The sequence below is a fragment of the Paracoccus sp. SJTW-4 genome, assembly GCF_047716885.1.
GTDB lineage: Bacteria > Pseudomonadota > Alphaproteobacteria > Rhodobacterales > Rhodobacteraceae > Paracoccus > Paracoccus solventivorans.
In genome coordinates this window covers 1-112,039 of record NZ_CP136681.1, presented here as the reverse complement: position 1 = coordinate 112,039, position 112,039 = coordinate 1, and the positions used below count along the sequence as shown (strand labels likewise).

The 112,039-nt window shown below is 69.6% G+C and carries 106 protein-coding genes, 1 pseudogene and 1 riboswitch (1 of these 108 cut by a window edge); of the genes and pseudogenes, 46 read left to right on the top strand and 61 right to left on the bottom strand.

The features are described from left to right. The 10 genes from ggt to yajC form a co-directional block, all read right to left on the bottom strand. On the bottom strand, window positions 1-1,368 hold the 5' portion of the coding sequence (gene ggt / locus RSP45_RS00535) for a gamma-glutamyltransferase (RefSeq protein ID WP_415392816.1). The gene continues 444 nt to the left of window position 1, outside the view; only the first 1,368 of its 1,812 coding nucleotides appear in the window; it begins with the start codon at window positions 1,366-1,368; the stop codon falls past the left edge of the window. Between the two features lie 266 nt (window positions 1,369-1,634). Beyond that, on the bottom strand, window positions 1,635-2,183 hold the full coding sequence (locus RSP45_RS00530) for a DsbE family thiol:disulfide interchange protein (RefSeq protein ID WP_415392815.1): 549 nt from the start codon (window positions 2,181-2,183) through the stop codon (window positions 1,635-1,637). Next, a complete protein-coding gene (gene ccmD / locus RSP45_RS00525; protein WP_200796444.1) occupies window positions 2,176-2,322 on the bottom strand; it encodes a heme exporter protein CcmD in 147 nt (48 codons plus the stop codon). The genes RSP45_RS00530 and ccmD overlap by 8 nt, the downstream gene beginning before the upstream one ends. After that, window positions 2,319-3,044 (bottom strand): heme ABC transporter permease, encoded by a 726-nt coding sequence (locus RSP45_RS00520; RefSeq protein ID WP_415392814.1) that lies wholly within the window; start codon window positions 3,042-3,044, stop codon window positions 2,319-2,321. The genes ccmD and RSP45_RS00520 overlap by 4 nt, the downstream gene beginning before the upstream one ends. Before the next feature lie 42 nt (window positions 3,045-3,086). Then, window positions 3,087-3,743 carry a heme exporter protein CcmB gene (gene ccmB / locus RSP45_RS00515; RefSeq protein WP_073066634.1) on the bottom strand — a complete coding sequence of 219 codons (657 nt, stop codon included), beginning with the start codon at window positions 3,741-3,743 and terminating at the stop codon, window positions 3,087-3,089. A gap of 175 nt (window positions 3,744-3,918) precedes the next feature. Further along, entirely contained in the window at window positions 3,919-4,557 is a 639-nt protein-coding gene (gene ccmA / locus RSP45_RS00510; RefSeq protein ID WP_415392813.1) for a heme ABC exporter ATP-binding protein CcmA, read from the bottom strand. 9 nt (window positions 4,558-4,566) lie between these two features. Next, complete coding sequence (locus tag RSP45_RS00505; RefSeq protein WP_415392812.1) at window positions 4,567-4,935, bottom strand: Mth938-like domain-containing protein; 369 nt, start codon at window positions 4,933-4,935, stop codon at window positions 4,567-4,569. Then, window positions 4,935-5,930, bottom strand: a complete 996-nt coding sequence (secF, locus tag RSP45_RS00500; protein WP_415392811.1) for a protein translocase subunit SecF — start codon at window positions 5,928-5,930, stop codon at window positions 4,935-4,937. The genes RSP45_RS00505 and secF overlap by 1 nt, the downstream gene beginning before the upstream one ends. Before the next feature lie 13 nt (window positions 5,931-5,943). Then, on the bottom strand, window positions 5,944-7,608 hold the full coding sequence (gene secD / locus RSP45_RS00495) for a protein translocase subunit SecD (RefSeq protein ID WP_415392810.1): 1,665 nt from the start codon (window positions 7,606-7,608) through the stop codon (window positions 5,944-5,946). A gap of 15 nt (window positions 7,609-7,623) precedes the next feature. Then, a complete protein-coding gene (gene yajC / locus RSP45_RS00490; protein ID WP_415392809.1) occupies window positions 7,624-7,962 on the bottom strand; it encodes a preprotein translocase subunit YajC in 339 nt (112 codons plus the stop codon). Window positions 7,963-8,217: 255 nt separating this feature from the next. Here yajC and mazG point away from each other — a divergent pair, with 255 nt between their 5' ends. After that, window positions 8,218-9,024, top strand: a complete 807-nt coding sequence (mazG, locus tag RSP45_RS00485) for a nucleoside triphosphate pyrophosphohydrolase (protein WP_415392808.1) — start codon at window positions 8,218-8,220, stop codon at window positions 9,022-9,024. On the opposite strand, the gene RSP45_RS00480 is transcribed toward mazG, so the two are convergent. Next, window positions 9,021-9,833, bottom strand: a complete 813-nt coding sequence (locus RSP45_RS00480) for a sulfite exporter TauE/SafE family protein (protein WP_415392807.1) — start codon at window positions 9,831-9,833, stop codon at window positions 9,021-9,023. The genes mazG and RSP45_RS00480 overlap by 4 nt on opposite strands. A 407-nt stretch (window positions 9,834-10,240) precedes the next feature. After that, the gene (gene dusA / locus RSP45_RS00475) at window positions 10,241-11,221 is read right to left on the bottom strand and encodes a tRNA dihydrouridine(20/20a) synthase DusA (protein ID WP_415392806.1); all 981 of its coding nucleotides are present in this window, start codon (window positions 11,219-11,221) and stop codon (window positions 10,241-10,243) included. Between the two features lie 198 nt (window positions 11,222-11,419). Between dusA and RSP45_RS00470 the strand changes: the two genes are divergently transcribed. The 5 genes from RSP45_RS00470 (at window position 11,420) to RSP45_RS00450 (ending at window position 17,416) form a co-directional block, all read left to right on the top strand. Beyond that, entirely contained in the window at window positions 11,420-11,743 is a 324-nt protein-coding gene (locus tag RSP45_RS00470; protein ID WP_415392805.1) for a TonB-dependent receptor plug domain-containing protein, read from the top strand. A gap of 92 nt (window positions 11,744-11,835) precedes the next feature. Then, window positions 11,836-12,879: an imelysin family protein gene (locus RSP45_RS00465; RefSeq protein ID WP_415392804.1), complete on the top strand. Its 1,044-nt coding sequence runs from the start codon at window positions 11,836-11,838 to the stop codon at window positions 12,877-12,879. A 312-nt stretch (window positions 12,880-13,191) separates the two neighbouring features. Further along, the gene (locus tag RSP45_RS00460; protein WP_415392803.1) at window positions 13,192-13,680 is read left to right on the top strand and encodes a DUF4405 domain-containing protein; all 489 of its coding nucleotides are present in this window, start codon (window positions 13,192-13,194) and stop codon (window positions 13,678-13,680) included. Continuing rightward, window positions 13,677-15,227 carry a multiheme c-type cytochrome gene (locus tag RSP45_RS00455; RefSeq protein ID WP_415392802.1) on the top strand — a complete coding sequence of 517 codons (1,551 nt, stop codon included), beginning with the start codon at window positions 13,677-13,679 and terminating at the stop codon, window positions 15,225-15,227. Before RSP45_RS00460 ends, RSP45_RS00455 begins: the two co-directional genes overlap by 4 nt. Further along, a complete protein-coding gene (locus RSP45_RS00450) occupies window positions 15,224-17,416 on the top strand; it encodes an FTR1 family protein (protein ID WP_415392801.1) in 2,193 nt (730 codons plus the stop codon). The genes RSP45_RS00455 and RSP45_RS00450 overlap by 4 nt, the downstream gene beginning before the upstream one ends. 7 nt (window positions 17,417-17,423) lie before the next feature. On the opposite strand, the gene RSP45_RS00445 is transcribed toward RSP45_RS00450, so the two are convergent. Continuing rightward, window positions 17,424-18,179 carry an alpha/beta fold hydrolase gene (locus RSP45_RS00445; RefSeq protein ID WP_415392800.1) on the bottom strand — a complete coding sequence of 252 codons (756 nt, stop codon included), beginning with the start codon at window positions 18,177-18,179 and terminating at the stop codon, window positions 17,424-17,426. Window positions 18,180-18,327: 148 nt separating this feature from the next. Between RSP45_RS00445 and thrS the strand changes: the two genes are divergently transcribed. From thrS to RSP45_RS00430, 3 genes are all read left to right on the top strand, one after another. Next, the gene (gene thrS / locus RSP45_RS00440) at window positions 18,328-20,280 is read left to right on the top strand and encodes a threonine--tRNA ligase (RefSeq protein WP_415392799.1); all 1,953 of its coding nucleotides are present in this window, start codon (window positions 18,328-18,330) and stop codon (window positions 20,278-20,280) included. 424 nt (window positions 20,281-20,704) lie between these two features. Further along, complete coding sequence (locus tag RSP45_RS00435) at window positions 20,705-20,911, top strand: cold-shock protein (protein ID WP_073066676.1); 207 nt, start codon at window positions 20,705-20,707, stop codon at window positions 20,909-20,911. Window positions 20,912-21,176: 265 nt separating this feature from the next. Further along, entirely contained in the window at window positions 21,177-22,646 is a 1,470-nt protein-coding gene (locus RSP45_RS00430; protein WP_415392798.1) for a class I adenylate-forming enzyme family protein, read from the top strand. Between the two features lie 11 nt (window positions 22,647-22,657). Here the strand turns inward: RSP45_RS00430 and RSP45_RS00425 are convergent, their stop codons facing one another. Beyond that, the gene (locus RSP45_RS00425; RefSeq protein WP_415392797.1) at window positions 22,658-23,044 is read right to left on the bottom strand and encodes a hypothetical protein; all 387 of its coding nucleotides are present in this window, start codon (window positions 23,042-23,044) and stop codon (window positions 22,658-22,660) included. A gap of 172 nt (window positions 23,045-23,216) precedes the next feature. On the opposite strand from RSP45_RS00425, the gene RSP45_RS00420 reads away from it, so the two are divergent. Continuing rightward, the gene (locus RSP45_RS00420; protein ID WP_415392796.1) at window positions 23,217-25,454 is read left to right on the top strand and encodes an adenosylcobalamin-dependent ribonucleoside-diphosphate reductase; all 2,238 of its coding nucleotides are present in this window, start codon (window positions 23,217-23,219) and stop codon (window positions 25,452-25,454) included. Between the two features lie 208 nt (window positions 25,455-25,662). On the opposite strand, the gene RSP45_RS00415 is transcribed toward RSP45_RS00420, so the two are convergent. The 7 genes and pseudogenes from RSP45_RS00415 to RSP45_RS00385 form a co-directional block, all read right to left on the bottom strand. Continuing rightward, a complete protein-coding gene (locus RSP45_RS00415) occupies window positions 25,663-27,240 on the bottom strand; it encodes a GMC family oxidoreductase (protein ID WP_415392795.1) in 1,578 nt (525 codons plus the stop codon). A gap of 12 nt (window positions 27,241-27,252) precedes the next feature. Then, window positions 27,253-27,795, bottom strand: coding sequence for a Twin-arginine translocation pathway signal (locus tag RSP45_RS00410; protein WP_415392794.1), 543 nt, complete (start codon window positions 27,793-27,795; stop codon window positions 27,253-27,255). A gap of 74 nt (window positions 27,796-27,869) precedes the next feature. Further along, a complete protein-coding gene (locus tag RSP45_RS00405; protein ID WP_415392793.1) occupies window positions 27,870-28,265 on the bottom strand; it encodes a VOC family protein in 396 nt (131 codons plus the stop codon). Window positions 28,266-28,463: 198 nt separating this feature from the next. Further along, window positions 28,464-28,736, bottom strand: a pseudogene (locus RSP45_RS00400) (ribbon-helix-helix domain-containing protein); the annotation flags it as partial. A gap of 80 nt (window positions 28,737-28,816) precedes the next feature. Further along, complete coding sequence (locus RSP45_RS00395) at window positions 28,817-29,359, bottom strand: DUF488 family protein (protein ID WP_415392792.1); 543 nt, start codon at window positions 29,357-29,359, stop codon at window positions 28,817-28,819. Next, window positions 29,359-29,568 (bottom strand): DUF2945 domain-containing protein, encoded by a 210-nt coding sequence (locus RSP45_RS00390; RefSeq protein WP_415392791.1) that lies wholly within the window; start codon window positions 29,566-29,568, stop codon window positions 29,359-29,361. Before RSP45_RS00390 ends, RSP45_RS00395 begins: the two co-directional genes overlap by 1 nt. A gap of 89 nt (window positions 29,569-29,657) precedes the next feature. Then, complete coding sequence (locus tag RSP45_RS00385; protein ID WP_415392790.1) at window positions 29,658-31,538, bottom strand: acyl-CoA synthetase; 1,881 nt, start codon at window positions 31,536-31,538, stop codon at window positions 29,658-29,660. Between the two features lie 195 nt (window positions 31,539-31,733). Here RSP45_RS00385 and RSP45_RS00380 point away from each other — a divergent pair, with 195 nt between their 5' ends. The 5 genes from RSP45_RS00380 (at window position 31,734) to RSP45_RS00360 (ending at window position 37,490) form a co-directional block, all read left to right on the top strand. Beyond that, the gene (locus RSP45_RS00380; protein ID WP_415392789.1) at window positions 31,734-32,294 is read left to right on the top strand and encodes a CAP domain-containing protein; all 561 of its coding nucleotides are present in this window, start codon (window positions 31,734-31,736) and stop codon (window positions 32,292-32,294) included. A 378-nt stretch (window positions 32,295-32,672) separates the two neighbouring features. Further along, window positions 32,673-32,871: riboswitch (cobalamin riboswitch) on the top strand. Then, a complete protein-coding gene (locus RSP45_RS00375; RefSeq protein WP_415392788.1) occupies window positions 32,853-34,907 on the top strand; it encodes a TonB-dependent receptor plug domain-containing protein in 2,055 nt (684 codons plus the stop codon). It overlaps the preceding riboswitch by 19 nt. Next, on the top strand, window positions 34,901-35,734 hold the full coding sequence (locus RSP45_RS00370) for an ABC transporter substrate-binding protein (RefSeq protein WP_415392787.1): 834 nt from the start codon (window positions 34,901-34,903) through the stop codon (window positions 35,732-35,734). The genes RSP45_RS00375 and RSP45_RS00370 overlap by 7 nt, the downstream gene beginning before the upstream one ends. Next, window positions 35,731-36,711, top strand: a complete 981-nt coding sequence (locus tag RSP45_RS00365) for a FecCD family ABC transporter permease (RefSeq protein ID WP_415392786.1) — start codon at window positions 35,731-35,733, stop codon at window positions 36,709-36,711. The genes RSP45_RS00370 and RSP45_RS00365 overlap by 4 nt, the downstream gene beginning before the upstream one ends. Continuing rightward, window positions 36,708-37,490 (top strand): ABC transporter ATP-binding protein, encoded by a 783-nt coding sequence (locus RSP45_RS00360; protein ID WP_415392785.1) that lies wholly within the window; start codon window positions 36,708-36,710, stop codon window positions 37,488-37,490. Before RSP45_RS00365 ends, RSP45_RS00360 begins: the two co-directional genes overlap by 4 nt. Here RSP45_RS00360 and RSP45_RS00355 read toward each other — a convergent pair. Then, a complete protein-coding gene (locus RSP45_RS00355) occupies window positions 37,429-38,061 on the bottom strand; it encodes a DsbA family protein (RefSeq protein WP_415392784.1) in 633 nt (210 codons plus the stop codon). The two genes, RSP45_RS00360 and RSP45_RS00355, sit on opposite strands and share 62 nt — an antisense overlap. A 122-nt stretch (window positions 38,062-38,183) precedes the next feature. On the opposite strand from RSP45_RS00355, the gene RSP45_RS00350 reads away from it, so the two are divergent. The 7 genes from RSP45_RS00350 (at window position 38,184) to RSP45_RS00320 (ending at window position 45,947) form a co-directional block, all read left to right on the top strand. After that, a complete protein-coding gene (locus tag RSP45_RS00350; protein WP_415392783.1) occupies window positions 38,184-38,855 on the top strand; it encodes a rhodanese-like domain-containing protein in 672 nt (223 codons plus the stop codon). 99 nt (window positions 38,856-38,954) lie between these two features. After that, window positions 38,955-40,337, top strand: coding sequence for a 30S ribosomal protein S12 methylthiotransferase RimO (gene rimO, locus RSP45_RS00345; RefSeq protein WP_415392782.1), 1,383 nt, complete (start codon window positions 38,955-38,957; stop codon window positions 40,335-40,337). Next, a complete protein-coding gene (locus tag RSP45_RS00340) occupies window positions 40,334-41,203 on the top strand; it encodes a sulfotransferase family protein (protein WP_415392781.1) in 870 nt (289 codons plus the stop codon). The genes rimO and RSP45_RS00340 overlap by 4 nt, the downstream gene beginning before the upstream one ends. 82 nt (window positions 41,204-41,285) lie before the next feature. Then, complete coding sequence (gene ettA / locus RSP45_RS00335; protein ID WP_303729871.1) at window positions 41,286-42,941, top strand: energy-dependent translational throttle protein EttA; 1,656 nt, start codon at window positions 41,286-41,288, stop codon at window positions 42,939-42,941. Window positions 42,942-43,065: 124 nt separating this feature from the next. Beyond that, window positions 43,066-44,019 carry an ABC transporter ATP-binding protein gene (locus RSP45_RS00330; RefSeq protein WP_415392780.1) on the top strand — a complete coding sequence of 318 codons (954 nt, stop codon included), beginning with the start codon at window positions 43,066-43,068 and terminating at the stop codon, window positions 44,017-44,019. Continuing rightward, on the top strand, window positions 44,016-44,777 hold the full coding sequence (locus tag RSP45_RS00325) for an ABC transporter permease (RefSeq protein ID WP_073066724.1): 762 nt from the start codon (window positions 44,016-44,018) through the stop codon (window positions 44,775-44,777). Before RSP45_RS00330 ends, RSP45_RS00325 begins: the two co-directional genes overlap by 4 nt. A gap of 72 nt (window positions 44,778-44,849) precedes the next feature. Further along, window positions 44,850-45,947 (top strand): Hint domain-containing protein, encoded by a 1,098-nt coding sequence (locus RSP45_RS00320; RefSeq protein ID WP_415392779.1) that lies wholly within the window; start codon window positions 44,850-44,852, stop codon window positions 45,945-45,947. On the opposite strand, the gene RSP45_RS00315 is transcribed toward RSP45_RS00320, so the two are convergent. The 4 genes from RSP45_RS00315 to RSP45_RS00300 all read right to left on the bottom strand — a co-directional run bounded on the left by RSP45_RS00315 (window position 45,948) and on the right by RSP45_RS00300 (window position 49,189). Further along, window positions 45,948-46,538, bottom strand: coding sequence for a hypothetical protein (locus RSP45_RS00315; protein ID WP_415392778.1), 591 nt, complete (start codon window positions 46,536-46,538; stop codon window positions 45,948-45,950). It abuts the gene before it with no gap. Between the two features lie 127 nt (window positions 46,539-46,665). Continuing rightward, window positions 46,666-47,544 carry a lysophospholipid acyltransferase family protein gene (locus tag RSP45_RS00310; protein WP_415392777.1) on the bottom strand — a complete coding sequence of 293 codons (879 nt, stop codon included), beginning with the start codon at window positions 47,542-47,544 and terminating at the stop codon, window positions 46,666-46,668. Further along, window positions 47,544-48,440 carry a cell division protein FtsX gene (locus RSP45_RS00305; RefSeq protein ID WP_415394100.1) on the bottom strand — a complete coding sequence of 299 codons (897 nt, stop codon included), beginning with the start codon at window positions 48,438-48,440 and terminating at the stop codon, window positions 47,544-47,546. Before RSP45_RS00305 ends, RSP45_RS00310 begins: the two co-directional genes overlap by 1 nt. 74 nt (window positions 48,441-48,514) lie before the next feature. Further along, a complete protein-coding gene (locus RSP45_RS00300; protein ID WP_303729876.1) occupies window positions 48,515-49,189 on the bottom strand; it encodes a cell division ATP-binding protein FtsE in 675 nt (224 codons plus the stop codon). A 118-nt stretch (window positions 49,190-49,307) separates the two neighbouring features. Between RSP45_RS00300 and RSP45_RS00295 the strand changes: the two genes are divergently transcribed. Then, window positions 49,308-50,222: a zinc-ribbon domain-containing protein gene (locus tag RSP45_RS00295; RefSeq protein WP_415392776.1), complete on the top strand. Its 915-nt coding sequence runs from the start codon at window positions 49,308-49,310 to the stop codon at window positions 50,220-50,222. Between the two features lie 585 nt (window positions 50,223-50,807). Here the strand turns inward: RSP45_RS00295 and RSP45_RS00290 are convergent. The 5 genes from RSP45_RS00290 to argH all read right to left on the bottom strand — a co-directional run bounded on the left by RSP45_RS00290 (window position 50,808) and on the right by argH (window position 56,706). Then, a complete protein-coding gene (locus RSP45_RS00290) occupies window positions 50,808-53,291 on the bottom strand; it encodes a DUF4175 domain-containing protein (RefSeq protein WP_415392775.1) in 2,484 nt (827 codons plus the stop codon). Between the two features lie 77 nt (window positions 53,292-53,368). Further along, window positions 53,369-54,634 carry a diaminopimelate decarboxylase gene (gene lysA / locus RSP45_RS00285; protein ID WP_415392774.1) on the bottom strand — a complete coding sequence of 422 codons (1,266 nt, stop codon included), beginning with the start codon at window positions 54,632-54,634 and terminating at the stop codon, window positions 53,369-53,371. Window positions 54,635-54,804: 170 nt separating this feature from the next. Then, window positions 54,805-54,996 carry a hypothetical protein gene (locus RSP45_RS00280; protein ID WP_303731493.1) on the bottom strand — a complete coding sequence of 64 codons (192 nt, stop codon included), beginning with the start codon at window positions 54,994-54,996 and terminating at the stop codon, window positions 54,805-54,807. A 139-nt stretch (window positions 54,997-55,135) separates the two neighbouring features. Then, window positions 55,136-55,297, bottom strand: coding sequence for an argininosuccinate lyase (locus RSP45_RS00275; RefSeq protein ID WP_324330314.1), 162 nt, complete (start codon window positions 55,295-55,297; stop codon window positions 55,136-55,138). After that, window positions 55,294-56,706 carry an argininosuccinate lyase gene (argH, locus tag RSP45_RS00270; RefSeq protein ID WP_415392773.1) on the bottom strand — a complete coding sequence of 471 codons (1,413 nt, stop codon included), beginning with the start codon at window positions 56,704-56,706 and terminating at the stop codon, window positions 55,294-55,296. The genes RSP45_RS00275 and argH overlap by 4 nt, the downstream gene beginning before the upstream one ends. Before the next feature lie 24 nt (window positions 56,707-56,730). Here argH and RSP45_RS00265 point away from each other — a divergent pair, with 24 nt between their 5' ends. From RSP45_RS00265 to RSP45_RS00240, 6 genes are all read left to right on the top strand, one after another. Then, window positions 56,731-57,276 (top strand): TlpA disulfide reductase family protein, encoded by a 546-nt coding sequence (locus RSP45_RS00265; RefSeq protein ID WP_415392772.1) that lies wholly within the window; start codon window positions 56,731-56,733, stop codon window positions 57,274-57,276. A gap of 293 nt (window positions 57,277-57,569) precedes the next feature. Beyond that, window positions 57,570-58,400 carry an EAL domain-containing protein gene (locus RSP45_RS00260; RefSeq protein ID WP_415392771.1) on the top strand — a complete coding sequence of 277 codons (831 nt, stop codon included), beginning with the start codon at window positions 57,570-57,572 and terminating at the stop codon, window positions 58,398-58,400. Between the two features lie 134 nt (window positions 58,401-58,534). Next, a complete protein-coding gene (gene phbB / locus RSP45_RS00255; protein WP_324330321.1) occupies window positions 58,535-59,260 on the top strand; it encodes an acetoacetyl-CoA reductase in 726 nt (241 codons plus the stop codon). 1,045 nt (window positions 59,261-60,305) lie between these two features. Beyond that, complete coding sequence (locus tag RSP45_RS00250; protein ID WP_415392770.1) at window positions 60,306-61,076, top strand: pyrimidine 5'-nucleotidase; 771 nt, start codon at window positions 60,306-60,308, stop codon at window positions 61,074-61,076. Between the two features lie 16 nt (window positions 61,077-61,092). Further along, window positions 61,093-61,332, top strand: coding sequence for a hypothetical protein (locus RSP45_RS00245; protein WP_415392769.1), 240 nt, complete (start codon window positions 61,093-61,095; stop codon window positions 61,330-61,332). Window positions 61,333-61,340: 8 nt separating this feature from the next. Continuing rightward, window positions 61,341-62,537, top strand: coding sequence for a UbiH/UbiF family hydroxylase (locus RSP45_RS00240; protein ID WP_415392768.1), 1,197 nt, complete (start codon window positions 61,341-61,343; stop codon window positions 62,535-62,537). Window positions 62,538-62,905: 368 nt separating this feature from the next. On the opposite strand, the gene RSP45_RS00235 is transcribed toward RSP45_RS00240, so the two are convergent. Both RSP45_RS00235 and RSP45_RS00230 read right to left on the bottom strand, forming a co-directional pair. Then, a complete protein-coding gene (locus RSP45_RS00235; protein ID WP_415392767.1) occupies window positions 62,906-63,364 on the bottom strand; it encodes an Lrp/AsnC family transcriptional regulator in 459 nt (152 codons plus the stop codon). Continuing rightward, window positions 63,361-63,816: an Lrp/AsnC family transcriptional regulator gene (locus RSP45_RS00230; RefSeq protein ID WP_303730634.1), complete on the bottom strand. Its 456-nt coding sequence runs from the start codon at window positions 63,814-63,816 to the stop codon at window positions 63,361-63,363. Before RSP45_RS00230 ends, RSP45_RS00235 begins: the two co-directional genes overlap by 4 nt. A 124-nt stretch (window positions 63,817-63,940) precedes the next feature. Here RSP45_RS00230 and ilvC point away from each other — a divergent pair, with 124 nt between their 5' ends. After that, window positions 63,941-64,963, top strand: coding sequence for a ketol-acid reductoisomerase (gene ilvC, locus RSP45_RS00225; protein ID WP_415392766.1), 1,023 nt, complete (start codon window positions 63,941-63,943; stop codon window positions 64,961-64,963). 94 nt (window positions 64,964-65,057) lie between these two features. Here the strand turns inward: ilvC and RSP45_RS00220 are convergent, their stop codons facing one another. Both RSP45_RS00220 and dnaE read right to left on the bottom strand, forming a co-directional pair. After that, window positions 65,058-65,315, bottom strand: coding sequence for a DUF333 domain-containing protein (locus RSP45_RS00220; protein WP_073064647.1), 258 nt, complete (start codon window positions 65,313-65,315; stop codon window positions 65,058-65,060). Window positions 65,316-65,382: 67 nt separating this feature from the next. Continuing rightward, entirely contained in the window at window positions 65,383-68,856 is a 3,474-nt protein-coding gene (gene dnaE / locus RSP45_RS00215; protein WP_415392765.1) for a DNA polymerase III subunit alpha, read from the bottom strand. A gap of 192 nt (window positions 68,857-69,048) precedes the next feature. Between dnaE and RSP45_RS00210 the strand changes: the two genes are divergently transcribed. The 4 genes from RSP45_RS00210 to RSP45_RS00195 are packed head-to-tail and all read left to right on the top strand — an operon-like array spanning window position 69,049 to window position 73,636. Continuing rightward, complete coding sequence (locus tag RSP45_RS00210) at window positions 69,049-70,569, top strand: ABC transporter ATP-binding protein (RefSeq protein WP_415392764.1); 1,521 nt, start codon at window positions 69,049-69,051, stop codon at window positions 70,567-70,569. Beyond that, on the top strand, window positions 70,556-71,632 hold the full coding sequence (locus tag RSP45_RS00205) for an ABC transporter permease (protein ID WP_415392763.1): 1,077 nt from the start codon (window positions 70,556-70,558) through the stop codon (window positions 71,630-71,632). The genes RSP45_RS00210 and RSP45_RS00205 overlap by 14 nt, the downstream gene beginning before the upstream one ends. Beyond that, window positions 71,629-72,510 (top strand): ABC transporter permease, encoded by an 882-nt coding sequence (locus RSP45_RS00200; protein WP_415392762.1) that lies wholly within the window; start codon window positions 71,629-71,631, stop codon window positions 72,508-72,510. Before RSP45_RS00205 ends, RSP45_RS00200 begins: the two co-directional genes overlap by 4 nt. Before the next feature lie 25 nt (window positions 72,511-72,535). After that, on the top strand, window positions 72,536-73,636 hold the full coding sequence (locus RSP45_RS00195; RefSeq protein WP_415392761.1) for a BMP family ABC transporter substrate-binding protein: 1,101 nt from the start codon (window positions 72,536-72,538) through the stop codon (window positions 73,634-73,636). Window positions 73,637-73,868: 232 nt separating this feature from the next. Here RSP45_RS00195 and dps read toward each other — a convergent pair whose 3' ends face one another. From dps to RSP45_RS00165, 6 genes are all read right to left on the bottom strand, one after another. Continuing rightward, window positions 73,869-74,342, bottom strand: coding sequence for a DNA starvation/stationary phase protection protein Dps (dps, locus tag RSP45_RS00190; protein WP_073064627.1), 474 nt, complete (start codon window positions 74,340-74,342; stop codon window positions 73,869-73,871). Between the two features lie 143 nt (window positions 74,343-74,485). After that, window positions 74,486-74,722, bottom strand: a complete 237-nt coding sequence (locus tag RSP45_RS00185; protein WP_073064624.1) for an acyl carrier protein — start codon at window positions 74,720-74,722, stop codon at window positions 74,486-74,488. Window positions 74,723-74,860: 138 nt separating this feature from the next. After that, entirely contained in the window at window positions 74,861-75,598 is a 738-nt protein-coding gene (gene fabG / locus RSP45_RS00180; RefSeq protein ID WP_415392760.1) for a 3-oxoacyl-ACP reductase FabG, read from the bottom strand. A gap of 121 nt (window positions 75,599-75,719) precedes the next feature. Continuing rightward, window positions 75,720-76,646 carry an ACP S-malonyltransferase gene (gene fabD, locus RSP45_RS00175; protein WP_415392759.1) on the bottom strand — a complete coding sequence of 309 codons (927 nt, stop codon included), beginning with the start codon at window positions 76,644-76,646 and terminating at the stop codon, window positions 75,720-75,722. 191 nt (window positions 76,647-76,837) lie between these two features. Next, window positions 76,838-77,260, bottom strand: a complete 423-nt coding sequence (ndk, locus tag RSP45_RS00170; RefSeq protein ID WP_303730750.1) for a nucleoside-diphosphate kinase — start codon at window positions 77,258-77,260, stop codon at window positions 76,838-76,840. 181 nt (window positions 77,261-77,441) lie between these two features. After that, window positions 77,442-77,648 (bottom strand): cold-shock protein, encoded by a 207-nt coding sequence (locus RSP45_RS00165; RefSeq protein WP_415394099.1) that lies wholly within the window; start codon window positions 77,646-77,648, stop codon window positions 77,442-77,444. A gap of 192 nt (window positions 77,649-77,840) precedes the next feature. Between RSP45_RS00165 and RSP45_RS00160 the strand changes: the two genes are divergently transcribed. Then, a complete protein-coding gene (locus RSP45_RS00160; protein WP_415392758.1) occupies window positions 77,841-79,688 on the top strand; it encodes an ABC-F family ATP-binding cassette domain-containing protein in 1,848 nt (615 codons plus the stop codon). Window positions 79,689-79,903: 215 nt separating this feature from the next. Next, on the top strand, window positions 79,904-80,284 hold the full coding sequence (locus tag RSP45_RS00155) for an SUF system Fe-S cluster assembly protein (protein WP_415392757.1): 381 nt from the start codon (window positions 79,904-79,906) through the stop codon (window positions 80,282-80,284). Between the two features lie 403 nt (window positions 80,285-80,687). On the opposite strand, the gene RSP45_RS00150 is transcribed toward RSP45_RS00155, so the two are convergent. Beyond that, window positions 80,688-81,308 carry a DUF1523 family protein gene (locus tag RSP45_RS00150; RefSeq protein WP_415392756.1) on the bottom strand — a complete coding sequence of 207 codons (621 nt, stop codon included), beginning with the start codon at window positions 81,306-81,308 and terminating at the stop codon, window positions 80,688-80,690. Window positions 81,309-81,479: 171 nt separating this feature from the next. Between RSP45_RS00150 and RSP45_RS00145 the strand changes: the two genes are divergently transcribed. The 5 genes from RSP45_RS00145 to RSP45_RS00125 all read left to right on the top strand — a co-directional run bounded on the left by RSP45_RS00145 (window position 81,480) and on the right by RSP45_RS00125 (window position 86,261). After that, window positions 81,480-81,773 (top strand): FtsB family cell division protein, encoded by a 294-nt coding sequence (locus RSP45_RS00145; RefSeq protein WP_303730754.1) that lies wholly within the window; start codon window positions 81,480-81,482, stop codon window positions 81,771-81,773. Between the two features lie 162 nt (window positions 81,774-81,935). Next, complete coding sequence (gene pdhA, locus RSP45_RS00140) at window positions 81,936-82,979, top strand: pyruvate dehydrogenase (acetyl-transferring) E1 component subunit alpha (protein ID WP_415392755.1); 1,044 nt, start codon at window positions 81,936-81,938, stop codon at window positions 82,977-82,979. Between the two features lie 15 nt (window positions 82,980-82,994). Further along, window positions 82,995-84,395: a pyruvate dehydrogenase complex E1 component subunit beta gene (locus RSP45_RS00135; protein ID WP_415392754.1), complete on the top strand. Its 1,401-nt coding sequence runs from the start codon at window positions 82,995-82,997 to the stop codon at window positions 84,393-84,395. Between the two features lie 13 nt (window positions 84,396-84,408). Continuing rightward, window positions 84,409-85,743: a pyruvate dehydrogenase complex dihydrolipoamide acetyltransferase gene (locus RSP45_RS00130; RefSeq protein WP_415392753.1), complete on the top strand. Its 1,335-nt coding sequence runs from the start codon at window positions 84,409-84,411 to the stop codon at window positions 85,741-85,743. Then, the gene (locus RSP45_RS00125) at window positions 85,740-86,261 is read left to right on the top strand and encodes a hypothetical protein (protein WP_415392752.1); all 522 of its coding nucleotides are present in this window, start codon (window positions 85,740-85,742) and stop codon (window positions 86,259-86,261) included. The genes RSP45_RS00130 and RSP45_RS00125 overlap by 4 nt, the downstream gene beginning before the upstream one ends. A gap of 62 nt (window positions 86,262-86,323) precedes the next feature. Here RSP45_RS00125 and RSP45_RS00120 read toward each other — a convergent pair whose 3' ends face one another. The 10 genes from RSP45_RS00120 to ffh form a co-directional block, all read right to left on the bottom strand. Continuing rightward, a complete protein-coding gene (locus tag RSP45_RS00120) occupies window positions 86,324-89,380 on the bottom strand; it encodes an efflux RND transporter permease subunit (RefSeq protein ID WP_415392751.1) in 3,057 nt (1,018 codons plus the stop codon). Beyond that, window positions 89,377-90,672, bottom strand: coding sequence for an efflux RND transporter periplasmic adaptor subunit (locus RSP45_RS00115; RefSeq protein WP_415392750.1), 1,296 nt, complete (start codon window positions 90,670-90,672; stop codon window positions 89,377-89,379). Before RSP45_RS00115 ends, RSP45_RS00120 begins: the two co-directional genes overlap by 4 nt. A 128-nt stretch (window positions 90,673-90,800) precedes the next feature. Further along, complete coding sequence (locus RSP45_RS00110; protein ID WP_415392749.1) at window positions 90,801-91,580, bottom strand: division plane positioning ATPase MipZ; 780 nt, start codon at window positions 91,578-91,580, stop codon at window positions 90,801-90,803. 157 nt (window positions 91,581-91,737) lie between these two features. Further along, window positions 91,738-91,959, bottom strand: coding sequence for a 50S ribosomal protein L31 (gene rpmE, locus RSP45_RS00105; protein ID WP_073064586.1), 222 nt, complete (start codon window positions 91,957-91,959; stop codon window positions 91,738-91,740). An 11-nt stretch (window positions 91,960-91,970) separates the two neighbouring features. Next, window positions 91,971-92,363 carry a 50S ribosomal protein L19 gene (gene rplS / locus RSP45_RS00100; RefSeq protein ID WP_073064583.1) on the bottom strand — a complete coding sequence of 131 codons (393 nt, stop codon included), beginning with the start codon at window positions 92,361-92,363 and terminating at the stop codon, window positions 91,971-91,973. Further along, window positions 92,360-93,163, bottom strand: a complete 804-nt coding sequence (gene trmD, locus RSP45_RS00095) for a tRNA (guanosine(37)-N1)-methyltransferase TrmD (RefSeq protein ID WP_415392748.1) — start codon at window positions 93,161-93,163, stop codon at window positions 92,360-92,362. The genes rplS and trmD overlap by 4 nt, the downstream gene beginning before the upstream one ends. After that, entirely contained in the window at window positions 93,156-93,668 is a 513-nt protein-coding gene (gene rimM, locus RSP45_RS00090) for a ribosome maturation factor RimM (protein ID WP_415392747.1), read from the bottom strand. The genes trmD and rimM overlap by 8 nt, the downstream gene beginning before the upstream one ends. Window positions 93,669-93,728: 60 nt before the next feature. Then, the gene (gene rpsP, locus RSP45_RS00085) at window positions 93,729-94,139 is read right to left on the bottom strand and encodes a 30S ribosomal protein S16 (RefSeq protein ID WP_415392746.1); all 411 of its coding nucleotides are present in this window, start codon (window positions 94,137-94,139) and stop codon (window positions 93,729-93,731) included. Between the two features lie 48 nt (window positions 94,140-94,187). Continuing rightward, the gene (locus RSP45_RS00080; protein WP_073064571.1) at window positions 94,188-94,484 is read right to left on the bottom strand and encodes a chorismate mutase; all 297 of its coding nucleotides are present in this window, start codon (window positions 94,482-94,484) and stop codon (window positions 94,188-94,190) included. A gap of 48 nt (window positions 94,485-94,532) precedes the next feature. Beyond that, entirely contained in the window at window positions 94,533-96,029 is a 1,497-nt protein-coding gene (ffh, locus tag RSP45_RS00075; RefSeq protein WP_415392745.1) for a signal recognition particle protein, read from the bottom strand. 238 nt (window positions 96,030-96,267) lie between these two features. Between ffh and RSP45_RS00070 the strand changes: the two genes are divergently transcribed. Beyond that, window positions 96,268-96,849, top strand: a complete 582-nt coding sequence (locus tag RSP45_RS00070) for a peroxidase-related enzyme (protein WP_073064565.1) — start codon at window positions 96,268-96,270, stop codon at window positions 96,847-96,849. Here the strand turns inward: RSP45_RS00070 and RSP45_RS00065 are convergent. Next, entirely contained in the window at window positions 96,818-97,627 is an 810-nt protein-coding gene (locus RSP45_RS00065) for an HpcH/HpaI aldolase family protein (RefSeq protein ID WP_415394098.1), read from the bottom strand. The two genes, RSP45_RS00070 and RSP45_RS00065, sit on opposite strands and share 32 nt — an antisense overlap. A gap of 145 nt (window positions 97,628-97,772) precedes the next feature. Next, window positions 97,773-99,731: a methylmalonyl-CoA mutase family protein gene (locus tag RSP45_RS00060; protein WP_415392744.1), complete on the bottom strand. Its 1,959-nt coding sequence runs from the start codon at window positions 99,729-99,731 to the stop codon at window positions 97,773-97,775. Between the two features lie 286 nt (window positions 99,732-100,017). Here RSP45_RS00060 and ccrA point away from each other — a divergent pair, with 286 nt between their 5' ends. Then, window positions 100,018-101,310, top strand: coding sequence for a crotonyl-CoA carboxylase/reductase (gene ccrA / locus RSP45_RS00055; RefSeq protein ID WP_415392743.1), 1,293 nt, complete (start codon window positions 100,018-100,020; stop codon window positions 101,308-101,310). Window positions 101,311-101,374: 64 nt separating this feature from the next. Here ccrA and RSP45_RS00050 read toward each other — a convergent pair whose 3' ends face one another. Then, window positions 101,375-101,677, bottom strand: a complete 303-nt coding sequence (locus RSP45_RS00050; protein ID WP_324328295.1) for a hypothetical protein — start codon at window positions 101,675-101,677, stop codon at window positions 101,375-101,377. A gap of 226 nt (window positions 101,678-101,903) precedes the next feature. Here RSP45_RS00050 and RSP45_RS00045 point away from each other — a divergent pair, with 226 nt between their 5' ends. Further along, window positions 101,904-103,472 carry an ATP-dependent DNA helicase gene (locus tag RSP45_RS00045; RefSeq protein ID WP_415392742.1) on the top strand — a complete coding sequence of 523 codons (1,569 nt, stop codon included), beginning with the start codon at window positions 101,904-101,906 and terminating at the stop codon, window positions 103,470-103,472. A 66-nt stretch (window positions 103,473-103,538) separates the two neighbouring features. Here RSP45_RS00045 and RSP45_RS00040 read toward each other — a convergent pair whose 3' ends face one another. After that, window positions 103,539-104,354, bottom strand: a complete 816-nt coding sequence (locus RSP45_RS00040) for an EcsC family protein (protein WP_415392741.1) — start codon at window positions 104,352-104,354, stop codon at window positions 103,539-103,541. A 56-nt stretch (window positions 104,355-104,410) separates the two neighbouring features. After that, a complete protein-coding gene (locus RSP45_RS00035) occupies window positions 104,411-104,947 on the bottom strand; it encodes a GNAT family N-acetyltransferase (RefSeq protein WP_415392740.1) in 537 nt (178 codons plus the stop codon). A 137-nt stretch (window positions 104,948-105,084) separates the two neighbouring features. On the opposite strand from RSP45_RS00035, the gene RSP45_RS00030 reads away from it, so the two are divergent. Beyond that, complete coding sequence (locus RSP45_RS00030; protein WP_415392739.1) at window positions 105,085-105,684, top strand: flavin reductase family protein; 600 nt, start codon at window positions 105,085-105,087, stop codon at window positions 105,682-105,684. Here RSP45_RS00030 and recO read toward each other — a convergent pair. After that, complete coding sequence (gene recO / locus RSP45_RS00025; protein WP_415392738.1) at window positions 105,681-106,496, bottom strand: DNA repair protein RecO; 816 nt, start codon at window positions 106,494-106,496, stop codon at window positions 105,681-105,683. The genes RSP45_RS00030 and recO overlap by 4 nt on opposite strands. Window positions 106,497-106,562: 66 nt before the next feature. On the opposite strand from recO, the gene ade reads away from it, so the two are divergent. Further along, entirely contained in the window at window positions 106,563-108,347 is a 1,785-nt protein-coding gene (gene ade / locus RSP45_RS00020; RefSeq protein WP_415392737.1) for an adenine deaminase, read from the top strand. 25 nt (window positions 108,348-108,372) lie between these two features. Here the strand turns inward: ade and recF are convergent, their stop codons facing one another. The 3 genes from recF to dnaA form a co-directional block, all read right to left on the bottom strand. Next, on the bottom strand, window positions 108,373-109,449 hold the full coding sequence (gene recF / locus RSP45_RS00015; RefSeq protein WP_415392736.1) for a DNA replication/repair protein RecF: 1,077 nt from the start codon (window positions 109,447-109,449) through the stop codon (window positions 108,373-108,375). Next, window positions 109,446-110,564 (bottom strand): DNA polymerase III subunit beta, encoded by a 1,119-nt coding sequence (dnaN, locus tag RSP45_RS00010; protein ID WP_415392735.1) that lies wholly within the window; start codon window positions 110,562-110,564, stop codon window positions 109,446-109,448. The genes recF and dnaN overlap by 4 nt, the downstream gene beginning before the upstream one ends. A 101-nt stretch (window positions 110,565-110,665) precedes the next feature. Next, entirely contained in the window at window positions 110,666-112,039 is a 1,374-nt protein-coding gene (gene dnaA / locus RSP45_RS00005) for a chromosomal replication initiator protein DnaA (protein ID WP_415392734.1), read from the bottom strand.

Here is a 112,039-nt window from a genome sequence, read left to right as displayed (position 1 = left end):
CAGGAAGCCGCCCGTCATCAGCCGCGCGCCGAAACCGTTTTCGATGGTGGTGGTCATCGACAGCGCGTTGCCGTGGCTGTCCACGATCGAGATATGCGTGGTCGAGGGCAGCTCCAGCGATTCGTCCTGCCCCCACAGCGCGGCATGGGTCCAGCCCGGCGCGCCGGCGGTGACCTCGGGCAGGCTGTCGTCGCCGGCCAGCAGCTTGCCGCGCTCGGCCAGATAGGCGGGGTCCACCAGCCCCGCGGTCGGCACCGGCACATGATCGGGGTCGGCCATGTAGCGTTCGCGGTCGGCAAAGGCCAGCCGCGAGGCATCGCCGATCAGCCGCCAGCTTTCCGGGCTTTCCGCCCCCAGCGCGGCAAGGTCATAGCCGCCCAGCATCCCCAGGATTTGCCCCACCGTCAGCCCGCCCGAGGACGGCGGCCCCATCCCGCAGATGTCATGCGCGCGGTATTCGACACAGACCGCCGGACGCTCGATCACCCGATAGGCGGCCAGGTCGGCGGTGGACAGCAGCCCCGGATTGCCGGTGGCGCCGCGCACCGTGGCGGCGATGCTTTCGGCGATAGGGCCGCGATAGAACCCGTCCGCGCCCTGCCGGGCCAGCACCCGCAGCGTGTCGGCGTAAGGCTGGTTGGTCAGCACCTGCCCGGCCGCGACCGGCTGCCCTCCGGGAAAGAAATACGCGCTGGTGGCCGGGTCGCCGCGCAGCGCCTCACCCTCGGCCGCGACCAGCTCGGCCAGACGGGGCGAGACGATAAAGCCCAGCTCGGCCAGCCGGATCGGGTCGTCGAACAGCCCGGCCCAGCTCATCCGGCCCCAGCGGCGATGGGCCTCTTCCAGCAAGGCCGGGGTGCCGGGGGTGCCGACCGAGCGGCCGCCGACCACCGCCTCCATGAACGCCATCGGCTGGCCATCGGGGCCAAGGAACAGCGTCGGCGTGGCGTCGCGCGGCGCGGTCTCGCGCCCGTCGAGCGTGGTCAGCGCCCCCGTCGCCGCGTCATACCAGACCAGGAACGCGCCGCCGCCGAGGCCCGAGCTTTGCGGCTCGACCAGCCCCAGCACCGCCTGCACCGCGATCATCGCATCGGCGGCACTGCCGCCCTGTTCCAGAACGCGGGCGCCGGCCTCGACCGCCAGCGGATGCGCGGCGGCGACCATCCAGTCCTTGCCGGCAACCGCGCGTCCCTCGGCCTTGGCGGCCAGCGCGGCGCGCGCCGCCTCGCCCAACGGGCCAAATGCATCCGCCTGCACGGCGGGCGCGGTCTCGGCCTCGGGCGCGATCGCATCGGTCGCCTGCTGCGCCGCGGCCATCTGCACGCTGCCCAGCAGCAGCGCCAGCAGCATCGGTCCGTGTCGTGTCATGGTCCCCTCCCCTTGCAACTCCTGCTGGCAGAGTGGCCCGCACCCCCCTCGCGTTCAACGGGAAATGTCGGACGGGGCTGTCTGCCCCCGCGCGGCCTGCGGCCTTTCGGGCTCGGCCCCGGGCTCAGGGAACACGGTCCCCCGGATCGTTTTCCGGGCGTTCGCCAGCTCCGCGGATACTTAAAAACCGCCCGAAACTCATGCGCTTCGGGCGGTTGCTAAATATCCTGGGGGAGTCCCGAAGGGACGGGGGCAAAGCCCCCTTCTTACCGATCCGCGGCCAGCGCCTTGTCCAGCTCGGGGCGGAAGCGATTGGTGTAGTCCTCGCGCACCAGCGGCCCGGCGTGGCGGTGCAGCACGCGGCCCTCGTTGTCGAGGATGAAGGTTTCCGGGGGCGCGGTCACGCCCCATTCGATCGCGGTGCGCCCTGACGGGTCGGTGGCAAGCCTGGCGAAAGGATCGCCATGCTCGGCCAGAAAGCGCAGCGCCGCGGGTTCCGGGTCCTTGAGGTCGATGCCGACCACGGTCACGCCCTCTTCAGCGGCCAGCGCGGTCAGGGTGGGATGCTCGGCCCGGCAGGGCGGGCACCAGCTGGCCCAGAAATTGACCAGCACCACGCCGTTGCCGCGCAGGTCGGCGTCGGTCAGCTGGGTCTTGCCGGGCAGCGTGGTCCCCGACACCGGCGGCGCCGGTTGCCCGATCAGGGTCGAGGGCAGCGCATTGGGATCGTCGCGGCCCATGCCCCACATGAACATTGCGGCCAGCCCGGCAAAGATCACCGGCGGGATGAATGCAAGCGGTGAAATCCTAGCCACGGCGCTCGACCTCCTCCAGCGCGCGGCGGGCGCGGGCGCTGGCAGCCAGCGTCTGCACGATCAGCCCGACGATCAGCACCGCGGAAATCCCCCAGGCGGTCAGCACCGGCACGGCGTAGCGGCCAAGCTCGATCATCATGCGCGCACCTCTCGGGCCAGCAGAGCGGCGGTGCGGCGGCGGCGGATCTCGGTCCGGGTGCGCACCAGCAGCAGCGTCAGGAACAGCAGGAAGAATCCCAGCATGCACAGATACAGCGGATATTTGTAGACCGCGCTCATCCGCTCGCCCGGGGCGATGGACAGCGAGGCCCCCTGGTGCAGCCCCTGGTTCCAGAAGTTCACCGCATAGCGCGACAGCAGCGCAAAGACCGAACCGACCAGGCACAGCACCCCGGTCAGGTCGGCGGCGCTGTCAGGGTTCTCGATCGCGCCCCACAGCGCCATGTAGCCCAGGTAGAACAGGAACAGGATCAGGAACGAGGTCAGCCGCGGGTCCCATTCCCACCAGGTGCCCCACATCGGCTGCCCCCAGACCGCGCCGGTGACCAGCGCCACCAGCGTCATCACCGCGCCGATGGGCGCAGCAGCCCGGGCGGCCAGCGCGCTGACATGGTGGCGGCGGATCAGCCAGATCAGCGAGGCCGCCAGCATCATCACCCAGATGTTGATCGCCATCATCGCGGCGGGCACATGCAGGAACATGATCTTGACGGTCGAGCCCTGCTTGTAGTCCTCGGGCGTCATCCAGCCCCAGACCAGCCCGGCGGGCAGGCTGATCGCCGCCGCCGCGGCAATCCACGGCAGCGCGGCGCCCGAGACGCGCATGAACTTGACGGGGTTGGCGTATTCCCAGATCGACATGGCGTGCTCTCTAGCTTGGCGTCGGGGTGGCGTGAAGCCCCCTTACCGCAAGTTGACCCGCAGGGCACCGGCTGCGGCGAAAGGTATCGCCGCCAGCACCGCCATGGTGATCCCAGCCAGCAGCACCAGCGGCGTGGTGCCGTCGCCGCCGGCGGCGCCGCGGCGCACCGCCTCGGCCCCGAAGATCAGCGTCGGCACGTAAAGCGGCAGCACCAGCAGCGACATCAGCAGCCCGCCGCGGCGCAGCCCCACGGTCAGCGCGGCGCCGAAGGCGCCCAGCATCGACAACGCCGGGGTCCCCAAAGCCAAGGCCGCCACCAGCCATGGCTGCGCGGCGCCGGGCAGGTGCAGCAGGATGCCGAACACCGGCGCGGCGGCGACCAGCGGCAGGCCGGTGGTGATCCAATGCGCGGCGGCCTTGACCAGCACCGCGCCTTCCAGCGGCAGCGGCGCGGTGGCCAGCAGGTCGAGGCTGCCGTCCTCCCAGTCCAGCGCAAAGATGCGGTCGAGCGACAGCAGGCAGGCCAGCAACGCCCCCACCCACAGGATCCCCGGCGCGATCAGCGCCAGCGTGCCGCCCTGCGGGCCGACGCCGAACGGCACCAGCGTGCAGACGATCAGGAAGAACGCGAGCCCCAGCCCGAATCCCCCGCCCGCCCGCGTGGCCAGCCGCAAGTCGCGCATGAGCAGGGCGATCATGCGCGGCTCCCTTCAGCTGCTGCATGACCATCCCGAGGGCATCCAGAGAGCGGTTCGGCAGACGCGCAGGACATCCCACGCCCCTCCAGCCCCCTTTCGGGCGGTTCATAAATATCCTGCGGGGGTGCGGGGGTGCAAAACCCCCGCTGCAACGGCGACGCCAGCACAACCGCCCTCATCCGAACGCCTCGTCGAAACTGGCCGGGGCGCGGGTGCGGACCGGCTCGCCCGCGGCGCGGAAGGGGCCGAGGTCCAGCACCTGCGCCTCGGGCAGGCCGAGGTCGATGTGGGTCGCCATCAGCGCCGCGCCGCCGCCCGCCAGATGCCGGCGCACCGCATCCGCGAACAGCGCCACCGAGCCCGCGTCGAGCGAAACGGTGGGCTCGTCCAGCACCCAGACCTTGCGGCCGGTGACCAGCAGCCGCGCCAGCCCCAGCCGGCGCTTCTGCCCGGCCGACAGCATCGCCGCCGGGCGCTGGACCAGCGCGGCCAGGTCCATCGCCTCGATCGCGGCGGCGATGGGGGGGCCGCCGAACACCAGCCGCCAGAACTCGAGATTCTCGGTCACGGTCAGCGCGGCCTTGAGCCCGTCGGCATGGGCCGCATAGGCGATGGCGTCGGGGTCGGCCTCGACCCGGCCGGCGGCGGCGGGTTGCAGCCCGGCGACGGTGCGCAAAAGCGTGGTCTTGCCGATGCCGTTGGGACCGCGCAGGATCAGCGCCTGCCCGGAAGACAGGGTGAAATCCACCCCCTCGACCGCGCGGCGCCCGCCGCGCGACACGGCCAGGCCCTGGACCTGCAGCAGCGGCGCCACCGCCCGCCCCTACGCGAGCGGCTCGACCGGGATCAGCGCACAGGCCACGCGCCGCCCCTCGGCCAGGGTGACGTTGTAGCAGCGCGCGGCGGTGGGGCTGGTCATCGGCTCGACCCCGATCCCGGCGGCCTCGAGCGTCTGCACCAGCGCCCGGGGCGGGTGCGCGACCTGCCCGCCCAGCCCCAGGAACAGCACGTCCACCTGACCGGCCAGCGCCAGCAGCGCCGCGGTATCGTCAAGCCCGCCCCAAGGCTGAACCCCCTCGGCGGTGACGATCAGCGCGCTGCGATGGACCTGGCCACCGGCACGGAAGAACCCCGGCCCATAGCCGTCGACCGGGGTCGCGCCGCCATAGTCGGTGTCCTGCATTTCCGCCATCAGGGCGCGTCCTGGAAGGGCGTGCCGGACAGCTCGTCCAGTTCCTTCTTCTCGCCGCGGACGGGCTTGTCCCAGTCACGGCGCACGCCCAGCGACAGCACGATGTTCTTGGCCAGGTAGACGGTGGAATAGATCCCGACGCCGACGCCCCAGAACATCGCGAAGACAAAGCCGCGGATCACGTCGCCGCCCCAGATCAGCATCGCCCCCAGCGCCAGCGCGGTGGTGACGCCGGTCATCACCGTGCGCGACAGGGTTTCGTTCACCGTCAGGTTCATCACGTCGATCAGCGGCATGGTCTTGAACTTGACCAGGTTTTCCCGCAGCCGGTCGAACACCACCACCGTGTCGTTGACCGAATAGCCCAGGATGGTCAGCAGCGCCGCGATGGTGGACAGGTCGAAGCGGATCTGGAACGCCGCGAAGATGCCGACCGTCAGCAGCACGTCGTGGATCAGGGCCACCACCGCCCCGACCGCGAACTGCCATTCGAAGCGCAGCCAGATATACAGCAGGATCCCGAAGGCCGCGGCGCCGACCGCATAGAAGGCGGTCTTGATCAGCTCGCCCGAGACCTTGGGCCCCACCGATTCGACCGAGGCAAAAGTCACCTGCGGATCGACCTCCTTCAGCGCCGACTCGATCCGGTTCAGCTCGTCGGGGGTGACCGAGCCGGTCTCGTTCTCGGTGCCGATGCGGATCTGGGCGACGTGGCGGTCGGGGCCGAAGCCCGGGTCGAAGACCTCGGTGATCGACAGGTCGGACAGGTTCAGCCCGCTCAGCGCCTCGCGATACTCGGACACCTCGAAGGCGTTCGAGCTTTCGGTGCGGATCGTGGTCCCGCCCTTGAAGTCGATGCCGAAGTTCAGCCCCATCACCATGACAAGGATCACCGACGCGATCATCGCCACCACCGAGATCCCGTTGGTCAGCCAGCGCCAGCGGAAGAAGTCGATGTGGGTTTCGTCGGGGACGAGTTTCAGACGGAATGCCATGTCGGTCGTCCCCTTACAGAATCAGCGTCTTGGGCTTGCGCCATTCCAGCCACATCACGATCATCAGCCGGGTGAAATAGATCGCCGTGAAGACCGAGGTGATCAGCCCGATGGTCAGCGTCACCGCAAAGCCCTTGACCGGCCCCGACCCCAGGAAGAACATCACCAGCGCGGCGATGAAGGTGGTCAGGTTGGCGTCGATGATCGCGCTCATCGCCTCGCCGAAGCCGTCGTTGATCGCCTTGACCACGGTCTTGCCGGCGCGCAGTTCCTCGCGGATGCGTTCATAGATGATGACGTTGGCATCGACCGCGGTGCCCACGGTCAGCACGATGCCGGCGATCCCCGGTAGGGTCAGCGTGGCCCCCATCGCCGACATGATCGACAGGATCAGGATCACGTTGGTGATGACCGCGACCGAGGCGAACACCCCGAACAGCCCGTAGCTGGCGATCATGTAGCCGACGACCAGCACCGTGGCGATGATCGCGGACTTGCGCCCGGCGTCGATCGAATCCTGCCCCAGTTCGGGGCCGATGGTGCGTTCTTCCAGGAAGGTCATCTCGGCCGGTAGGGCGCCGGCGCGCAGCAGCACCGCCAGCTGGTTCGATTCCGCCACATCCATCGCGCCCGAGATCTGCCCCGAGCCGGTGGTGATCGCCTGCCGGATCACGGGGGCCGAGATCACCTGGTTGTCCAGCACGATGGCAAAGGGCTGCCCGACATTGGCCGAGGTATAGGCCCCGAACCGCCGCGCGCCCTGCGGGCCAAAGCGGAAATCCACCGCCGGCGCGCCGTTCTGGTCGAAACTGGGACGGGCGTCGGTCAGGTCCTCGCCGGTGACCACCGGGGCCTCGGCCAGGGTGTAGTAGACCCCGGGCTCGTCCATGGCGGGCACGATGATATTGCCCAGCCCCGGCGAGGCGTTGGGGTCGGTGCCCCGCCCGATCACCGGGTTGAAGGTCAGTTTCGCGGTGGTGCCGATCAGCGCCTTGAGCTCCTCGGCCGAGCCGATGCCCGGCACCTGGATCAGGATGCGGTCCTTGCCCTGCCGCTGGATGGTGGGTTCGCGGGTGCCGACCTCGTCGACGCGGCGGCGCACGATCTCCAGCGACTGCTGGATGGTGCGGTCGTCGGTGGCGGCCTTTTCGGCGGCCGAAAGCTGCACGACCAGCGTGCTGCCCTGCGCGGTGATGTCCAGCGTCGAGGCCCCTGCCCCGGTCAGCGAGGTCACCGGCGCGGCCAGCTTGCGCGCGATTTCCACCGCGCGGGCCATCTGGTCGGGGTTGCCGATCTCGACCAGCAACTGGTCGGCCGGGCCCTTGACCCGGCGCACCGGCCCGATCACGTCGCGTTGTTCGGCCAGCGCGTCGCGCAGTTCCGGCCACAGCGCCGTCATGCGCGAGGCATAGACCTCGGCGGTGTTGACCTCGCCCAGCAGATGCGCGCCGCCGCGCAGGTCCAGCCCCAGGCTGACCAGCGACGAGGGCAGCCAGCCGGGCCACAGGCTGCGGGCGGCGGCCTGTTCCGGGGTCTCGAACCCGGCGCGCTCGGCCGCGACCACGGCGTCGTTATGCGACTCGACCCGCTGATAGAACAGGTTGGGCATCGCATAGAGCAGTCCCAGCAGGATCAGCCCGACAATGACGATGCGTTTCCAGGCAGAGATCTGAACCATGCGCGGCCCGCCTGCTCAGCCGTTGGCGGCGACAGGGGCGCCGGTCCGGTCCACCACCTGCGCGATGGTCGAACGGACCACGCGGATGCGCACGCCCTGGGCGATCTCGACATCCACCTCGTCGTCGCGCACGGCAAGGACCTTGCCGAAGATGCCGCCCTGGGTGATGACGTTGTCGCCCTTTTTCAGCGCCGCGACCATGGCGCGGTGCTGGGACATCTTCTTCTGCTGCGGCCGCATGATCAGGAAATACATGATCGCGAAGACCAGGATCAGCGGGATGAACTGGGCGAATGCGGCGCCGCCGCCGGCGGCGGGAGCCGCAGCCTGGGCAAAGGCAGGGGTGATCAGCATGGGGCGCGGGTCCTTGTGCAGGTTGCCAGTCGAAAGCCGGGCGCGACAGACCGCCCGGAAGATTGGCGCAGAACCTAGTCGCGTGCCCCCCGCTTGTCCAGAAACCCCGGTACCCCGGTACGTCGCGCCCGGGCCGGGGTTTCCCGCCTTGCAAGTTCACGATCCCGGCATCCGCCGCGCCGGGCAAGCGCGATGGACTTTCCCGCGGCCCTCGTGTCTTTTTCCCCCGCAGCTTCCCGACACCTCGAGGGCCCCATGCCGCACACCTCCGACGTCGCCGCCGAAATCCAGCGCCTGATCGCCATCATGGCGGCGCTGCGCGACAAGCAGACCGGCTGCCCCTGGGATATCGAGCAGGATTTCACCTCGATCGCCCCCTACACCATCGAAGAGGCGCATGAAGTCGCCGACGCCATCGCCCGGCAAGCCTGGGACGAGCTGCCCGGAGAGCTGGGCGACCTGCTGCTGCAGGTGGTGTTCCACGCGCAGATGGCCGCCGAGGCGGGGATGTTCGATTTCACCGATGTGGCGCGGGCGATCTCGGACAAGCTGGTGGCGCGGCATCCGCATGTGTTCGGCGACGAATCGCGCGACAAATCCGCCGCCCAGCAGGTCCGCGACTGGGAAGCGATCAAGGCGCAGGAACGCGCCGCCCGCGCCGAGCGCGGAGTGCTGGAGGGGGTGGCGCTGGGGCTGCCGGCGCTGACCCGCGCCGTCAAGCTGCAGAACCGCGCCGCAAGGGTCGGCTTCGACTGGCCGGGCCCGGCGCAGGTGCTGGACAAGCTGGCCGAGGAAACCGCCGAGCTGGTGCAGGCGCAGGCCGGCGCCGATCCCGCCCATCTGGCCGAAGAGTTCGGTGACCTGCTGTTCGTGATGGCGAACCTCGCCCGGCATCTCGACATCGACCCCGAGGAAGCCCTGCGCGCCGCCAACGCCAAGTTCACCCGCCGCTTCCAGTCGATCGAATCGGCGCTGGCCGTGCAGGGGCGCCGGCCCGAGGACTCGACGCTCGATGAAATGGACGCGCTGTGGAACGCGGCCAAGGCGGGCGAAAAGACCTAAAACAGCGCCTTGCGCAGCATGTTCAGCGCCACCGCCATCAGGAACAGCGCAAACAGCCGCTTGAGCAGCCGCGGGTTCGCCCCATGCGCCAGCGTGGCGCCCAAGGGCGCGGTCAGCAGCGTCATCGCGATCACGATGCCGAACATCGGCAGATTGACCGAACCGACGGTGCCCGGCGGCGCCGCGCGCGCCGGCACGAACAGGAAGCTCAGCACCGAGGGCAGCGCAATCACCGCCCCGAACCCCGCCGCCGTCGCCACCGCGCGGTGGATCGGCCGCCCGTGCAGGGTCAGCATCGGCACCCCCAGAGAGCCGCCGCCGATCCCCAGCAGCACGCCGACCAGCCCGATGGTCCCGGCCATCCCGGCCCGGCGCGCGCCCGTGGGCGGGGTCTCGGCCAGCCGCCACTCGGCCCGGCTGAACAGCATGTAGCTGGCGACCACGAACACCAGCACCGCAAAGATCAGCTGCAGCTCGCGGGTCCCCAGCCGCGACACCAGCCAGACGCCGGCCATGGCGCCCAGCATGATCCAGGGCGCCCAGAGCCGCAGGATCTGCCAGTCCACCGCGCCCTTGCGGTGATGCGCCAGCACCGAGCGGATCGAGGTGACGAAGATCGTCGCCAGCGAGGTCGCGAGGCAGATCTGCATCATGTCCGGCCCGCCATAGCCCGCCGCAGTCAGGATCGCGACGAAGGCCGGCACCAGTACGATGCCGCCGCCGACCCCCAGCAACCCGGCCAGAATCCCGGCAAAACCGCCGGCCAGCAGCAGCGCGGCCAGATAGGGCAACAGGGCAGTCACGGTCATTCGGAAACCTCAGGCAGGACCGCGCGGCCATAGCGCGCCCGACCCGGCAAAGCCAGCACCGCAGGGCGGGTATTCTTCCCCGCGCCGGCCGCGCGGTCAGATCGCCGCAGGCAAACCCCGCCGAACCGCCCGCCGCGCTTCCGCCGCGGAAAGGCATTTCTTCCGTGGCGCCGACTGCGGTCAGATTGCCCGCGGCCAAATCGCCGAACCGCCCGCGCGCCTCCGTCCTCCGCCGCGGAAAGGCATTTTTTCCTTCGCGCTGGCCGCAGTCAGACGCCCCCCGGGCCAACCTCACTGAACCGCCCACCGCATCCCTGCCCTTCCCCCGCAGGAAGGCACTTCTTCCTTGCCGAAAATATCCTCCGGGGGTGCGGGGGTGGAAAACCCCCGCTCGCAACGCCGCGGCGCTACGCTCCGTCGCCCTCGACCGCCGCCAGCGCCGCATCGTAATCCGGCAACCCGCCGCTGCTGCCGCGTTCCGAAAGAATCCGCCGCCAGGCCCGCGCCCCGGGGCGGCCGTGGAACAGCCCCAGCATGTGGCGGGTGATCTGGTGCATCCGTCCGCCGCGCTCGAGATGGCGGGCGATCACCCCGCGCATCGCCCGCGCCGCGTCGAGCGGGTCGGAAAACGGCGGGGTCTCGGCCCACAGCGCATCCGCCTGCCCCAGGATCGCCCAGGGCTCGTGATAGGCGGCGCGCCCGACCATCACCCCGTCAATCACCGCCAGATGCTCGCGCAGCTGCGGCAGCGAGCCGATGCCGCCGTTGATCGACAGGCGCAGCCGAGGGAAAGCCGCCTTCATGGCGTGGACCAGCGGATAGTCCAGCGGCGGGATCTCGCGGTTCTCGCGCGGGCTCAGCCCCTGCAGCCAGGCCTTGCGGGCGTGGATGATGACGCGGCGCACGCCGGCCTGTTCCAGCACCGACAGGAAGCCGGGCAGCACCTCGGCCGGGTCCTGGTCGTCCACGCCGATGCGGCATTTCACCGTCACCTCGACGGGGCTGGCCGCCTGCATCGCGGCCACGCATTCGGCGACCAGTGCCGGGGTCTTCATCAGCACCGCCCCGAAACAGCCGGACTGCACCCGGTCGCTGGGGCAGCCGACGTTCAGGTTGATCTCGGCATAGCCGCGGTCGCCCGCGATCCGCGTCGCCTCGGCCAGCTCGGCCGGGTCCGAGCCGCCCAGCTGCAGCGCCACCGGATGCTCGGCCGCATCGTGGTCCAAGAGCCGCGCCCGGTCGCCGTGGATCACGGCCGGCGCGGTCACCATCTCGGTATACAGCAGCGCCCGGCGGCTGAGCCGGCGGTGAAACCCGCGGCAGGCGCGGTCGGTCCAGTCGAGCATCGGCGCGACCGAAAGCCTGTGTGCCGAATCAAGGTCCTGCATGTTCCAAACCGCGGGCGCCGCCGGTCCGGGAACGCTGTCCCGGCGGTCCGCCCTTGTCCTTGTCATGATCCCGGCCGCACTGCCGGGCCGGCCGGGCCTGTCCTTACTATGCCACGCTCCGGCCACCAACCCCTGTTGCCCCGCCCGGGCGGTTGACAGGTAATTGTCCTCCACGCCGCCGGAGTTCTGGCCGCCACCGTGCCCGCGATAGGCGCCGCGCAGTTCCCCGAGGCCACGATCCGGCTGGATCCGATCACCCTGATCGCCACCGGCCTGCCCGTCGAGGCGTTCGAGAGCCCGGCCTCGACCACCATCATCACCGCCGACGAGATCAGGCGCCGCACGCCGGTCTCGGTCGCCACGCTGCTGCGCGACGTGCCCGGGCTGCACATCAGCCGGCCGCTGCCCCGCCCCGCATCAGGGCGGACAAATCGCCGCAGAACCGGCGTAGCCGCGGAAATCCCGGAGTTTTCGCCGCCTGTGCCGCTCAGCTGCAAGAACCCGCGCCGCCGGTTCTTATAGACAAGACCAACCGAATCACTCTACTTTTTCCTCCCGAATCCGTCCCGTCACAGCGTCCCGTCACCCGCCGGGACCGGCACAAGGAATCCATCATGCAGGCGATCCGCACGATGACCGCGCTGGCCGCGCTTTTCGCCCTTGGCAGCGCCGCGCAGGCCGCGACCGAGGCCGAGGGCCTGGCCGAGGTCAAGGCCTTCACCCTCGAACACAACGCCGCGCTGATCGCCGAGGCGCAGAGGATGCAGGCCACCGCCGAGGGCTATGCCGCCATCATCGACGCCCATGGCGGCGACTACGCCAAGGCGTGGGAGGCCGAGGGGCCGAAGCTGGCCACCGCGGTCAAGGACCTGCGCGCGCATTGGCTGGCGGCCTCGAACCAGTACGAAACCATCGAGGGCATCGTCGCCGGCATCCCCTCGACCGCGAAATACGACCTCATCCTCGACGCCGGGAACCCGGGGACCGAGGCCGAGGATGTGGCCGAATACGACCTGACCCTGCCCGACGGCACCGTGCTGGAACGCCCCGGCAGCCTGTTCCACTCGATCACCGAGCCGCTGTTCTGGGGCACCGACGAGGCGCATGTGAAGCAGGCGGCCGACCTTGACGGCGACGGCCAGACCGGCCGCGGCGAGGTGCTGTTCGACGCCAATCTCGCCGTTGGCGCCGCCCGCGGCATGGTCGAATGGGCGACCGCGCTGGAAACCGACATGAAGGCGTGGGAGCCGAACCGCGACGACGCCTTCACCGCGGTGGTGACGATGACCCCCACGGTCGGCGACTATTTCGGCGAGTGGAAGGAATCGCAATTCCTCGGCGGCGACAGCGCGGCCTTTGTCGCGCAGAGCCGGCTGGTCGACGTGACCGGCATCATGTCGGGCTGCGAGCGGATGTACCGCTCGGCGATCTCGCCGGTGGTGGCGGCCGACGACCCGGCGCTCGACAGCTCGATCTCGGGCGGGTTCGAGGAGCTGCTGGCGCTGATCGCCGACACCCGCGGCCGCGAGGAACAGGGCGACACGTTCTCGCCCGAGGAAGCCGACGCGCTGGGGGCCGAGGCCCAGGACCTGGCCGAGCGCATCGTCGCGCAGGTGCTGCAGGCCGCGGCCAAGCACGGGGTGGACATCAAGAGCTGATCCCGGGCCGGACGGGCGGGCTGCGAACAACCGCGCGGCCCGGCAACCCCGGTCGGACGATCGCCCCGAGGCGCGGCGCAGGGTCGCAGGCTGGGGGCGCAGACTGGCGCCGCGGGACGGAGTGTGGTCCAGCCCGCCGATGCTGCCCCGGGACGCGGGGCCGCAACCCGCGCCTCGGACCACGGCGCAATTGCCGGGCGCGAGCCGTGGATACGGCCCCCTTCGCGAGGCCGGACAGCAGCCCCGGCGCGGGGCTTCGGATTTGGGGGGCGGACCGGCCGGCCCGTCCCCGCAGCTTTCAGGACGGACATCATGGGACAAGCCATCCGCCATCCCGCCCCGCTTGCCATCACCCGGGTCAGCCATGCCCCGCCGCGCGGCGGCAACCTGCGCTCGGGCATCCAGACGGCGCTGTTCGCGGCGCTGTTCGTATCGGGGCTGGCGCTGTGGCTGTGGCCGCAGGACGCGATCGTGGTGCTGGCGCATCTTGCCGGGGGGCTGGTGCTGCTGGTCCTGCTGGTGCCGTGGCTGGTGCGGCACCTGCCGACCGGGCTGGCGCATAGCCAGCGCCGCGGCTTCACCATCCTGTCCTGGGCGCTGCTGGCCGCCTTCGTGCTGGTGCTGGCGACCGGCGTCGCCATGGCGCTGCCGGTCGGCGCCTGGATCGCCGGCGTGGTCTGGTTCTGGCCGCGCGAGGTGACCGAGGCGCTGTCCTTCCTGCATCTCTGGGGCAGCTGGGCGGCGGCGGCCGGGTTCGTCCTGCATCTCGGCCTGCGCCACTGGGCCTGGGGGCAGCCATGAAGACGCAGTTTCGCTATCACATCCGGCCGCTGGCCCTTGCCGCGCTGGCCGCGGCCGCGGGGCTGGGGCTTTACGCCGCGCTGGCCCCGGCGCCGCAGCCGACCGGGGTGGCGCTGGCGGCGGTGCCCTATTACTCGCTGCCCTTCGGCCCGGACGAGAATGGCGAGGACCGCCCGTTCTGGCCCTCGCGGATGCAAAGCGCCACCGGCCGCATGACCGACCCCGCGCGGCTGCCAAGCTCGGCCGAATGCGGCAGCTGCCACCGGACCGAGTTCGAGGAATGGGCCGGCTCGCTGCATGCCGCCGCCGACCGCGACCTGATCTATGAAGCCACCGTGGACGCCAACGTCGACCTGCTGCGCCACGGCGCCGAGCAGGGCCGATTCTGCGAGGGCTGCCACGCCCCGGGCGAGATGCTGGCCGGCCGCGTCACCCGCCATGTCGCCGTCCCCCCGGCCGACGCGCTGACCGAAGGGGTCAGCTGCATCGCCTGCCACACCGCCACCCATGCCGACCCGGTCGAAGGCAACGGCGCCCTGACGCTGGCCTATGACCGCGCCGAGGCCGAGCGCGACGGCCCGCAGGGCGCGGCGCTGCTGGCCGATCCGCGCGCACATCTGGCCGCCTACGGCGCGCCCGACACGACCAGGCTGCTCGCCGGGTCCGAGATCTGCGGCGCCTGCCACACCGAGCCCTACGACCTGTCGATGTCGCGGGCCGAGACACGGCAGGACGTGCAGTCCACCTTCGTCGAATGGCGCGACAGCTGGTATGCGCGCAACGGCGTCACCTGCCAGGACTGCCACATGGCCGACGACCCGGCCGCGCAGGTGATGGCGCTGCGCGAAGGCAGGCTGGACAAGCCCGCGCGCTATTCGCACCGCTTCATCGGCGCCAACCACGTGATGGCCGACACCTCGCTGGGCGACACGCTGAGCGTGCTGCGCGGCGGGCTGCTGCCCGGGGTGGACCGCGAGCTCAACCAGGCGACGCTGACCGAACAGGCGCGGCAGACGACCGAGTTCCTCAAGACCGCCGCCGGGCTCGAGCTGCGCGGCACCACCGCCACCGCCGAGGGGCTGCATGTCGAGCTTGCGGTGCAGAACCTCGGCGCCGGGCACAATCTGCCCACCGGGGTCAACGATCAGAAGCACATGTGGCTGGAAATCCACGTGGCCGACGCCACCGGCGCCGAGATCTTCCGCTCGGGTGGCGATGCCGAGCGGCTGGGGGTCGAGGATCCGCAGGCGGTGGCCTGGCTGGAACATTTCCTCGACAACAAGGGCCAGCGGATCACCGGCCACCTGACCTTTGCCACCGCGCGGGTGGAGTGGGTGCGCAAGCCGATCCCGCCCCGCGGCGAAGAGCTGGTGGGCTACGACATTCCCCTGCCCGCCGACGCCAAGGGGCCGTTCAGGCTGACGGCGCAGCTGCATTACCGGGTGGCGCTGCCGGACCTGATCTACCAGAACCTGCGCCGCACTTTGCCGGTGCCGTCCTTCACCCTGGCCGAGCTGACGGCCGATCTGCCGGAGCAAGCGCGGTGAGACTGCTGGTCCTTCTTCTCTGCCTGCTCGCCGGCCCGGCGCTGGCCGACACCCCCTGGTCCGCGGCCGAGACGCTGCGCAGCGAAGCCGGGCGGATCGAGCGGCTGCTCTACCGCCAGGCCACGCCCGAGCGCGAGGCCGAGATCGCCACCCGCCTTGGCGCCATGCGCGCGGCCTGGGATGGGGCGGCGGCCGAGTTCGGGCCGGGCGATGCAGTGCAGGCGCTGGCCGACCACGCCGCGGCGGCCGCGGCCGGCGACGCGCCCGAGGCGGCGCGGCAGCGCCAGCTGCTCTGGGCGCGGCTGATGGCCACTTCCCGCGACCATGCGCTGGCGGCGCTGGCGGCGGGCGATGCCGCGGCGGCCTCGGGCTGGCTCAATATCCGCGACTATGCCCGCGCCTCCGGCGACACCGCGGCGGTGCTGGCGGTCAAGGCGCTGTCCGAGGGGCAGCTGGACCCCGCCGCGGCCCGCGACGCGGTCGAGGCGGAGCTGCTGACCGTCGCCGCCTCGGAACTGCGGCTGGCGCTGACCCGCGCGGCCGAGGACGCCGCCGGCGAGCGCTGGGTGCAATATGCCGGCGACCGCGGCCGCATCGAGGGGCTGGTCGCCTATCTGCGGGGCAACCTGACCGAGAGGCTGGGACCCGAGGCCGTCGCGGCCATCGATGCCGACCTCGCCCGCGCCGCCGACGACCCGGCGGCGCTGGACGCGGTGGCCGCGCAGCTCTCGGGTTATGCCCCGGTCGCGCTTTCGCCCGAGGAGCAGCTGCGACGCGCCCGGCTTTTGCGCCGCTTCACCGCGCTGGTCTGGGTGGAATACAAGGACGGCGTCCGCGACGGCGAGATCAGCCAGCCGATCGAATATCACGAGGCGCGGCTGTTCCGCGACCGCGCCGCGCTGATCCTTGGCGACCTCGCCCCGGGCATGGCCGACCGTGCAGCGGCCGAGCGGCTGGCTGCGCTGCTGGCCGAGACCAAGGCGGTGATGGACGCCAAGGCCGACGGCGTCGAGCCGCTGGTGAACGAGGCGTTGGCGCTGATCGACGGCGCCTTCGGGGCCGAGGTGGCGGCCGGCGGCTATGCCGCGGCGGTCGATGCCCTGCCCGCGGCGCTGGACGAGCTGGCGCTGGTCGCGGGCTCGGGCGACTGGGCCGAGGCCGAGCTGAAGCGGCTCGAGGCCTATGCCTGGTTCGACCCCGACATCGAGCAGCGGCTGGTGCCGCGGGCGCCGTCGATGGCGCTGCGGCTCGAGGCAAGGTTCTGGGAGGGCACCGCCAACCGCCCCGGCCTTGGCCGGCTGGTCGCAGATCACGCCACCCCCGACGCGCTGGCGGCCGAGATCGCCGGCATCAAGGCCGACCTCGCCGAGGCTCGCGCCAAGATCGAGACGCCGCTCTCAGCCACCGGCGCAGTGCTGCAATCCGCGGCGATCCTGTTCCGCGAGGGGCTCGAGGCCGTGCTGATCCTCGCCGCGCTGATGGCCGCGCTGCGGGCCGAGGGCGCCGACCCGGCCCGCTATCGCCGCGCCGTCGGCGGCGGCGTGGTGCTGGCGCTGGCGGCGAGCTTTGCGCTCTGGGCCGGGGCGCGGTGGCTATTCTCGATCTCGACGCTGGCGCGCGAGGCGATCGAGGGCGGCACCGCGCTGGTCGCCGCGGTGGTGCTGGTCTGGATGGTGCTCGGCCTCAACGCCAGCGGCGGCCATGTCGCGCGGCTGCGCCAGCGCCTTGCCGCCGGGCTGACCGCGGGGACGGTGGCGATGCTGGCCTTCCTCGTCGTCTTCCGCGAGGGGTTCGAGACGGTGCTGTTCTACGAGGCGCTGCTGGTCGATGCCGCGCCCCTGCCGGTGCTGGCCGGGCTGGTGCTGGGCGGGGGCGCCGCGCTGGCGGCGGGCTGGGCGCTGCTCGCCTCGGGGCGGCGGCTGCCGCTGGGGGTGTTCTTCCGGGTGACCTCGGTGCTGCTGGCGGTGCTGGCGGTGATGCTGGTCGGCGCCGGCATCCGCGGCTTGCAGACCGCGGCCCTGATCAGCGCGACGCCGGTTTCGTGGTTCCCCGACCGCGACTGGCTGCAGCTGTGGTTCGGCCTGTTCCCGGTCGCCGAGCCACTGGCGGCGCAGGCGGCGGTGCTGGTGATCCTGATCCTGCCGGTGCTGGGGCGGCGGCTGCGCGCCGCCGTCCCGCTGCGCGGCTGAGCGTCCCTTAGCCGGCCGCCGCGCAGATCCCGGCCACCGCGTCGCGGATCAGCGCCAGCTCGGCCGGGGCGCTGAAGCGGTGGTCGGCGCCGCGCACCAGCGTCAGGCGGATATCCGGCCCCTCGGCATGGTCCAGCAGCCGCAGCGCATCCGCCATCGGCACATCCGCATCGGCAGTGCCTTGCAGGAACCGCACCGGCATCGGCAGCGCCAGCCGCGAGGCAAAGACGCTGTGCTCGGCGCCCTGCCGGAACAGGCGCTCGGAGAACACGTAATCCTCGCCATAGTCGCTGGGCCTCGTGACATGGCCGTCGCGCGCCAGCGCCGCGCGGTCGGCCTCGGTGAACTCGCCCTGCATCCGCAGGGTGAAATCCGGCGCTGCGGCAATGGTGACCAGCCCCGCCCACCGCTCGGGCCGCTCGCGCGCCAGCAGCAGCGCCAGCCAGCCGCCCAGCGACGAACCGACCAGCACCTGCGGCCCCGGCGCCAGCGCATCGATCAGCTCGCGCGCATCCTCGAGCCAGTCGCCGACCCCGAAATCTTCGACCGCGCCGCCGCTTTGCCCGTGGCCGGACAGGTCAAAGCGCAGCATCGCCCGCCCCTGCTCGCTACACCACGCCTGAAGATCGACGGCCTTGGTCCCGCCCATGTCCGACTTGAACCCGTGCAGGAACACCACTCCGGGCCCCTGCCCCTCGACCCGCTCAAACGCCAGCAGTCGCCCCGTCACCGCCTGAAACATCCCGAACTCCTTCTTCATCATCCAAATATCCCGCGGGGTCCGGGGCGCGCAGCTCCGGTCTCCACGCAGCAACCCCTCGCCACATTGACAGCAGCCGCCCTAGCCTGCAAAGCAACCCGATAACCCGCAACCGGGCGTTCCGTGGGCGCCAGACCGACGAGGAGCCGACATGGCCGACCAGATCTCCCTCACCTTTCCCGATGGCAGCGTCCGCGACTATCCCGCCGGGACCACGGCGGCCCAGGTCGCGGCGTCCATTGCCCCCAGCCTGGCCAAGAATGCGATCAGCGCCACGCTGGACGGACGCCACATCGACCTGGCCTGGCCGCTGACCGAAAACGGCGCCATCGCCATCAACACGATGAAGGACGCCGCCCCCGCGCTGGAACTGATCCGCCACGATCTCGCCCACGTCATGGCCCGCGCGGTGCAGGAGCTGTGGCCGGACGTCAAGGTCACCATCGGGCCGGTGCGCGACTTCGGCTGGTTCTACGACTTCGACCGCGAGGAGCCTTTTACCCCCGACGATCTCGGCGCCATCGAGACGCGGATGAAGCAGATCATCGCCGCGCGCGACCCCGTGCGCACCGAGGTCTGGGACCGCGCCCGGGCGCTTGCCCATTACGAGGCCGCGGGCGAGCCCTTCAAGGTCGAGCTGATCCACCGCATCCCGGCGGGCGAGGACGTGCGGATGTACTGGCACGGCGACTGGCAGGACCTGTGCCGCGGTCCGCATCTGCAGCATACCGGGCAGCTGCCGGCCGATGCCTTCAAGCTGACCCATGTCGCCGGCGCCTACTGGCTGGGCGACAACACCCGGCCGATGCTGCAGCGCATCTATGGCGTCGCCTTCCGCAACCGCGACGAGCTCAAGGCCCACATGACCATGCTGGAAGAGGCCGCCAAGCGCGATCACCGCAAGCTGGGCCGCGAGATGGACCTGTTCCACATGCAGGAAGAGGCCCCGGGCCAGGTGTTCTGGCACCCCAACGGCTGGAGCATCTACACCACGCTGCAGGACTACATGCGCCGCCGCCAGCGCGCGGGCGGCTATGTCGAGGTGAACACCCCGCAGGTGGTCAGCCGGAAATTGTGGGAAGAATCAGGGCACTGGGAGAACTACCAGGAAAACATGTTCATCGTCGAGGTCGACGAGGATCACGCCAAGACCAAGACCGTCAACGCGCTGAAGCCGATGAACTGCCCCTGCCATGTGCAGATCTTCAACCACGGGCTGAAATCCTATCGCGACCTGCCGCTGCGCATGGCCGAGTTCGGGTCCTGCAACCGCTATGAGCCCTCGGGCGCGCTGCACGGGATCATGCGGGTGCGCGGCTTCACCCAGGACGACGCGCATATCTTCTGCACCGAAGAGCAGATCGAGGCGGAAACCAAGAAGTTCATCGAGTTCCTGGCCGCGATCTATGCCGACCTCGGCTTCGAGGGCTGGCGCATCAAGCTGTCCACCCGCCCCGAAAAGCGCATCGGTTCCGACGAGAGCTGGGACCGGGTCGAGGCGGCGCTGGGGAATGCCTGCCGCGCCGCCGGCTATGACTATGAGCTGTTCCCCGGCGAAGGCGCCTTCTATGGCCCGAAGCTGGAGTTCGTGCTGCGCGACGCCATCGGCCGCGACTGGCAATGCGGCACGCTGCAGGTGGACCCGAACCTGCCGGAACGGCTGGGCGCGGAATATGTCGGCGCCGACGGCGCCAAGCACCGCCCGATCATGCTGCACCGCGCGGTGCTGGGCAGTTTCGAGCGCTTCATCGGCATCATGATCGAGAACTCGACCGGCAAGCTGCCGTTCTGGCTGGCGCCGCGGCAGGTGGTGGTGGCCTCGATCGTGTCCGACGCCGACGATTACGTGCATGAGGTGGTGGCCGCCCTGAAAGCCGCCGGCATCCGCGCCGAGGCCGACACCCGCAACGAAAAGATCAACTACAAGGTGCGCGAACATTCCGTCGCCAAGGTGCCGGCAATCATGGCGGTGGGGATGAAAGAGGTTGCCGAGCGGACCGTCTCGATCCGCCGGCTGGACCGGCAGGGCTCCGAATCGCTGCCGTTCGACGAGGCGCTGGCGGCGCTTGCGGCCGAGGCCACCCCGCCGGATCTGCGCGGCTGATCGCGGATTCCGGCGCCGCGCAGGCGTCGCTGTTGCAGGGGGGCTGTCTGCCCCCCATCGCCTGCGGCGACTCCCCCCGAGGATATTTCTGACCGCCCGAATCTCCAGCTGTGTTTCGGTCGATCCAAGGGGCTTGAGCGCGCCCGGAAAACAATCCGGTGGATTGGTTCAGCGAACGAGGTCGCGGCCGTGGTCGGGGCTGGCCCCGGCTGGGGCGCGCGGCGCCGGCGGAAAAGCGCGCGTGGGGCGGTCTTCCCGGGGTTGCGCTTGAAATCTGCGCTTGCGTTTGCGAGCGAATCGTTCATCCTCTCATCCGCGTGAGCGATACTTTCTACCGCCTCCCTTCACGGGGCAGCCGGACTGCGAAAGGGCTGCTCGGCCCGGACGGCAATCTCGCCGCCGGGATACTGAAGGAGACAGGGTCATGGCGACCGGCACCGTCAAATGGTTCAATGCCACCAAGGGCTACGGCTTCATCGCGCCCGACGATGGCGGCAAGGACGTGTTCGTCCATATTTCCGCGGTCGAGCGGGCGGGGTTGACCGGCCTGAACGACAACCAGAAGATCCAGTACGAGCTGCAGTCGGGCCGCGACGGCCGCGCCTCGGCGTCGGATCTGCAACTGCTCTGATCCCGGAACCGCAGGGCCTTCCGGCCGCGGGGCGCCGCCGCGCCCGCGCTGCCGCCTGACGCGACGGCCTGCGGCAGCGCAGGCCGTTTTCCATTGCAGTCCCGCCGCATCCGCCCTTGCCGGCCGCGCCAGCCCCCCCTGCACCGCCGATCTCCTGCACCCCAAGCCTGCACCCCCGGGCCTGCAGTCCCGACATATGCAGAGGCGCGGATCAGGTTGGGGGCGCCGCCCGCACCCCTCCCCTTTTGATCGCATCGGTTCCGCCATGCCGCCTTTCAACCTTGCCGAACATGTCCTGACTGCGGGGCTGGCCACGCCCGACCGGCTGGCGCTGGCGGTGATCTCGCCCAGTCGCGCCGACCGCTGGTCGCACGCGCGGCTGCGCGCGGCGGTGCTGGGCGCGACCACCGGGCTGCACGAGCGCGGGCTGCGGCCGGGCGAGCGGGTGCTGCTGCGCATCGGCAACGAGCCGGCGTTTCCCGTCGCCTATCTGGCCTGCATCGCCGCGGGCATCGTGCCGGTTCCCACCTCGGCGATGCTGACCGAGGCCGAGATCACCCGCATTTCCAGCGACATCCGCCCGGCGCTGGTCATCGCAGGCGCGGGCGTGCCCCTGCCCGCCGACGCCACGCCGCGGCTGTCCGCTGCCGAGCTTGCCGCGATGGCGAGCCTGCCCCCGGCGGATTTCCAGCGCGGCGACCCCGAGCGGCTGGCCTATATCGTTTATACCTCGGGGACCTCGGGGCGGCCGCGGGCGGTGATGCATGCGCATCGGGCGATCCTGGCGCGGGCGATGATGTTCGAGGGCTGGTACGGCTTGCGCGCCAGCGACCGGCTGCTGCACGCGGGCGCCTTCAACTGGACCTTCACCCTGGGCACCGGGCTGATGGACCCCTGGACCCTTGGCGCCACCGCGCTGATCCCGGCCGAGGGCACCGCGATCGAGCAGATCCCGCTGCTCACGCGGCGCCACGGCGCCAGCATCATCGCCGCCGCGCCGGGGGTGTTCCGCCGGATGCTGCGCGCCGACTGGGCCACCCTGCCCGACCTGCGCCACGGGCTGGCCGCCGGCGAGCGGCTGGACCCCGAGCTGCGCCGGGCGTGGCAGGCCCGCACCGGCACCGACCTGCACGAGGCGATTGGGATGTCGGAATGCTCGACCTTCCTCTCCGGCTCGCCCGCCCGTCCGGCGCCCGAGGGCTCGGCCGGCTATCCGCAGCCCGGGCGGCGGGTGGCGATCCTGTCGCCCGAGGGCCAGCCGCTGCCGGCGGACGAGCCGGGTGTGCTGGCCGTCCATCGCTCTGACCCGGGGCTGTTCCTGGGCTATCTCGACCAGCCCGAGGAAACCGCAGCCAGGTTCCAGGGCGAATGGTTCCTGACCGGCGATCTTGCCGTCGCGGCTGCGGACGGGGCGATTTCCACCCTCGGCCGCGCCGACGACATGATGAACGCGGGCGGCTACCGCGTTGCCCCGGCAGAGGTCGAGGATGCGCTGGCCCCCGTCCCCGGCGCGGGCGACGTGGCGGTGACGGAATTGCCGGTGGCCAGCGGCGCCTCGATCATCGCCGCGTTCTGGACCGGCCCGGCCAGCGCGCAGGCGATGCGCGAGGCCGCGGAAGCCTCGCTCGCCCGCTACAAGCAGCCGCGCGAATACATCCGCATCGACGCCCTGCCCCGCACCCCCACCGGCAAGATCAACCGCCGCGCGCTGCGCGAGGTGCACCGGCCGGGATAGGTCGCGCGGGCTCAGTCGGGAAAGCGGATCGCCTCCATCGGGTATTCGACCAGCGCCTGCAGCGGCTGGTCGCCATCCTCGGCAAAAGCGAACACGTGCAGCGCATCGTTCTGCAGCACCAGCCGGCAGAACCGCCCCTCATGCGCCAGCGCAGCCGGACATTCGGCCAGGTCGGCGTGTTCCACCGTTGCCTCGAACACCTCATAGGTCAGCACCGCCATCGGCCGCACCCGTGGCGCCTCGTGGTGGATCGCGCCCGAGACCCCGGCCGTCTGCGGGCCGGTCTTGACCTCGCCGGGCGCCGAGGCCAGCGCGGCCCCGGCAACGACAAGGGCGGGCAGGCAGGCAAGCCGGGTCATATGGCGGGCGACACGGGCAGGTCTGGACAGATGGCGCATGGAAACCTCGTTCAAAAACATCCGCTTCCATGACCTACAGAAATGCTAAGGATTTGCCACGGGTAAAAATGCCGCGCACCCCGCGGACCCCGGCGGATGCCCGAGGACGCTTGCCCCGCGGCCCCGGGCGGTGCATGAGGGTATCCCCGCAGACAGACCACAGGACGCCCGGATGAACCGCTTCGCCGCCCCCATCGCCGAACAGATCTGGGACATGAAATACCGCCTGCGCGCTGCCGACGGCCAGCCGCTGGACGGCTCGGTCGAGGACAGCTGGCGCCGCGTCGCCCGCGACCTCGCCTCGGTTGAGGCCGATCCCGCCGCGTGGGAGCCGCGCTTCTACGCCGCGCTCGAGGATTTCCGATTCCTGCCTGCCGGGCGGATCATGGCGGGCGCCGGCACCGGGCGCTCGGTGACGCTGTTCAACTGCTTCGTCATGGGCACCATCCCCGACAGCATGGAAGGGATCTTCCAGGCGCTGAAGGAAGCGGCGTTGACCATGCAGCAGGGCGGCGGCATCGGCTATGATTTCAGCACCATCCGCCCGCGCGGAGCCGAGGTGAAGGGGGTGGCGGCGGATGCTTCGGGGCCGCTGTCCTTCATGGACGTGTGGGATGCGATGTGCCGCACCATCATGTCGGCGGGCTCGCGCCGGGGCGCGATGATGGCGACGATGCGCTGCGACCATCCCGACATCGAAAGCTTCATCGCCGCCAAGCAGGATGCGGCCAAGCTGCGCATGTTCAACCTGTCGGTGCTGGTGACCGACGCCTTCATGGCAGCCCTGAAGGCCGATGCCGACTGGCCGCTGGTGTTCGGCGGCAAGACCTATCGCACCATCCGCGCCCGCGACCTGTGGGACCGGATCATGCGCGCGACCTACGATTACGCCGAGCCGGGGGTGATCTTCATCGACCGCATCAACCAGATGAACAACCTGGGCTATGCCGAGGAAATCGCAGCCACGAACCCCTGCGGGGAACAGCCGCTGCCGCCCTATGGCGCCTGTCTGCTGGGCTCGGTCAACCTGGCGCGGCTGATCCGCGATCCCTTCGGCCCCGAGGCCGGGATGGACCTTGATGCGCTGGACGAGCTGGTGGCGACCGCGGTGCGGATGATGGACAATGTGGTCGATGCCTCGCGCTTTCCGCTGCCCGAGCAGGCGGCCGAGGCGCAGGCCAAGCGCCGCATCGGGCTGGGGGTCACGGGGCTGGCCGATGCGCTGATGATGGTCGGGCTGCGCTATGGCGCCCCGGCCGCGGCCGAGGCCACAAGGCAGTGGATGCACCGCATCGCCCGCGCCGCCTATCTGGCCAGCGTCGAGCTCGCCCGCGAAAAGGGTGCCTTCCCGCTGTTTGATGCGGAACGCTATCTGGCCTCGGGCTTCATGCAGAAGATGGACGCCGATGTGCGCGAGGCCGTGCGCACCCACGGCATCCGCAACGCGCTGCTGACCAGCGTGGCACCCACCGGTACCATCAGCCTTTACGCTGGCAACGTCAGTTCCGGGATCGAGCCGGTGTTCGCCCACAGCTACACCCGCAAGGTGCTGCAGAAGGACGGCACCCGCACCGAGGAAGAGGTCGTGGACTACGCCGCGCAGCTGTGGCGCGAGCGCATGGGCGCCGCACCCTTCCCCGACTGGTTCGTGGACGCGCAGGTGCTGGACCCGCTGGACCACGTCGCCATGCAGGCGGCGGCGCAGGAATGGGTCGACAGCTCGATTTCCAAGACCATCAACTGCCCGGTGGATATTTCCTTCGAGGCGTTCAAGGACGTGTATCTGGCCGCCTGGGATCAGGGCTGCAAGGGCTGCACCACCTATCGCCCGAACGAGGTCACGGGGTCCGTGCTGTCGGTTGACAAGCCCGCCCCCGCACCGGCCGCGCCCGAGCTGCTGGCCGAGCCGATGGACCGCCCCGTCGCCCTGGACGGCGCCACCTACAAGCTGAAGTTCCCCGGCAGCGAGCACGCCATCTACATCACCGTCAACGACATCGAGGAAGCCGGGCGCCGCCGCCCGTTCGAGGTGTTCATCAACTCGAAGAACATGGAGCATTACGCCTGGACCGTGGCGCTGACCCGGATGATTTCCGCGGTGTTCCGCCGCGGCGGCGACGTCAGCTTCGTGGTCGAGGAGCTGAAGGCCGTGTTCGACCCCCGCGGCGGCGCCTGGATGGAGGGGCGCTACGTCCCCTCGATCCTCGCCGCCATCGGCGGGGTGATCGAGCGCCACATGATCGCCATCGGCTTCCTGTCCGGCGAGGGCGCCGCCCCCAAGACCGACCCGGTGGCCGGGGGCGCGGCCATCGCCGCCGGCCCTTCATGCCCCGCCTGCGGCGTGCCCGGGATGCGGATGATCGAGGGCTGCCTGACCTGCCCCAGCTGCGGCCATTCCCGCTGCGGGTGAGTGGGGGGATTATTGAACAACGCCTGGGCGGCCACGCTGCCCGGCGATCGGGCGGGGGCGACAGGCCCGGATTGCGCGGCGGCTGAAGCTGCCGTGCCTCGTGGACGACAGGTCCAGCGTGTTGCCGGCACAGGGCAACCCGCGAAACTTCTGCAGGTTGATCCGAACAGGGCGTGCCAGGCACGCCCCGTTTCACTTGCGCGACAGCTCAGATCGCCCCCTTCTCCATCTCGGCGGCGATGAACTCGGCTTGGCGGATCGCCAGCGCGACGATGGTCAGCGTCGGGTTTTCCGCCGCCGAGGTGGTGAACACCGACCCGTCCGACACGAACAGATTGGGCACGTCATGCGACTGGCCCCATGTGTTCACCACCCCGTCGCGCGGGTTTTCCGACATGCGGTTCGTCCCCAGATTGTGGGTCGAGGGGTATGGTGGCGTCGGCAGCACCCGCGTGGCCCCGGCGGCGCGATAGATCCGCTCGCCCACCGCATAGGCGTGGTTGCGCATCGCCACATCGTTGGGATGGTCGGTGTAATGCACGTCGGGCACCGGCAGGCCGTACTGGTCCAGCGAATTGCGGTTCAGGGTGACGCGGTTGGTTTCCTGCGGCAGGTCCTCGCCCACGATCCACATGCCGGCCATGTTCTCGTAGCCCTCCATGGCCGAGGTGAAGGCGCGGCCCCAGCCGCCCGGGTCCATGAAGGCGGCCATGAAGGGGATGCCCAGCGACAGGGTTTCCAGCTCATATCCGCCGACGAAGCCGCGGGCGGGGTCATGATGGGCCTCGTCCTGGACGATGCCGGCCATGGTGGTGCCGCGCCACATCCTGACCGGGCGCTCGAAGATGCCGTAGACCGAGCCGGTCATGTGCCGCATGTAGTTGCGCCCCACCTGCCCCGAGCTGTTGGCCAGCCCGTCGGGGAACCGCTCGGACGCCGACGCCAGCAGCAGCCGCGGGCTTTCGATCGAATTGCCCGCCACCGCCACGATCCGCGCCTGCTGGAACTGTTCGGTCCCGTCGGCATCGATATAGCGCACGCCGGTCACTCGGCCGTCATCGTCATGCTCGATCCTGGTCGCATGGCAGCGGTCGCGCACTTCCAGATTGCCGGTCGCCTCGCCGCGCGGGATGTCGGTATAAGCCGACGACCATTTCGCCCCGAACTTGCAGCCCTGAAAGCAGAAACCCGTCTGCTGGCAGGCCGGGCGTTCGTCATATTCGATCGAGTTGATGGCCATATGCCCGGTCGAGACCTTGCTGTAGCCGACCGCCTTGGCGCCCTTTTCCAGCACCAGATAGTTGTTGTTGCCCGGCAGCCCCGGCCAGTCGTTGGTGCGCGTCACCCCCAGCTTCTTTTCGGCGCGGTCGTAATAGGGTTCCAGCTCGGACAGGGTGATCGGCCAGTCCAGCAGATTGGCCCCGTCCACGTTTCCATAGGTCGTGCGCGCCTTGAACTCGTGTTCCTGGAACCGCAGCGAGGCGCCGGCCCAGTGGATCGAGGTGCCGCCCACCGCCTTGACGATCCACGCCGGCAGGTTGGCGAAATCGCGCGACACCCGCCAGTCGCCCGAGGTGGTGCGCATGTCGCCCCAGCTCAGCTGCGCGAAACTGTCCCATTCGTCGTTGATGTAATCCTCGGGCAGGTAGCGCCCGCCGGCTTCCAACGCCACGACCTTGACGCCTTTCTGCGCCAGCTCGTTGGCCAGCACGCCGCCGCCCGATCCCGTGCCCACGATGACGACGACCGAGGCGTCGTCATGGTCGAATCTTGCCACGTCCACCATGTCGTTCCCCCCTTACAGCCAGTCGATGTCGTTGAAGCCGCGGTCGATGTAGCCGCCCTTGGAAAAGCTTTCGCCTTCGTAGCCGAAGACCGGCCAGACCTCTTTCTGGTTGTAAAGCCCGGTCACCAGCCCGGCGCGGATGGTCTGGAAGAAGGGGCCGTGCTCGATCATGCGCAGCATCTCGACGCGGTCGGCCTCCCACCCTGCGGCAAGGTAGCTGTCAAAGCCGCGGCTTTGCGCCAGCTGGTTCAGGGCGGCGACGCCCTGTTCGATCATCGCGGCGCTGTCGGGAGAATCGTAGCCCTTGACGGCGATGGCATAGAAACGGTCGGCGATGCGGTCATGCGGATAGATGTCGCGCGCCATCTGGATCAGCGTCGCCATGGTTTCCGGCTTCAGCGCCGTGGTTTCCAGCGCCCAGGCCGCGTCGTGCGCGGCGACGAAGCCCGCGCCCACCACCAGCGCCGCCCCCGCCGCAAACCCGCGTGCCAGCAGGCCGCGCCGGGTCAGCCCCCTGACCGCAGGGCCAGAGGGGGAAATCGCAGTGTCGTTCATGTCAGTCCTCCCTGAATTGGTGGCCGCCCGCGCTCCGTTCCCCGCGGGCTGGCTGCCGGTCTTGCGCGGGGCCGCTACAGGTAGCGGCCGCCGCGGCGCAGGACCTCGATCTCGTAGCCGTCGGGGTCCTGGATGAAGAAGAACCGGGCCAGCACCGTGCCGCCCGGGGCGAAATCGACCAGCTTGCGGGGGTTGAGCCCCAGCGCGGTCAGCCGCGCGTGTTCGGAGTCCACGTCCTCGACCGAGACCGCCAGATGCCCGTAGCCGTTGCCCAGCTCATAGGGTTCCTCGCGGCCCTTGTTGATGGTCAGTTCCAGCTCGAAGCCGGTTTCGGCGTTCGATAGATACACGAGGGTGAAGCTGTCGAAATCCAGCCGCTCGGCCACCTTGAGGCCGAAGGCCGCGTCGTAGAACGCGACCGAGCGCGCCTCGTCCAGCACCCGGATCATCGAGTGAATCATCTTGGCCATGCCGGCATCCTTCCATCGTCCCTTCCCCCGGACTGTGGGACGGGTTCGGCGCCGGCGGGTAGCATCATCCTACGACGCGGCGATTTCCATCGCGGCGTCCTGCGGGGCCGTCTGCGGGCCGGTCTGCGTGCCGGGCCGGGCCCCGGGCTGAGCGGCCGGCGCAATCCCTGCCACCCGCCGGGCCGCGTCGCGCATCCGGGCGCCGCCGCTGCCCTGCAATTCCAGCTGCACCAGACAGGCGCAGCGCAGAAGCGAGGTGAAGTTCGCCGGCTCTCCGCCCTGTTCCAGCACCTCGGACTGCAGCGCCGACAGGAAGCCGGGCGTGGTCCGCCCCTCTTCGGCCGCGATCCGGTCGAGGATGTCCCAGAACGCCCGCTCCAGCCGGATCGAGGTGCTTTGCCCGTTCAACCGCAGCTTGCGCGTCACCGGCTGGTAACGGCGCGGATCCTGCCGCGCAAAGATTTCGCACATGGCATCGTTCCCCCACGACTCGGGGCCAGAGTAGCACGCCGCACGGCTCTGGCCACCGGGCGGGGCCGGTTTTTGTGCCGTCAACGGCCCGGGCGCCGCGGATAGACCACCTTGCCGTCGGGGGTGCGTTCGGCCCCGGGGGTGGGCGAGGCCGGGGTGATCTGCCCGAGGTCCATCAGGTGGTCGACCGGATGGCCGTTCAGCAGCAGGTGGTCGGTGATGATGCGCCGGTGGCAGCGCCACCAGACCGCCTCGGAACACATCAGCGCCAGCCGGCGGTCGCGACCCAGCCGCAGGACGTGGTCCAGCGCCTCGGCAAAGCGGCCGCCCAGCGCGTAATCGGCATAGTTGTGGAAGCTGCGCAGCCGCCACATCGCGTTCAGGTCCTCGGGCACCCCGGGTTGCAGGGCGCGGCGTCCGCCCAGCGCCGGGCAGTGCAGATAGGCGATCTGCAGCTCGGCCAGCGCGTCGGGCAGGTGGTCGATGTTGAACTGCGGATTGGCACGCGAGCGGGGAAAGCTGCGCACGTCGATCACCATCGCCACCCCGGCCTCGCGCAGCATCCGGGTGAAATCGTCCAGGCTGCGGTTGGAATGGCCGATGGTGGTGAACTGCGCCACCATCAGCCGATCCTGGTCAGCGCGCCCCCCTTGTGGGCGGCGATATGGTCGGTCTTGTCGCTTTTGATCTCGTATTGCGGGTCGTCGCGCGAAGCCCGGCGGCGGTGACCCTTGTAGTCGAAATCCTGGTGATGGACCTTGAGGATCCGGCCGGACACGCGCCCGGCCTCGGAGTTCCAGCTGACGTGATCGCCGACGGAAAATTCTGCCATGTCGCCCTCCACCAAGGGCTCAATGCCGGCCCGCGGCCGGGGTTCCGTGCGGGGCTCCGTTCACAGGCCAGTTCTTCAGCCCCGGTTCTTCAGGCCCAGTCCCAGGGCACGGTGTAGGTGTCCAGCTTGGCGCGCACCGCGGCCTCGTCGGTGCCGGGACCGCGGGCGATGCGGGCGGTCAGGCCGCGCTTGCGATCCTCGACCACCTCGGCGACGCTGGCGCCGGTGTTGCGCAGCGCGTGGTCCAGCACCCGGGCGATGGCCAGCCGCCGCAGCGCCGGCTTGAACACCTTGCCCACCGCGGTGACCGGCAGCTCGGGCAGGATCTCGATATGCTTGGGGATGGCGGCGCGTTCGTGGATATGCTCGCGGGCATGGGCGGCCAGCGCCTCGACCGTGACCTCGGCCCCCTCGCGCAGCTGCACATAGACGCAGGGCAGCTCGCCCGCAAAGGAGTCGGGCTGGCCGATGGCGGCGGCGCCCACCAGATCGGGGTGCGACAGCATCCCCTCTTCGATCTCGGCGGGGTCGATGTTGTGGCCGCCGCGGATGATCAGGTCCTTGGCGCGGCCGGTGATCCACAGATAGCCGTCGGCGTCGATCCGGCCCAGGTCGCCGGTGCGCAGGAACCGCCCCTCGGCGAACAGGTCGCGGTTCTTGTCGATCTCGGTATAGGTCGAGCCCTCGAAGACGCCGGGGTTGGCCACGCAGATCTCGCCGATCTCGTCGGTGGCGCAGTCCTGATAATCGCCGTTCACCCGGCGCAGGATGCGCACGGTGGTATAGGGCAGCGGGATCCCGACAGAACCCACCTTCTTCAGCCCGTCCACCGGGTTGCAGCTGACCAGGCAGGTGACCTCGGTCAGGCCGTAGCCCTCGGCGATCTCGACCCCGGTAGCGGCCTTGAAGCGGTTGTAGAGCTCGACCGGCAGCGCGGCCGAGCCCGAAATCGCCGTGCGCAGGCTGGAGACGTCGGCATCGACCTTGCGCTGCATCAGCGCGGCGATGGCGGTGGGCACGGTGATCAGGAAGGTGGCGTGCCAGCGCTCGATCAGCTTCCAGAAATTGCCGATCACCCCGTCGCCGCGATAGCCGGCCGGGGTCGGCATCACCATCTGCGCGCCGGACTGGATGCAGGACATCAGCACCGGATAGGCGGCAAAGACGTGGAACAGCGGCAGCGGGCACATCAGCACGTCGGTTTCGTCGAACAGCAGCTCGCCGCCCAGAAAGCCGTTGTAGATCATGCCCGAATATTTGTGCTGCGCGATCTTGGGCATCCCGGTGGTGCCGCCGGTGTGGAAATAGGCGGCGATGCGGTCCTCGGCCGGGTCGTCGAAGGTCAGCCGGTCATGGGGCTGGGCCGAGACCGCGGCCTCGAAGTTCAGCACCCTGGCCTTGTGGCGCGCCTTGACGCGCGGGCGCAGCAGCCCCACCAGCAGCCGCTTGACCCCGCTCAGATAGCGCGCGAGATCGACCTCGAGCACGGTCTGCACGCAGGGCGCCATTTCCAGCGCCGCCGCGGCCTTTTGCGCGACATCGGTCTTGGGCATGGATTTCAGCGTCACCAGCACCTTGGCGTTGCTTTCGCGCAGGATGCTGGCGATCTGCTCGGGCTCGAGCAGCGGGTTGATCGGGTTGACGATCCCCGCGGTCGCCCCGGCCAGCAGCACCGTCGGCGTTTCCAGGCAGTTGGGCAGCAGATAGGCGACCGTGTCCCCCGGCCTCACCCCCAGCGACCGAAACAGGTTCGCGGCTTCGGTGACGCGCTCGTGGAACTCGGTCCAGTTCAGCTCGCATTTGCGGCTTTTCGGGTCCGAGAGCAGCTGGAACCCCAGCGCCGGGCGCTGCGGGTGCAGCGCGCGGGTGCGGCTGAGGAACGCATAGATCGTCTTTGGCAAGGGCCGCTCGGCATAGGGCATCTCGGCCTCGATACGGTCCCGATCGGCAATGCTGGCAAAGCGCGACATCCGTTTCCCCCCTTGTTGGCGCATTCCCGAAAGGATGCGCCGAGTTCTGCCTGTTGGGCAAGTTATCCAAGGCGAAAGACTGCCGGAACGCGGCGTCAACCAGCGGGGTGTTAACAAGTTTAATTACTTGAAGCTTGTCAGGGCGCCACTCCTTCTGGTTGTTCTTTACGGAAGTGGCTCTGGACAAAGACCGACATGGACAAGCTGATTTCGCTGATCGTCGCAGGGGTGATGATCGCGCTTCCCGCGGTGATGCAGGCGGAACCGGCAATCCCGCGCCCGGCCTGGATCCGGCAGGTGTCGGGTGACATCCTGGTGCAGGCCGCCGCCCCCGGGCAGGCGCAGTGCTTCGCCACCGCCGCCGCCGAGAACAAGGCCGCCGCACAGGTGACCAGCGCCCGCCGCGCCGCCGCCGGGCTGCAGCCGCTGCGCCCCAACCCCAAGCTGGCCGAGGCCGCGGCCCGCCACGCCTGCGACATGGCGATGCGCGGGCAGATGGCGCATCGCGGCTCTGCCAGCAAGGGCCCGTCGCAGCGGGTCAAGGGGGTGGGCTACAAGCCCGCCATCACCGCCGAGAACATCGCCGCCGGGCCCTTCAGCCTGGAACAGGTGCTGCACGCCTGGAACGGCTCGGACGGGCATCTTCGCAACATCATGCTGCCGCAGGCGACGGATTTCGGCATCGGCCGCGCAGTTGCGGCCGATGGCCGCACCATGTTCTGGGCCGCGATCTACGCCGCGCCCCGGGGCCGCTAAGGGTCCCTGGGCCTGCGGGGAGGGGCTGATTCCCGCCTGCCCCGCGGCGCGCCCTGGGTCGCTGCGCGGCCATACGTCATCATGTTGCACCTGCTCAGGGGGTTTCGGACTGGCCGCGTCCTGCCACACGCGCGTGTCCCCTGCCGCCGGGGCCGCACTGTTTCTTTCTCGCCCCCCGCCGCTTACCTTCCAAGCGGCCTCGCACCCGATCCCGCCGCGCGGATACATCCGCCTCCGATCTCCGGCCGGTTGGGTTGCTTCCCCCGCCCGCTTCCGCCCTCGCGCCTGCTCGCCACGCACCATTCGTCCGCCGCAGGGGGTGGGGGCCGTTCTGCCCCCCTCCGCGCCGCGGGTCATTGACGCAAGCCCGGCTTCCGGCCTATCTGCCGCTGTCCAAGTTCCGGCCTCGCCGGATTGAAAGGGAATACGGACGGCCCCCGGGCCGGAACCGTAGCTGCCCCCGCAACTGTGCGCGGAGAGCGGCGCCGAACTGAGCCACTGGGGCCGCAGCCCCGGGAAGGCCGGCGCCCGCCTTGACCCGCAAGCCAGGAGACCTGCTTGGACATCACCCTTTCGATGGTGCGGGGCGCGCCAGCGAAGCGGCCAGCCGCAGCGGTGAACCAGCACTGTCTGCGGGGCTTCCCCCGGACCGATTCCAATCCGCGGCCGCCACCGCCGCCGCCCGACCCGGGGACCGCCATGTCCGAACCCTTCCGCCGCCTTGGCCTGACCGCCGCACCGCTGGCGCTTGCGCTGACCACCGCCGCCCCCGCGCGGGCGCAGGAGCCGATCCTGCTGGACCCGATCATCCTGTCGGGGGGATTGACTCCCTTTGCCGCCGATGGATTTGCCCGCGCCCATACCGTCCTGACCGGCGAGGAGATCGAGACACGCGGCCTTGCTACGGTGCAGGACGCACTGCGTAGCGTGCCGGGAGTTTCCGTGGCCTCGACCGGCGAGACATTGACTGGCATTCGCATCCGGGGTGGCGAATCCAATCATGTGCTGGTGCTGATCGACGGCGTGGAAGCCAATTCCCCTGGTAGCGGCGACTATGGCTTCAGCGGTATGCTGGCCGCGGATATCGAGCGGATCGAGATCCTGCGCGGCCCGCAATCGGCAATCCACGGTCCCAATGCCACCTCGGGGGTGATCTCGATTACGACCAGGCGCGCCGAAGCACCGGGACTGAGCTATGGCGCAGGCGTAGAATTCGGGGGGCAGAACACCCGCGCCGCCAATGTCTTTGTCCGCGCGGCAGGCGCTCGCGGCAGTCTCAGCTTATCCGCCGCAGCCCGACATACCGATGGCGATGACACCTCACGGACCCCCGGCGGCGACCGTGATTTCAACGACCGCGAGACGGTGGTCCTCGACGGCTCCTACGAGCTTGGGGACGGCATTACCACCGGCTTCACGCTACGCCGGAGTTGGCAGAAATATGGGTATGATGAAGCCGTATCGGCCGAAGACAACAATCCCGACGACTATGTCATTGACGCCGACCTGACCGCAGACCGAGATGAGACCTATGGCTCGCTCTGGACCGAGGCCGAAGCGATGGCCGGCAGGCTGCTGAATCGCCTGACCTTGTCCGGGATGAACCAGGATACGGACCATTTCCGCGAAAGCGCGCCGGATTATGGTGACGCTTCGCGCCGGCGTTCCCTGCGCTACACTGGAACATGGGCCATCGACGGGCCCCTTGCCCGCAACGCTGCACAAAAGCTGAACTTTGCAATTGGGAAACAGCGGGAAACCTATGTCAACTATTCTTCTTATGGCTCTGGAGATTACGAACGCGACATGACGTCGGTCGCCCTTGAATATCAGGGGATGTTCGACAATGGCACCAGCATCCAGGCCGGGTTGCGCCGCGATCTGAACGATGTGTTCCACGACGCGACCTCGTGGAACGTGGCGGCATCCTGGCAACTACCGGATGGCGACCTGCGGCTGCGCAGCGCCGTCGGGCGCGCGACGGTCAACCCGGACATGTTTCAGCAGTTCGGATATTCGGGTGACTATCGTGGCAACCCCGACCTGACACCAGAAACCAGTCTGGGCTATGAGATCGGCGCCGATCTGGGCATTGCGGGTGGCCAGGGCACTATTGGCGCCACGCTGTTTCATAGCGATATCAAGGACATGATCGCCGGCGCGGGCAACACTTCGGTCAACCTGCCCGGCACCAGCACCCGCAAGGGGTTCGAACTGACGGCCGACATACAGTTGAGCGATACCGTCCGCCTTGGAGCCGATTACACCTATCTCGACGCCAAACGCGAAAACGGCACAGTCATCAGTCGCGCGCCCCGGCACGAGTTCCATCTGCGCGCCGAGGCCGGTTTTGCGCAGGACCGCGGCGCGGTGTCGGCCGAGTTGCGCCGTGTTGCGGGCAATTACGATGCAGAGTGGTTCCGCAGCTATGAACCGGAAACCACCGAATTGCCCGACTTTACCACCGTAAATGTTGCCGCGCACTACGACCTCACCGATCAGCTCCGCCTGTCGGGCCGTGTGGTGAACCTGTTCGACAAGGATTATTCCGAGGCATGGGGGTACTACGGGCAAGGCCGCACCGCGTATGTCGGGTTGCAGGCCAGATGGTAAAAACCTGGCTGGTGGCCGCGTGTCTTGCCGGTGGCATCGGGCTTGCCGCCCACGCCACCCCGCCCCGCCGCGTGGTGTCGGTCAATCTCTGCACCGACCAGATCGCCATGGCGCTGGCGGCGCCGGGGCAGCTGGTCTCGGTCTCGCATCTGGCGCGAGAGCCGCAGTCCTCGGCGATGGTGGCCGAGGCGCAGCAGTTCCCCGTCAACCACGGCCGCGCGGAAGAAGTGTATCTGCTCGCCCCCGACCTGGTGCTGGCGGGCGGGTATGGCGGGGCCGCGGTCGCGCTGCTGCACCGGCTGGGGGTGCCGGTGGTCGAGGTGCCGCCGCCCAATTCGCTGGAAGACGCCCGCGCGGCCATCGCGCAGGTCGGCGCCGCGCTGGGGCGCGAGGCCGAGGCAGCGGCGATGCTGGCGGATTTCGACGCGAGGCTGGCGGCGCTCTCTCTGCCCACGGGCGGCGACAGGCCGCTGGCCGCGACCTGGGGACCGAACGGCTATTCCTCGGGCGGGGCGACTCTGGCCGGGGATGTGCTGCGCGCGGCGGGGTTTTCGCTGCTGGCCGACCGGCTGGGGATGCAGGGGGCGGGCTATATCACCCTTGAATCGCTGGTGATGGCGGACCCGGCGCTGATCGTGACCGGCACCCCCTATCCCGGCGCCTCGCGTGCCGAGGAGATCGTCACCCACCCGGCGCTGTCCAGCCTGTCGGGGCGGGTGGTGCATGTGCCGGACCCGTTGTGGACCTGCCCGACCCCGCGGCTGCTGGACGCGCTGGCGCTGCTGGCGACCGAGGCGCGGATTGCCGCCGCGAGAGGCGCACCATGAAGCGCGCGCCCCTGCTGCTGTCGCTGGCCGCGCTGGTCGCGGTGCTGGCGCTGGCCTCGCTGCTGATCGGGCCGGCGGGGGCGGGGCCGTGGGCCTCGCTCAAGGCGCTGTGGGGCGGCGAGGGGCCGCTGGGGATCGTGCTGCGCGAGATCCGGGCGCCGCGGGCGCTGCTGGGGGTGATGCTGGGCGTCAGCCTCGGCCTGTCCGGCGCGGCGCTGCAGGGGTATCTGCGCAACCCGCTGGCCGAGCCGGGGCTGATCGGCATTTCCGCCGCCGCCGCCCTGGGCGCGGTGATCGCCATCCAGGCCGGCGTGTCCACGCTGGGGCTGGGGGTTCCGGCGGCGGGGCTGGCGGGGGCGCTGGGGGGCGTCGGGCTGATCCTGCTGCTGGCCGGGCGCGGCGGCTCGGGCCTCGGGCTGATCCTGGGCGGCATTGCGGTCTCGGCACTGGCCGGGGCGCTGACCGCGCTGGTGCTGAACCTGTCGCCGAACCCGTTTGCTGCCTATGACATCATGTTCTGGACCATGGGATCGCTGGCCGATCGCAGCTGGGGGCATGTGCTGACCGCGCTGCCGCTGATGGGCTTGGGCTGGGCGGTGCTGCTGTGGGCCGGGCGCGATCTGGACGCGCTGTCGCTGGGCGAGGAAGCCGCGGCCTCGATGGGCGTCGATCTGGCGGCGCTGCGGCTCAAGGTGGTGCTGGGCGCGGCCGCGGCGGTGGGGGCGGCGACGGCGGTGGCGGGCGCGGTCGGTTTCGTCGGGCTGGTGGTGCCGCATCTGCTGCGCGGCGCGGTGGGGGCGATGCCCTCGCGGCTGCTGCCGGCGGCGGCGCTGGGGGGCGCGGCGCTGGTGCTGACCGCCGACATCGCGGTGCGGCTGATCATGCCGGAACGCGATCTCAAGCTGGGGGTGATGATGGCGCTGGTCGGCGCGCCGGTGTTCCTGCATCTGATCTGGCGCACGCAGGTGGGAAAATGAGCCTGAGCCTGCGCGATCTGACCGTGCGCCGCGGCGGGCGCGTGGTGGTGGACCGGGTCAGCCTGGAGGTGGCGCCGGGCAGTTTCGTCGGGCTGATCGGCCCGAACGGCGCCGGCAAGACCACCCTGATGCGCGCGGCGCTGGGGCTGATCGCGGCCGAGGGGGTTTCCGACCTTGCCGCCCTGCCCCCCGCCCGCCGCGCCCGCCGCGCCGCCTGGCTGCCGCAGGCGCGAGAGATCGCCTGGCCGATCCCGGTCGAGCCGCTGGTGCGGCTGGGCCGGCGCACCGATCCCGACCGCCGCGCCGACGGTCCCGCCGTGGCCGAGGCGATGGCCGCGATGGAGGTCACCCACCTGCGCGACCGCCCCGCGACGGAACTGTCGGGGGGCGAGCTGGCGCGGGTGCTGATCGCCCGGCTGCTGGCCCAGCGCACGCCGCTGATCCTGGCGGATGAGCCGGTGGCGGGGCTCGACCCCGCGCATCAGTTCGCGGTGATGGCGCTGTTTTCACGGCTTGCGGCCGAGGGGCGCACCGTCATCGCCTCGATCCACGACCTGACGCTGGCGGCGCGGTTCTGCGAAAGGCTGGTGCTGATGGGCACGGGCGGGCGCATCGTGGCGGACGGGCCGCCGGCGCAGGTGCTGACGGCCGAGCGGTTGCAGCAGGTGTTCGGCGTGGGCGGCAGCTTCCTGCCCACCCAAGCCGGGCCGGTGTTCGTCACCCTGCCGCCACCCCCATCGTCGCCCGCGCCCGCGCCACCAGATCCTGCAGATCCTTGAGGCTCTGGTCCCCGAACACCCCTTCGTCCCCGGCGATCAGGGTGGGGGTGCCGATCAGGCTCATGTGATCGGCCAGCATGAACGAGCGCGCGATATGGTCGCTGACCCGGTCGGAATCCATGTCGCGACGCAGCTTCGCCTCGTCCAGCCCCAGTTTGCGCACCACCCGCATCACCGACGGCTCGGCCGCGCGGTCGCGCAGCCCCATCAGCCCGGCATGGGTCTGCCAGTATTTCCCCTGGTCCAGCGCGGCCAGCGCCGCCCGCGCCGCGAACTCGGAATCCGCGCCGAACACCGGCCATTCCCGGAACACCACCCGCAGCTGCGGGTCGGACGAGATCAGCTGCTGCATCTTGGGCAGGATCTTCTTGCAGAACGGGCAGTTGTAATCGAAGAACTCGACCAGCGTGATGTTGCCCGCAGGATTGCCCAGCACGATGCCGTTCTTGTCCCGCTCGAGCGCGGTGCGCAGCTCGTCGGGCATCGGGTTGGGGCGGGCCTGGGTCTGCGCAAGCACCGGCGTCGCGGCAACCGCGGCAATCAGGGCAAGGGTCTGGCGGCGCGTGGTCATGGCAGTTCCTTTGGTCAACAATGCGTCTTGATCACGCTAGGGATCGCGGCAAGGATAGTGAAATCACGATATGTCCAGTGCGCGTTTCGCCGCAGGACACGCATCCCGGGAGGAAGGAAGCCATGTTCAGACCCCTGACCGTTCTGTCCGCTGCCACCGTCGCCACCACCGCGCTGCTGCTGGCGGGCGCCGCGGCCGCGCAGGACAGCGCCCCCGCCGAAAGCCCGGCCGAAGCCGCTGCCGAGACCCCCGCGGTGCGCGTCGGCATCACCAAGGACATGGCGCAGGCCAGCTATACCACCCCCGAGGGCGAGTTCACCGTCCAGCGCGACCAGACCCCGGGCGCGAAGCTGGAAGGGGACTGGGCGCTGACCGGGCCGGACTGCCCGCCCTTCTGCATCCAGCCGATGACCCCCGCCGAGGGCGTCACCACCATCGGCGAGTTGGAGCTGATCGAGGCGATGCAGGCGGGCGACACCATCCTGGTCGACGGCCGCACCCCTGACTGGTTCGCCGGCGGCACCATCCCCGGCGCCATCAACATCCCCTATACCGAGTCGATCGAGCGGCTGGCCGAGCTGGGCTGCGAGCCCGATTTCGACGGCGAGTTCGACTGCACCAACGCCAGCAAGGTCATCATGTTCTGCAACGGCACCTGGTGCGGCCAGTCCCCCACCGCCATCCGCGAGATGATCTCGGCCGGCTACCCGGCCGAGCGGATCAGCTATTACCGCGGCGGGATGCTGGACTGGCGGCTGCTGGGCTTCAACGTGCGCGGCGGCGACGCCGAATAGGCGCCCGCCACCGGCGGCGGCCCCGAACGGGGGGCGTCGCCTTTCCCGGCCCGAATCTGGCGCTTTGCGTTCGCCAATGGCTTCGTTATATGCGCGGGAATGAGCCAGAACCCGCCCCTGCTGCGTCCCGATCTTGCCCGCGCCACCGTGGCGCGCGAGGCCGCCCGTCCCGGCCAGCCGACCATCGGCATGGTGTCCCTTGGCTGTCCCAAGGCGCTGGTGGACAGCGAGCGCATCCTGACCCGCCTGCGGGCCGAGGGCTATGCGATTTCCCCCGAATACCGCGGCGCCGATGCGGTGATCGTGAACACCTGCGGCTTTCTGGACAGCGCCAAGGCGGAATCGCTGGATGCCATTGGCGAGGCGCTGACCGAAAACGGCCGGGTGATCGTCACCGGCTGCCTTGGCGCCGAACCCGAGTATATCACCGGCGCACACCCCAAGGTGCTGGCGGTGACGGGGCCGCATCAATACGAACAGGTGCTGGATGCGGTTCACGCCGCGGTGCCGCCCGCGCCGGACCCGTTCATCGACCTGTTGCCGGCTTCGGAAGTGCGGCTGACGCCCCGCCACTACGCCTATCTGAAGATTTCCGAGGGCTGCAACCACCACTGCCGCTTCTGCATCATCCCCGACATGCGCGGCCGGCTGGTCAGCCGCCCCGCCCATGCGGTGCTGCGCGAGGCGGAAAGACTGGTCGCCGGCGGGGTGCGGGAACTGCTGGTGATTTCGCAGGACACCTCGGCTTACGGCGTGGACCTGCGCCACGCCGCCGACCGCGGCCACCGCGCCCATATCACCGACCTTTCCCGCGATCTTGGCGGCTTGGGGGCTTGGGTGCGGCTGCATTACGTCTATCCCTATCCGCATGTGCGCGACCTGGTGCCGCTGATGGCAGACACGGTGGCGCAAGGCGCGGGGGTGCTGCCTTACCTCGACATCCCCTTCCAGCACGCGCACCCGGATGTGCTGAAGCGCATGGCCCGCCCGGCCGCCAGCGCCCGCACGCTGGACGAGATTGCGGCCTGGCGCGCCGCCTGCCCGGGGATCACCCTGCGTTCCACCTTCATCGTCGGCTACCCGGGTGAGACCGAGGCCGAGTTCCAGTATCTGCTGGACTGGATGGATCAGGCGCAGCTGGATCGCGTCGGCTGTTTCCAGTATGAAAACGTCCGTGGCGCGCGGGCCAACGACCTGCCCGACCATGTGCCGGACGAGGTGAAGCAGGACCGCTGGAACCGCTTCATGGAAAAGGCGCAGGCGATCTCGGCCGCCAAGCTTGCCGCCAAGGTCGGCACCCGCCAGCAGGTGATCGTGGACAGCGTGGACGCGGACGGCGCCACCTGCCGCACCATGGCCGACGCGCCCGAAATCGACGGCAACCTGTTCATCGACGAGGGGTTCGAGGCGCTGTCCCCCGGCGACATCGTGACTGTGACCGTGGACGAGGCCAGCGAATACGACCTGTGGGGCACGCTGTGACCGCACTGCCGAAATGGGACCCGGAGGGCCGCCCGAAAAAGCCGCTGATCGTCGGCATCGGCGCGCAGAAGGCCGGCACGACATGGCTGTCCCAGATGCTGTCCCAGCACCCGCAGGTCTGGATTCCGCCCTTCAAGGAGGCACAGTTCTTCAACCACCGCTTCGTCCCCGAACACCGGCAATGGCTGCCCTGGCATTTCCGCCGCGCCCGGCAGAACCAGGAAAAGCGCTATGCCGCGCGCGGCCTGCCGTTCCCGCCGGAACTCGACGCCTGGCTGGACCGGATCACCCGGGGCGAGATGTTCACCAACCACTGGTACAAGCAGGTCTTCGCCCCCGCCCCCGAAGGCACGCAGCCCTGCGACATCACCCCGGAATATTCCACCCTGCCGGATGAGGGGGTGGAGTTCGTGGCCGAATTCCTGCCCCGCGCCAGGTTCATCTATATCATCCGCCACCCGGTGGATCGCGCGGTCAGCCAGCTGAAGATGAACCTGACCCGCAAGAACCGCAAACCCCGCGGGGTCGACGCGTGGCTGGCCGAGATCGAGGACCCGGTGCTTTACGACCGCGGCGATTACGCCACCTATGTGCCGCGCTGGACCTCGCGCTTCGGCCCTGATCGGCTGCTGATCCTGCCCTTCGGCGCCATCGCCGCCAACCCTGGCGCCCTGATGCGCCGGGTGGAGGCGCATTGCGGGCTGGAACCGCACAGCTACCAGAACCTCGCCGCCAAGGTGTTCCCCGGCAACGCCGAACTCAGCGTCCCGGCCGAGGCGCGCGCGGTGCTGCGCGAGCGGTTGCAGCCGCAGTTCGCCTTTATCGAGGCGACCTTCGGCAAGGACTTCGCCGCGCAGATCCGCTAGGCCCGGTCGGAAACCCCGGCCCACCTTCACACCCACGCGACGATCGCCTAGATAACCGCCAACCAGCGGACAGGAGCGGATGATGGCCTCGTATCAGTATGTCTACCACATGGATGGCGTGTCCAAGACCTATCCGGGCGGCAAGAAGACCTTTGAAAACATCCGGCTGAACTTCCTGCCCGGCGTCAAGATCGGCGTCGTGGGCGTGAACGGCGCGGGGAAATCCACCCTGCTGCGGATCATGGCCGGCATCGACAAGGATTTTTCCGGCGAGGCCTGGGCCGCCAAGGGCGCGACCGTGGGCTATCTGCCGCAGGAACCGCAGCTGGACCCGCAGCTGAACGTGCGCGGCAACGTGATGGAGGGGGTGAAGGCCAAGCAGGCCAAGCTCGACCGCTATAACGAGCTGGCCATGAACTACTCGGACGAGACCGCCGAGGAGATGGCGAAGCTGCAGGACGAGATCGACGCCGAGAACCTGTGGGATCTCGACAGCCAGGTCGATGTCGCGATGGAGGCGCTGCGCTGCCCCCCCGACGACGCCGATGTGGAGACGCTTTCGGGCGGGGAACGCCGCCGGGTGGCGCTGTGCAAGCTGCTGCTGGAAGCGCCCGACATGCTGCTGCTGGACGAACCGACCAACCACCTGGACGCGGAAACCATCGCCTGGCTGCAAAAGCACCTGATCGAATACCCGGGCACCATCCTGATCGTCACCCACGACCGCTATTTCCTGGACGACATCACCGGCTGGATCCTTGAACTCGACCGCGGCCGCGGCATCCCCTACGAGGGTAATTATTCCGCTTGGCTGGAACAGAAGGGCAAGCGGCTGGCCCAGGAAGCGCGCGAGGACAAGGCGCGGCAGAAATCGCTGGAACGCGAGCTGGAATGGATCCGCGCCGGCGCGAAAGCACGGCAGGCCAAGCAGAAGGCGCGGATCAACGCCTATAACGAGATGGCCTCGAAATCCGAGCGCGAAAAGATCCAGCACGCCCAGATCATCGTCCCCAACGGCCCCCGGCTTGGCGACAAGGTGATCGAGGTGAAGGGGCTGACCAAGGGCTTCGGCGACCGGCTGCTGATTGAGAACCTGGACTTCAGCCTGCCCCCGGGCGGGATCGTCGGGGTGATCGGCCCGAACGGCGCCGGGAAATCGACGCTGTTTCGGATGCTGACCGGGCAGGAACAGCCCGACGCCGGCGAGATCACCTTTGGCGACACCGTGCAGCTGTCCTATGTGGACCAGTCGCGCGACGCGCTCGACGCCAACAAGACCGTGTGGGAGGAAATCTCCGGCGGTGCCGAGCAGATCGACCTGGGCGACGCGCAGATGAACAGCCGCGCCTATGCCGGGGCCTTCAACTTCAAGGGCGGCGACCAGCAGAAAAAGGTCGGGCTGCTGTCGGGCGGCGAACGCAACCGCGTGCATCTGGCCAAGCTGCTGAAATCGGGCGGCAACGTGCTGCTGCTGGACGAACCAACCAACGATCTGGACGTGGAAACCCTGCAGGCGCTGGAAGCCGCGCTGGAGGATTTCGCCGGCTGCGCGGTGATCATCTCGCACGACCGCTTCTTCCTCGACCGGCTCTGCACCCATATCCTCGCCTTTGAAGGCGATGCGCATGTGGAATGGTTCGAGGGCAACTTCGAGGCCTACGAGGCCGACAAGGTGCGCCGCCTGGGGCCCGATTCGATCGAGCCGAAGCGGGTGAAATACAAGAAGTTCGTGCGCTGACCGGCGCGGGCGGGGGGGCCCCCGCCCCCTTCCCGGGGCTGCCGCTGCGGGCCGGGCGGCTGGACTTTGCGCCGCCCCGCCCCTAGCTCTGCCCTTTGTGCCTTCGCACCCGAGGTTCTTCCCCATGGCGCCGATCATCGAGGTCGACCACCTGTCCAAGCGTTACGCCGGCGGCACCACCGCGCTGGACGACGTGAGCCTGACCATCGAAGCCGGCGAGATCCTGGCCCTGCTGGGCCCGAACGGCGCTGGCAAGACCACGCTGATCTCGATCATCTGCGGGCTGGTCACGCCCACGCAGGGCACGGTGCGGGTCGGCGGCCACGACATCGCCACCGACTGGCGCGCGGCGCGGCGGATGATCGGGCTGGTGCCGCAGGAAATCGCGCTGGAGCCGTTCGAGACGGTGGCCAACTCGGTCCGCTTTACCCGCGGGCTCTACGGCGCCCCCCCGGACGAGGCGCATCTTGAACAGGTGCTGCGCAGCCTGGCGCTGTGGGACAAGCGCGACGCCCCCACCCGCGCGCTGTCTGGCGGCATGAAGCGGCGGGTGCTGATCGCCAAGGCGCTGTCGCACAAGCCGCAGGTGCTGTTCCTGGACGAACCCACCGCCGGGGTGGACGTGCAGCTGCGCCGCGAGATGTGGCAGGTGGTGCGCGAGCTGCGCCGGTCCGGCGTCACCATCATCCTGACCACGCATTACCTGGAAGAGGCCGAGGAAATGGCCGACCGCATCGGGGTGATCGACCGCGGCAAGCTGCTGCTGGTGCGCCCCAAGGACCAGCTGATGGGCGAGTTCGGCCGCAAGCAGCTGACGGTCGAGCTTGACGCGCCGCTGTCGGCCCTGCCCGAGGGGTGGGAGGGGCGCGGCATCACCCTTTCCGCCGACGGCCGCAGCCTGGAATACGACTACGACGCCCGCGCCGACCGCACCGGCATCGGCCGGCTGCTGGCCGAGCTGGGCCGGCTGGAGCTGGGGGTGCGCGACGTGGCGACGCGGCAATCCTCGCTGGAAGAGGTGTTCATGGCGCTGCTGGCGGGCGAACAGGGGACAGGCGGACAGGGGGATGCACGATGAGCTGGCGTTCGGTCCGCACCATCTATCTGCATGAAATGGCGCGGTTCTTCCGCACTATCTGGCAGTCGCTCGCCTCGCCGGTGCTGTCGACGGTGCTGTATTTCGTGGTGTTCGGCGCCGCCATCGGCGGCCGCATCCAGGCAGTCGAGGGCGTGCCCTATGGCGCCTTCATCGTGCCGGGGCTGATGATGCTGACGGTGCTGCAGCAGTCGGTGGCCAACGCCAGCTTCGGCATCTTCTTCCCCAAGTTTTCGGGGACGATCTACGAATATCTGGTCGCCCCCGCCGGCTGGGTCGAGGTGATGCTGGGCTTCGTCGGCGCCGCCGCCAGCAAGGCCATTCTGATCGCGCTGGTGATCCTGCTGACCAGTTTCTTCTTTGTCGGGATGCATGTCGCGCATCCGTTCTGGATGCTAGCGTTCCTGGTGCTGACCGCCACCGGGTTTTCGCTGCTGGGCTTTATCCTGGGGCTGTGGGCGAAGAACTTCGAGCAGTTGCAGATCGTACCGATGATGGTGATCACGCCGCTGGTGTTCCTGGGGGGCGCGTTCTATTCGGCCTCGATGCTGCCGCCGTTCTGGGAACAGGTGGCGCGGCTGAACCCGGTGCTGTACCTGGTGTCGGGCTTCCGCTGGTCGTTCTTCGGCATCGCCGACGTGCCGGTGGGGGTGTCGCTGGGCGCGGTGGCGCTGATGATCCTGGTGCTGCTGGCGGCGATCCGCTGGATCTTCCTGACCGGCTGGCGGCTGCGGGAATGATTTTTCCGGGCCGCTTAACCGCCTGTTAACCTTTCCCCTGTTAACCATTCCGCAACCACAACGGGGGCGGAAATGGGCATTCTCTACGACGCCAGCATCTTGACGGGGCCGGACGCGCTGGACGGGGCGGTGATCAAGCCGCAGGGCCGCGACGGCGGCACCCACCAGATTTCGGATACGGTCGAGCCGATCGAGCTCACATTAAATCCGGCCAATCCGGGCATGCTCGACCGTAGCGCCCGACTGATGTTCGACGGTATCGACTACAAACTGACACAAATAATATACTGGCAAGCCTATACCGAGTTCGACAGTCCGATCCCCGCCACCGATGTCGAGGGCGTGATCCTGACACTGGTGGCCGCCGGGGATGCCGGCAATACGCTGCGGCTCTGGGTTCCGATCGACGGGAGGCTTCCCGCGGGCGCGACTATAAAGACATTGTATGTCAACACCCACTATCCAGAAAATGGCTGGCATTGGAGCCGGCTGAAAAACAACGATAATTTCACCATCGACGTGAAAACCGATGTGGTCTGCTTTGCCACCGGCACGCTGATCGACACCGACCGCGGGCCGCGGCCGGTGCATCTGCTGCGGGTGGGCGACATGATCCGCACTCGCGACCACGGGATGCAGCCGCTGCGCTGGCTGGGCGGGCGGCAGCTCTCGGCCTCGGAACTGGCCGGGCAGACGCGGCTGCACCCGATCCGGGTGGCGGCCGGGGCGCTGGGGCCGGGGATGCCCGCGCGCGATCTGACGGTCTCGCCCCAGCACCGGCTGCTGGTGCGCTCGGCCATCGCCGAGCGGATGACCGGCGCCCCCGAGGTGCTGATCGCCGCCGTGCATCTGCTGGGCCACCCGGGGATCGAGCGCATCGCGGCCGAGACCATCGGCTATTGGCACCTGATGTTCGACCGCCACGAGATCGTCTTTGCCGAGGGCGCCGAGGCCGAATCGCTGCATCTCGGTCCGATGGCGCTGTCGGGGATGAGCGACGATGCCCTGACCGAACTGCGCGCGCTGTTCCCCGACCTGGTGGCGGCCGGCATCGCGGGCGCGCCCGCCCCGACCTGCCGCCCGGTCATGCGCGGCAAGCCGGTGAAAAAGCTGATCGAGCGGCAGCTGCGAAATTTCAAGCCGCTGGTGGCGGCGCCGGCCTTCGCCTGATCATTCCGCGCACAGCCGCGTCTGCGGGTCCAGCCGCACATATTCGCGGGCGCTGATGCTGTGGATGTCCAGCGAATACCGCCATTCGGCGAACCAGCGCTCGCGGATGCCGTTGCGGTAATGCGCGGCCATCATCTGGTCCACCATGGGCGGGATGATGGTGGTGCCGGGCAGCCGCGGGGCGTGGAACCCGACCGAGGCCTCGGGGTGCAGGCAGGCGTTGGGGAGGGTGACCAGCATGGTGCAGGCAGAGCGGCAGACGCCGGTGATCCGCACCTCCCGGCCCGAGCGTTCCAGCTCGGCCCGCCGCGCCATCATCCGCAGCACATTGCCGCCGCGGTTGTCGTGGATGACGATCGGCGCCCCGGCAGCAGCAGAGGACGCGACCGGAACCGGGTCCGCCACCGCCGCCGCGCAGCCGGGCAGCGCCAGAAACCCCATGAGCGCAAGGGGACGAGAGAGCGCCGCCAGCAACGGAGGCCAGCAGCGCGGCAGGCCGGTTGCAGGGACGACGGCATGAACCGGCCGGGCCGAGGCCGCGGCGGCAGGGACGGCAGGCAGCAGGCTGAGCAGCAAAGAGACGATTCTCATCCGCCCATCATGCCGCGGACGCCCCTGGCGCGACAGCGGCATGGAAGGGCGGGCGGGATGGCAGGCGGCCGCCGGCCGCAACCGGAAGGCAGTCTCGCACCTCCAGCAACCGGCCGTCGCAACAGCATCACCCCTCGCGGCCCAGTCCCGCCGCCTGCATCAGCCGGTCCGAGGCGGCCTCGACCACCGTCTCGACCTGCTGCACGGTCTGGGCGGCGGACAGCCCGGCGGGGATGGGGTCGAGGAACTCGATCACCGCCCTCCCCGGGCGCACCCGCAGCCCGTCGCGCGGCCAGAACATCCCGCAGTTTACCGCCACCGGATAGACCGGTAGCTCGGTCGCCTGCTGGATGCTGCCGACGCCGTGCTTGTACTTGCGCCGCTCGCCCGGGCGGGTGCGGGTGCCCTCGGGGTAGATGATCAGCTGCCCGAGCCCGTCCGCGTCGGCGCGCGAGGCCTCGATTTCCCGGATGATCCGGGTCATCGCCTCGGCCCCGCGCGAGCGGTCGATGGGGATGCAGCCGGCCTTGCGTGCGTAATAGCCCATGATCGGCACCCGCAGCACCTCGCGCTTCATGATGAAGGCGCATTGCGGCACCGCATGGGCGATGGCCAGGATGTCGAGGAAGCTCTGGTGCTTGGCGGCGATCACGCAGTCGGTGGTGGGGGGCGTGCCGCGCAGCTCGACCGAGACCCCCAGGATCGCCCGCGCCGCGGCCAGCAGCCGCCCGGTCCAGATCACCGGCAGCACATGCGCGTTCTGCGGGTCGCGCCGGACCTTGGGCAGCCACCACAGCCCCATGAAGGCGGTAACCAGCGCGATCCAGACATAGAACACCGCGGCGCGCAGCGGCCACAGCAGCGGCAGCGGCGCGGGGACGTAGCGCGGGTCGGCCGCGACCGGGGGCTGCGCGCCCCCGGACCCCTGCGGGATATTCAGCGACAGAAGATCGCCTGCGAGCGCGGGGTCGAGCGCCCAGCCGGGCCGGTCGAGAGGGGCGGACATCAGCGCACCTCGCGCAGCATGCGCAGGGCGGCGGCGCGGGTGGCGACGAACCCCAGCGCCGCACCCAGCGGCGGGATCAGCAGCGGCCAGAGCCAGCCCCAGCCGGTAAAGCCGAGCCCGGTCAGGAAGCCCCCGGCCTCATCCATGCGCGGCAGGGCGAGGATGGCGAGCATCCCCAGCGCGGTGCCCCCGGCGGCCCCCAGCGCGGCGCGGCGGGTCAGCCTGCGGACAAAGGCGGTGGCGATGGTCAGGTCGCGCGCGCCGATCAGCCGCATCACCCGGATCACCTGCCCGTTCGCGGCCAGCGTCGCCTGCGCGGCCAGCGTCACGATGGCGGCGCTGCCGGCGGCGATCAGCGCCAGCGACAGCCAGCCCAGGATGCGCAGCCGCTGCGCGGCCGAGGCCAGCGGCCGGCGCCATTGCGTGTGGTCGTCCAGCACCGCCGCCGGCGCCTCGGCCTCGAGCCGCAGGCGCAGCGCCTGCGCGTCGAAGCCGCGCCCGGTCGAGACCTGCACCAGCCGCGGCACCGGCAGCACGTCCACCGGCACATCGGGGCCGAACCAGGGCTCCAGCAGCGCCTCGACCTCGGCCGCGGGCAGCAGGCGGTGCTCGGCGACGCCTTGGGTGGTGTCCAGCACGCGCTGCACCGCCTCGGTACTGGCGTCGAGTTCGGTCGCGGGGGCCGAGATGCGCACGGTCACGGTCTGGGCCAGCCCCTCGGCCCAGCGGTCGGCCAGCCGTCCGGTGGCCAGCGCCAGCGCCAGCGCGAACACCGCCAGGAAGGCCATCACCCCGGCGGCGAACACCGTCAGCCCCGCGGTCTGCCCCGAGGGCGGCACCACCCGGTCGGCCAGCCCCGATTCGCGCCCGATCAGCGCCCGCCACAGTGTCGCCAGGTCCAGCGCCGCAAGGTCCGCGCGGGTGCCGCGGGCGCGCAGCAGGATGGCGCGCCAGCGCGTGGGGCCCCCGCTCACAGCTCGGCCCCCGCGGCCTGCAGGCGGCCGCCAGCAATGCGCAGCACCCGCGCCGACACCTGCTGTTTGGCGGCGCGGATCAGGTTCAGGTCATGGGTGGCGATCAGCACGGTCTTTCCCGATCTGTTCAGCTCGATCAGCAGTTGCAGCAGCCGCAGCGACATGTCCCAGTCGAGGTTGCCGGTGGGTTCGTCCGCCAGGATCACGTCGGGCGACAGGATTACAGCGCGGGCCAGCGCCGCCCGCTGGCGTTCGCCCCCCGACAGCGCCGGCGGCATGGCGCGGGCCTGCGGGCCCATCTGCACCCAGGCCAGCAGGTCGCGGATCGCCTGCATGTCCACGGGCTGCCCCGCCACCGTCATCGGCAGCGCGATGTTTTCTGCAACCGGCAGGTGGTCGAGGAATTGCGTGTCCTGATGCACCACGCCCACGCGGCGGCGCAGCCCGGCGATGGCGTCGCGGCCCAGCCCGGCGGCGTCCTGGCCGAACAGCGACAGCCTGCCCTGCGTCGGCAGCAGGTCGGCGATGCACAGCCGCAGGAAGGTGGTCTTGCCCGAGCCGGAGGGGCCGGTCAGGAAATGGAACGAGCCGCGCGGCAGCTCCAGCGTGATGCCCTGGAACAGCGCCTCTTCCCGAGGGTAGGCAAAGCCCACATCCCGCATTTCGATCACGTCGCGCCCTCCTTCGTCCGGCCCGCTTGGCGGCCGGACCCGGCGTTGATAGAACGTCCCGGCGGCGAAGAAAACCACGCGCCGGCACCATAGGCGCACGACCAGCGGGGTTGAAGCGATGCGGCTGATCTGTCCGCGCTGCGGCGCGCAGTATGAAATCGACGCCGCCGCGATTCCGGCGGCGGGGCGCGACGTGGAATGTTCGGCCTGCGATCACGTCTGGCGGGCCTGGCCGATGCCCGAGCCGGCCGAGCCCTTCGACCCCACCGCCCGGCCGCGGCTGAGCCGGCCCCTGAGCGAATCGGTGATCGATATCCTGCGCCAGGAAGCCGCGCGCGAGCTCGAGGTCCGCGCCGCCGAGCGCCGCGCGCAGCGGCTGGCCGAGGCGGGGGTGGCCGAGGCCGGGAAGGCCGAGGCGCCGTTTCCTGATGCAGCGGCAGCGCCGGCCGCGGGTGTGGTTGCGCCCTCGCCTGACGACACGCTTCTGCCCGGGGATGCGCCGGAAGTGCAGTCCGGGGGCACCGACGATACACGCGCCCCTACCGCCGCCGCGCCCACCGCCAAGCAGTCGACCGAGTCTTCGGCCGCCGCCCCCGTCGCGGCCCCTTCAGACGCCAAGCCTCAGCCCACCACCGCCGCGGCTACCCTGGCCGCCATGCAGTCGGGTCCCCTCGCCGCGGCCACACCAGCCGCTCAGCCTCAGGTCGCTCCCGCGCCGGCCATCACGACGCCGACCGCCCCCGCCCCGCGCCCGCAGCCCGCATCGGCCTGGGCGGCTGCCCCTCCGGACCCGGCTCAGGCCGTCTCGCGGCGGCGCTATGATGCGGGGTTCCATCTGGCGGTGATGCTGGCGCTGATGGCGCTGGCGCTTTATGCGCTGGCGCCGCGGCTGGGCGAGCAGCAGCCCTTCGGGCCGGTGCTGCTGGAATGGCGCGACAAGGTCGACCAAGGCCGCGACTGGCTTTCGGCACAGGGCGACGCGGCGATCGCGGGGCTGCGGGCGGTGATCGACGGCCAAGGCGCCGCGGACTGATCCGCGACCGGAACCGGAGGGATTCCGGGGCGCAGGGGGTCTCCCGGCGGGGGCTTCATGGATCCGCGCTCGCGGCCAGCCTGACGTCCCCCGTGCCCATAGCCTGTCGACCTCGCGTTCACGGATTTGCCGGCGACCGGCGACCTTCCGGCCGCGCCTGGTGTAGCGGGCTGGAGGTGCCAAAGATTCGCGTTCAGCCCGTGCGTGGTGCTGAACGACGGTTCGGCCGCTGGCTCACCGGATTCGCGCGCGCCCAGCCTTCGACAAGATCAACGTCCGGGCGAATTGCTCGCAGGCTTCACGGCTTCACGCCCCCCCGCCTCCTCGTGGCGCTTCGTGATGCCGGGCGCACGCCTGCCGGGAACCCGCCCCTAGAACCGCCCGAGATAGTCGCGTTGGGCCCGCGCGCTCGCTGTCGCCGCTGCGGCGGTGGATTTCGTCCTGCAGTTCGCGCGCGCGCCCGGCGCGGCGTTCGGTGTCGGCCAGCGGCTCGCCGGTGGCGAGTGCCGGGGCGGGCTTCACGTGCGAGACCGCCCCCCTTCGCGGCGCTTCGTAACGTCGAGCGCACGCAGCCCGGAACCGCCCCTAGAACCGCTCCAGCAGCCGCCCGAGATAGTCGCGTTCGGCCCGCGGGCGGTCGCTTTCGCCGCTGCGGCGGCGGATTTCGTCCTGCAGTTCGCGGGCGCGTCCGGCGCGGCGTTCGGTGTCGGCCAGCGGCTCGCCGGTGGCAATGTTGCCGCCCTGCCCGGCGGTCTCGCGTCCCAGCGGGTCGCGGCCGGGGGCGAAGGGCGCAAACCCCTCGCCGCCGCCGGCGCGCGGGCTGCCCTGCGGGCCCGGGGTGTCGCCCTGCCCGGGCTGCGGGCTGCCGCCCTCGCCCTGCTGGCCCTGCTCGCCGCGCGACAGGTCGGACAGCGCCCGCATCCCCTCGCGCAGCGATTCGATGGCCTCGGCCTGGCGTCCCAGCGCACCGGCGGCATCGCCTTCGCGCAGCGCGCGCTCGGCCTCGGCCATGGCGCGGCCGGCGTCGTCCAGCCGGTCGCTGGCGGCGTCGCCCTGCTCGGTGCCGCGGCCGGGCAGCAGTCCTTGCTGGCGGCCGATCTCGGCGCGCAGGTCGCGCTGGCGGTCGGCGAGCGAGGGCTGGCCGTCCTCGCCCTCGCCTTCGCCGGGCTCCTCGCCTTCGCCTTCACCCGGTGCCTCGCCAAAGGGATCGCGCTGCGCCTCGCGCAGCACGTCGTCGGCCAGGCGCTGCTGGTCGCGCAGCGTCTCGCGCAGCCGGTCCATGGAACGACCGCTGGGCGAGGAACTGCCGCCGCCCTCGCCCTCGCGCACCTGAAGATTGTCCATCATCTGGTTGAACTGATCCAGCAATTCCTGCGCCTCGGCCATGCGGCCCTCGTTCATCAGGCGCTGGATTTCGTCCATCATCTGCTGGATCTGATCGCCGGTGATCTGCCGCCCCTGCTGTTCCGAACGGTCGAAGCGCGCCGCAGGGTCCTCGCCGCGCTCGGCCAGCATCCGGGTGTAATCGTCGGTCGCCTGGCGCAGCGCGTCCATCAGCTTCTGGATCTCGTCGGGGCTGGCGCCGTTGCGGATCGCCTCGGCCAGCCGCTCTTGCGCCTGCCGCATCCGCTCCAGCGCGTCGCCCAGGCCCCCGTCCTCGATCAGCAGCGCCGCGTCCCACAGCGCATCCGCCAGCGTGTCGCGCGCGTCAGGCGACAGCGGCCCGGATTCCAGCGCCTGCACCGCGCCGGTGATCGCCTGCGCGGCTTCGGGCGGCAGGGTGCGGTCGCTGCGCCAGACCATCGCGCGCAGCAGCCGGGCGCTGCGAGGGGCATTGTCGCGCGACCACAGCAGGTCACGGCGCATCTCGGCGATCCCGGCGGCCAGCGGGTCGAAGAATCGCCGCCCCGGCAGGATCAGCGCGGTGGATGGCGTCTCGGCCGCCTGTTCGATGCCGTCGCGCACCGACAGAGTCATCCGCACCGGCAGGTTGGCCCAGGGGTGGCGGGAAAGATCGGCAGCCAGCGTGGCGCTGACCCGGCGGCGCTGGCCCGTTGCGGGCAGGGGCAGGTCCAGTTGCAACGCTTCGCGCGGCTCGGGGTCGGGGGCGAGGCCCTGGCGGCGGTCCACCGCCGCAAGGTCCAGCGTGATCGTGGCGCTGCCCGCGGCGATGCCGTGGTCGTCCTCGGCCGAGAACCCCTGCGCCAGCCGCCCGTCGGCGCGGCGCCCGGCCAGCGCCGCCAGCCAGACCTGCGGCGGCGCGTCGGGCAGCACGGTCACGGCAAAGCTGCGCCCGCCCACGCTCAGCGTGCCGTCCTGCTGCGCGGTATAGCGCGGCGCATCAGACGCGGCCTGCGGGTCAGTGGGGCCAATGTCCTGCGCGACCGACAGCCCCTGGCCATACAGCCGCAGGTTGAAACTGGTGCCCTGCGGCACGGTCAGCGCATCCGCTTCCAGCGTGTTGAGGTAGATCACCGGGCGGCCGGTGTGGCGCGGGGGTTCGGCCCAGCCCTCCCACGCGGGGCCGGTCGCCACCGGCTGATCCGTGGGGGGAGAGGGCCGCCAGCCCGCGGCCAGCGCGCCCAGCCCCTGCCCCACCGGCGCCGCGCCGCCGAAGATCAGCGCCATCGCCAGCGCGGTCAGCGCGACCAGCCGCAGCGCAAACGGATCGTGCCGCACCAGCGCCGCATTGGGGGCGACCGGCCGCGCCCGCGCCGCCGCTGCCCGCGCCGCCGCCTGATGCGCCTGCCACAGCACCGCCGCATCCGGCCCGCCCAGCGCCATGCGGTCGCCCAGCACCGACAGCGGCCGCCCGGCCAGGCGGCGGTCCACCCGCAGCGCCGCCTGATCGCGCGAGGGGCGGCGGAACCGCGCCCAACCCCACAGCGCCAGCGCCGCCAGCACCAGCAGCCACAGCGCCGAGACCCAGCCCAGCGCCCCCGGCGGGACCAGCGCCACCAGCCCCAGCGCCGCCAACCCCAGCAGAACCCAGGTCCCGGCAGCCCAGAATGCCGCGGCGAGGTGTTCCCACCACAGCCCGGCCAGCGTCAGCCCCACCGCGCGGCGCACGGGGGCAGGCAACGGCAATTCGGAAGGCGCCGCCCCGGACGGCGCCGCATCGCGCGCGGGATATGCCCCGCGCAACGTCACAGCCAGTCGGGGATGCGGTCGCGCGACAGCATCTCGTTGATCGAGGGGCGCGGGCGTATCACCGCGAAACGGTCGCCGGACACCAGCACCTCGGGGACCAGCGGGCGAGAGTTGTATTCCGACGCCATCACCGCCCCATAGGCCCCGGCCGAGCGGAAGGCGACCAGATCGCCCGCCCCCACCCGCGGCAGCGGCACGGCGCGGGCAAAGGTGTCGCCGGTTTCGCACACCGGGCCGACCACGTCGACGGGATGCGGCTCAGCCCCCGGCGCAGGCTCGATCACCGGCACGATGTCGTGATGCGCGTCATACATGGCGGGGCGGATCAGGTCGTTCATCGCCGCATCGACGATCAGGAAATCCCGCCCCTCGCCCTGTTTCAGAAAGATCACCGAGGCGAGCAGGATCCCGGCGTTGCCGGCGATGTTGCGCCCCGGCTCGATCTCGATCTCGCAGCCGAGGTCGCCCACGGTTTCGCGCACCACCTCGCCGTATTCCAGCGGCAGCGGCGGGGCGGCGTTGTCGCGCCGATAGGGGATGCCCAGGCCGCCGCCCAAGTCCAGCCGGGTGATCGCATGGCCATCCGCCCGCAGCGCCCGGCACAGCTCGGCCATCTTGCGATAGGCTTGGCGGTAGGGGTCGAGGTCGGTCAGCTGGCTGCCGATATGCATGTCGATGCCCACCACCCGCAGCCCGGGCAGCGAGGCCGCCAGCCGATACACCTCGCGCGCGCGGGAAATCGGGATGCCGAACTTGTTCTCCGACTTGCCGGTGGCGATCTTGGCGTGGGTGCGGGCGTCCACGTCGGGGTTCACCCGCACGGCAATGGGCACCTCGGCCCCCATCTCTTGCGCCAGCGAGGACAGAGCCAGCAGCTCCGGCTCGCTTTCCACGTTGAACTGGCGGATGCCGCCGGCGATGGCGCGGGCCATCTCGTCGCGGGTCTTGCCGACGCCGGAAAACACGATCCGTTCGCCGGGAACGCCCGCCGCAAGCGCGCGGGCATATTCGCCGCTCGAGACCACATCCATGCCCGCGCCCAGATCTCCCAGCAGCTTGAGCACCGCGAGATTCGAGTTCGCCTTGACCGCGAAGCAGACCAGATGCTCGGTCCACGCCAGCGACTGCCGGAACAGGTTGAAATGCCGGGTCAGGGTGGCGGTGGAATAGACATAGACCGGGGTGCCAACCGCCCGCGCGATCTCGGGCAGGGCCACGTCCTCGGCATGCAGCACGCCGCCGCTGTAGTTGAAATGATCCATCCGACCCGCACCGAAAATCCAGAGCACCGATATAACGCCACCGGGCCGCGCAATGCAAAGCCCGCCGCGCGCCGCGGGCCTGATTCATCTTGCCCGAAATATCCTCCGGGATCGTCGTATACGACGAAGGGGGTGGAAAACCCCCGCTCCGGCCGGCCGCCGGAAACCCGTCAGCCGCGCGGTTCCAGCCCGATCAGATCCGCCCCCGACAGCGACACCGGGGCGTGGCGCTTGTTGGGGTCATAGACATAGGTGCCCTTCTGGATCATCACCTCGTCGGACTGGCTGATACCGCCCGAGCCGCCCGAACAGGCCGACAATGCGGCCAGTGCCACGGCGGTCATTGTGAAACGTGCGATCATGTCCTGCCTCGTCTGCTCGTTTGCCTCAAGCGGGCCCGGCCCGCATCTGCTCTTGGCGGGTCCTTGCCCGCATTCCCGCCGCCGTTGTCCGGCGTGCTGGATCTCGCGGCGGGCAGGACTGGCCTGCCCGGCCGCAGGGTCACAGCGTGGTGATGACGCCCACCACCGCCTCGCCGCTGAGCCTGACGCCGGTGGTCTTTTCCGGCGACTTGCTGGACGCCGAAGGCGCATGGGGCGGGCCGTCCGCCCCGCAGGCCGCCAGCATCAGAACCGCGGCCAGTGCTGCTGCAAGGCGCATCATTCCCATCCCTCCATCGCGCCCTTCCAGCGGGCGATCTGCCGGCGCACCTGATCGGGCGCCGTTCCTCCGTAAGATTGCCGCGAGGCGACCGAGTTGTGAACACCCAGAACGTCAAAGACCTGCGCCGTTATCGCAGAATTGACCGACTGCATGTCCGCCAGCGTCAGTTCAGGCAGGTCGACGCCGCGCGATTCGGCCAGCGCGACCAGCGCGCCGGTGGCGTGGTGGGCGTCGCGGAACGGCAGCCCGGCCTCGCGCACCAGCCAGTCGGCCAGGTCGGTGGCGGTGGAAAATCCGCTGGATGCCGCCGCCTCCAGCCGTTCGCGGTTGACGGTCAGGTCCGAAATCATTCCGGTCATCGCCGCCAGCGCCAGCATCAGCGTGTCGGCGGCATCGAAGACCTGTTCCTTGTCCTCCTGCATGTCCTTGGAATAGGCCAAGGGCAGCCCCTTCATCACGGTGAACAGCGCCACCGCGGCGCCGAGGATGCGGCCGATCTTGGCGCGGATCAGCTCGGCCGCGTCGGGATTGCGCTTCTGCGGCATGATGCTGGAGCCGGTGGACCAGCGGTCGGACATAGCGACGAAACGGAACTGCGCGCTGGACCAGATCACCAGCTCTTCAGCCAGCCGCGACAGATGGGTGGCGCAGATCGCTGCCGCCGACAGGAACTCCAGCGCGAAATCCCGGTCGCTGACCGCATCAAGGCTGTTCGCCGTCGGGCGGTCGAACCCCAGCGCCGCGGCGGTGGCGTCGCGGTCGATGGGAAAGCCGGTGCCCGCCAGCGCGGCCGAGCCCAGCGGGCATTCGTTCATCCGCGCCCGCGCATCGGCAAAGCGCCCGATGTCACGGCCCAGCATTTCCACATAGGCCATCATGTGATGCCCCCAGGTCACCGGCTGCGCGGTCTGCAGATGGGTAAAGCCCGGCATCACCCAATCCGCCCCCGTCTCGGCCTGCGTCACAAGCGCGCGGATCAGCGCCCGGCAGGCGGCGATCGCCGCGTCGCACTGGTCGCGCACCCACAGCCGGAAATCGGTCGCCACCTGGTCGTTGCGGCTTCGCGCCGTGTGCAGGCGGCCCGCGGGCTCGCCGATCAGCTCTTTCAGCCGCGCCTCGACGTTCATGTGGATGTCTTCCAGCGCGGTCTGGAACCGGAACTGCCCGCCCTCGATCTCTGACAAGACGGTGAGCAGCCCTTCCCCGATGGCGTCCGCATCGCTAGGGCTGATGATGCCCTGTGCTGCCAGCATCGCCGCATGGGCCCGGCTGCCCCGGACATCCTGGGCGTAGAGCCGCCGGTCGAACCCGATCGAGGCGTTGATCGCCTCCATGATCGCATCCGGCCCGGCGGCAAAGCGCCCCCCCCACATGGTGTTGGCGGAGGGATTTTCGGGCGTGTCGGTCATCGGATCGGTCCTGTCGGAGGTCATATGCTGCGTTTCCTTGCCCTTTATACGTCCCTTGCCCTTGCTGCAAACGCGGCCGCGGCCGCGTCGGTGGACTGGCAGGCGGCGCGCGACGCCGGCCTGCCTAAGCTGATCGAATCCGAGCAGGCCCCGGTCCCCGAGATCGAGTTTTCCGACGCCGAGGGCGGCACCCACAAGCTGTCCGACTGGCGCGGCCAGGTGGTGCTGCTGAACTTCTGGGCCACCTGGTGCGCCCCCTGCCGCGAGGAAATGCCCTCGCTGGACGCGCTGCAGCGCGAAAAGGGCGGCGAGCGCTTCCAGGTGCTGACCGTGGCCTCGGGGCGCAACCCGCCCGCCGCCATCGAGCGTTTCTTCGCCGAGGAAGAGATCACCGAGCTGCCCACCCTGACCGACCCGAAAATGGCGCTGGCCCGCGCCTTTGGGGTGATGGCGATGCCGGTCACCATCCTGATCGACGCCGAGGGCAACGAGGTCGCCCGCATGACCGGCGACGCCGACTGGGCCTCGCCTGCGGCGCTGGCGCTGGTCGACCAGCTGCTGGCCGAATAGGAAACTGCGCGCAATTTTATCGAGTTGCAGAGGTGGGGTGAGGGGTTGAGGCGCGGCTGCGCGGCGGAATGCGGGAAGGCAAACCCTCATCGTTTTCCCCACAATTGCAACAGGATGCGGAGAAGAGTTCATTCAGTCTCTTCACGCAGCCTCGCGCGCACGCCCGCTCCACGAGTGCCCGCCGCCCGGAACATCCGCGCCGGTTGTGTTAACCTGATCCGCCGATCCGCGGTCGCATTTACGAATTCTTCGCTCATCCTTGGCAGAGTGCCGCCATGGACAAGGGGACAGAGATGCGACTCGATTCTGATCAGCTCCAGCGTGGCGGCGCCGGTTCTCCGCTGGACTTCGCGGTGGACCACCAGCAGCGGCTGACCATGTCGACCGTGCGGCGGGCGGTCGAACGCGGCGATGCGGTGCTGGCCTTCCAGCCCGTGGTGCAGGCGGCGCGCACCGACCGCGCCGCCTTTCACGAAGGGCTGATTCGCATCATCGACGAAACCGGCGGCTTCGTGCCGCTGCGCGATTTCATGCCGCTGGCCGAACTCAGCGAGCTGGGGCGGCAGATCGACTGCCTGTCGCTGGCGCTGGGGGTGCAGGCGCTGTGCGAGGAACCGGGGCTGCGGCTGTCGATCAACATGTCGGCGCGCTCGATCGGCTACCCCGACTGGCTGCGGACCCTGCATCATGGGCTGTCACGCGATCCGACCGTGGCGGAACGGCTGATCCTGGAAATCACCGAAAGCTCGGCGATGGGGATGCCGGACCAGGTCCGCCCCTTCATGCGCGACCTGCAGCTGCTGGGGGTCAGCTTCGCGCTGGACGATTTCGGCGCGGGCTATACCTCGTTCCGCTATCTGCGCGAGTTCTCGTTCGACATGATCAAGATCGACGGGCGCTTCATCCGCGACATCGCCAGCCAGCCCGACAACCAGGTGCTGACCCGCGCGCTGATGATGATCGCGCGGCATTTCGACATGTTCATCGTGGCCGAGCAGGTAGAAACCGCCGATGATGCTGCCTATCTGATCGAGCAGGGGGTGGACTGTCTGCAGGGGTTCTATTTTGGCGCACCGACCATCTCGCCCCCGTGGCGGACGCCGAATGCCTCGGCGCGCCGCTGAGGGGACGGGCGATTGCGCGCCGCACGGGTGACGGAGGGTTGTTTTCGGCAAATTCATCCGCCCCCTTGTGTAACATTGTTTCCTAATCTACCCCTTGAGCGAAAGAGGATTTCAATTCCGAGTTTGGAGGAAACATGGCTAAGGTTGCTCTGGTCACTGGCGGCTCGCGCGGCATCGGTGCGGCAATTTCAAAGGCGCTGAAAGAGGCCGGCTATGAGGTCGCGGCCAATTACGCCGGCAACGACGAGGCCGCCCGCGCATTCACCGCGGAAACCGGCATCAAGACCTATAAATGGTCGGTGGCCGATTACGATGCCTGCGCCAAGGGCATCGCCCAGGTCGAGGCCGAGCTGGGCCCGGTGGCAGTGCTGGTCAACAACGCCGGCATCACCCGCGACGCCATGTTCCACCGCATGACCCCCGAGCAGTGGAAAGAGGTCATCGACACCAACCTGACCGGGTTGTTCAACATGACCCACAATGTCTGGAACGGGATGCGCGACCGCAAGTTCGGCCGGATCATCAACATCAGCTCGGTCAACGGGCAAAAGGGTCAGGCCGGCCAAGCGAACTATTCCGCCGCCAAGGCCGGCGACATCGGCTTTACCCGCGCGCTGGCGCAGGAAGGCGCGCGGGCCGGAATCACGGTCAACGCGGTGGCGCCGGGCTATATCGGCACCGAGATGGTCCGCGCCATCGACGAAAAGGTGCTGAACGAGCGCATCATCCCGCAGATCCCGGTCGGCCGCCTGGGCGAGCCCGAGGAAATCGCCCGCTGCGTGGTGTTCCTGGCCGCCGACGAGGCCGGCTTCATCTCGGGCTCGACCATCAGCGCGAATGGCGCGCAGTTCTTCTCGTAACCGCGACGATCCCTGCCCTGCACGAAAAGGCCGCCGGTCAGGCGGCCTTTTTTTCAAAGAGTCTCGCGCCCTACCGCGCCTACCGCGCCCTACCGCGCCCTACCGCGCCCTACCGCGCCCTACCGCGCCCTACCGCGCCCTACCGCGCCCTACCGCGCCCTACCGCGCCCTACCGCGCCCTACCGCGCCCTACCGCGCCCTACCGCGCCCTACCGCGCCCTACCGCGCCCTGCGATTGCGGCGCTTTCGCGAGATGTCAACACTCGGGCCTGGAGTGTCGCGTCTCGCTCTTCCAGCCACTATGCGCCGCTTTTTGAAACGAGGTCTCCAGTTTCCTCCCCGAGCAGCCCCTGACATCCGTTTACGACTGCGCATTTTTCACGCTTCCTCCGGCGGTCCTACGGGCCGGCGCCGTCACCCTGGACGCCCCTCACGCGGCCCATTTTTACGCTAGCCTCATACGGTGGTCCCGCAGGCCGGCCCCTTCGCCCCGGACGCCCCGTCACCCGCCCAATTTTACGCTTGCCCCACACGGGGGCCCGGGCCGGCGCTTCCGCCTCGGACGCCCCGTCATCCTGCCCGTTTTTCCACTATGCCGCCCATAGCCGAGCATCTTCCCCATGCTGGTCCCTCAGCGCAAACCGGGCGCGGTTCCTCTCGGGACCGCCAATGCTGTATGCACACCCGGCACAGCAGACCATGCCAGAGAATAGTCCGCGCCAGACGCCGCAGCTCTTTCATCTTGCCACAAATATCCCGAAAGCTCCCGAGCAGCCGAAACAGGGGCGGCGGATCGGAGAGCACCCGCGACGCCGTTTCCACGGATCAACCCGGCGCACCGTTTTCCATGAGGAAGGCCGCGCCCGGCTCCGGCCGCCTGAACCCCCGCCGAAAACCTCGACCGCGCGGCTCCTCGCGCCACGGCATCGCCACCCGCCGGGCGATCGCCACGTACCGGGCCTGCCGGCACGGCGAGAGGACAACCCACAGCGCCCGCGTCTTCGTCGGGATTGCCCCCGTCGCCGCGACCGGCTAGCCCGGCAGCATGAGCATCGTTTCCGCACCGCCGCGCCCGCCTGTTCCAGGGACCGCCGCTTCCGATCCCGAGCTGCTGCGTCGCGGCTTTGCCGGGGTGGATTGCTGGATCTTCGATCTGGACAACACGCTCTACTCCCCTGAACTCCAGCTGTTTTCCCAGATCGAGGCGCGGATGACCGCCTATGTCGCCCGGCTGCTGTCGGTGGATGCGGCCGAGGCCAGCCGGCTGCGCGCGCATTACTGGCGCGAGCATGGCACCACCCTGGCCGGGCTGATGGCGCTGCACCGGATCGACCCCGAGCACTACCTGGCCGAGGTGCATGACATCGACCTCGACGCGCTGGCGCCGGACCCGGCGCTGACCGCCGCGCTGTCGGCCCTGCCGGGGCGGCGAATCGTGCACACCAATGCCGATTCCGCCTATGCCGGGCGGGTTCTGGCCCGGCGGCAGCTGGTGTTCGACGCGATCCACGGCATCGGCGAGGTCGGTTATCACCCCAAGCCCGACCCGCGGTCCTTTGCCGCAGTGCTGGACGCGCACGGGCTCGACCCCGCGCGCTGCGCCATGTTCGAGGACGATCCCCGCAACCTCGAGGTGCCGCATTCCCTTGGAATGCGGACGATTTTGGTAGGGGACGGCCGCCAAGGCCCCGACGCGCTGGCGCCAGGGCAGGACCCGGGGCGGCATGTGCACTGGCGGGCCCCGAATCTCGCCGGCTTCGTCGCGACTCTTGCCGCCGCCCTTGCCGGCGTGGCAAGTTCGCGGCCGACCCTTTGATCGATCGAGGTTTCCGATGTCCCAGTCCGATTCTTCCGCCGCGGCCGCCGTCAACGACGCCCTGACCGGCGACGAAGACCTGCAGTCGCACGACGAGCGCGTGATCGCCGGGCGCATCCTGATGATCCTGGCCATGGTGGTGGTGCTGGTCGGGGTGGCGGTGGCGCTGTTCGGCCTGCCGGCGCTGACCATGGCCGCGCTGGCTGCCACGGTCGTCGTCATGGGCCTGCTGATCGCCTACGCGGCAGGGTTCTAGGCGCGCCGGTGGCGGCTGCGCCGGACACCGTCGATGTCTTGGTCTCTGGCGGCGGCGTCGCCGGGCTGACTGCGGCCGCCGGTTTCGGGGCCGCCGGCCTGCGGGTGCTCTGCGTCGATCCCGCCCCGCCGGTGACCGAGGAAAGCGGCGCCGGCGCCGACCTGCGCACCACCGCGTTTCTGCAGCCCTCGATCGCGCTGTTCCGCCGTATCGGGCTGTGGGATCGGCTGCAGCCCCACGGGGCGCCGCTGCAGGTGATGCGCATCGTCGATGCCGGCGGTGCCGAGCCGCGGCCGCGGCTGATCCGGGCCTTTGACGCGGGCGAGATTTCCGACCAGCCCTTTGGCTGGAACCTGCCCAACTGGCTGTTGCGGCGCGAGATTTCGGCGCGGCTGGCCGAGCTGCCGGGGGTCGAGTTCCGCCCCGGCACCGCCACCGCGGGGCTGACCGCGCGCGAAGATGCGGCGCTGGTCGAGCTGTCGGACGGGTCGCGGCTGCGGGCGCGGCTGGTGGTGGCGGCGGACGGGCGCAATTCCCCCGTGCGCCAGGCGCTGGGGATCGGCGTGCGCACCATCCGTTACGGGCAGAAGGCGCTGGCCTTCGCGGTGACGCACGAGATCCCGCACCAGAATGTCTCGACCGAGATCCACCGCTGCGGCGGCCCCTTCACGCTGGTGCCCCTGCCCGACCGCGACGGCAAGCCCTCGTCTGCGGTGATCTGGATGGAGCGGGGGGCCGAGACGGCGCGGCTGCGCGCCCTGCCGCGCGAGGCGTTCGAGGTCGAGCTGAACGACCGCTCGGCCGGGGTGCTGGGGCGGCTGCAGCTGGCCACCGGGCTGACGGAATGGCCGATCATCAGCCAGATCGCCGACCGCTATACCGGCCCGCGCATCGCGCTGATGGCCGAGGCCGCCCATGTCGTGCCGCCCATCGGCGCGCAGGGGCTGAACATGAGCCTGGCCGATCTGTCGGCGCTGCTGGACCTGATGACCCCGGACCCGGGCGACGCCGCGGCGCTGGCCCGCTATGAGCGCGAGCGCCGCCCCGAGGCGCTGGCAAGGCTGATCGGCATCGACGCGCTGAACCGCGCCAGCATGATGGCGCCGCGACCGCTGCGCGACCTGCGGGCGGCTGCGCTGGGGGGGCTTTACGCGCTGGCGCCGGTGCGGCGGGCGATGATGCGGGCGGGGCTGGGGACGCGCTGAGGGCGGGTGGCGCGTGGGAACCACGCACCCTACCCCTCCGTCAAAGTTTCCGCCCGTACCTCACACGCATCCCATCCCCCACCGTTCCCGCCCGCCACGCGCGTGGGTCCCCCGCACCGTCGCCATCCGTCACAGCTCCCGTAGGGTGCGTGGTCCCCACGCACCACCCCATCCCCACCGCTCCCGCTCACGGCGCACATGGTTCCTACGCACCGTCGCCATCAGTCACAGATCCCGTAGGGTGCGTGGTCCCCACGCACCATCCATCCCCCACCGTTACCGCCCGCCGCGCGCATCGTTCCCACGCACCATCCCCATCCGTCACCACAAACCGCCCGTCGCGTGGTCCCCACGCACCGACGCCCCCCTTATCCCAGCGGGCCGGGTCGGCGTTCCTCGGACAGGACCACGTTGGCCTCGACCTGGCCCACGCCGGGCAGGGTCATGATGCGGCGGCGCAGGATGCGTTCGAAATCGGGGATGTCGCGGGCGATGATCCGCAGCCGGTAGTCGAAGCGGCCCAGCACATGCTGCACCGTCTGCACCTCGGGGATGGCGGCGACCGCGCGTTCGAAGGTTTCCAGTTCGGGGCGACCCCGCGCGGCCAGGCGGATGCCAAGGAAGACCGAGACGGTGAAGCCCAGCGCCGCGTGGTCCACGACGATGCGGCGGCCCGCGATGACCCCGCTGTCCTGCAGGCGGCGGATGCGGCGCCAGACCGCGGGCTGGGTCAGGCCGATCTCGCGCCCGATTTCGGCCGCGCCCAGGGTGGCGTCGCGGGCGAGCAGCCGCAGGATGGCAAGGTCGGTGGCGTCGGTGTCCGTCATAGCGCCAGCTCTGCCGTGTCCTTGATGGTCGCGACCAGCATCAGCGGCTCGATGTCGGTGACATGGGGCAGGCCGAGGATGCGGTCGCGGTAGATGCGCTGCCAATCCTCCATGTCGCGGGCGATGACCGACAGGCGGATGTCGACCGAGCCGAGGAAGGTCTGGATCTCGATCACCTCGGGCAGCTGCCGGGCGGCGGCGGTGAAGCGGTCGAAGGCGCGCGGCTCGGTCTTGTCCAGCGTGAAGCGCAGCGAAACCTCGACCGCGTAGCCGAGCGCGCGCCAGTCAATCCGCGCCTCGGTCGCGCGCAGCACGCCGCGTTCGCGCAGCCGGTCCAGCCGGCGCCACAGCGTGGCCGTGGTGACGCCGGCGCGGTCGGCCAGCGTGGCGTTGTCGGCCTGCGGGTCGGCCAGCAGATGGCGCAGGATGCGGCGGTCGGTGTCGTCGAGCATGATCTTTTCAGTATGAGGTTTATATCTGCATGGATTTCGCAAGAATTCCATCGGTCCCGCGAAAATTGCAACCTCTGCACGTCAGCAGCGCGCTAGAAAGCCACCAGCAACCAAGGAGACCCCGATGCGCGTTTACTACGACCGCGATTGCGACGTGAACCTGATCAAGGACAAGAAGATCGCCATCCTCGGCTATGGCAGCCAGGGCCACGCCCATGCGCTGAACCTGCGCGATTCGGGGGCGAAGAACCTGGTGGTGGCGCTGCGCGACGGCTCGCCCTCGGCGGCGAAGGCCGAGGCCGAGGGGCTGAAGGTGATGGGCATCGCCGAGGCCGCCGCCTGGGCCGATCTGATCATGTTCACCATGCCCGACGAGCTGCAGGCCGAGACCTACAAGAAATACGTCCACGACAACCTGCGCGACGGCGCGGCGATCGCCTTCGCCCACGGGCTGAACGTGCATTTCGGCCTGATCGAGCCCAAGCCCGGCGTCGACGTGATCATGATGGCGCCGAAGGGCCCCGGCCACACCGTGCGCAGCGAATACACCAAGGGCGGCGGCGTGCCCTGCCTGGTCGCCGTCCACCAGGACGCGACCGGCCGCGCCATGGACATCGGCCTGTCCTATTGCTCGGCCATCGGCGGCGGGCGTTCGGGGATCATCGAGACCAACTTCCGCCAGGAATGCGAAACCGACCTGTTCGGCGAACAGGCGGTTCTGTGCGGCGGGCTGGTCGAGCTGATCCGCATGGGCTTCGAAACCCTGGTCGAGGCCGGTTACGAGCCGGAAATGGCCTATTTCGAGTGCCTGCACGAGGTGAAGCTGATCGTGGACCTGATCTACGAAGGCGGCATCGCCAACATGAACTATTCGATCTCGAACACCGCGGAATACGGCGAATACGTCAGCGGCCCGCGCGTGCTGCCCTATGAGGAAACCAAGGCGCGGATGCGCGAGGTGCTGCGCGACATCCAGACCGGCAAGTTCGTGCGCGACTTCATGCAGGAAAACGCCGTCGGCCAGCCGATGTTCAAGGCCACCCGCCGCCTGAACGACGAACACCAGATCGAGCAGGTGGGCGAGAAGCTGCGCGCGATGATGCCGTGGATCTCCAAGGGCAAGATGGTGGACAAGGCGCGCAACTGATTGCGTCACCGCCGCGGCGGGGGCTTCGCGCCCCCGCACCCCCGCGGGATATTTATGGACAGAAGATCAAGAGGCGCTTCGGCGTCCCTTTTTCTTACAGGTCGTTGTGGGCATTCAGCAGCTCGGCGGCGCTGACGGTGCGGCCGGTGGGCAGGCGGCATAGATCGGCGCGGCGGCCCTTGTCCATGCGCAGGATGACGGTGCCGCCGCTGCGCTGGCAGTAATGCGCCGCCGGGTCGACCAGCGCCGCCGCGGCGCCGGTGGCCGGGGGTTTCGGGGCAGGGGTTCCGCAGGCGGCAAGCAGCAACAGCGCCGGGGTCAGCGCGGCAAGCGGGGTCGGCAGGCGGGTCATGGCGGCGATCCTTTCGTCGTGCGCGGCCCAGACTGCCGCCCCCGGGGCGGCGGGGCAAGATGCGCGGCTATTCCTCGGTCACGTCGATCACGCCCTCGACCGCGCGCAGCGCCTGCCGCATCCGCGGGGTGACCGGGACATTCTCGGCCACCTCGACGTCATAGACGGTGTTGCCGTCGCGCACCCGCATCAGCAGCGGCCCCCTGCCCTTGGCCGAGACCGCGATTTCCGCGCTGGCCTCGCGCAGCCGGTCGAGCACCGCCAGCGCGGTGCGCGCGTCCCCCACCTCGACCGCCAGCTGGCCGGAGCCCGCATCGGCCACCGCATCCTCGAGCGCCTGCACCCCGCGCGCCAGCATCTTGACCTGATCGCCCGAGGGTTCCGCGTTCACGGTCAGCAGCACGTTCGTGCCGGGCTCCAGCAGCGACCGATGCGCGTCGAGCACGTCCGAAAACACCGTCGCCTCATAGAGCCCGGTGGGATCCGACAGGGTGACGAAGGCATAGCGCGTGCCCTTGGCGGATTTCTTTTCGGCCCGCGCCGCCACGGTGCCGGCGATCTGGGCGACCAACGGGCCATCGGCGGCCGCGGCCTCGACCTCGGCCAGCGTCATCGCGCCTTTGCGCTTCAGCGCCGCCAGGTAATCGTCCAGCGGGTGGCCCGACAGGTAGAAGCCGACCGCCAGCCGTTCCTCGGCCAGCTTCTCGGCCGGCATCCACACCGGGGCCAGCGCCGGGCGCGGCGGCGGCAGATCCTCGCCGCCCCCGAACAGCGAGGACTGGCTGGACTGCGCGGCCTCTTGCACGGCGGAGGACCAGGCGACCAGCCCGTCCAGCGATTTCAGCACCCGCGCCCGGTTGGGGTCCAGCATGTCGAAGGCCCCGGCGCGGGCCAGCATCTCCAGCGCCCGCTTGCCGATCTGGCGCATGGGCACGCGGCGGGCAAAGTCGTGCAGGTCGGCAAAGGGCCGGTCGCCGCGGGCCGCGACCAGCACCCGCATCGCCTCGACGCCGACGTTCTTGAGCGCGCCCAGCGCATAGACGATGCGCCCCTCGACCACGCTGAAGCGGGGCTGGCTGCGGTTGACGCAGGGCGGGATCACCTCGATCCCCATGCGATCGACCTCGCGCCGATAGATCGCCAGCTTGTCGGTCAGGTGGATGTCGCAGTTCATCACCGCCGCCATGAACTCGACCGGGTGGTTGGCCTTGAGCCAGGCGGTCTGGTAGCTGACTACCGCATAGGCGGCGGCGTGGGATTTGTTGAAGCCGTAGTTGGCGAATTTTTCCAGCAGGTCGAAGACTTCGCCGGCCTTCTTTTCGTCCACCCCTTGAGATTTCGCGCCTTGAACGAACTTGGGCCGCTCCTTGGCCATTTCCTCGGCGATCTTCTTGCCCATGGCCCGGCGCAGCAGGTCGGCGCCGCCAAGGCTGTAGCCGGCCATGACCTGCGCGATCTGCATCACCTGTTCCTGATAGACGATGATGCCCTGGGTTTCGGCCAGGATATGGTCAATCGAGGGATGGATGGATTCCAGCGGCCGCAGCCCGTTCTTGACCTCGCAATAGGTGGGGATGTTTTCCATCGGGCCGGGCCGGTAAAGCGCGACCAGCGCGACGATATCCTCGATGCAGGTGGGGCGCATCCGGCGCAGCGCGTCCATCATCCCCGAGCTTTCCACCTGGAACACCGCGACCGTGCGGGCGCTGGCGAACAGTCGATAGGTGGGCTCGTCATCCAGCGGGATGGCGTTGATTTCGTCGACGGCGCCCACGGGGGGCTCGTAAAGCCGGCGCCCGTCGGCCGCGACATGCAGGTGCCGGCCGCCGGCGCGGATCAGGTCGACGGCGTTCTGGATCACCGTCAGGGTCTTGAGCCCCAGGAAGTCGAACTTGACCAGCCCGGCCTGTTCCACCCATTTCATGTTGTATTGCGTGGCCGGCATGTCCGAGCCGGGGTCGCGGTAGAGCGGCACCAGCCGGTCGAGCGGCCGGTCCCCGATCACCACCCCGGCCGCGTGGGTCGAGGCGTTGCGCAGCAGCCCCTCGACCTGGGCGGCATAGTCCAGCATCCGGGCGACGTTTTCCTCGGCGTCGCGGGCTTCGCGCAGGCGCGGCTCGTCGGCCAGCGCCTTGGTAATGGACACGGGCTTGACGCCCTCGACCGGGATCATCTTGGACAGCTTGTCGCGCTGGGGAAAACCCATGCCCAGCACGCGGCCCACGTCGTGCACCGCCGCCTTGGACAGCAGCGCGCCAAAGGTGATGATCTGGCCCACCTTGTCGCGGCCGTATTTCTCTTGCACGTAGCCGATCACCTCTTCGCGCCGGTCCATGCAGAAGTCGATGTCGAAGTCGGGCATCGACACCCGTTCCGGGTTCAGGAAGCGTTCGAACAGCAGCGAATAGCGCAGGGGATCAAGGTCGGTGATGGTCAGCGCATAGGCCACCAGCGAGCCCGCGCCCGAGCCGCGGCCGGGGCCCACGGGAATCCCCTGCCCCTTGGCCCATTTGATGAAGTCGGCGACGATCAGGAAATAGCCGGGGAAGCCCATCTGCTCGATGATCCCCAGCTCGAAATCCAGCCGCGCGTGATAGTCCTCGACGCTGACGGCGTGGGGGATGACGGCCAGCCGGGCCTCGAGCCCCTCGCGCGCCTGGCGGCGCAGTTCCTCGACCTCGTCATCGGCGAAGCGCGGCAGGATCGGCTTGTGGCGACTGACCGCAAAGGCGCAGCGGCGGGCGATCTCGACGGTGTTGGCGGTGGCCTCGGGCAGGTCGGCGAACAGGGCCAGCATCTCGGCCGCGGATTTGAAGTCGTGGTTGGCGGTCAGGCGGCGGCGGGGCGCGGACTGGTCCACCATGGCGCGTTCGCGGATGCAGATCAGCGCGTCATGGGCACCGAACATCGCGGGATCGGGGAAATACACGTCGTTGGTGGCGACCAGCGGCAGGTCCAGCGCATAGGCGAGGTCGATCATGCCCCCTTCGCTGGCGGCCTCGGCCGGCATCAGCTGGCCGTTGTCCTGCATGTGGCGCTGCAGTTCCACATACAGCCGGTCGCCGAACATCCCCGCCAGATCGCGCAGATGCGATTCGGCATCCGCCAGCTTACCCCCGGCCACCAGCTGCCCCAGCGGCCCGGTCGCGCCGCCGGTCAGGCAGATCAGCCCGGCCGAGCGCTCGGCCAGCTCCTGCATGGTGACATGCGGGAAATCGCGCGGCGGCGTCACGTAAAGGCAGGTGGACAGCGACATCAGGTTCATCCAGCCCGCCTGGTCCTGCGCCAGCAACACCACCGGCGCGCAGGCCGCCCCCGCGTCCAGCGTGATCTGGCAGCCGACGATGGGCTGCACGCCCTCGTCCAGCGCCTTGACCGAGAACTCCAACGCCGCGAACAGCGCATTGGTGTCGGTCAGCGCCACCGCCGGCATCCCCTGCTTCGCGGCCATCCCCGGCAGTTTCTTGACGGGAATCGCCCCTTCCAGCAGCGAATGTTCGGAATGGCAGCGCAGGTGGATGAATTTGGGCTGGTCGGTCATGGCGGCGAACCTAGCACCTGCGGGCCCCGTCTGCGAGGTGGCGCGCGCGCTTTCCCTGCGCTATGCGGGCGCGGCGATTTGGCCGGAACCGGCGAAGACAGTCTAAACCGCAGCCGGGGTAATGCGGTGCGGATTGGGCGATTGTGCAAGGGCGGAAACAGGCTAACCTGCCAAAAACACAACGGGGATGGCGTGACTGACGAACTGTTCCGGGCCGAGAGCCTGTCCAAGACCTACCCCGGGGTGCGTGCGAACGACGAGGTGTCGTTTTCCGTCGCCGCGGGGGAAATCCACGCGCTGCTGGGCGAAAACGGCGCCGGCAAATCGACGCTGGTCAAGGCGATCTACGGGCTGATCCGCCCCGATGCGGGGCGGATGTGGCTGGGGGGCGTCCCCCATGCGCCGGCCGATCCCCATGCGGCGCGGGCCGCCGGCGTGGGCATGGTGTTCCAGCATTTCAGCCTGTTCGACGCGCTGACCGTGGCGGAAAACATCGCGCTGGGGATGGATGCGCCGCCGCGCCGCGCCGACCTGTCGCGCCGCATCGCGCAGGTCAGCGCCGCCTACGGCCTGCCGCTGAACCCGGCGCGGCGCATCGAATCCCTGTCGGCGGGCGAACGGCAGCGGGTGGAAATCGTGCGCTGCCTGCTGGGCAATCCGCGGCTGCTGATCATGGACGAACCGACCAGCGTGCTGACCCCGCAAGAGGCCGAGATCCTGTTTGCCACCCTGCGCCAGCTGGCAGCCCAGGGCACCGCGATCCTGTATATCAGCCACAAGCTGGACGAGATCCGCACCCATTGCGACCGCGCCACCATCCTGCGGCAGGGCCGCGTGGTGGGCACGGTGAACCCGCGCGACCATTCCGCGCGCGAACTTGCGGCGATGATGGTGGGGGCGGAAATGCGGCTGGTCGACCGTTCCGGCCGGCAGGCGGGCGCGGTGGTGCTGACGGTCGCCGGGCTGACCTCGGCCCCCGCGACCGAGGGGACCTCGCTGCAGGATGTCGGCTTCCAGGTCCGCGCAGGCGAGATCCTCGGCATCGGCGGCGTCGCCGGCAATGGGCAGGAAGAGCTGATCGCCGCGCTGTCGGGCGAGACCACCGGCCGGCCCGGCACGGTGGTGCTGGACGGCCACGACCTGTCCGCGCAAGGGCCCGAGCCGCGCCGCCGCGCCGGGCTGCTGGCCGCGCCCGAGGACCGGCTGGGCCATGCCGCCGTCCCGGAGATGAGCCTGACCGAGAATGCCATCCTGACCGGCGCCACCCGCCAGCAGCTGCAAAGGCACGGCGTCATCGACCACCGCGCCGCCCGCCGCTTTGCCGAAACCATCATCGCCGATTTCGACGTGCGCACCCCCGGCCCCGCCACCGCTGCCGGGGCGCTGTCGGGCGGCAATCTGCAGAAATTCGTCATCGGCCGGGAAATCCTGCAGGCGCCGCGGGCGCTGGTGGTCAACCAGCCAACCTGGGGCGTGGACGCGGGCGCCGCCGCCGCGATCCGGCAGGCGCTGCTGGATCTGGCCGGGCGCGGCGCCGCGGTCGTCGTCATCAGCCAGGACCTTGATGAACTGCTGGAGCTGTCGGACCGCTTCGCCGCACTGAACGCCGGCCGGCTGTCGGCGCCGGTCGCGACCGAGGGGCTGACGCTGGAACAGATCGGGCTGATGCTGGGCGGCGCCCATGGGATGGAGGTCGCCCATGTTGCGGCTTGAACCCCGGGCCGCGACGCCGTGGTGGCTGGCCGTCGCCTCGCCGCTGATGGCGGTGGTGGCGACGATGGTGGCGGGGGGCGTGCTGTTCGCGCTGATGGGGTTCGACCCGGTGGCCTCGATCCGCACCATCTTCTGGGATCCGCTGTTCGGCCCCGCCTCGGGCTATTCCCGCCCGCAGCTGCTGGTCAAGGCCGGGCCGCTGATCCTGATCGCCTCGGGCCTCGCCATCGGCTTCCGCGCCGGCATCTGGAACATCGGGGCCGAGGGGCAATACATCATCGGCGGCATCTGCGGCGCGGCGGTGGCGCTGGCCGCCTATCCGGCCGAAGGGGCGTGGATTTTCCCGGCCATGGTGCTGGCGGGCGCGGCCGGAGGCTGGGCCTGGGGGATGATCCCCGCCACCCTGCGCAACTGGACCGGGGCGTCTGAAATCCTCGTCTCGCTGATGCTGGTCTATGTGGCGCAGCGGGTGGCGGCGTGGATGGCCTTTGGCCCGATGCGCAACCCCCAGGGCTTCGGGATGCCCGGATCGCGCAACCTGCAGCAATATCCTTCGGCATCGAACCCCGAGCTGATCGCGGGCACCGGGGCGCATTGGGGCGTGGTCGCCGCGGCGCTGGCGGTGCTGGCAACCTGGTTCCTGATGAGCCGCCATATCCGCGGCTTCCGCATCCGCGTGGCCGGGCTGGCGCCGCGGGCCGCGCGCTTTGCCGGCGTCCGGCCTGAAACGCTGGTGGCGTTCTGCCTGGGCCTGTCGGGCGCGCTGGCGGGGATGGCGGGGCTGTTCGAGGTCTCGGGCCCCGGCGGGCAGATCACCGACAGCTTCGGGTCGGGCTACGGCTTCACCGCCATCATCGTGGCGTTCCTGGGCCGGCTGCATCCGCTGGGGATCCTGCTGGCCGGGCTGCTGCTGGCGCTGACCTATATCGGCGGCGAGCTCGCGCAGCTGATGCTGCAACTGCCCGCCGCCACCGTGCAGGTGTTTCAGGGGATGCTGCTGTTCTTTCTGCTGGGTTTCGACACGCTGACCCGGTACCGCCTGCGCTGGAGGGGAACGAAATGATCGGCTGGACCACCTTGCTGCTGCTGATGTCGGCGGCCACCCCGATCCTGTTCGCCGCCCTGGGCGAGGCCATCGCCGAGCGCTCGGGCGTACTGAACCTGGGCGTCGAGGGAATGATGATCACCGGCGCGCTGGCGGGCTTTGCCGCCGCCCATGCCACCGGCAGCCCACTGGCCGGCTTTGTCGCGGGGGCGCTGGCGGGGGCGGCGATCTCGCTGATCTTCGGGGTGCTGACCCAGTATCTGCTGACCAACCAGGTCGCCACCGGGCTGGCGCTGACCATGTTCGGGCTGGGGCTGACCGCGATGTTCGGCCGCCCGTACGAGGGCGTGAAAGCGCCCTCGATGCCCGGCGGGCCGCTGGGGGTGAACTGGGCGATCTGGCTGGGGCTGGCGCTGGTGCCGGTGACCTGGTTCGTGCTGAACCGCACCCGCCGCGGGCTGATCCTGCGTGGGGTCGGTGAAAACCACGACGCCGCCCATGCGCTTGGCTACAAGGTGCGGCTGGTGCGGCTGGTGGCCATCGCCATCGGCGGCGCCATGGCCGGGATCGGCGGCGCCTATGTCTCGATCGCCACCGTGCTGCAATGGACCGAGGGCATGACCGCCGGCGCCGGCTGGATCGCGCTGGCCATCGTGGTCTTTGCGGGGTGGAGCCCGTGGGGCGTGCTGGCCGGGGCCTGGCTGTTCGGCGGCGTCGCCGTGCTGCAGCTGCGGCTGCAGGCCGCCGGGGTGGCGGTGCCGGTGCAGCTGCTCAGCATGGCGCCCTATCTTGCCACCATCGTCGTGCTGGTGATCATATCCGCGCGGCAGAAATACCGCGGCCGCGGCAGCGCCGCGCCCGGCTCGCTGGGGCGGCCGTTCCACGCTACAAGATGACAACGACCCGACAGAGGAGACTCCGATGAACCGCAGAACCCTTTTGGCCTCGGCCGCCGCACTGGCGCTGATGGCGATGCTGCCCCCCCTGCCGGCACGGGCGCAGGGCACCCCCATCCCCGAGGGCGAAAAGCTCAAGGTCGGGTTCATCTATGTCGGCCCGGTCGGCGACGGCGGCTGGTCCTATCAGCACGACCTGGGCCGCAAGGCGATCGAGGCGCATTTCGGCGACCGGATCGAGACCAGCTATATCGAGAACGTCCCCGAGGGCGCCGATGCCGAGCGCGCGCTGACCCAGCTGGCGCTGGCCGGCAACAAGCTGATCTTCGCCACCAGCTTCGGCTTCATGGACGCGGTGATCAACACCGCCGCCAAGTTCCCCGACGTGAAGTTCGAGCACGCCACCGGCTACAAGCGCGCCGAGAACGTCGCCACCTATGACGCCCGCTTCTACGAAGGCCGCGCCGTCATGGGCACTATCGCCGGGATGATGACCAAGACCAACAAGATCGGCTTCATCGGTTCCTTCCCGATCCCCGAGGTGATGCAGGGCATCAACTCGACCTTCATCCACGCCCGCAAGGTGAACCCGGATGTCGAGCTGAAGGTGGTTTGGGCCTATACTTGGTTCGACCCCGCGAAAGAGGCCGACGCCGCATCGGCGCTGCTGGCCGAGGGCGTGGACGTGATCCTGCAGCACACCGATTCCACCGCGCCGCTGGCCAAGCTGCAGGAAAAGGGCGGCATCGGCTTTGGACAGGCCTCGGACATGGCGGCGTTCAAGCCCACCCCCCGGGTCAGCGCCATCATCGACAACTGGGAGCCCTATTACATCAAGCGCGTGGGCGAGGTGCTGGACGGCACCTGGGCCTCGCACGGCGTCTGGCTGGGGATCAAGGACGGCGAGGTCGGCATCGGCGAGATCACCGAGGCAGTCCCCGCCGAGGTCAAGGACGCCGCCGAGGCGATGCGCGACCAGATCGCCGGCGGCTATCACCCGTTCACCGGGCCGCTGAACAAGCAGGACGGCAGCGCCTGGCTGGCCGAGGGCCAGACCCCCACCGACGAAGAGCTGGCGTCGATGGATTTCTTCGTCGAGGGGATCACCGCCCAGATCCCGCGCTAAGGCAGCGGGAATGCAGAAAGGGCGGGCCATCGCGGTCCGCCCTTTTTCGTTCCCCTCGAGCGTAGCGGCCCTTGCAGCGTTGCGACAGGGCTGTCTGCCCCCGCGCGGCCTGCGGCCTGTCGGGCTCTGCCCCTGGGCTCACTGAAACGGTCCACCGAACCGCTTCCGGGCGTTCGCCAGCCCCGAGGATATTCGGGACCGCCCGAAGCCGCTGCCGCGGCCAAGGACTGCGTCAGTCCAGATGCGACTGGATGAACCACAGGTCCTTGTCGACCTGACGCGAGACCTCGGTCAGGATGTCGGCGCTGTCTGCGTCGCCAGCCTCGTCCACCGTGTCGATGGCGCCGCGCAGCCGTTCGCCCAAGGCGCGCATCCGGGCCGACACCTCCTTGAGGTGGTCCGCGACCTTGGTCACGTCGGTCGGATAGGGCGGCAGCGCCGTGGCCTTGGCGACCTCTTCGACCGTGCCGACGGCGGTGCCGTCCAGCTGCTGGATGCGTTCGGCCATCGCATCGACGCCGGGGTCCAGCCGCGCCTTGACCTGATCCATCAGCTCATGCACCGCGATGAAATTGGGGCCGCGCATGTTCCAATGTGCCTGTTTCAGCGCCATCGACAGCGCCAACCCGTCGCTCATGCAGGCTTGCAGTTCGGTGATCGCGGTCTTGCGGGCGTTGTCTTCCAGCCCGGCCAGCTTCACAGCCATCTCGGTCTCCTTGCGGTGAACATCTTCGCAAGGACAACATGGGGTTGCGGCAATGGTTCCACCCGCTGGCCGCATGGCCCCCATGCGAAAACGGCGCCCCCGCAGGGACGCCGTTCGGAAATGCCGGACATCATGGTCCGCGATCAGGCAGTGGCCTGCTGGATGAACTTCACGGCGTCGCCGAAGGTCTGGATCGTCTCGGCCGCGTCATCGGGAATCTCGATGCCGAACTCTTCCTCGAAGGCCATGACCAGCTCGACGGTGTCCAGCGAATCGGCGCCCAGATCGTCGATGAACGAGGCGGTCTCGGTGACCTTTTCCTCTTCGACGCCCAGATGCTCGACAACGATCTTCTTCACGCGATCAGCGATGTCGCTCATGTCTCGTTCCTCAGTTACGGGCACTCCGCCCGGATGCAGCCGGGCGGACCCGGCGACAAGCCGCGGGCGGGTCCCGACGGCCTTGAAGTGGGGATATAGCAACGCGGTCGTGATCCGCAACCGGTTTCGCGCGCCCCGTCAAACCATCGCCATGCCGCCGTTGACGTGCAGCGTGGCGCCGGTGACATATGCCGCCTGCGTGCTGGAAAGATACAGCACCGCGGCGGCGATTTCCTCGGGGCGGCCCATGCGGCCGGCGGGAATCTGCCCAAGGATCCGCGATTTCTGCTCGTCGTTCAGCGCGTCGGTCATCGCCGTCTCGATGAAGCCGGGGGCGACGCAGTTGACGGTGATGCCGCGGCTGGCGACTTCATAGGCCAGGCTTTTCGACATGCCGACCAGCCCGGCCTTGGCGGCGGCGTAATTGCCCTGCCCCGGGTTGCCGGTCTGCCCCACCACCGAGGTGATCGAGACGATCCGCCCCCAGCGCGCCTTCATCATCCCGCGCAGCACCCCGCGCGCCAGCCGGAAGGAGGAGGTCAGGTTCACCTCGAGCACCTGCGCCCATTCCTCGTCCGACATCCGCATGAACAGGTTGTCGCGGGTGATGCCGGCGTTGTTGACCAGGATATCGACCGAGCCCATCGCCGCCGCCGCCTGTTTCGGCAGCGCCTCGACCGCGGCCGCATCGCCCAGATTCGCCGTCACCACATGGGCGCGCGACCCCAGCCGCGCGGCCAGTTCCTGCAAGGGCGCCTCGCGCGTGCCCGACAGCGTCACCGTCGCCCCCGCCGCGTGCAGCGCCGTGGCCACGGCCGCGCCGATCCCGCCCGAGGCGCCGGTGACCAAAGCGTTCTTCCCGGTCAGATCAAACATCGAAAGCCTCATCTTCTGTCTAGACATATCCCGGGCTTTCGAGCGCCCGGAAAACAGTCCGGTGGACTGTTTTCAGTGAGAAAGGGGCAACGCCCGAGCTGGGCAGCGCCCCGGAGCGGCATCAACCCTTCAGCGCCTCGATATCCGCGGGCGTCCCGACCGCCCGGGTCACGGCCCCCGGCGCGATGCGCTTGATCATCCCCGACAGCGCCTTGCCGGCGCCGATTTCCCAGAACTCGGTGACGCCCTGCCCGGCCATCAGCTGCACCGACTCGCGCCAGCGGACGGCGCCGGTGACCTGCTCGACCAGCAGCTGCCGGATGGCGCCGGGCTGCAGCACCGGCTCGGCGCGGACATTGGCGACCAGCGGCACCGCGGGCTCGTGGATATCGACCCCGGCCAGCGCCTCGGCCATCACGGTGGCGGCGGGCTGCATCAGCGCGCAGTGGAAGGGCGCGGACACCGGCAGCATCAGCGCCCGCTTGGCGCCGCGTTCCTTGGCCAGCGCCGCGGCGCGTTCGACCGCGGCCTTGTGCCCCGAGATCACCACCTGCGCCGGGTCGTTGTCGTTGGCGGCCTGGCAGACCTCGTCCCCCGCCGCCTCGCGGGCGATCTCGTCCACCTGCGCCAGATCCAGCCCCAGGATCGCGGCCATGGCGCCGACGCCCACCGGCACCGCATCCTGCATCGCGGTGCCGCGGATGCGCAGCAGCCTTGCGGTATCGGCCAGGCTGATCGCACCGGCGGCACACAGCGCCGAATATTCGCCCAGCGAATGCCCGGCGACATAGGCGGCGTCGGTGATGGCAAAGCCCTCGGCTTCCAGCGCGCGCATCGCCGCGACCGAGGTCGCCATCAGCGCCGGCTGGGCGTTGCGGGTCAGGGTCAGGGTGTCGGCGTCGCCGTCCCAGATCAGCGCCGAGAGGTTTTCGCCCAGCGCCTCGTCCACCTCGTCAAAGACGGCCTTGGCGGCGGGCCAGGTCTCGGCCAGCGCGCGGCCCATGCCGATGGTCTGGGCACCCTGCCCCGGAAAGACGAAAGCCCGCATGATCGGTCCCGTAGCTGCTGCATTTGGGCCGGGATAGCCCGGCGGGGGGCGGCATGGCAATTGGAACCGGGGAAAAAACGGGGCTTCGCCCCCGCCGGCCAAGGCCGGCTCCCCCAGGATATTTAAGTGATGAAGAAGAAAGCCGCCCCGTTGCGGGGGCGGCCCTGAAGCTTTCCGGGGGTGCGAGGCGGTCAGCCGACCAGTTCGAGGCCCGAGAAGAAGAAGGCGATTTCCTGCGCCGCGGTTTCCGGGGCGTCCGAGCCGTGGACCGAGTTTTCGCCGACCGACAGCGCGAACTCCTTGCGGATGGTGCCTTCGTCGGCCTGCGCGGGGTTGGTCGCGCCCATCACTTCGCGGTTCTTGGCGATGGCGTTTTCGCCCTCGAGCACCTGCACCACGACGGGTTCCGAGGCCATGAACTCGACCAGCTCGCCGTAGAAGGGGCGGTCCTTGTGGACTTCGTAGAACTTGCCGGCCTGGGCGGGCGACAGGTGGATGCGCTTCTGCGCGACGATGCGCAGGCCCGCGTCCTCGAACTTGGCATTGATCTTGCCGGTCAGGTTGCGGCGGGTGGCGTCGGGCTTGATGATGGAAAGCGTGCGTTCGATGGCCATGAGATTCCTCGGGTCCGAAGGTTGTTCGATTGGCCGGGCGGCTATCATGCCCCCCGCGCGATGAAAACCCCGCGGCGGCGGGCGCAAGGTGACAACGGCAGGGACGCGAGGTCGGGAATGCAAAAAGGGCAGCCCGTCAAGGCTGCCCCGATCATCATCGCAGGTCCGTGGACCGCTGCGATCAGATGAACTGGATGTTCGTCGCCGATTCGCGCCCGTCGCGGCCGCTTTCCAGCTCGTAGCTGACCTTCTGCCCGTCGGCCGGGGCGTGCAGGCCCGCGCGCTCAAGCGCCGAAACGTGCAGGAACACGTCGCGGTTGCCGTTTTCCGGCTGGATGAAGCCGAAGCCTTTGGTCGAGTTGAACCATTTCACGGTGCCGTTGGCCATCGTGAGATCTCCTGTCATGTTGCCATCCGCGGAAATGCGATGGCCCGGCGCAGTCAGTCGAAAAGCATACTGAAGCCGGGTAACCGAAGACAGGTAGCAGATAGATAACGTTGCCCGACCTACCTAGGCGCTTTGCGGCGGCAATACAAGCGCCGCGTTGACGAATGCCGCCGGCTGCTGCAATCCCCCCCCATGCTGCGCATCGACGACATCTCCTATTCCATCGCCGGACGGCCGCTGTTCCAGAACGCCAGCGCGGTGATTCCGGACGGGCACAAGGTCGGGCTGGTCGGCCCGAACGGCGCCGGCAAGACCACGCTGTTCCGGCTGATCCGGGGCGAGCTGTCGCTGGACGGCGGCGCCATCACCCTGCCCGCCCGCGCCCGCATCGGCGGCGTCGCGCAGGAATCGTCCGCGACCGGGATCAGCGTGCTGGAGACGGTGCTGGCCGCCGACACGGAACGTCACGCGCTGCTGGCCGAGGCTGCCACCGCCAGCGACCCCCACCGCATCGCCGAGATCCAGACACGGCTGGCCGACATCGACGCCTGGTCGGCCGAGGGGCGCGCGGCCGCGATCCTGCAGGGGCTGGGGTTCCCGCCCGCCGATCAGGCCCGGCCCACCGGCGATTTCTCGGGCGGCTGGCGGATGCGGATGGCGCTGGCGGGGGTGCTGTTCGCGCGTCCCGACCTGCTGCTGCTGGACGAGCCGACGAACTACCTCGACCTCGAAGGGGCGCTGTGGCTCGAAGGGTATCTGGCCCGCTACCCCCATACCGTCATCGTCATCAGCCACGACCGCGGGCTGCTGAACCGGGCCGTGGGGTCGATCCTGCACCTGGATGACCGCAGGCTGACGCTGTATTCCGGCGGCTACGACAGTTTCGCCCGCATCCGGGCCGAGCGCCGGGCCCTGCAGGCCGCCGAGGCCAAGAAGCAAGAGGCCCGCCGCGCCCATCTGCAAAGCTTCGTCGATCGTTTCCGCGCCAAGGCCACCAAGGCCGCGCAGGCCCAGTCCCGCCTGAAGGCGCTGGCGAAGATGGAGCCGATCACCGCCCCCGAAGAGGCGAAGTTCCACCGTTTCACCTTTCCCCAGCCCGACCAGCTGTCGCCGCCGATCCTGTCGCTGGACGGGGTCTCGGTGGGTTATGGCGAACGCGCGGTGCTGCGGCGGCTGAACCTGCGCATCGACCAGGACGACCGCATCGCGCTGCTGGGCCGCAACGGGCAGGGGAAATCCACCCTCTCCAAGCTGCTGGCCGGGCGGCTGCCGGCGATGGAGGGGGCGGTCGCGCGCTCGTCCAAGCTGCGGGTGGGGTATTTCGCCCAGCACCAGGTGGACGAATTGTCGCTGGACGAAACCCCGCTGGACCACGTCCGCCGCCTGCGCCCGGACGAGGCCCCGGCGCGGCTGCGCGCCCGGCTGGCAGGCTTCGGGCTGATGGAGGCGCAGGCGGAAACCAGGGTGCGCGCGCTGTCGGGCGGGCAGAAATCGCGGCTGTCGCTGCTGCTGGCTACCATCGACGCGCCGCATCTGCTGATTCTCGACGAGCCGACCAACCACCTGGACATCGAATCGCGCGAGGCGCTGACCGAGGCGCTGAACGATTATACCGGCGCGGTGGTGCTGGTATCCCACGACATGCATCTGCTGGAACTGGTCGCGGACCGGCTGTGGCTGGTCGCGGACGGCGCGGTGCGCCCCTATGCCAACGACCTCGACAGCTACCGCAAGTCGCTACTGGCCCCGGACGAACCCGAGCGCCCGCGCGAGGCTGCCAAGCCCGCGGCAAAGCACGCCAGCCGCGACGAAATCCTGGAACTGCGTGCCGAAGTCCGCCGCGGCGAGGAGCGGGTCGAAAAGCTGACCACCATGCTGGAAAAGATCAGCGAAAAGATGGCCGACCCCGCGCTTTACGACGACCCCGCCGAGGCCGAGAAATGGGGCCGCAAGCACGCCGAGGCGACGCAAGCCCTGCCCCGCGCCGAGGCACTGTGGCTGGACGCGCTGGAACGGCTCGAGGCGGCCGAGCGGGGCTGAGGCGGCGGTTGCGCGAGAGTGTGATCTCGGGCCGGGTTGTCCGGGGCGAATGCTGTTGGCCGGATCGGATGACGGGGCGATGACAGGTACGGGCGCCGGCTCAACGTCCACGCCGACCGGACGCGGCTGATCGGGCACCAGCCGGACCGGGGCCGGCCTTCCCAACGCGGGCGCGCGCCCTTTCCTCTGCCTTCCGGACCGCCTATATGCACCACATGACTTCACCGGAGAATGGCATGACCCAGCCGCAGACAACTGAAGGCGAGCCGCTGATCGCGCCCTCGTCCGTCGACCACCCGCTGTACGAAAGCGTGGTCGAGGCCTGCCGCACGGTCTACGACCCGGAAATCCCGGTCAATATCTTCGACCTCGGGCTGATCTACACCATCGCCATCGACGACACCAACGCGGTGCGCATCATGATGACGCTGACCGCCCCCGGCTGCCCGGTCGCGGGCGAGATGCCGGGCTGGGTCGCCGATGCGGTCAGCGCGCTGCCCGGTGTGCGCCAGGTCGACGTGGACATGACCTTCCAGCCGCCCTGGGGAATGGAAATGATGTCCGACGAGGCGCGGCTGGAGCTGGGCTTCATCTGAGCCCTGCGTTCCGCGCCACACCACCACAGAAACCCCACACCGTCGCACGGCCCGTCGCTGCCACCTCCGTTCCCGGCGGCAGGCAACCCCAAGCGGCTTGCCGCCCCCGCGACCGATTTAGCCACCTCCGGCGCAGGCAGGCGGCCTGCCTCTCCCGCGCCAGCGTCTTCTTTCTGGTCTCGACACCCATCCGCCGGGCGATAAATCTCGCGGCCGCTTGCCCAAGCCCAACGTGCCTTCCCGTGTCAGCCGCTTCTTTCTGGCTGAAATACCCATCCGCCCAGCGACGCAAACCACCGCGCTCGCCCGCTCCGGCCCAGCGCTTCCTCCGCACCAGCCGCTTCTTTCTGGCCCAAATACCCATCGCCCCAGCGACGCCGGACCCGCGCCGCCCATGGCCACACTAGCGGCCCAGCCAGCGCCGGAACCGGCCCCGCATCCGGTCGGCCCGCGCCTCGGCCCGCTCGACCGCCGGTTCCAGGCGGCGGGCGGCAAAGCGGTTCCACCGGCTCCAGAACAGGAACAGCGCCAGCCCCATCGCCGCCAGGATCACCATCGCCAGCCAGTTCATCGGCCGGTCCTGCGGTCCCGCCACCGGGCGGATCGAGATCGCGTTCGGGAAGATGGTGATCAGGTCGTTGCGCCAGCCATAGGAGGTGATGCTGACCCAGCGGGGCTGCGCGGCAGTGGACCGCATGTCCCCCGCGATCGCATGCAGGTCCGAGCTGTCGTATTTGAAATACGGCGGCCAGATCAGGCCGGTGTCCTCGTTGCGATAGACCCGCGGGCGCCCGTTCGGCCGCACCGTGTCGATAAAGCGCACGTCGCGCCGCCCCTCGGCGGTCTCGACCGCGCCGGTCGAGGCAGCGGCATAGAAGATCCGGTTCCAGCCCAGATCGGTCAGCTTGTTATAGGTGTTGGTGATCCGCACCGTGTCGCGGCTGGGCAGCGAATAGTCGAGGAACAGGAACAGCAGCACGCCGAAGGCCACCCCCAGCACCACCTGGATGTTGCGCATGGACATCGCCTCTCCTTGCATCTTGCCTGCCCGGGCACTCTACCGGCCCCGCCCCCGGGGCGCGAGCAGGAATGTCGGGGAGTGCCGCCGGGTTCCGCCGCGGCCGCGCAGGCGCGCATCGCGGGCAATTCCCCTTGCCCGCCCGCCGTGGCAGGATGGCGGAAAACGGACCGAGACATGAACCGAACCCTGCCCATCGGCGCGCTGGTCTATGTGCTGCTTGCGCTGCTGCTGTCGCTCTATTTCGCCTTTGCCGCCGTGCAGGGCCCCTCGGGGATCCTGCGCCGGGTCCAGCTCGAGGCCGAGACCGCGCAGCTGGTGGCCGAGCGCGACGCGCTGGCGGCCGAGGTGGCGCGGATGAAGAACCTGACCCGGCGGCTGTCGGATGAATACCTCGATCTCGAACTGCTGGACGAACGCGCCCGCGACGTGCTGGGGCTGGTGCGCGGGGACGAGCTGATCGTCCGCTGATCCCGCGGCGTCCTGCTGCGTCTCCACAAGCTTTCTCTGCCGATCTTCGCCGGCCACGCCCGAGGGTGCAGAATGCGCCTTGCGTCCGGCGAAATCCCGATTCTAAGATAGTTCAACGCTGAACCATTTTTTCGGCAGCATCCAGGAACCCGGAGAACGCAGATGGCGAGAAAGCCGGCCGAGACGGCCCAGCCCCCGCAGCAGCCCAATGTCTCGCGCGACGAGCTGCTGAAATACTATCGGGAAATGCTGCTGATCCGGCGATTCGAGGAAAAGGCAGGCCAGCTTTACGGCATGGGGCTGATCGGCGGGTTCTGCCACCTCTACATCGGGCAAGAGGCCGTGGTGGTCGGGCTCGAGGCCGCCGCGAAAGAGGGCGACAAGCGCATCACCAGCTATCGCGACCACGGGCACATGCTGGCCTCGGGGATGAAGGCGCGCGGGGTGATGGCAGAGCTCACCGGCCGCATCGGCGGCTATTCCAAGGGCAAGGGCGGCTCGATGCACATGTTCAGCCGCGAAAAGCATTTCTACGGCGGCCACGGCATCGTCGCGGCGCAGGTGCCGCTGGGCGCAGGGCTGGCGTTTGCCGACAAGTACAAGGGCAACGACAACGTCACCTTTACCTATTTCGGCGACGGCGCTGCCAACCAGGGCCAGGTCTATGAAACCTACAACATGGCCGAGCTGTGGGACCTGCCGGTCGTCTTCGTGATCGAGAACAACCAGTACGCCATGGGGACCAGCATGAAGCGGTCCACCAAATCCACCACGCTGTTCGGCCGCGGCGAGGCCTTCGGCATCCCCGGCGAGCAGGTCGACGGCATGGACGTGCTGGCGGTCAAGGCCGCCGGCGAAAAGGCCGTGGCCCACTGCCGCGCCGGCAAGGGCCCGTATATCCTTGAAATGATGACCTATCGCTATCGCGGCCACTCCATGTCCGACCCGGCGAAATACCGCACCCGCGAAGAGGTGCAGAAGATGCGCGACGAGCGCGACCCGATCGAGCACGTCCGCCAGCTGCTGCTGCAGGGCGGGCACGCGGCCGAGGACGACCTCAAGGCGATCGACAAGGACATCAAGGACATCGTGAACGATTCCGCCGATTTCGCCCGCGAAAGCCCCGAGCCGCCGCTGGAAGAGCTGTGGACCGACATCTACGCCGACGACGTGCCGCAGCAGTCGTCGCAAGACGTGAACGCCTGAGAGAGGGGCTGACAGATGGCAACCGAAATCCTGATGCCCGCGCTCTCTCCGACGATGGAGGAAGGCACGCTGGCCAAATGGCTGGTGAAAGAAGGCGACACCGTGAAATCCGGCGACATCCTCGCCGAGATCGAGACCGACAAGGCCACGATGGAGTTCGAGGCGGTGGACGAGGGCGTGATCGGCCGCCTGCTGGTGGCCGAGGGTACGCAGGGGGTCAAGGTCAACACCCCCATCGCCACGCTGCTGGCCGAGGGCGAATCGGCCGACGCCGCGCCCGCGCCCGCAGCGGAAAAGCCGCCTGCCGAGAGCGAGGCCAGCCGCGACGAGGCGTCCGAGGCGCCCGCCCCCGCCCCCGCCGCCGCCAAATCCGCGGTCGAATCGGTCCACACCCCGGAACCCGACGAATCCCCCGACTGGCCCGAGGGCACCGAGCTCAGGCAGATGACCGTCCGCGAGGCGCTGCGCGAGGCCATGGCCGAAGAGATGGAGCGCGACGAATCGGTGTTCCTGATGGGCGAGGAGGTCGGCGAATACCAGGGCGCCTACAAGATCAGCCAGGGGCTGCTGGACCGTTTCGGCCCGCGCCGGGTGGTGGACACGCCGATTTCCGAACACGGCTTTGCCGGCATCGGCGTCGGCGCCGCCTTTGGCGGGCTGCGCCCGATCGTCGAGTTCATGACCTTCAACTTTGCCATGCAGGCCATCGACCAGATCGTGAACTCGGCCGCCAAGACGCTGTACATGTCGGGCGGGCAGATGGGCTGCCCCATCGTGTTCCGCGGCCCGAACGGCGCCGCCGCCCGCGTCGCCGCCCAGCACAGCCAGGATTACGCGGCGTGGTATGCGGCGATCCCGGGCCTCAAGGTCGTGCAGCCCTATTCCGCCGCCGACGCCAAGGGGCTGCTGAAGACCGCGATCCGCGACCCGAACCCGGTGATCTTCCTGGAAAACGAGATCCTCTATGGGCGCAGCTTCGACGTGCCGGTGCTCGAGGATTTCACCGTCCCCTTCGGCAAGGCCAAAGTGGCGCGCAAGGGCTCTGACGTGACCATCGTCAGCTTCGGCATCGGCATGGCTCATGCGCTTGAGGCGGCCGAGAAGCTGGCCGAGGGCGGGATCGAGGCCGAGGTGATCGACCTGCGCACCCTGCGCCCCATCGACTATGCCACGGTGCTGAAATCGGTGCAGAAGACCAATCGCTGCGTGACGGTGGAAGAGGGTTTCCCCGTCGGTTCCATCGGCAATCACATCAGCGCCTGGTTGATGGAAAACGCCTTTGACTGGCTGGACGCGCCGGTGATCAACTGCACCGGCAAGGACGTGCCGATGCCCTATGCGGCCAACCTTGAACGGCTGGCGCTGATCACGGCCGACGAGGTCGTGCAGGCCGTCCGCAACGTGACCTATCGGTAAGGGGGCGCGAGACATGGCAACCGAAATCCTGATGCCCGCGCTTTCCCCGACGATGGAGGAGGGCACGCTGGCCAAATGGCTGGTGAAAGAAGGCGACACCGTGAAATCCGGCGACATCCTCGCCGAGATCGAGACCGACAAGGCCACGATGGAGTTCGAGGCGGTGGACGAGGGCGTGATCGGCAAGATCCTGATCGCCGAGGGCACCCAGGGCGTCGCCGTCAACACCCCGATCGCGGTGCTGGTCGAAGAGGGCGAAAGCGTCGAGGACGTCGAGGGGGCAAGTCCCCCCTCCGCACCCAAATCCGAGACCGCGGCCGACGCACCCGACGAAAAGCCCGCTGCAAAACCCGATGCCGCCGCAGCCCCGGCCGCGGGCAAGGCGCAGGCAGCCGCAGCCCCGGCAAGGGACAAGGGCAACCGCATCTTCGCCTCTCCGCTCGCGCGGCGGATTGCGGCGGAACGCGGCATCGACCTTGCCGGCATCACCGGCAGCGGCCCGAAAGGCCGCATCGTCAAGGCCGACGTCGAACAGGCCCAGCCCGGCGCGGCCAAACCCGCCGCCGCCGAGGCCCCGAAACCCGCCGCAGCCCCGGCGGCCGCAGCCGCCGCCCCGCAGGGCATGGGCTACGAGACCGTGCGCAAGATGCTGGAAGGCCGCGAGACTACCGAGATCGCGCTGGACGGGATGCGCCGCACCATCGCCGCACGGCTGTCCGAGGCCAAGCAGACCATCCCGCATTTCTACCTGCGCCGCTCGGTGAAACTCGACGCGCTGATGGAGTTCCGGGCGACGCTGAATGCGCAGCTGGAATCGCGGGGCGTCAAGCTGTCGGTCAACGACTTCATCATCAAGGCCTGCGCGCTGGCGCTGCAGCAGGTGCCGGCGGCGAACGCGGTCTGGGCCGGCGACCGGATCATCCAGCTGAAACCCTCGGACGTGGCGGTCGCCGTCGCGGTCGAGGGCGGGCTGTTCACGCCCGTCCTGAAGGACGCCCACCAGAAGACTCTGTCGGCGCTGTCGGCGGAAATGAAGGACCTCGCCGCCCGCGCCCGCTCAAAGAAACTGGCGCCGCATGAATACCAGGGCGGCAGCTTCGCCATCTCGAACCTCGGCATGTTCGGGATCGAGAACTTCGACGCGGTGATCAACCCGCCGCACGGCGCCATCCTCGCCGTCGGCGCCGGCATCCCCACCCCGGTGGCCGAGGGGGGCGAGATCGTGATCCGCAACCTGATGTCGCTGACCCTCTCGGTCGACCACCGGGTGATCGACGGCGCGCTTGGCGCGGAACTCCTGGCCGCCATCATCGCCCATCTGGAAAACCCGCTGGGGATGCTGGCGTGACTTCGGAATGGCGCGATATCCATGCGCGCCATTCCGTCCTGCGCGAGGTCATCCTTGAGCACCAACTGACCGCCTCGCTGCTGCAGCGCCTATGGCAGCGGGGCGTGTTCGACGTCGAAATCCTGCACTCGGCCTTCGACGCCGGCGGCTACGATCTGGTGCTGAGCGGCCGCAGCATCACGCGCCATGTCCAGCTCAAGGCCAGCCGTAAGGGCGCCAGCACCAGATCGCAAAAGGTTGGAATCGCGCTGGCCCGGCGGCAAGCAGGCTGCGTCGTCTGGATGGAGGTCGATGACGGTCTCAATATCCTAGGCTATCGCGTGTTCATTCCGGGCCCGGACAGCTTCGACAACTATCCGGTCGCCCGCCATACAAAAGCCAATGCAGAGGGTTTCAAGGCCGAACGTCCAGCCCATCGGGTCGTGCCCGCCACCAGGTTCGTCGCGGTGGACGGCCTCGATGGCCTACTCGACAAGCTGCTCGGGCCCGACGCCTGGCCCGCCCCCTTAACGGGATAGCTGTTCTTTCTTCCTTGCCCGAATATCCCGGGGGGAGGCGCGAGCGCCGGGGGCAGAGCCCCCTACTCCGCCGCCGTCTCGGCGGCCCGGTTCAGCCCCAGCCGGCGTCCGATCCAGCCGCCCAGCCGCGCCTGTGCGCCGTGCAGCAGTGAAAACAGCGACGGCACGAACAGCAGCGACAGCAGCGTCGACAGCAGCAGCCCGCCGATCACCGCCACCGCCATGGGCGAGCGGAACTCGGACCCCTCGGCCGTGGACAGCGCCGAGGGCAGCATCCCTGCCGCCATGGCGATGGTGGTCATGATGATCGGGCGGGCGCGCTTGTGCACGGCATCGAGGATCGCGTCCCGCTTTTCGGCGCCCCGCTCCATCGCCTGGACCGCGAACTCGACCAGCATGATCGCGTTCTTGGTGACGATGCCCATCAGCATCAGGAAGCCGATCACCACCGCCATGCCGATGGCGTTGCCGGTGGCGTAAAGCGCCAGGATTGCGCCGCCGATCGCCAGCGGCAGCGACAGCAGGATGCTGACCGGGGTGACGAAATTATGAAACAGCAGCACCAGCACCACATAGACGAACATCACCCCCGCCCCCATGGCGAGGCCAAAGGCGGAAAACACCTCGCCCATGATCTCGGCGTCGCCCGAGGCTTGGAACTCGGTGCCCGGCGGCAGCTCCAGCTCTGCCTGCGCCGCCTGCACCTGCGCCGCGACCGGGCCCAGGATCGCGCCATCGGCCAGGTTCGCCGACACGGTGGTGCGATAGCGCTGGTCATAGCGGGCGATCTGGGTGGCGCCGGCCGACAGCGTGACCTCGGCCAGCGCGCCCAGCGGCACCTGCCCGGCCGAGGACGGCACCCGCAGGTTGCGCAGCTCCATCAGGTCGCCGCGCGCCTGTTCGTTCAGCCGCACCATGATCGGCACCTGCTCGTCGCCGGCATTGAACTTGGGCAGGTTCGATTCCGCATCCCCCAGCGTCGCTACCAGCAGCGTCTGCGCCATGGCGGCGGTGGAAACCCCCAGCTGCGCCGCCACCCCTTCGCGCGGGGTGATCTGGATTTCCGGGCGCTGCAACGCGGATGAGGAGGTGACGTTTTCCAGCTGCGGCATCTCGCGCATCCTTGCCACCAGCAGTTCGGCCGCCTGCGCGGCGCCGTCCTCGGTGTCGCCCATGACGCTGACGGTCAGGTCGTTGCCGCCGGCCTGGTTCTGGAAATTCAGCCGCACGTCGGCCACGTCGGCCAGCATCTGCTTCAGCCCGGCCTCGATCTCGGCTTGCGAGCGGTCGCGGCTGGCCTTGTTGCCATAGTTGATCATCAGCCGCGACTTGGTGGGTTCCGAGGTGCCGCCCATGACAAAGACCGACTCGACCTCGGGGATGGTGGCGATGCGGTGCGACAGGGCGCGCATCACCGCCTCGTTGTCCTCGACCAGCGATCCGGGGGGCAGCTCGACCTCGATCTGGCTGCGGCCGACGTCGCCCTCGGCGATGAACTCGGTCGGCAGCAACGTGGCGGAATAGATCGAGCCCGCGAACACCCCCAGACCCAGCAGCAGGGTCCGCCCCCGGTGGCGCATGGTCCATCCCAGCACCCGCATCAGCCCGCGCATCGCCACCCCGTCGCCCGAGCTTTCGGCGTGGCCGCCGCCGCGGATGAAATAGGCGGCCAGCATCGGGGTGATGATCCGCGCCACCAGCAGCGAAAACAGCACCGAGACCGCCACCGTCAGCCCGAACTGCTTGAAATACTGCCCGGCGATTCCGGACATGAAGGCCACCGGCGCGAACACCGCCACGATGGAAAAGCTGATTGCGATCACGGTCATGCCGATCTCGGCCGCGGCTTCCTCGGCCGCCTGATAGGGCGGGCTGCCCTCGTGCATGTGGCGCACGATGTTCTCGATCTCGACGATGGCGTCGTCGACAAGGATGCCGGTCACCAGCGTGATCGCCAGCAGGCTGATGCCGTTCAGCGTGAACCCCAGCCACTCCATCACGAAGAAGGTCGGGATCACCGACAGCGGCAGCGCGGTGGCGGCGATCAGCGTGGCGCGCCAGTTGCGCAGGAACAGCAGCACCACGATCACCGCCAGCGCCGCGCCTTCGTACAGCGTGTGCATGGCGGTGTCGTAGGATTGCAGCGTATAGGTGGTGGCGTCGTCGATCAGGGTGATGCGCAGGTTCGGATAGCGCGTGCCCAGCTCGGCCAGCCGCGCCTTGGCGTTGTCGCCCGCCACCAGGTCCGAGGCGCCCGAGGCGCGATAGACGCCGAAGGCCACCACCGGCTCGGCCCCCAGCAGCGCAAAGCTGCGCTCGTCGGTGGCGCCGTCGCTGACCGTGCCCAGCTGGTCCAGCCGCACCGTGCGTCCGCCGGCGATGGAGATGGGCGTGCCGGCCAGCTGCGCCACCGTGTCGGCGGACCCCAGGGTGCGGATGGAATATTCCCGCCCCGCCAGATCGCCGCGGCCGCCGCCCATGTTGATGTTGCGCTGCCGCAGTTCTGACGACACCTCGGCCGCGGTCAGCCCGTGCGCCAGCAGCCGGTCGGGGTCCAGCGCCACCTCGATCTGGCGGTCGGCGCCGCCGATCCGCTCGATCGATCCGATGCCGGGCAGCGCCGACAGCTCGCGCGCGATCACGTCGTCAACGAACTTGGACAGCCCTTCCAGCGAGCGCGAGGGGTCGCTGACCGCATAGGTCAGCACCGGCATCCCGGTGACGTCCAGCCGCCGCACCAAGGGCTCGGTGATCGACTGCGGCAGATCGGCGCGGACGCTGGCCACCGCGTCCTTGATGTCGTTCAGCGCCCGGTCGCTGTCGGTTTCCAGCTCGAACTCGATGGTCAGGCTGGCCGCCCCGTCCGAGGCGGTGGCGCTGACATGGCGCACGCCCTGCACATTGGCGATGGCATCCTCGATCGGGCGCACCACCTGCGAGGTCAGCTCCGTCGGCGCCGCGCCGGGCTGGCCGATGCTGACCGAGATGATCGGCAGATCCACGTTCGGCATCGCCGTGACCGGCAGCCGCATGAAGCTGACCAGCCCCAGCACCACCAGCACCATGAAGATGGCAATGGGCGGGACGGGATGGCGGATCGACCAGGTGGAAAGATTCATGGCCGCGCCCCGGTCTCGGCCGCTTGGGCGGCAAGGGGCGCCGCGGCTTCCGAGGCGGTGGAAGCCTGCTCCCCCGGGGTCCCGGAAGCGGCGGCGGGCGGGGTCTGGCCGGGATTGTCCGCCATGGCCCCGTCGGGGGGCGCATCCTGCGGCTCGGTCGTGGCGCTCACCCGGTCGCCGCTGCGGAAGAACGCGCCGGCGCGGGCGATCACGGTCTCGCCCGCGGCCAGCCCCTCGGTGATCTCGCGCTGGCCTTGCCACAGCAGCCCGGCGCGCACGGCGCGGGTTTCCACGACGCCGCCCTCGACCACCTGCACCCGCTCGCCCGAGGCGTCGGCAAGCACGGCGGTGGCGGGGACGGTCACCGCCTCGCGCCGCTCGGTGACGATGTCGCCGCTGACGAACAGCCCGATCAGCAGCCGCTCATCCGCGGGCAACTCGACCCGGACCAGCCCCAGCCTTGTGGTGGCATCGACCGCGGCGGGCAGTTGCCGCACCCGCCCGGCGATGCGGCCGACGCCGGCCACGTCCAGCTCGGCCGTCTGGCCGGGGCGCAGCGCGGGCAGCGCGGTCTCGATCACCTCGCCCTCGAACTCGATCGAGCCGTCGGCGATCAGGGTGAACATCGGCCCGGCGCTGGCGGTGGCGATCGCGCCGATCTGCGCATTGCGGCTGGAGACGCGGCCCGCCACCGGGGCGGTGATGCGGGTGCGGTCGACGTTGATCTGGGCGATGTCGCGCGCGGCGCGGGCCTGCGCCGCGGCGGCGCGGGCGACCGCCAGCCCCTCGCGCGAGCTGATGGCGGCGGCGCGGGCGCCGGCCTCGGCCGCGATGGCCTGATCCAGCGCCGCCTGGGTTCCGCTGCCCGACTGCCGCAGGCTGCGGGCGCGTTCCAGCGCGGCGATGGCCTGCGCCAGAGCGGCCTCGTTGCTGGCGATCTGGCTTTCCGCCTGCGCCACGCCGGCGGTCGCGCGCTGCAATTCGGCATCGGCCTGCGCCAGTTGCGCGCGCAGGGTCACGTCGGACAGGCGGGCAAGTTCCTGCCCCTGTTCCACCCGGTCGCCCGGCTCGGCGCCCAGCGACAGGATTTCCTGCCCCTCGATGCGGGGGGTGACCTGCACCACCTCGCGCGCGACCAGCGTGCCCGACAGCGGCACCCGCGCCTGCACCTCGGCCCGCACGGCGGGGGCGACGGTAACGGTGGGGGCGGTCGCCTCGGCCGCGGGGGGTGCGGGCGGGGGGCGGTCACCCATCGCCAGCGCCGTCCCCGGCCCCAGCAGGGCCAGCGTCAAGAAAAGGGAAAAGCGCCACATGGTCGAAGGCCCTGATAACATCGCTGCCACATAAGCAACGCCGCCGCCTGCGACAACGTGCCATGGCAAGCCGGTGATCGGCGCCGTGATCCGCGGCGAGGGCGCAGCTAGACCTGCACCTTGACGCCCGGCAGGCGCAATTCCGCCAGCAAATCGCGCAGTTCCTGCCGGGCGGCGATGTTCGACATCGACAGCTGCTGGGTGCCGATGTCGCGCAGGTCCAGCAGGGTCAGCCCGCGGGGGAACAACTCGCGATAGATCACTCGCTCGGCGAACCCCGCCGCGACGCGGAAGCCGATGCGGCGCGACAGCCGGGTCAGCGCCTCTCCGACCCGGCGTTTGTTGTGCATTTCGGTGGTGCCCAGCCGGTTGCGCAGCACCACCCAGTCGATCGGACCGGCCCCGGCCTGCCCGCGCAGCTGCCGCGCCGACCAGACCATTTCCGAATAGATCGAAGGGCCCAGCACCTCGCCCTCGGGCGACATCCGCGCCAGCAGGTCAAAGTCGATGAAGCTGTCGTTCATCGGGGTGACCAGCGTGTCGGCCAACGTATGCGCCATCTGGCTGAGCTTCGTATGCGAGCCGGGGCAGTCGATCACGATGAAGTCATGTTCGGGGTCCAGCGCCCCCACCGCCGCCGACAGCGGGTCCACGCCCTCGACGTCGCGGGACAGTTCGCCCAGCGTTGGGGTGGGCAGCGCGATCCCCTCGCGCGCCAGGAAGGCCATGCGGTTTTCCAGATAGCGGCCGAAGCTTCGCTGGCGCACATCCAGGTCCAGCGCGCCGACGCGGTGCCCCATCCGGGCCAGCGCGGTCGCGATATGCATCGAGGTCGTGGATTTCCCCGACCCGCCCTTTTCATTGCCGACGACGATGATATGCGCCACGAATCGCCTCCGCTTGCCGGCGCAATCTAGCGGCTGCGCGCCCCCGAGTCATGGCCGCGCCGCGATTGAACTGTGGACAACCCGCGAGAATGTCTCGAAAAACCAATGCAAAACGCCGCCCGTCGGGGCGGCGTCGCTTTTCCTGCAACAGTCGGGATCAGAAGCCCAGACCGGCGTATTTGTTCTTGAAGCGCGAGACGCGCCCCCCGGTGTCCATCAGCTTGGCCGAGCCGCCGGTCCAGGCGGGGTGCGAGGTCGGATCGATATCCAGCGACATGGTGTCGCCCTCTTTGCCCCAGGTCGAGCGGGTCTGATAGGTGGTCCCGTCGGTCATCTTGACGGTGATCATGTGATAGGCGGGGTGGATTTCGGCTTTCATGGCGCGCGACCTCAGGCTTGGGCGTCGGCCTTGGCGGCCTTCGGCTTGTAGTTGGACATCTCGGCGATACGGGCGGATTTGCCGCGGCGCTCGCGCAGGTAGTACAGCTTGGCGCGGCGGACGCGGCCACGGCGGACGACCTCGATCGATTCGACGTTGGTCGAATACAGCGGGAACACCCGCTCGACCCCTTCGCCGAACGAGATCTTGCGCACGGTGAACGAGGCGGCCAGCGTGTCGCCGCCGCGGCGGCTGATGCAGACGCCTTCGTACATCTGCACGCGGGTACGGGTGCCCTCGGTCACCTTGTAGCCGACGCGCACGGTGTCGCCGGCCTTGAAATCGGGGATGGTCTTGCCGAGAGCGGCGATCTGCTCGGCTTCCAGCTGGGCGATCAGGTTCATCGCATTTCGTCCTTGTCATGCTCGCGGCGGTCCCGCGATTGGTCTGATGCGCCCGAGAGCTGCGTCCTTCGGTCCGGGTCCACATGCCGGTCGGCATATGCCCGCCACAGGTCGGGGCGGCGTTGCTTGGTCAGGCTTTCGGCCTGTTCTTCCCGCCAGCGCGAGATTGCCGCGTGATTGCCCGACAACAGCACGTCGGGGACCCTGCGACCCTCCCATTCGGCGGGTTTCGTGTATTGCGGGTGTTCAAGCAGGCCGTGGGCAAAGGATTCCTCGGCCAGAGAATCCTGATTCCCCAGCACGCGCGGTATAAGGCGGACCGTCGCGTCGATCAAGACCTGAGCGGCGATCTCGCCCCCGGTCAGGACGTAATCGCCGATGCTGATTTCGGTGACGTCATGGGCGTCCAGCACCCGCTGGTCCACGCCCTCGAACCGGCCGCAGATCAGCGTGACGCCGGGGCCCTGCGCCAGCTCGCGCGCCAGCGCCTGGGTCAGCGGGCGGCCGCGGGGCGAAAGATACACCACCGGCAGTTCCGGCGCCGCGGCTTTCGCCGCCTGCAGCGCGGGACCGAGCACGTCGGGGCGGATCACCAGCCCGGCGCCGCCGCCCGCCGGCGTGTCGTCCACGTTGCGATGCCGGCCCAGGCCGAAATCGCGCAGCTGGAGGGTGCGCAACGCCCAGATCCCCTCGGCCAGCGCACGGCCGGTCAGCGACAGACCCAGCGTGCCGGGAAACGCCTCGGGGAACAGGGTGACGATCTGCGCGGTCCAGGGGGCCGCAGGCGCGGGGCTATTCATCGCTGTCCGGCGGGTCGGCGACGATGCGCCCGGCCGCGACATCCACGGTCGGCACCGCCGCGCGGGTAAAGGGGATCAGCAGCCCACCCCCCGGCCCCTGCACGTCCAGGATATCGCCCGCGCCGTGGTCGTGGATCGCCCGCACCCGCCCCAGCACCGCGCCGCCGGGGTCCACCACCTCGAGCCCGATCAGGTCGGCATGGTAGAACTCATCCTCGGGCAGCGCCGGCAGCGCCGCGCGGTCGGCCCACAGCGTCGCGCCCTTCAGCGCCTCGGCCTGTTCGCGGGTCTCGACCCCGGACAAACGCGCCGCCAACCCGCCGGTGACCGGGCGGGTCAGCCGCACGGTAAAACGGCGGCCGCCGTCCTCGGTCGCAAGCGGGCCATAGGTGGCGATGTCCTCGGCGGTGGTGCAGAAGCTTTTCAGCCGCACCTCGCCACGAACGCCGAAAGCGCCGGCGATGGCGCCGACGCAGACAGTTTCAGCCTTGGCGCCTTCGGTCATGGGCGGCCTTTCGCTGGACAGACGGGCCGCGGCGGGACCCTGCCCCGCCGCTGCCAGGGATCACTCGGTCGCGGCTTCCTCGGCCGGGGCTTCGGCCGGGGCGGCCTTGGCTTCCTCGGAGGCGGCGCGGGCGGCCTCTTCGCGGTCGAGGCGCTTCTGCGCGCGCTCTTTCGCGGCCTTGCCCGGCTCGCCCTTCTTCAGGTTCTGGCGCTCGGTCTTTTCCTTCACGCCCGCGGCTTCCAGGAAGCGCGCCACCCGGTCGGTCGGCTGCGCGCCATGGCTCAGCCAGTACTGCACCCGCTCAAGGTCGATCTTGACGCGGTCTTCCGAATCCTTGGGCAGCAGCGGGTTGTAGACGCCCAGCTTTTCCAGGAAGCGGCCGTCGCGCGGCATCCGCGAATCCGAGGCCACGATGGCGTAATGGGGGCGTTTCTTGGACCCGCCACGGGCGAGACGGATTTTCATGGCCATTTGGTTGTTCTCCTTTGGAAATGGCGTGTTGCGACGCGCGGGCGCGCCTCAGGACTGAAGGATCTCGTGGTGCCGGATCACCTCGGCGATCACGAAGTTGAGGAACTTGCGCGCGAACTCGGGGTCGAGATCGGCCTCGCGCGCCAGCCGTTCCAGCCGCTCGATCTGCTGCGCCTCGCGCGCAGGGTCCGAGGGCGGAAGATCATGTTCGGCCTTGAGCCGGCCGACCGATTGCGTGTGCTGGAACCGCTCGGCCAGCGTATAGACCAGGATCGCATCCAGCCGGTCGATGCTGGCGCGATGTTCCCGTAGCAGGGCGGCGGCGCGGTTCTGGGCGTCACTCATCCAGGGGCTCTCTTGCGGTTGCGGATTGCGCGGTCATGGGGCGGGCGGTCATTTCTTGCCGAACAGCCCCGAGAGCCCGCCGGGCAGGTTCATGCCGCCCAGCTGCCCGCCCAGGCCCCGCGGGTCCTGCAGCATCTTCGCGGCCTCGGCCATCTTGGCCGGATCGGCCTCGGCCAGATCGGGCAGCCCGCCGCCCTTGCCGGACATAGCGCGCATCGCCTGTTTCAGCATCGCGCCCTTGCCCATCTTGCTGACCTTTTTCATGGTATCGGCCATCTGCCGCTGCATCTTCAGCAGCTTGTTCAGCTCGGCCACCTCCATGCCCGCGCCGGCGGCGATGCGCTTCTTGCGGCTGGCCTGCAGCAGCTCGGGGTTGGCGCGTTCCTTCTTGGTCATCGAGTTGATCAGCGCGATCTGCCGGCGCAGCATGGTGTCGTCGATCCCCGCCGCCTCGGCCTGTTTCGCCATCTTCCCCATGCCGGGCATCATGCCCATGATGGACTGCATCCCGCCCATCTTCTGCATCTGCTCCAGCTGGTTCTTCAGGTCGTTCATGTTGAACAGACCCTTGGCAAACCGCTTCATCATGCGCTCGGCCTGCTCGACCTCGAGCACCTGCTGCGCCTTCTCGACCAGCGCCACGATGTCGCCCATGCCGAGGATGCGGCCCGCGACCCGCTCGGCATCGAAGCTTTCCAGCGCGTCCATCTTTTCGCCAAGCCCGACAAAGCGGATCGGCTTGCCGGTGATCTGGCGCATCGACAGCGCCGCACCGCCGCGGCCGTCGCCGTCCATCCGGGTCAGCACCACGCCCGAGACGCCGACCTTGGCATCGAACTCGGTCGCGACGTTCACCGCGTCCTGCCCGGTCAGCCCGTCGACGACCAGCAGCGTCTCGCGCGGGTTCACCACGTCGCGGACGGCCTGCACCTCGTCCATCAGCACCTGGTCAATATGCAGTCGCCCGGCGGTGTCGAGCATATAGACGTCATAGCCGCCGAAGCTCGCCTGCTGCTTGGCACGGCGCGCGATCTGCACGGCGTTTTCGCCCGGCACGATCGGCAGCGTGTCGACGCCGATCTGCTGGCCGAGGATCGCCAGCTGTTCCATCGCGGCGGGGCGGTTGGTGTCGAGGCTGGCCATCAGCACGCGCTTTTTCTCGCGGTCGGTGAGGCGCTTGGCGAGCTTGGCGGTGGTGGTGGTCTTCCCCGAGCCCTGCAGACCGACCATCAGGATCGGCGCGGGGGGCGTGTCGATCTTCAGCGTGTCGGGGGCATCGTCACCCTGCAGGGTGCGGATCAGCTCGTCATGGACGATCTTGACCACCTGCTGGCCGGGCGTGATCGACTTGGTGACCGCGGCCCCGGTGGCCTTGGCGGTGACCGCGCGCACGAAGCTGCGCACCACCGGCAGCGAGACGTCGGCGTCCAGCAGCGCCTGGCGCACCTCGCGCATGGCGGCTGTGACGTCATCCTCGGTCAGGGCGCCCTGCCGGGTCAGGCGGTCGAAGACGCCGCCAAGACGGTCAGAAAGGCTCTCGAACATCGCGACCTCCGGCTATCGCCGCATCAAAACCAGTATGGCCCCCGTGGGCGCATCCGCGCTGACGGGGGGCGATCCCCGAACAGGCGGGGACCGGAAGGATGACCTTCCGGGGAATCCGGGTGGACATTTCAGATCGCGGGGCCAGAGTCAACCTTGCCTGCGCAGATGGGGGCGCAGATGGGGGCCCTGCCCCCCCGCGTTGCGGCTCCCCCGGGGTATTTGAGCCAGAAAGAACACCATGAACCCACCGATCAGCCGCTTTGCCATCCCGAATCTGCGCGCCCTGCCCACCGATATCCAGGAAATGATCCGCGCCGTGCAGGAGAAATCCGGCTTCGTGCCGAACGTGTTCCTGGCGCTGGCGCACCGCCCGGCCGAATTCCGGGCGTTTTTCGCCTATCACGAGGCGCTGATGGACAAGGACGAGGGCCTGTCGCGGGCCGAGCGCGAGATGATCGTGGTCGCCACCAGCGGGCTGAACCGCTGCCAGTATTGCGTGGTGGCGCATGGGGCGATCCTGCGGGTGCGGGCCAAGGATCCGCAACTGGCCGACCGGCTGGCGGTCAACTGGCGCAAGACGCCGCTGAGCGACCGCCATTACGCCATGCTGGATTACGCCGAGCTGGTGGCGATGGAGGCCGAGAACGTCACTCAGGACGATTACGAGGACATGATCGAGGCGGGCTTCACCCCCGACGAGATCTGGGACATCGGCGCCATCGCCGCGTTCTTCGGCATGTCGAACCGGATCGCGAACATGGCCGACATCCCCCCGAACGAGGAGTTCTTCATGCTGGGCCGGGTGCCGCGCCAGCAGTGACCCGCTCGCGCAGGGCCTTGCCGGCGCTGGCGGCACGGCGCAGCGCCCCGGCGAGGGTGATCACGTCGATGGCGGTGGCCACGAAGCGCGCACCCTCGGCGATGGCGCGGCTGGCGTTCGGCTCGTCGGTCCAGATGATGCCCGGCGCCTTGCCCGCCGCCGCGATCCGCCTTGTCGCGTCCGAGATCGCCGCCAGCACCTCGGGGTGGTCGAGCTGGCCCAGATACCCCATGTCCGCCGACAGGTCGGCCGGGCCCAGAAACACCCCGTCCACGCCCTCGACCGCCAGGATTTCGTCCAGCGCCGCCAGCCCGGCGCGGGTCTCCACCTGCACCCCCAGCCAGATCTGCGCATCGGCCGTGGCCAGATAATCGGGGATCCCCGAGAACCGCGAGGCCCGCGCCAGCGCCGAACCGACCCCGCGCGTCCCCCGCGGCGGATAGCGCACGGCGCGGACCAGCGCCTGCGCCTGCGCGGCGCTGTCCACCATCGGGATCAGCAGCGACTGCGCGCCAAGGTCCAGCGCCTGCTTGATCGCCCAATCCTCGCCCATCGGCAGCCGCACCACCGGGCTGCTGCCCGAGGCCTCGACCACGCTCAGCTGCGCGAGGATCGAGCGCAGGTCGTTCGGCGCGTGCTCGCCGTCGATCAGCAGCCAGTCGAAACCGGCGGTGGCGGCGATCTCGGCGGCATAGGGGTCGGCAAGGCCCAGCCAGGCGCCGATCAGCACCTCGCCTGCGGCAAGTCGGGATTTGAAACTGTTCTGGGGAGCGGGCATCGTCAGGCTCTGCTGGTGGAACGCCGGCAGCATGGCCCGCATAGCCCCCCTGCACAAGCGGGCTTCTTTCTGGCCCAAATACCCATGCGGCCGCGCCGCATGGCCGGCGGCGACGCTCCTGCCGCCGCCGCGCCCGGGCGCTCGCTCAGGCGGCCCGCGCCTCGGGGTCCACCAGCGCCACCAGATCCATCATGATCCGGTTCAGCTCGAAATCCTTGGGCGTATAGACCCGCGCCACCCCCATCGCGCGCAGCTGCGCGGCGTCGTCCTCGGGGATGATGCCGCCGACGATCACCGGGATATGGCCCAGCCCCGCCCCACGCATCCGCTCCATCACGTCGCGGACCAGCGGCAGGTGGCTGCCCGACAGGATCGACAGCCCGACCACATGCGCCTGCTGTTCCTGCGCGGCCGCGACGATCTCGGCCGGGGTCAGGCGGATGCCGTCATAGGTGATGTCCATGCCGCAGTCGCGGGCGCGGAAGGCGATCTGCTCGGCGCCGTTGGAATGGCCGTCGAGCCCCGGCTTGCCGACCACGAACTTCATCCGCCGCCCCAGCCGGGTGCTGACCGCATCCACCGCCTCGCGGATCGGCTCGAGCCCCTCGGTCCGGTTCGAGGGCGAGGGCGAGACGCCGGTGGGCCCGCGGTATTCGCCGTGGACCGCGCGCATGACGCCCGCCCATTCGCCGGTGGTGGCCCCGGCCTTCGCCGCCGCGATCGAGGCCGGCATGATGTTGCGCCCCTCTTGCGCGTCCGCGCGCAAGCGCGACAGCGCGGCCTCGACGGCCGCGTTGTCGCGGGCCTGGCGCCAGTCGTTCAGCCTTGCGATCTGGTCCTGTTCCACCGCCGGATCGACGACGAGGATGCCGCCATCGCCCGAGGTCAGCGGCGAGGGCTCGCCCTGCTGCCAGCGGTTGACGCCGACCACCACGGTCTCGCCATCCTCGACCCGGTTCAGCCGCGCGGCGTTCGATTCGACCAGCCGCGATTTCATGTAGTCGATGGCCGCGATGGCACCACCCATCTCGTCCAGCAGCTTGAGCTCGGCGCGCGCCCCGTCCTTCAGCGCCTCGACCTTTGCGGCCACCGCCGGGTTGCCGTCGAACAGGTCGCCGTATTCCAGCAGGTCGGTTTCATAGGCCATGATCTGTTGCATCCGCAACGACCACTGCTGGTCCCAGGGGCGCGGCAGGCCCAGCGCCTCGTTCCAGGCCGGCAGCTGCACGGCGCGGGCACGGGCGTTCTTGGACAGCGTCACCGCCAGCATCTCGATCAGGATCCGGTAGACGTTGTTTTCCGGCTGCTGCTCGGTCAGGCCAAGGGAGTTCACCTGCACCCCGTAGCGGAAGCGGCGGTATTTCTCGTCCTCGATCCCGTAGCGGTCGCGGCAGATCTCGTCCCACAGCTCGGTAAAGGCGCGCATCTTGCACAGCTCGGTGACGAAGCGGATGCCCGCGTTCACGAAGAAGCTGATGCGGCCGACCATGGCCGGGAAGGCCTCGGGCGCGACCTTGGTTTTCAGATCGTCCAGCACCGCGATGCCGGTAGCCAGTGCATAGGCCAGTTCCTGTTCCGGCGTCGCCCCGGCCTCTTGCAGGTGATAGGAACACACGTTCATCGGGTTCCATTTCGGCAGGTTTTTCGCCGTATAAGCGGCAACGTCGGTAATCATCCGCAGGCTGGGCTTGGGCGGGCAGATATAGGTGCCGCGCGACAGATATTCCTTGATGATGTCGTTCTGCACCGTGCCCTGCAGTTTCGAGACATCGGCCCCCTGCTCCTCAGCCACCGCGATATACAGCGACAGCAGCCACGGCGCGGTGGCGTTGATGGTCATCGAGGTGTTCATCTGCTCCAGCGGGATCTGGTCGAACAGCGTGCGCATGTCGCCCAGGTGGCAAACGGGCACGCCGACCTTACCGACCTCGCCCCGCGCTAGCACGTGGTCCGAATCATAGCCGGTCTGCGTCGGCAGGTCGAAGGCCACCGACAACCCGGTCTGCCCCTTGGCGAGGTTGGTGCGGTAAAGCTGGTTGGACTTCGCGGCGGTGGAATGGCCGGCATAGGTGCGGAACAGCCAGGGTTTGTCCTTGGGAGCCACGGCGAATCCCTTTCGCAAGATTCTTTCGGTTGGGGTCAGTTAGCGGACATAATGCTGCGCCGTCAATTCGCTGCGGCGCGGCACGGGTCTTGCGTGGGGGCGGGAGCCTCCGGCGGGGATATTTGGGCCACGATGAAAGCCGCGCTCTCAGGACGCGGCGACGAGAGGGACATAATATTGCGCAACCCCCACAGGTCGCTATTGCAATGTTGCGCGCGGCTCTTTAGCGATTGGGGCCGGACGCCGCGATTCTGCGCTGCGGCATGATTACGCAAGGACTATGGCCATGGCCCTCGACACCCCTAGCCCCATCGCCCCCTATGACGCACCGCAAAAGGATCTCTACGAAATCGGAGAGATGCCGCCCTTGGGCCATGTTCCCAAGCAGATGTACGCCTGGGCGATTCGCCGCGAGCGACATGGCGAGCCCGACAAGGCCATGCAGGTCGAGGTCGTCGACACCTGGGAAATCGACAGCAACGAGGTGCTGGTGCTCGTGATGGCCGCGGGCGTCAACTACAACGGCATCTGGGCGGGGCTGGGCACGCCGGTCAGCCCCTTCGACGGGCACAAGCAGCCCTATCACATCGCCGGCTCGGACGCCTCGGGGATCGTGTGGAAGGTCGGCGACAAGGTCCGCAACTGGAAGGTCGGCGACGAGGTCGTGATCCACTGCAACCAGGACGACGGCAACGACGAGGAATGCAACGGCGGCGACCCGATGTATTCGCCCAGCCAGCGCATCTGGGGCTACGAGACCCCCGACGGCAGCTTCGCCCAGTTCACCCGGGTGCAGGCGCAGCAGCTGATGCCGCGCCCGCGCCACCTGACCTGGGAGGAATCGGCCTGCTACACCCTGACGCTGGCCACCGCCTATCGGATGCTGTTCGGGCACGAGCCGCATGAGCTCAAGCCCGGCATGAACGTGCTGGTCTGGGGCGCCTCGGGCGGGCTGGGGTCCTTCGCGATCCAGCTGATCAACGCCGCCGGCGCCAACGCCATCGGGGTGATTTCCGAAGAGGACAAGCGCGAGTTCGTGATGAACCTGGGCGCCAAGGGCGTCATCAACCGCAAGGATTTCAACTGCTGGGGCGCCCTGCCCAAGGTCAACAGCGAGGAATACAAGCAGTGGTTCAACGAGGTCCGCAAGTTCGGCAAGGCGATCTGGGACATCACCGGCAAGGGCAACAACGTCGACATCGTCTTTGAACACCCCGGTGAGGCGACCTTCCCGGTGTCGACCTTCGTCTGCAAGAAGGGCGGCATGGTGGTGATCTGCGCCGGCACCACCGGCTTCAACTGCACCTTCGACGTGCGCTACATGTGGATGCACCAGAAGCGCCTGCAGGGCTCGCATTTCGCGCATCTCAAGCAGGCCTCGGCCGCGAACCGGCTGATGCTGGAACGCCGCATCGACCCGGCCATGTCCGAGGTGTTCCCCTGGGCGGACATCCCGCAGGCGCATCTGAAGATGCTGCGCAACCAGCACAAGCCGGGCAACATGGCGGTGCTGGTGCAGGCGCCCGAGGCCGGGCTGCGCACCTTCGAGGACGCGCTCGAGGCCGGCCGCAGGGGCTGAGCGCCCCTCCCCTGAACGCAGAAGCGCGCCCCTTCGGGCGCGCTTTTCGTTGGTGCGGTGCGGCTCAGTAATTCCCGGGCGGGTCGCTGGACGGGAACGAGGCGTCGCTGGCCTCGTCCACCTCGTCCCAGCGCCGCGGGGGGTCGCGCATGGCGCCGCGCCCGGCGGGGCGGACGAAGTCGCAGTCCTCGGTCGCCTCGCCCTCGGCCGCGGCCTTGTCGGAAATCGCTGCCAGCCGCCCGCGCCGATGCAGCCGCCGGTGCGAGTGGTGTCCCTGGCGGCAGAACATCGCGGCGGCCCAGCCCAGCACCCCGGCCAGCGCCACATAGGGCAGGATCGAGCCGGCCCGCTCATGGTGATGTGTCATCTTGCTTTGCTCCGTTGCAGCCCGGCGGCGCCCTGCGGCAACCGCGGTCGCGACCCCAACGCGCCCGGCCGCCGCGCGGATCCACGCAGCCCCATGCCACCGGCGCTTTCATCGTGGCCCAAATATCCCCGCCGGAGGCTCCGGCCGCGCCACCCTGCGGGCCGCCCCCGCCTGTCCCCGAACACCGCCGCTTGGCCCCACCCGCCGCCGCGGCTAGGATGGCGCGATGCAGCCGACGCTTCGCCTCGACGCCCCCGCCGAACGGCCCGACCCGCCGCCGCTTTCCGCCGATCAGGCCGAGGCCTGGGACCGGCTGGCCGAGGCGCTGGCCGCCGCCGGCGTCGATCTGGTGTCCGAGGAAATCGTGCCCCCCGCGGCCGGCAAGGCGCAGGTGCTGGCGGTGCTGGGCAAGGCGGGGTCGGGCAAGACGCTGCTGCTGGCCGAGATCACCCGGGCGCTGGTCGCAGCCGGGGTGCATGTGGTCAGCGGCGATTACGAGGGCAAGCGCCGCAAGGACGCCCGCAGCGTGGCGATTCTGGCGCCGACCAACAAGGCCGCCTTCGTGCTGCGCACCCGGGGCGTGCCCGCGACCACCATCCACCGCATCCTTTATACGCCGGTTTATGATCCCGAATACGAACGCCTGGCCGAGTGGCTGGCCGGCACCGGCGAGCGTCCGGTGATCGCGGCGCTCAGCGAGGAGGCGATGGACCGCGCGCTCTTGTTCTATCAGCAGCACGGCTCGATCCCCGGGGCGCTGGCGGCGGCGGGGCTGCGGGGTTCGGATTTCATCACCGGCTGGAAACGGCGCGAGGACCCGCTGGACATCGGGCTGATCGACGAATCCTCGATGCTGGACGAACGCCAGTTCGAGGATCTGCGCGAGATCTTTCCGCTGCTGGTGCTGTTCGGCGACCCGGCGCAGCTGGCCCCGGTGGGGCAGTCGGGACAGATGGTGTTCGACCGGCTGGCGGCGCCGCAAAAGCTGATGCTCAGCCGCATTCACCGGCAGGCGGGCGACAGCCCGATCCTCGACCTTGCCCATGCGCTGTCCGACCCGGCGGTGGACTTCCCGGCCTTCGAGCGGCTGGTCCGCGATGCGGCCGGCCGCGACGACCGGGTGGTCTGGGCGGAACGGATGGACAGCGACCTGATGGCGCGCTCGCCCGCGTTGGTCTGGCGCAACGCCACGCGGGTGCGGCTGATCACAGCCTTTCGCGCCGCCCATGGCGCGCCGGGCGATGCGCTGCTGCCGGGCGAGCCGCTGGTCTGCGACGGGATCGAGCTGCCGCTGAAACACCGCAAGAAGCGCATCGATCTCGAGGCGCGCGGGCTGATCAAGGGCGCGCAGGTGATCTATCTGGGCCCGGGCAAGAAGCCGGGGTTTTCGCGGCTGCACGTCATCGGCGTCCCCGAGCCGCGGCTGTCGGCCGCCAGCATCATCAAGATCGAGACGCCGGACGTCGAGGAACCCTTCATCCCCTATGCCGCCCGCATGGGCGCGGCCTTCCTGCACGGCGCGGCGGTGACGATCCACAAGGCGCAGGGCTCGCAATGGCCCGAGGTGCAGCTGTTCGGCCCCGACATCTCGGCCGCCGCCTGGGCGAACCGGACCGAGGCCGGGCTGCCGTTGTGGAAGCGGCTGGCCTATGTGGCGATTACCCGCGCGCAGGAGCGGCTGTTCTGGGTCACCCGCGCGGCGCTGGCGCGGCCGAAATCGGGGCTGTCGGTCAGCGACCTGACGGTCGAGGCCGCGGCGCTGGAGCTGGCAGCGCCCGAAGCCGCGCCCGAGTGAGAGCGGCGCGGCCGGAGCCTCCGGCGGGGATATTTTCGCCACGATGAAAAGCGGGAAAGACCGGGATCAGCCGCGAGCGGGGTTGTGCAGTGCCTTGCCGCGGCGTTGTTCCATGCGGTCGACCAGCGCCTCGGTCAGGGCCTCGCGCGGGATGCCGGTTTCGCGGGCAAGCCGCAGCAGCCCGAAATGCACGCGGGCGATTTCCTGATAATACCCGGCAAAGGCAAAGTTGATCGAGGCGCCGGCCACCGCGCCGAACACCGGCGTCGCCTGCGCCGCCAGCTTCTGGCCCAGCACCGCCGCCAGCCGCGGCGCGATGCGCGCGATCAGCCCCTGCACGGTCTGGCCGGTGATCGTCACCTTGGCCGCCAGCAGCCCCAGATCGGTGCCGTCGTCGTCCGACATCGGCCCGGCGGCGGCAAAGACCCGGATCGCCTCGATCCGGGTTTCCTCGGCCTCGGGGTCGAAGCCGTGTTCGGCGGCGATTTCCAGGATCGCGCGCAGCAGCATGGATACGGTCAGCGGCAGTTCCACCATCGCGCCCGGCAGCCCGGCCGCGCCGCCGGCGGCGCCGGAGACGGTCGTCGCCAGCCGGTTGAACCAGTCGCCGCGGTCGCGGACATAGTGGCGCGAGCGGCTGGCCGCGTCGAACGCTCGGTTCAGTGCCGCCAGGGTGATCCCGTCCAGACGGTGGCGCACGAAGCCCGGCAGCCGGTCCAGCAGCCCCTGCGCACCGCCGCCGATGCTGACCAGCAGATCCATCACCAGCCCGCCGGCATCGAGGTATTTCCCGGCCAGCCGGTCGATCTGCAGATGCACCGAGGGGTCGTCGATCGGCGGCAGGATCGCCTGCCGGGGGATGGTCGTGGGCGTGGCTGCCATGGGTCCGTCCTTGCTTGGCGCGACATTTCCACGGAAACGCGCCCCGCCCGGCGCTGTCAAGCGCCCGAGGGGCAGGCGTTCGCGGCCGCGGTCTCGCGCGTGACCGTGCCGCGCAGGTCAACCCATGCGCCGGGTTCCAGTTCCAGCCCCAGCACCCGGTCGGGGTTGGTGGGGGGCGGCATCTCGACCCCGTCCAGCTTTGAAAACCCGAAGCGGCTGTAATAGGGCGCATCGCCCACCAGCATCACCCGCTGCCAGCCCATCGCCGCCGCAAGCGACAGGCTTTCGCGCATCAAGAGCCCGCCCAGCCCCTCGCCCTGCGCGGTGGGGTGGACCGCGACGGGGCCCAGCAGCAGCACCTTTTGCCCCGCCACCCGCACCGGCCAATAGCGGATCGCGGCCAGCAGCACGCCCGCGCTGCCGTCCCCGTTGCTGGTGCCGGCGCGCAGGGTCAGGCACAGCTCGCGCACCGGCGCCACGCCTTCGCGCAGCCGATAGGACGACAGCGCCGTCCGCCCCGGGGCGAAGCACAGGTCCAGCAGGGCCTCGACCTCGGGGGTGTCGGCGTCGGTTTCGGGGGACAGCCTGTACATCGGACCTTTGCGCCGCGGATCGGCGCGGGCTTAACACCCTGCGCCCGCGCAGGAAAGACCGCGCCGGGTGCTTGCCCCGGGGCCGCGGTGCCGCCATCATGCGCTCCCCGCCCCCTCTCCAGCGAAAGGCCGCATCCATGTTCTATCGACCCGAGGCGGGGCACGGCCTGCCGCACAACCCGTTCAACGCCATCATCGCGCCGCGCCCGATCGGCTGGGTGTCGACGCGCGGGCGGCAGGGGGACAACCTGGCGCCCTATTCGTTCTTCAACGCCACCGCCTATGTGCCGCCGCAGGTGATGTTCGCCTCGACCGGGGATAAGCCCGACCGGCCGGGCACCAAGGACAGCGTGGCGCAGATCGCGGAAAGCCGGGTGTTCTGCATCAACATCGCCGACGGGGCGCTGAAGGACGCGATGAACGCGTCCTCGGCGATGCTGCCGGCGGGGGTGAGCGAGTTCGAGGCCGCCGGGCTGACCGCCGCGCCCTGCGAGACCATCGACTGCCCGCGGGTGGCCGAAGCTGCGGCGAGCCTGGAGTGCCGGATGACTAGGATCATCCGGCTGGCGGGCAAGGCCAACCACATGGTGCTGGGGGTGGTCACCGGCATCCACCTGCGCGACGATTGCGTGGTCGAGGGGCGGTTCGACCTGCGCCGCACCGGCTGGCTGTCGCGGCTGGGCTATCGCGACTACGCCATCACCACCGAGTTGTTCGAGATGCAGCGCCCGGATTAGGCGCCGCTTTCCAGGCCCCCTGCCCCCAGCCGGGCGAGCAGCCGCGCCCGCGCTGGCGGGATGGGGCGGCCCACCTGCCCCTCGGCCAGCCGCGCAGCCAGGAAATGCCCGGTCAGCGCCAGCGCCTCGGCCAGTCCCCCTGCCTCCTCGGGCCCGCCGAGGATCGCGGGCAGGGGCAGCAGCCGCGGCGCCCATTCGCCCGCCGCGGCCCCTGTCACCGCATGGCCAGTGCGGGGGGAAACCCAGGCCAGCCCCTCGCGCGCGCCGCTGACCGCGCAGCGATCCAGCGACAGCCCGAACCCCAGCTCGTCCAGCAGCAGCAGCTCCCACCGCAGGTAATCGGCGGCCCAGGGCGTGGCTTCTTCATCACCGAAATATCCTCGGGGGGCGCGGGGGGCAGACAGCCCCCCGGCTCCGGCCGCGCCATCAGGCACCGCGGTTCCTGCCGCGATCGCGTCCAGCAACGCCTCGGTCGCGTCGGTCAGCCGCGGGTGGGGGTCGCGCTCGGGCAGCGCCCAGCGGATCAGCGCGGTGACCGCGTTCAGCCCGGCCAGCGCATCGGCATCGGCCATCAGCCCCGGCCGCGCCCGCGCGGGTTCCGCCGAGAACCTGCCCAGCTGGTCGTCCAGCCGCGCCCGCCAGCGCAGGCTCAGCCGGTTGCCCGGTTGCAGCATGGCGGCGCGCTTGACGCTGGCCCCGCCCGGCACCACCCCCGAGATCAGCCCGGCGTCGCGCGCCAGCACGGTCAGGATCACCGCGTGTTCGCCGTGCCTGCGCCGCGCGATCGCGGTTGCCTCGCCCTGCCACTCCATCCGTCTTTCCTTCCGGTGCCGCCTGCCGCAATCTGGGGCATTATCCGGCGAAGGAAAGGGCGCGCGATGTTGAAATCATGGATCGAGGCACAGGCGCGGCTGGTCGAGGTCGCCGCGGGGCGCGCGCCCGCCGACATGGTGATCCGCGGCGGGCAATGGGTGAACGTGCACACGCGCGAGGTGGTGGCGGGACACGACATCGCCATCGCCGACGGGCGCATCGCCTGCGTGCTGCCCGATGCCGGCGCCAATATCGGCCCCGACACGCAGGTGATCGAGGCGCAGGGCCGCTACATGATCCCCGGGCTGATCGACGCGCATATGCATGTCGAATCGGGGATGCTGACGCCCGCCGGTTTCGCCGCAGCGGTGATCCCGCACGGCACCACCACCATCCTGCACGACCCGCATGAGATCGCCAACGTGATGGGGCTGGAAGGGGTGCGGCTGATGCGAGACGAAAGCCTGCGCCAGCCGATCACCATGCTGACCCAGATGCCCAGCTGCGCGCCCTCGGCCCCCGGGCTGGAAACCACCGGCCACCCGATCACGGCGGGCGAGGTCGCACAGGCGATGGGCTGGGAAGGCATCGTGGGTCTGGGCGAGATGATGAACTTTCCCGGCGTGGCGGCGGGCGACCCGGCGATGCTGTCGGAAATCGCCGCGACTCGCGCCGCGGGCAAGGTGGTCGGCGGGCATTACGCCAGCCCCGACCTGGGGCGCAGCTTTGCGGCCTATGTCGCCGGGGGCGCGGCCGACGACCACGAGACCGTGGCCGAGCATCAGGCCATCGCCCGGGTGCGGCAGGGGATGGGGGCGATGCTGCGGCTGGGCTCGGCCTGGCACGACGTGGCGGCGCAGATCACCGCGATCACCGAAAAGGGGCTGGACCCGGCCAGCTTCATGCTGTGCACCGACGATTGCCACGCGGGCACGCTGGTCCATGACGGGCATATGGACCGGGTCGTGCGCCATGCCATCGACTGCGGCTGCGACCCGCTGATCGCGATCCAGATGGCCACGATCAACACCGCCCGGCATTTCGGGCTGGAACGAGAACTGGGCTCGATCACCCCGGGGCGACGGGCGGATGTGATCCTGAGCAGCGACCTGCGGGCGCTGCCGGTCGAGCTGGTGATCGCACAGGGCCGCGTGGTGGCGGAAAGCGGGCGGCTGCTGGTCGACTGCCCGCAGATCGACTGGCCCGAAGCCGCCCGCAACTCGGTGCATCTGGGGCGTCCTCTGGCGGCGGTGGATTTTCGGGTGCCGGCCGCGGGCAACCGCGCGACGGTGCGGGTGATCGGCGTGGTCGAGAACCAGGCCCCCACACGGGCGCTGACCGCCGATCTGCCGGTCCGCGACGGGGCGGTGGAGCCCGAGGGCGAGCTGGCGCGGATCGCGCTGGTGGAACGCCACCGCGGCACCGGCGGCGTGGTCAACGGGTTCGTGCAGGGTTTCGGCTATCAGGGGCGGATGGCGGTGGCCTCGACCGTGGCGCATGACAGCCACCACATGATCGTCGTCGGCACCTGCGGCGACAATATGGCCGCGGCCGTCGCGCGGCTGGGCGAGCTGGGCGGCGGCATCACCGTGTTCCGCGAGGGCGTGGAGCTGGCCCATGTCGCGCTGCCCATCGCCGGGCTGATGTCGGACCGCCCTGCGGCCGAGGTCGCCGCGGACGCGGACGCGGTCAACCAGGCGATCCGCGACTGCGGCTGCGCCATGAACAACGCGGTGATGCAGCATGTGCTGCTGGCGCTGGTGGTGATCCCCGAGCTGCGGATTTCCGATCTGGGGCTGGTGGATGTGACGCGGTTCGAACTGGTCGATGTGGTGATGTCGTCGGCGTAGAATGGGTATTTGGGCCAGAAAGAAGCTATTCCTCGGTCGCCACTGAGGCGCCGCCCTCGCGGTGGACCGACAGGTAGCGGGCGCGGGGGCCAAAGGCGGCGAACAGCTCGCGCCCGGTGCCGGTCAGGAAGCTCTGCGCCGGCAGCGCGCTGATTTCATCGTAAAGCGCGGCGCGGCGGTCGGCATCCAGATGGGCCGCGACCTCGTCGAGCAGCAGCACCGGGCGCTCTGCCGCCAGCGCGCGGGCGTTGGCGAGGATGAGGGAAAGCAGCAGCGCCTTTTGCTCTCCGGTGGAACTCAGCGCGGCCGGCATGTCCTGCGGACCCCAATGCGCGCCCAGATCGGCGCGATGCGGGCCGGTCAGGGTACGGCCGGCGGCCATGTCGCGGGGGCGGGTCGCCGCCAGCCGCGCGGCGATGCGGTCCGGGTCGGGGTCGTCGGCGTGGCCCTCGCCCGGCAGCAAGGCCAGGGTTGCGGCGGGAAACCCGGTGGCGGCATCCGCCTGCGCGGCGTGGATGCGGTCCAGCGCCGCCAGCCGGTTCGCGGTCAGTTCCGCCCCCGCCTGCGCCATCCGGGTTTCCAGCGCCCGGAACCAGCGGTCGTCGCGGATTTCGTCGCGCAGCAGGCGGTTGCGTTCGCGCATGGCGCGCTCATACGCCAGCGCGGTTTCCGCGTGCGAGGGGATCAGGCTCAGCGTCAGCCGGTCGAGGAACCGCCGCCGCGATTCGGGCGGGTCGGTCCACAGCCGGTCCATCGCGGGGGTGACCCAGATCAGCCGCAGCAGCCGCCCCAGCGCCACCTGTGGCGCGGCCTTGTCGTCGATGGTCAGCCTGCGCGATTCGCCGGGGCTGGCGCCGGTTTCCACCTGATGGTCGCCGATCACCGCGCGGATCCGCCAGCCCGCATCCGGCCCTTGCCGCGCCTGATCGCCGGGGGCGGCATTGCGCAGGCCCCGCCCGGGGGACAGCATCGACAGCGCTTCCAGGATGTTGGTCTTGCCGGCGCCATTCGGGCCAAAGATCGCCAGCGGCCGGTCGTCGAGGTCCAGCCCCAGCCGGGGCCAGGACCGGAATTGCGCAAGCTCCAGACGGGTGAGCGTCACACCCGCATCGGCATCACGACATAGACCGCCGATTCGTCCCCGCCCTCGCGGATCAGGGCGGCGTCGCCCGAGCCGTTGAACAGGAACACCGCGTTCTCGCGGTCGATCTGGGCGGCGATTTCCTGCAGGTATTTGGCGTTGAAGCCGATCTCCAGCGGCTCGTCGGCATAGGCCACGGCCAGTTCCTCGTCAGCCGCGCCGGCGTCGGGGGCGTTCACCGACAGCACCAGCCGATCTTCGTCCAGCGCCAGCTTGACCGCGCGCGAACGCTCGCTGCTGACGGTGGCCACCCGGTCCACGGCGCGGGCGAAATCGGCGGCGTCGACCTCGAGCCGGCGGGTGTTGCCGCGCGGGATCACCCGGCTGTAGTCGGGGAAGGTGCCGTCGATCACCTTGGAGGTCAGGGTGATCGTCGGCGTCGCAAACCGCACCTTGGTTTCGCCGACCGAGACCGCGATCTCTGCCTCGTCGTCGTCCAAGAGCTTGCGCAGCTCGGCCACGGTCTTGCGCGGCACGATCACGCCGGGCATCGATTCAGCCCCCGCGGGCAGGGCCGCATCGACGCGGGCCAGCCGGTGGCCGTCGGTCGCCACGCAGCGCAGGGTCCGGCCGCCCTCGGTTTCGGCCACATGCATGTAGACGCCGTTCAGGTAATAGCGGGTCTCTTCGGTCGAGATCGCAAACCGCGACTTGTCGAACAGCCGCCGCAGCACCGGCGCGGGCGCCGCGAAATTGGCGGCGTATTCGGTCGAGGCCATCACCGGGAAATCCTCGCGCGGCAGCGTCGCGAGGTTGAAGTTCGAGCGCCCCGCCTGCACGGTCAGCCGCGCGGTGGCGGCATCGGCGGCGATGTTGACCAGCGCCCCGTCGGGCAGCTTGCGGGCGATCTCGTTCAGCAGCGCCGCGCTGACCGTGGTGGCGCCGGGGCGTTCCACCATGGCGGGCGCGCGGTCCACGATTTCGGTGTCAAGGTCGGTGGCGCGGAAGCTGACGCCATCCGCCCCGGCCTCGATCAGCACGTTGGCCAGAATCGGGATGGTGTTGCGGCGCTCGACCACCGACTGGGCCTGGTTGGCCGCCTTGACGAGCACCGCGCGTTCGATCGAAAATTTCATGGTTCCCTGGCCCCGTCTGTCGTCAGCGCGCCCATGCCGGCCGGCAGGCGCGCGCGCCACGTTCCGTCAATGCGCGGCGGCGGTCAAGCATTTGCCGAGCCTTACATCTCGAGCGCGCGGCGAAGCAGGTCGATATCCTCGGCCATGCTGCGATCCTCGCGCCGCAGCTCCTCGATCTTGCGCACCCCGTGCATGATCGTGGTGTGGTCGCGCCCGCCGAAGCGGCGGCCGATTTCCGGCAGGCTGCGGCTGGTCATTTGCTTGGCCAGATACATGGCGATCTGCCGCGGCCGCGCCAGCGTGCGCACCCGCTTGGGCCCCACCAGATCGGACAGGCGGATGTTGTAGTGTTCTGCCACCTTGCGCTGGATTTCCTCGACCGAGACCTTGCGGTCGGACGCGCGCAGGATGTCGGCCAGGCTTTCCTGGGTCATGTCCAGGTCGATGTCGTGCCCGGTCAGGCTGGCAAAGGCGAACAGCCGCTGCAGCGCCCCTTCGAGCACGCGCACGTTCGAGGTGATGCGGTGGGCCAGAAACTCCAGCACCCCGTCACACAGCGTCAGCCCCGGATAGGTGGCGCGGAACAGCTCGGTCTTGGATTGCAGGATCGACAGGCGTAGCTCGTAGTCGGTGGGGTGCAGGTCCACGATCAGCCCGCAGGACAGGCGCGAGCGGATACGTTCCTCCATGTCCTTGATCTCGCCGGGGGCGCGGTCGGCGGAAATCACGATCTGCTTGCCCTGGTCGACCAGCGCGTTGAACGTATGGAAGAACTCTTCCTGGGTGGAATCCTTGCCGGCGATGAACTGCACGTCGTCGACCATCAGCAGGTCGACGGTGCGGAACAGCTCCTTGAAGTTCATCACCGTGCGCTCGCGCAGGGCGCGGACAAAGCGGTACATGAACTGTTCGGCCGACAGGTAGAGCACCCGCGCCTCGGGGTCGCGGGCCTGGCGTTCGCGGGCGATGGCGTGCATCAGGTGGGTCTTGCCCAGCCCGACGCCGCCGTAAAGGAACAGCGGGTTGAAGGTGACGGGGCCGCCCTCGGCCACGCGGCGGGCGGCGGCGTGGGCCAGCTCGTTGGGCTTGCCGACGATGAAATTGTCGAAGGTGAAGCGGGAATCGAGCGGAGCCGACATCTCGTCATCGCCCATGATACCGCGGGCGGGGACACGCGCCGCGGGCTGTTCGGGCGCCGGTGCCGGCGCGGCGGAGGCGGCAGGCGCGGGGCGGGCGCCGGTGGCGATGGTGAAGTTCAGCCGCTCGACCTCGGCGCCCTGATTGCTGAGCGCGTCGAGAATCGGGCGGGCATAGTGGCGTGACACCCAGTCGGACAGGAACCTGGTCGGGCAGGCGATGTCGGCAGAGCCGCCTTCGATCGCGCGCAGATCCAGCGGTGCGATCCAGGTCGCGAAATTATGCGTCCCCACCCGCGCCTCAAGCTCTGACCGCACGCCCGCCCATAGTTCGTTCAT

What these genes read in the sequence shown, in the direction of transcription:
- ccmD (WP_200796444.1), bottom strand. Translation starts at nt 2,322, where the DNA reads ATGATGATCGAGCTTGGCCGCTACGCCGTGCCGGTGCTGACCGCCTGG.
- RSP45_RS00520 (WP_415392814.1), bottom strand. Translation starts at nt 3,044, where the DNA reads ATGTCGATCTGGGAATACGCCAACCCCGTCAAGTTCATGCGCGTCTCG.
- ccmB (WP_073066634.1), bottom strand. Translation starts at nt 3,743, where the DNA reads ATGATCGCCCTGCTCATGCGCGACTTGCGGCTGGCCACGCGGGCGGGC.
- RSP45_RS00505 (WP_415392812.1), bottom strand. Translation starts at nt 4,935, where the DNA reads ATGGCGGAAATGCAGGACACCGACTATGGCGGCGCGACCCCGGTCGAC.
- secF (WP_415392811.1), bottom strand. Translation starts at nt 5,930, where the DNA reads ATGGCATTCCGTCTGAAACTCGTCCCCGACGAAACCCACATCGACTTC.
- secD (WP_415392810.1), bottom strand. Translation starts at nt 7,608, where the DNA reads ATGGTTCAGATCTCTGCCTGGAAACGCATCGTCATTGTCGGGCTGATC.
- yajC (WP_415392809.1), bottom strand. Translation starts at nt 7,962, where the DNA reads ATGCTGATCACCCCTGCCTTTGCCCAGGCTGCGGCTCCCGCCGCCGGC.
- mazG (WP_415392808.1), top strand. Translation starts at nt 8,218, where the DNA reads ATGCCGCACACCTCCGACGTCGCCGCCGAAATCCAGCGCCTGATCGCC.
- RSP45_RS00480 (WP_415392807.1), bottom strand. Translation starts at nt 9,833, where the DNA reads ATGACCGTGACTGCCCTGTTGCCCTATCTGGCCGCGCTGCTGCTGGCC.
- dusA (WP_415392806.1), bottom strand. Translation starts at nt 11,221, where the DNA reads ATGCAGGACCTTGATTCGGCACACAGGCTTTCGGTCGCGCCGATGCTC.
- RSP45_RS00465 (WP_415392804.1), top strand. Translation starts at nt 11,836, where the DNA reads ATGCAGGCGATCCGCACGATGACCGCGCTGGCCGCGCTTTTCGCCCTT.
- RSP45_RS00460 (WP_415392803.1), top strand. Translation starts at nt 13,192, where the DNA reads ATGGGACAAGCCATCCGCCATCCCGCCCCGCTTGCCATCACCCGGGTC.
- RSP45_RS00455 (WP_415392802.1), top strand. Translation starts at nt 13,677, where the DNA reads ATGAAGACGCAGTTTCGCTATCACATCCGGCCGCTGGCCCTTGCCGCG.
- RSP45_RS00445 (WP_415392800.1), bottom strand. Translation starts at nt 18,179, where the DNA reads ATGATGAAGAAGGAGTTCGGGATGTTTCAGGCGGTGACGGGGCGACTG.
- thrS (WP_415392799.1), top strand. Translation starts at nt 18,328, where the DNA reads ATGGCCGACCAGATCTCCCTCACCTTTCCCGATGGCAGCGTCCGCGAC.
- RSP45_RS00435 (WP_073066676.1), top strand. Translation starts at nt 20,705, where the DNA reads ATGGCGACCGGCACCGTCAAATGGTTCAATGCCACCAAGGGCTACGGC.
- RSP45_RS00430 (WP_415392798.1), top strand. Translation starts at nt 21,177, where the DNA reads ATGCCGCCTTTCAACCTTGCCGAACATGTCCTGACTGCGGGGCTGGCC.
- RSP45_RS00425 (WP_415392797.1), bottom strand. Translation starts at nt 23,044, where the DNA reads ATGCGCCATCTGTCCAGACCTGCCCGTGTCGCCCGCCATATGACCCGG.
- RSP45_RS00420 (WP_415392796.1), top strand. Translation starts at nt 23,217, where the DNA reads ATGAACCGCTTCGCCGCCCCCATCGCCGAACAGATCTGGGACATGAAA.
- RSP45_RS00415 (WP_415392795.1), bottom strand. Translation starts at nt 27,240, where the DNA reads ATGGTGGACGTGGCAAGATTCGACCATGACGACGCCTCGGTCGTCGTC.
- RSP45_RS00410 (WP_415392794.1), bottom strand. Translation starts at nt 27,795, where the DNA reads ATGAACGACACTGCGATTTCCCCCTCTGGCCCTGCGGTCAGGGGGCTG.
- RSP45_RS00405 (WP_415392793.1), bottom strand. Translation starts at nt 28,265, where the DNA reads ATGGCCAAGATGATTCACTCGATGATCCGGGTGCTGGACGAGGCGCGC.
- RSP45_RS00395 (WP_415392792.1), bottom strand. Translation starts at nt 29,359, where the DNA reads ATGGTGGCGCAGTTCACCACCATCGGCCATTCCAACCGCAGCCTGGAC.
- RSP45_RS00390 (WP_415392791.1), bottom strand. Translation starts at nt 29,568, where the DNA reads ATGGCAGAATTTTCCGTCGGCGATCACGTCAGCTGGAACTCCGAGGCC.
- RSP45_RS00385 (WP_415392790.1), bottom strand. Translation starts at nt 31,538, where the DNA reads ATGTCGCGCTTTGCCAGCATTGCCGATCGGGACCGTATCGAGGCCGAG.
- RSP45_RS00380 (WP_415392789.1), top strand. Translation starts at nt 31,734, where the DNA reads ATGGACAAGCTGATTTCGCTGATCGTCGCAGGGGTGATGATCGCGCTT.
- RSP45_RS00370 (WP_415392787.1), top strand. Translation starts at nt 34,901, where the DNA reads ATGGTAAAAACCTGGCTGGTGGCCGCGTGTCTTGCCGGTGGCATCGGG.
- RSP45_RS00365 (WP_415392786.1), top strand. Translation starts at nt 35,731, where the DNA reads ATGAAGCGCGCGCCCCTGCTGCTGTCGCTGGCCGCGCTGGTCGCGGTG.
- RSP45_RS00360 (WP_415392785.1), top strand. Translation starts at nt 36,708, where the DNA reads ATGAGCCTGAGCCTGCGCGATCTGACCGTGCGCCGCGGCGGGCGCGTG.
- RSP45_RS00355 (WP_415392784.1), bottom strand. Translation starts at nt 38,061, where the DNA reads ATGACCACGCGCCGCCAGACCCTTGCCCTGATTGCCGCGGTTGCCGCG.
- RSP45_RS00350 (WP_415392783.1), top strand. Translation starts at nt 38,184, where the DNA reads ATGTTCAGACCCCTGACCGTTCTGTCCGCTGCCACCGTCGCCACCACC.
- rimO (WP_415392782.1), top strand. Translation starts at nt 38,955, where the DNA reads ATGAGCCAGAACCCGCCCCTGCTGCGTCCCGATCTTGCCCGCGCCACC.
- ettA (WP_303729871.1), top strand. Translation starts at nt 41,286, where the DNA reads ATGGCCTCGTATCAGTATGTCTACCACATGGATGGCGTGTCCAAGACC.
- RSP45_RS00330 (WP_415392780.1), top strand. Translation starts at nt 43,066, where the DNA reads ATGGCGCCGATCATCGAGGTCGACCACCTGTCCAAGCGTTACGCCGGC.
- RSP45_RS00325 (WP_073066724.1), top strand. Translation starts at nt 44,016, where the DNA reads ATGAGCTGGCGTTCGGTCCGCACCATCTATCTGCATGAAATGGCGCGG.
- RSP45_RS00320 (WP_415392779.1), top strand. Translation starts at nt 44,850, where the DNA reads ATGGGCATTCTCTACGACGCCAGCATCTTGACGGGGCCGGACGCGCTG.
- RSP45_RS00315 (WP_415392778.1), bottom strand. Translation starts at nt 46,538, where the DNA reads ATGAGAATCGTCTCTTTGCTGCTCAGCCTGCTGCCTGCCGTCCCTGCC.
- RSP45_RS00310 (WP_415392777.1), bottom strand. Translation starts at nt 47,544, where the DNA reads ATGTCCGCCCCTCTCGACCGGCCCGGCTGGGCGCTCGACCCCGCGCTC.
- RSP45_RS00295 (WP_415392776.1), top strand. Translation starts at nt 49,308, where the DNA reads ATGCGGCTGATCTGTCCGCGCTGCGGCGCGCAGTATGAAATCGACGCC.
- lysA (WP_415392774.1), bottom strand. Translation starts at nt 54,634, where the DNA reads ATGGATCATTTCAACTACAGCGGCGGCGTGCTGCATGCCGAGGACGTG.
- RSP45_RS00280 (WP_303731493.1), bottom strand. Translation starts at nt 54,996, where the DNA reads ATGATCGCACGTTTCACAATGACCGCCGTGGCACTGGCCGCATTGTCG.
- RSP45_RS00275 (WP_324330314.1), bottom strand. Translation starts at nt 55,297, where the DNA reads ATGATGCGCCTTGCAGCAGCACTGGCCGCGGTTCTGATGCTGGCGGCC.
- argH (WP_415392773.1), bottom strand. Translation starts at nt 56,706, where the DNA reads ATGACCGACACGCCCGAAAATCCCTCCGCCAACACCATGTGGGGGGGG.
- RSP45_RS00265 (WP_415392772.1), top strand. Translation starts at nt 56,731, where the DNA reads ATGCTGCGTTTCCTTGCCCTTTATACGTCCCTTGCCCTTGCTGCAAAC.
- RSP45_RS00260 (WP_415392771.1), top strand. Translation starts at nt 57,570, where the DNA reads ATGCGACTCGATTCTGATCAGCTCCAGCGTGGCGGCGCCGGTTCTCCG.
- phbB (WP_324330321.1), top strand. Translation starts at nt 58,535, where the DNA reads ATGGCTAAGGTTGCTCTGGTCACTGGCGGCTCGCGCGGCATCGGTGCG.
- RSP45_RS00250 (WP_415392770.1), top strand. Translation starts at nt 60,306, where the DNA reads ATGAGCATCGTTTCCGCACCGCCGCGCCCGCCTGTTCCAGGGACCGCC.
- RSP45_RS00245 (WP_415392769.1), top strand. Translation starts at nt 61,093, where the DNA reads ATGTCCCAGTCCGATTCTTCCGCCGCGGCCGCCGTCAACGACGCCCTG.
- RSP45_RS00235 (WP_415392767.1), bottom strand. Translation starts at nt 63,364, where the DNA reads ATGACGGACACCGACGCCACCGACCTTGCCATCCTGCGGCTGCTCGCC.
- RSP45_RS00230 (WP_303730634.1), bottom strand. Translation starts at nt 63,816, where the DNA reads ATGCTCGACGACACCGACCGCCGCATCCTGCGCCATCTGCTGGCCGAC.
- ilvC (WP_415392766.1), top strand. Translation starts at nt 63,941, where the DNA reads ATGCGCGTTTACTACGACCGCGATTGCGACGTGAACCTGATCAAGGAC.
- RSP45_RS00220 (WP_073064647.1), bottom strand. Translation starts at nt 65,315, where the DNA reads ATGACCCGCCTGCCGACCCCGCTTGCCGCGCTGACCCCGGCGCTGTTG.
- dnaE (WP_415392765.1), bottom strand. Translation starts at nt 68,856, where the DNA reads ATGACCGACCAGCCCAAATTCATCCACCTGCGCTGCCATTCCGAACAT.
- RSP45_RS00205 (WP_415392763.1), top strand. Translation starts at nt 70,556, where the DNA reads ATGTTGCGGCTTGAACCCCGGGCCGCGACGCCGTGGTGGCTGGCCGTC.
- RSP45_RS00200 (WP_415392762.1), top strand. Translation starts at nt 71,629, where the DNA reads ATGATCGGCTGGACCACCTTGCTGCTGCTGATGTCGGCGGCCACCCCG.
- RSP45_RS00195 (WP_415392761.1), top strand. Translation starts at nt 72,536, where the DNA reads ATGAACCGCAGAACCCTTTTGGCCTCGGCCGCCGCACTGGCGCTGATG.
- dps (WP_073064627.1), bottom strand. Translation starts at nt 74,342, where the DNA reads ATGGCTGTGAAGCTGGCCGGGCTGGAAGACAACGCCCGCAAGACCGCG.
- RSP45_RS00185 (WP_073064624.1), bottom strand. Translation starts at nt 74,722, where the DNA reads ATGAGCGACATCGCTGATCGCGTGAAGAAGATCGTTGTCGAGCATCTG.
- fabG (WP_415392760.1), bottom strand. Translation starts at nt 75,598, where the DNA reads ATGTTTGATCTGACCGGGAAGAACGCTTTGGTCACCGGCGCCTCGGGC.
- fabD (WP_415392759.1), bottom strand. Translation starts at nt 76,646, where the DNA reads ATGCGGGCTTTCGTCTTTCCGGGGCAGGGTGCCCAGACCATCGGCATG.
- ndk (WP_303730750.1), bottom strand. Translation starts at nt 77,260, where the DNA reads ATGGCCATCGAACGCACGCTTTCCATCATCAAGCCCGACGCCACCCGC.
- RSP45_RS00165 (WP_415394099.1), bottom strand. Translation starts at nt 77,648, where the DNA reads ATGGCCAACGGCACCGTGAAATGGTTCAACTCGACCAAAGGCTTCGGC.
- RSP45_RS00160 (WP_415392758.1), top strand. Translation starts at nt 77,841, where the DNA reads ATGCTGCGCATCGACGACATCTCCTATTCCATCGCCGGACGGCCGCTG.
- RSP45_RS00155 (WP_415392757.1), top strand. Translation starts at nt 79,904, where the DNA reads ATGACTTCACCGGAGAATGGCATGACCCAGCCGCAGACAACTGAAGGC.
- RSP45_RS00150 (WP_415392756.1), bottom strand. Translation starts at nt 81,308, where the DNA reads ATGTCCATGCGCAACATCCAGGTGGTGCTGGGGGTGGCCTTCGGCGTG.
- RSP45_RS00145 (WP_303730754.1), top strand. Translation starts at nt 81,480, where the DNA reads ATGAACCGAACCCTGCCCATCGGCGCGCTGGTCTATGTGCTGCTTGCG.
- pdhA (WP_415392755.1), top strand. Translation starts at nt 81,936, where the DNA reads ATGGCGAGAAAGCCGGCCGAGACGGCCCAGCCCCCGCAGCAGCCCAAT.
- RSP45_RS00135 (WP_415392754.1), top strand. Translation starts at nt 82,995, where the DNA reads ATGGCAACCGAAATCCTGATGCCCGCGCTCTCTCCGACGATGGAGGAA.
- RSP45_RS00130 (WP_415392753.1), top strand. Translation starts at nt 84,409, where the DNA reads ATGGCAACCGAAATCCTGATGCCCGCGCTTTCCCCGACGATGGAGGAG.
- RSP45_RS00120 (WP_415392751.1), bottom strand. Translation starts at nt 89,380, where the DNA reads ATGAATCTTTCCACCTGGTCGATCCGCCATCCCGTCCCGCCCATTGCC.
- rpmE (WP_073064586.1), bottom strand. Translation starts at nt 91,959, where the DNA reads ATGAAAGCCGAAATCCACCCCGCCTATCACATGATCACCGTCAAGATG.
- rplS (WP_073064583.1), bottom strand. Translation starts at nt 92,363, where the DNA reads ATGAACCTGATCGCCCAGCTGGAAGCCGAGCAGATCGCCGCTCTCGGC.
- trmD (WP_415392748.1), bottom strand. Translation starts at nt 93,163, where the DNA reads ATGAATAGCCCCGCGCCTGCGGCCCCCTGGACCGCGCAGATCGTCACC.
- rimM (WP_415392747.1), bottom strand. Translation starts at nt 93,668, where the DNA reads ATGACCGAAGGCGCCAAGGCTGAAACTGTCTGCGTCGGCGCCATCGCC.
- rpsP (WP_415392746.1), bottom strand. Translation starts at nt 94,139, where the DNA reads ATGGCCATGAAAATCCGTCTCGCCCGTGGCGGGTCCAAGAAACGCCCC.
- RSP45_RS00080 (WP_073064571.1), bottom strand. Translation starts at nt 94,484, where the DNA reads ATGAGTGACGCCCAGAACCGCGCCGCCGCCCTGCTACGGGAACATCGC.
- ffh (WP_415392745.1), bottom strand. Translation starts at nt 96,029, where the DNA reads ATGTTCGAGAGCCTTTCTGACCGTCTTGGCGGCGTCTTCGACCGCCTG.
- RSP45_RS00070 (WP_073064565.1), top strand. Translation starts at nt 96,268, where the DNA reads ATGAACCCACCGATCAGCCGCTTTGCCATCCCGAATCTGCGCGCCCTG.
- RSP45_RS00065 (WP_415394098.1), bottom strand. Translation starts at nt 97,627, where the DNA reads ATGCCCGCTCCCCAGAACAGTTTCAAATCCCGACTTGCCGCAGGCGAG.
- ccrA (WP_415392743.1), top strand. Translation starts at nt 100,018, where the DNA reads ATGGCCCTCGACACCCCTAGCCCCATCGCCCCCTATGACGCACCGCAA.
- RSP45_RS00050 (WP_324328295.1), bottom strand. Translation starts at nt 101,677, where the DNA reads ATGACACATCACCATGAGCGGGCCGGCTCGATCCTGCCCTATGTGGCG.
- RSP45_RS00045 (WP_415392742.1), top strand. Translation starts at nt 101,904, where the DNA reads ATGCAGCCGACGCTTCGCCTCGACGCCCCCGCCGAACGGCCCGACCCG.
- RSP45_RS00040 (WP_415392741.1), bottom strand. Translation starts at nt 104,354, where the DNA reads ATGGCAGCCACGCCCACGACCATCCCCCGGCAGGCGATCCTGCCGCCG.
- RSP45_RS00035 (WP_415392740.1), bottom strand. Translation starts at nt 104,947, where the DNA reads ATGTACAGGCTGTCCCCCGAAACCGACGCCGACACCCCCGAGGTCGAG.
- RSP45_RS00030 (WP_415392739.1), top strand. Translation starts at nt 105,085, where the DNA reads ATGTTCTATCGACCCGAGGCGGGGCACGGCCTGCCGCACAACCCGTTC.
- recO (WP_415392738.1), bottom strand. Translation starts at nt 106,496, where the DNA reads ATGGAGTGGCAGGGCGAGGCAACCGCGATCGCGCGGCGCAGGCACGGC.
- ade (WP_415392737.1), top strand. Translation starts at nt 106,563, where the DNA reads ATGTTGAAATCATGGATCGAGGCACAGGCGCGGCTGGTCGAGGTCGCC.
- dnaN (WP_415392735.1), bottom strand. Translation starts at nt 110,564, where the DNA reads ATGAAATTTTCGATCGAACGCGCGGTGCTCGTCAAGGCGGCCAACCAG.
- dnaA (WP_415392734.1), bottom strand. Translation starts at nt 112,039, where the DNA reads ATGAACGAACTATGGGCGGGCGTGCGGTCAGAGCTTGAGGCGCGGGTG.